This window comes from Yersinia thracica (assembly GCF_902170565.1).
In the GTDB taxonomy this organism is placed as follows: domain Bacteria; phylum Pseudomonadota; class Gammaproteobacteria; order Enterobacterales; family Enterobacteriaceae; genus Yersinia; species Yersinia thracica.
Map to the genome: position 1 here is coordinate 1 of NZ_CABHXX010000121.1, position 115343 is coordinate 115343.

Consider the following 115343-nt stretch of genomic DNA (forward strand, 5'->3'; position numbering starts at 1 on the left):
CATTATATGAAATCAGTAATCTAATTTTTATAGTTTCTTTTCTCTCAGTGGTGTTTGATTATCTACTTTTTATAATAGTCTATAAGTTATTCTCTTATTATGGATTACATTTTTATTCGGTATCTGCTAATATTCGGAATCATTTCTAGCGAACATACGGTGCTGACCATGAAGTTTGTCTCTTTTAATATCAATGGCCTACGTGCTCGACCACATCAACTGGCTGCAATAATCGAACAACATCAACCCGATGTTATTGGGCTTCAAGAAACAAAAGTGCATGATGATATGTTTCCGCTTGAAGAAGTCAGTCAGCATGGTTATCACGTATTTTATCATGGACAAAAAGGCCATTACGGCGTTGCATTGTTAACCAAGAATGAACCCTTGGCCGTGCGACGTGGCTTTCCTACCGATGAAGAAGATGCACAACGCCGTATTATTATGGCTGACATTGCGACACCGCAAGGTCCTTTAACCGTGATTAATGGCTATTTCCCTCAAGGGGAAAGCCGTGACCATCCCATAAAGTTTCCTGCTAAAGAGCGTTTTTATGCTGACTTGCAGCAGTATTTGGAACAACAACTGTCATCTGATGCCCAAGTACTGATTATGGGAGATGTCAATATCAGCCCAACAGATCTGGATATTGGTATTGGCGAAGAGAGCCGCAAGCGCTGGTTGCGTACAGGCAAGTGTTCATTCCTGCCTGAAGAACGTGCATGGCTGGAGCGTTTACAAAATTGGGGGCTGGTAGATACATTCCGTGCAGCAAACCCTGATTGTAACGACCAATTTTCATGGTTTGATTACCGTTCGCGTGGTTTTGACGAGAATAGAGGCTTACGCATAGATTTATTGCTGGCAAGCCACCCTCTGGCAGCTCGCTGCATTGCCACAGGGATTGATTACGATATTAGAAGCATGGAAAAACCTTCGGATCACGCCCCAGTATGGTCTGAATTCGCACTCTAATAATGGCAGATTTTGCTATGCCCTATTTGTTTATAGGGCGACTTCTAAACGAAATAAATAAACCACTGTAGCCAGGCAAATAAAAATGATTGATGTCGTCGCGGCAATTATTGAACGAAACGGTAAGATTTTATTGGCACAACGAGATTCACATCGCGATCAGGCGGGTTTATGGGAATTCCCTGGCGGGAAAGTCGAGGCTGGAGAAAGCCAACTGCAAGCATTGATACGCGAACTTGCCGAAGAGTTAAATATTGACGTGACGATAGCCGGATATATTGCGACCAATCAGTGGGATTCACCAAAAGGCACCATCCGACTGCATGCCTGGCACATTGAAAGCTTCTGTGGTGACCCTGTTTTACATTGCCACTCAGCCCTCGCCTGGCTAATGCCAGAGGAGGTTCATAACTACCCTCTGGCACCCGCCGACATTCCATTATTAGAGGCTTTTATCCGCCAAAAACAGTCATCACTTATCGGGTTAATCTTTTCCAGATCAATGGATTAGTTCCAATTACATTAGGATCCCGCACACATTGTAAAACTTCGCCTTCAACCCGCAATACCGCACCTTCCGAATAGTTTTGATTTTGATAAATACAGCAACGGGTACACGGATTACTGTTGCGATTTGCTGAGTTATTCCACACTTCGGGAGGTAAAGGAACGACGACATCAACATTATTCCGGTTTGCCAAAACCTGACCAGAAATAAGTGTGGCAACCCCCATGCACCCTAGCATTACCCATATTCTCATGACTTAGTCTCCTTGGTTTTGGTCGGCGTTTTCTTACGTTTCTTTATCGCCCCTGTAGGAGCGGCTGGCAACCCACGAAAAACCTGAGGCGACCTATTTTGTTTTGCCTGACTAATTAAATCCTGCAATGTGGCCACCAGCGGCTGCATAAAATCCTGATAGCGACAGTTTTTTTCACTGATTTGTGTCAGTGTTGATTCCCAATGAGCCGTCATATCGGGCCGAGCGGCGATATCGGGTAATGCATGAATTAATGCTCGTCCTGCCGGGCTGGCATGGATATAACGGCCTTTTTTAAACAAAAAAGTTCGTTTGAACAGTAGTTCAATAATCCCTGCTCGTGTGGCTTCCGTTCCCAAACCATCGGTAGCGCGTAATACTTTTTTCAGTTCTTTATCCTGCACAAAACGGGCAATGCCGGTCATGGCAGATAACAAACTGGCATCAGTAAATGGCCGCGGCGGCTGAGTCTGCCGTTCAACAACTTCTCCACGTTCACACAGTAATTCAGCGCCTTTCTCAACCACCGGCAATGGCGCGCCCTCATTCTCTTCATCCCGCTCTTTACTGCCGAGCAAGGTACGCCAACCCGCCTCCGCCAGAAAACGAGCTTTGGCGATAAACTTACCGCCCGCAATATCCAGTTCAATAACACATTTACGAAATTGCGCATCAGGGCAAAATTGCATTAAATATTGCTGCGCGACTAATCGGTAAACTTTGCTCTCATCAGTCGTCAAATTCACTTTGCTGACGCGGGCTGTTGGAATGATCGCGTGGTGAGCATCGACTTTTTTGTCATCCCAACAGCGATTACGCCGGTCACTGTCCATGACTTCCAGCGGCAAAAGATCAGCTTGATGGATACTGATAGCATTGAGCACTGAATGACGTCCAGCAAAATGTTCTTCTGGTAGATATCGGCAATCCGAGCGCGGATATGTAATCAATTTGTGCGTTTCATATAATCGCTGGCAAATATCCAGCACTTGTTGCGCGCTCAAGCCGAACCGTTTTGCCGCCTCAATTTGCAAAGTAGAAAGGGAGAATGGCAACGGAGCAGTTTCTGATTCCCGTTTATCATTATAGGAGGTCACAACAGCTGGCTGACCCGTTATGCGGTTAACAACGTGTTCTGCCAGTGGGCGATGTAACAAGCGCCCTTCTTCATCTTGATAGGATTCACAAGAATCACTCGGTTGCCATAACGCCACAAAACGCTCATCAGCTGGCGTGACGATATGGGCTTTGACCTCAAAAAAATCTTTAGCGACAAAATCTTCAATTTCTTCATCGCGGCGCACTACTAACCCTAATACCGGCGTCTGCACACGACCAACCGACAGCACGCCATCATAGCCCGCATTGCGCCCAAGAATAGTATAGGCGCGAGTCATATTGATGCCATATAGCCAGTCGGCTCTGGCTCGTGCCAATGCTGAAACACAAAGCGGGATAAACTCACGGTTGTAACGCAAACGTTCTACAGCACGCACCACAGCCTGCGGGTTTAAGTCATTAATTAAACAACGGCGGACGTTTTGCCGCTTTTCTGCCGCTAAATCAAGGTAATCCAAGACTTCATCAACTAAAAGTTGACCTTCGCGGTCAGGGTCACCCGCATGAACGACTTCATCAGCTTGTTGCAACAATTGTTTGATAACATTCAATTGTTTACTCACCGAGGGGCGCGGCTGTAATCGCCATTTTTCAGGAATAATCGGTAAATCCGCTAATGACCAACGCGCATAGCGGCTATCGTAAGCATCGGGTTGAGCTTGTTCCAGCAAATGGCCAACACACCAGGTCACCATTTGATCATTACCACAGGCAATGAATCCATCACCCCGACGATGCGGTTTTGGCAAAATATCCGCTATCGCCCGTGCCAGACTGGGCTTTTCGGCAATAAAAAGTCGCATCATTTACCGCGCGAATACATCAAAAAAAAGGGCAACAAAGAAAAAATCATTCTGTTATCTCAATCAGCGCTCGGCTGCTATCCACCGGAGCTAACTCGCCAATAGCACTGAGCACCAGGCCATGTCGAGCTGCGATTTCATGTACTTGCGCTTCAGCTTCTGGTAAGACCGCTAACAGCAAGCCACCGGATGTCTGCGGGTCACAGAGTAAACTCTTCTGTAAATCGGACATTTTGCCAATCAGATGACCATAACTGTCAAAGTTGCGACCGGTTCCCCCCGGAACACAACCCGCCGCAATATACTCTTCAACCGCCGGTAAACGCGGGATAGCCGAAAAATGTAATGTCGCCTGAACACCCGACCCCTGACAAATCTCACTTAAATGGCCCAGCAGGCCGAACCCAGTCACATCTGTCATGGCTGTGACCCCGGGAACATGCGCAAAATCAGCGCCAGACTTATTCAGCTGGCACATGGTTTCGGTTGCAACTCCTTGATGTTCTGGCCGTAATTGGCTTTTTTTCTCAGCAGTGGTTAGGATGCCAATCCCCAAGGGTTTGGTGAGAAACAGTTTACAGCTTGCTTTGGCGGCACTGTTTTTCTTTACGTGATCAGTGCCGACAATACCTGTGACAGCCAAGCCGAAAATAGGCTCAGGTGCATCAATGGAGTGCCCACCTGCGAGCGAAATCCCCGCCTGTTGGCAGACATATCGCCCGCCTTCAATGACTTGTTGGGCAACTTCGGGGGCCAGTTTATCAATCGGCCACCCCAAAATCGCAATAGCCATAATAGGTTTGCCGCCCATGGCATAAATATCACTGATGGCATTAGTCGCGGCAATGCGCCCGAAATCAAAGGGCTCGTCGACGATCGGCATAAAAAAGTCGGTGGTGCTGATAATACCGACCCCATTACCAATATCATAAACGGCAGCATCATCACGGGTCTCATTGCCCACCAGCAGGCGAGGATCGAGGAATTTTTCCTGCTCCGAATGTAAAATTTTATCCAAAACTTTGGGTGAAATTTTGCAGCCGCAACCCGCTCCGTGGCTGTATTGAGTAAGACGTATCGCTGGCGATGTCATGGCACTCTCCCATCTGATGATTCAGTAATAACCAGTTTAAAGATATATATACCCTAAATAATTCGAGTTACAGGAAGGCGGCAAGCGAGAGAACCCGATGAGCTTACATGAGTAAGTGATTCGAGTAATTGAACGTAGCCAACACACATGGAACTTGAAGTATGACGGGTATATGCATCCATGGTGTCTATGGTAGCGCCTATAGCTTAGCTTAGTAAGTAGAGAGCCGCCGTCGGGCAGATAGGTTGGTCACAAAGCGGGCGAAAACGCAGCTTATTGCCGATAAAAGCGACAGGCTGCGCAATCTCGCGGGAGAAATAGTGTCGCTATTTCAGAAATAGTGAACAAAAGTTGAGTAGTCTGGCGGTGTCACTTTGGTCGCTGATTTCAGCTGCGGTGTCCCCAAATACAGAAAACCGACGATTTCATCTTGTTCACGGCAAGCAAATCCCTGACGAACAACAGGATGGTGCGTCCAGGAGCCGGTGCGCCAAATACCATTAAACCCTTGAGCCAGAGCCGCCATCTGCATCGCTTGCACTGCACAACCGGCAGAAACGACTTGTTCCCAATTAGGGACTTTAGGGTTTTCTGTCACATGGGCAATAACAGTAATAATCAAAGGCGCGCGAAAAGGTGCCAGTCTTGCTTTCTCCAACACCGTATCATCAGAGCCATCTTGCATGACCGCATTCTGTAGCAATTGGCTAAAACGCTCCAGCCCTTTATCTTGGATTAAAACAAAGCGCCATGGCTGGAGTGTGCCATGATCGGGCGCCCGCATTCCTGCATGAATAATGTGGTCTAATACCTCGCCGGCTGGGGCTGGAGCGGCTAAGCGCGAAGCCGAGCGGCGATTAAGTAACAGTTCCAATGCATCCATCATTTCCTCCTGATAACGATTTTCATTTTCAGCAAGGTAGCATAAGTTGTCGTTTTGTTACCAGTGCTGACCTATTAGCTAAGCTTCTCGATGATTTAAAGCTGACTTTTGTTCTTCAGGTCATTAGGATAACTGTACTTGCTCGGTTTTGTTGGAGATAACATGCGCACTTTGTGGCGAATTATTGCTGGTTTTTTCAAGTGGACCTGGCGTCTGCTGAATTTTGCCAGAGAGTTTATTCTAAATCTTTTCCTGATACTGCTGATTTTGGTCGGTGTCGGTGTTTACCTTCAGTTCCAAAGTAAGCCGACAGAGCCAGTTAAAGGCGCACTGTTAGTGAACTTAAGTGGTGTCGTGGTCGATCAGCCTGCGGTTAATAATAAACTGCGTCAATTAGGGCGTGAGTTCTTAGGCGCATCGAGCAATCGTCTACAGGAAAATTCCCTGTTTGATTTGGTCGAAACCATTCGTCTGGCGAAGGCTGATAACAATATTACTGGCTTGGTGTTATCACTGAGTGACTTTACCGGTGCTGATCAGCCCTCGCTACAATATATTGGGAAAGCACTGCGGGAATTCCGTGATTCGGGCAAACCCATTTACGCTATTGGCGATAGCTATAATCAAACTCAATATTATTTAGCCAGCTTTGCCAATAAGATCTATCTGTCTCCGCAAGGGGCGGTCGATCTGCATGGTTTTGCCAGCAATAATCTGTATTACAAATCGTTACTGGAAAAACTCAAAGTTACCACCAATATCTTCCGTGTCGGCACCTATAAATCGGCAGTCGAGCCGATGATTCGTGATGATATGTCGCCGGCCGCACGGGAAGCGGACAGCCGCTGGATTGGCGGTTTATGGCAAAATTATCTGACGGCGGTTTCCGCTAACCGGCAATTAACCCCAGAACAATTGTTCCCGGGGGCCGCGGGTGTTATCAGTGGCTTGCAGGCCGCTGGCGGTTCTCCGGCGCAATATGCACTGGCGAGCAAACTGGTTGATCAATTAGCCACACGTCCGGATGTGGAAAACGAACTGGTTAAAGCCTTTGGCTGGGATAAGAAAAGTAACGATTTCAACTATGTCAGCATTTATGACTACCAACCGACGCCACCCCCACAACAAGGTGAGCAGATAGCGGTTCTCTTTGCTAACGGCGCGATTATGGATGGCCCACAGACCCCTGGGAATGTCGGCGGTGATGCTCTGGCGGCGCAAATTCGTCAGGCGCGCTTAGATCCAAAAATCAAAGCTGTTATCTTGCGGGTAAACAGCCCAGGCGGTAGCGTGAGCGCCTCTGAACTGATTCGCTCTGAATTAGCGGCGTTACGTGCAGCCAATAAACCATTGGTGGTATCAATGGGTGGTATGGCGGCCTCCGGTGGGTATTGGATCTCAACCCCTGCAAACTATATCATCGCTAACCCAAGCACTTTGACCGGCTCGATTGGTATTTTCGGGGTGATTAATACTTTCCAAAACACACTGGAAAGCATTGGCGTGCATACCGACGGTGTCGCGACTTCACCACTGGCGAATATTTCTGTGACCAAAGACTTGCCGCCTGAGTTCTCTCAGATGATGCAAATCAATATCGAAAATGGCTATAAAACCTTTATTGATTTGGTCGCAGCCGCCCGCCACAAAACGCCAGAGCAAGTTGACCAAATCGCGCAGGGCCATGTGTGGATTGGATTGGATGCTAAAAATAATGGTCTGGTAGATCAACTGGGTGACTTTGATGACGCGGTTAAGAAAGTGGCTGAACTAGCACAACTGAAAACCTGGCAACTGAACTGGTTTGTTGATGAACCTAGCCTCAGTGATTTGATTTTCGGTCAAATGAGCGCATCAGTACAGGCGATGTTACCTGCTGCAATTCAAGCCTGGTTGCCCGCGCCTATTTCCGCGATGGCGCAAGCAGTGAAAGATCAGCCTGGCTTATTGAACACACTCAATGACCCGCAGAATCGCTATGTTTTATGTCTGACATGCGGTGATGTGCGCTAGTGAATTACTCAAAGGTATCCAAAGTAATTGGTGTTGCGGGTAGGCAGCAAACGAGTAAGTCCCGATGAGCTGACTCAGGTCAGTGATTCGGGCGAGTAAGTGCAGCTAACACCGCTGCAACTTCAATTTACGATGGATATAGTAGATAAATACTCCGCCCGGCACCTGCCGGGCTTTTTTTCCTCGCCAGTCTCCCTATAATTCATCTATCTCATTTTGTACTATTTTTTAGGCATATAACTCATGCAGAAGAAATCTATTTATGTCGCCTATACTGGCGGGACTATTGGTATGCAGCGCTCGGATAATGGATACATTCCTGTTTCCGGCCATCTACAGCGCCAACTTGCGCTTATGCCGGAGTTCCATCGGCCCGAGATGCCAGATTTTACTATCCATGAATATGCCCCATTAATTGATTCTTCGGATATGACACCGGAGGACTGGCAGCATATTGCCAATGATATTCAGCAAAATTACGATTTATATGATGGCTTTGTTATTTTGCACGGCACCGACACCATGGCATTTACGGCCTCCGCCCTCTCTTTTATGTTGGAAAATTTAGCTAAACCGGTGATTGTTACCGGTTCGCAAATTCCTTTGGCCGAGTTGCGTTCTGACGGGCAGACCAACTTACTCAACGCGCTCTATCTTGCTGCCAATCACCCGGTGAATGAAGTTAGTTTGTTCTTTAATAACAAACTTTTTCGCGGTAACCGCACCACCAAAGCGCATGCTGATGGATTTGATGCTTTTGCTTCGCCTAATCTGTCCGTGTTGCTTGAGGCTGGGATTCATATTCGCCGGATGGCCGCAGTTGAATCTCCGGTTGTTAACGGCCCATTGATTGTTCACAAGATCACACCTCAACCCATTGGGGTCGTCACTATTTATCCTGGAATATCCGGGGCGGTAGTGCGCAACTTCCTGTTGCAACCGGTAAAAGCGCTTATTTTGCGATCCTATGGTGTGGGTAATGCGCCACAAAAAGCCGAGTTATTGGATGAGTTAAAAAATGCCAGCGACCGCGGTATTGTGGTGATGAATCTGACACAATGTATTTCTGGCAGAGTCAATATGGACGGATATGCAACCGGGAATGCGTTGGCGCACGCCGGTGTTATCAGTGGCTTTGATATGACGGTGGAAGCGGCACTGACCAAATTGCATTATTTATTAAGCCAATCTCTGTCCCCCGAAGAGATTCGCCGGTTGATGCAACAAAACCTGCGCGGCGAACTGACTGAAACTAACTGATTTGGTGGAATGTAAATGAATAGCGCACTGCTCTTAATTGATTTGCAAAATGATTTTTGTCCCGGTGGTGCGCTGGCGGTTGCCGAGGGTGATGCAGTGATTGCCATTGCTAATGAGGCCATTGCCACCTGTCTGAGACACAAAATACCGGTCATCGCCAGTCAGGATTGGCACCCTGCCGGGCACCGGAGTTTTGCCGTTAATTCACAGGCTGAACCCTGGACTGTCGGCGATTTGGCGGGATTAACCCAAGTGTGGTGGCCAGTACATTGTGTCCAAAATACCTCTGGCGCGGCTTTGCATCCGCAGTTAAATCAACAGGCGATTACCGATATTTTTCGTAAGGGCCAGGATCCAGATATCGACAGCTACAGCGCCTTTTTCGACAATGGTCGGCGAGCAAAAACGCCACTGGACGATTGGCTACGTCAGCAGGAAATTGACCATTTGTTCATTATGGGGTTAGCAACAGATTACTGTGTGAAATACACCGTGTTGGATGCATTGACATTAAGTTATAAAATATCAGTCATCCGTGAGGGTTGCCGTGGGGTCAATCTGCAACCACAAGACAGCCAACAAGCTCTTGATGCGATGAATGCAGCAGGAGCAAACATACAGTCGTTGGAGCAGTTTATGGCTGAAATAAAAGCACTGGCTGGTTGACGGGTATCAACATCAACGGAGCCGAATGTGGCTCCGTTTGAACCGGCAACTTAAATTGTGCATCCAACCTGGCTTGCCTTAGTCATCACTCGGGCTTTAATTTGACCAGTGTCGGCTGGCTGAATTGCTGCTTCAGCTCTTGCTTGGTTTTCATCACTATCTGGCCATCGGTGCCGATGCTCATATGCTGCGCATCCTTATTATGACGCGCTTGCCACAGCATGACCATTTGCAGGCTGTTCTCTTTCTGTTCCGGTGTCAGTACCACACCATCCGGCCATTTACCTAATTCAACGGCTTGCATTAAACGCTGGTAAATTTCAGGCGTCATCACTGAAATCAGATCTTCAAGCTCCATCAGAGCATCCTCAGTAAACGAATAATAAGCTGAATCGATTTTTCACAGCTAAAATGGGAACAAAAAATACGTATTTACCCTGCGGTTTGTTCACCATTTTGATCATCAACAAAATTCAGTGATGCCGAGTTCACGCAATAGCGCTCGCCGGTAGGTTGTGGGCCATCAGGGAAAACATGCCCCAAGTGCGCATCACAATGACCACAACGGATCTCAACACGGTGCATATTATGAGAATAATCATCAATATAGCGGATAGATTCTGCATCAAGCGGCTGATAAAAACTCGGCCAACCACAGCCGGAATCAAACTTGGACTCGGAGATAAAAAGCGGCTGGTGACAGCACAAGCATTGGTAGATACCCTCACGCTTATTATGCAGCAATTTTCCACTAAAAGGCGCTTCTGTCCCCCGCTGTTGGGTGACATGCCGCTGAATATCGGTCAGTTTCTCAATATTTTCTGTAGGGTTCAGTTCTTTAGCCATTTGTGCGGTTCTCTGGCAGGGAATAAAGTCAACGAAAACAACGTCTAATAATAACAAAAAATTAACAACAAAGCAGTTAAAATTGTCCTAAACTGTATGCCATCGAAGTGGCATCAGTGTAAATGTGATAAAAATCGCAAATATTACTGATTTTCACTTTAAACTGAATAATTCGCCCCAACATAAAAATGAGGCTAATCGTATCTGGAAACGCGTGATTAATGTTCGATCTAACGCACTTGGTTTGATTTGTAGCAATAATTGACACGATTCCGCTTGACGCTCGGTAAGGTTTTTGTAATTTTACAACCAACCTTTTATTCACTAACAAATAGCTGGTGGAATATATGACTATCAAAGTAGGTATCAACGGTTTTGGCCGTATCGGTCGCATTGTTTTCCGTGCTGCTCAGGAACGTTCTGACATCGAGATCGTTGCAATCAACGACCTGTTGGACGCTGAATACATGGCGTACATGCTGAAATACGACTCTACCCACGGTCGTTTCGACGGTACTGTAGAAGTAAAAGACGGCCATCTGGTTGTTAACGGTAAAACCATCCGTGTTACCGCAGAGAGAGATCCGGCTAACCTGAAGTGGAACGAAGTCAACGTTGACGTTGTTGCTGAAGCAACTGGCCTGTTCCTGACCGACGAAACTGCACGTAAGCACATCGCTGCTGGCGCGAAGAAAGTTGTTCTGACTGGCCCGTCTAAAGATGACACCCCAATGTTCGTTATGGGCGTTAACCACAAAGAATACGCAGGTCAGGAAATCGTTTCTAACGCTTCTTGTACCACTAACTGCCTGGCTCCACTGGCTAAAGTTATCAACGACAAGTTCGGCATCGTTGAAGCGCTGATGACCACTGTGCATGCAACTACTGCAACTCAAAAAACTGTTGATGGCCCGTCTCACAAAGATTGGCGCGGCGGCCGCGGCGCATCCCAGAACATCATCCCTTCTTCTACCGGTGCTGCTAAAGCAGTGGGTAAAGTTATCCCAGCACTGAACGGCAAACTGACCGGTATGGCGTTCCGCGTTCCTACTCCTAACGTTTCAGTTGTTGACTTGACTGCACGTCTGGAAAAACCCGCTTCTTACAAAGAAATCTGTGCTGCAATCAAAGCAGCTTCAGAAGGCGAGCTGAAAGGCGTTCTGGGTTACACCGAAGACGACGTTGTTTCTACCGATTTCAACGGCGAAAAACTGACTTCAGTATTCGATGCTAAAGCCGGTATCGCGTTGAATGACAACTTTGTGAAACTGGTTTCTTGGTACGATAACGAAACTGGCTACTCAAACAAAGTTCTGGATTTGATCTCTCACATCTCCAAATAATGGATTGATATCTAGAATATAGATTTCGACCAAAGGCCACCCTCGGGTGGCTTTTTTATTGTCCGTCATTGATAAACCAATACACATGCAGCTTGCATGTACGGCGGATATATAAAAAGTTGCGCAATATCAATGATACGCTACTACTTTATCGTTGATTTGCTGCAAGATTTAAAGCCTGTGATATTATCGAAAGTCTGAAGTTCAATGGATCTCCAGCCCCTTTTCTCATAAGGCCAAACGAATGAACGAGAAAGTCTTCACCCTACCTGTTGTTGAACAAATTTCACCTTACATCAGTCAGCGTCAGTTGGATGATCTGCCAATTGTGGTCGTTTCTCATCCCAAAGTACGTGCCGCTGTTAGCTTGCAAGGTGCTCATTTATTGGCTTACCAGCCGAGCGGTGAACAACCTGTTATCTGGCTGAGCAATAACACGCCATTTAAAGACGGTGTTGCTATTCGTGGTGGTGTACCAATTTGTTGGCCTTGGTTTGGCCCATCAGCGCAGCCTTCTCATGGTTTTGCTCGTTTACTGCCATGGACACTTAGCGCCCATGATGAGAATGAAAATGGGGTCATCCTGACTTTCACACTGGAAGACAGTGATGCATCCCGTCAATTCTGGCCACATCCATTCACTTTGATTGCCCGCTTCAAGCTGGGCGAAGAATGTGAAATGGAATTAGAATCGCACGGCGATTACGAAGCAGTTGCTGCGTTACATACCTATTTCCAGATTGGCGATATCAGCCAGATTAAGATCAGTGGCTTAGGCGAAAAATATCTTGATAAAGTGCTGAAAGTAGCTGATGCCACTCAACAAGGCGATTTAGTGTTTAATGGCCAGACTGACCGTATTTATACCCAGCCAGAAGCTTACAGCTTGATAAAAGATGCCGCGCTGAAACGAACTATTGAAGTACATCATCATCATCAAAGTGATGTGGTTGCCTGGAATCCAGGCCCTGAGCTGTCCACCAGCATGGTTGATATGCCAAATGATGGCTATAAAACCATGGTTTGTGTCGAAACTGCGCGTGTCAATAAACCTTTGGTTGCGACACCCGATTCTCCTGCTCGCCTCGCCATGACCCTCCGTAGCCGTAAAAATTCTTAAGAACGGTCTATATTGCAGATACAAAAATGGGGCTTTATGCCCCATTTCAGACTGTTGACAAAGTCAAATGAAAGGGAATCGTGCCGTTGGGGTCGTAGCGACGAAAGTCGCCGAAGTGCCCATCGGTGCGGTAAACCTTTCATTCACTGAGCTATCAGCAGCTTTGTCACTGACCTCATTTTTTATTGTTCAAATAGCGTGCGTGATAAATCAGCGGAAGGTGTAAGTCACCCCTGTCCACAACACCCCTGTCCAGGATGCATCTACCATAGGGCTATTTTTCACTTCATTTGCCAGATGGATATAACGGCCAGTAAAGAAAGCATTCCAGTTTGGATTAATATTGTAATTTGCCGTCAATTCCAGATACGGTGACCAGCTATCGTTAGGCTTGTACTGTGCCAAACCACTGCGGGCAGACTCCCCACGGCTCACACCATAGTAATACTTGTTCTGGTCTTCACTGTTCCAAGCCACACCTGCGCCCGGCGTCAGAGTCCAGCTATCAACACTGAAGCGATATAGATAGGCCAGATCGCCGACAAAGCCGCCACTGTTATCCAGCACGTCACCGGAGAACATTGCACGGATAGTCCCCCAATCCTCAATATGAGAATATGACATCCCAGCCATCATGGTGCTGCGGCGTTTATCCAGCGCTTTCATCTGCTGATCGTCACTATCACCTGGCGTAAAGTGCAGCGGCAGGTAATAAGCATCAATCGACAAACGGTTATTATCATCTTTCCATAAGTAATAACCCGCCGCCAATGTACGGAAATAGAAATTATCACTTTCATAAGAAACGATAGGTACTGGGTAGACACGGTCATTCTTACCACGATAAGGGTCAGGACTGACTAATGCTGATGCCCCCACAGACCAGGTTCCCGCCATCGCGGTTGGCATACAAACTGCGGTAGCTACAGCCAATGCCGCCAGTGTTTTGACTTGCTTCATTTTTATGTAATGTTTTTTCACGGAAAAAATCCCTTTGGTAACAAAATCATGAGTTAACTTAGTGTAAATCAATTGCTTGTCCGTGGCGAAATCTTTACACATTCCCGCACGATATCAACATTCGCTGTGCAATTTATCGCCGATATACAGCAAATTAACAACATAATAATTTATGTAGATTTGATTACAATAAAATAACAAGATATTCAAATAGATATTCTTAATTAATCATATATAAAACACTGGGAATGAAATAAAAAATAGATTTAATTACCGAATAATGGTTATTTATTGTACTGACGGTGGCGAGTCTGCGCCTAATGTCTACTTGACCTTTATGAGAGACGCGACCATAACAATAAGGTAGTAGTTTCAAAATTTTAACCCAATAAAGCACTACTATTATTTTATGTTCCCAACCATTCAAACAGGACGGGCATCGCTATGAACATATTTGATCACTATCTCCAGCGCTATGAGGCTGCCAAGGACGAAGAGTTCACACTGCAGGAGTTCCTCACTATTTGTCAGCAAGATCGCAGTGCATATGCTAATGCGGCTGAACGTCTGCTGATGGCTATTGGTGAGCCTGTCATGGTCGATACCGCACTTGAGTCCCGGATGTCGCGGCTATTCTCTAACCGAGTTATCGCCCGTTACCCCGCATTTGAAGAGTTCTATGGTATGGAAGAAGCCATAGAGCAAATCGTTTCTTACCTCAAACATGCCGCTCAAGGGTTAGAAGAGAAGAAACAGATCCTTTATTTGCTCGGCCCGGTAGGTGGTGGTAAATCATCACTGGCTGAACGTTTGAAAGCGCTGATGCAACGCGTACCTATCTATATCTTAAGTGCTAATGGTGAGCGTAGCCCGGTCAATGACCACCCATTGTGCTTATTCAACCCGCAGGAAGATGCGGCGATTTTGGCCAAAGAATACAGTATTCCCAGCCGTTATCTCGGCACTATTATGTCGCCGTGGGCGGCCAAACGCCTGCACGAATTCGGCGGCGATATTACCAAATTTAAAGTCATCAAAGTCTGGCCGTCTATTCTTGAGCAAGTTGCGATTGCGAAAACGGAGCCAGGTGATGAAAACAACCAGGATATCTCTGCTCTGGTCGGTAAGGTTGATATCCGTAAATTGGAAAATCATGCCCAGAACGACCCCGATGCTTATGGCTATTCCGGGGCATTGTGCCGGGCGAACCAAGGGATTATGGAGTTCGTCGAAATGTTCAAAGCACCCATTAAGGTGCTGCACCCCTTGCTGACCGCAACTCAGGAAGGGAACTATAACGGAACCGAGGGGATATCCGCCCTACCATTCAGCGGTATTATCCTTGCGCACTCTAACGAATCAGAATGGGTGACATTCCGTAATAACAAAAACAATGAAGCATTTCTTGACCGTGTGTATATCGTCAAAGTGCCTTATTGCCTGCGGGTTTCAGAAGAGATCAAAATTTACGACAAGTTATTGACTCACAGTGAACTGACCCATGCACCTTGCGCCCCGGGCACCTTGGAAACACTGGCGCGCTTCTCCATTCTCTCAAGGATGAAAGAGCCGGAAAACTCCAGTATTTACTCCAAAATGCGGGTGTATGACGGTGAAAGTCTGAAAGATACTGATCCTAAAGCCAAGTCTTATCAAGAGTATCGCGACTATGCTGGGGTTGATGAGGGTATGAACGGCCTGTCGACCCGTTTTGCCTTTAAAATCCTCTCAAGGGTGTTTAACTTTGACCATGCCGAAGTGGCTGCTAACCCAGTGCACCTGTTCTATGTACTGGAACAGCAAATTGAACGCGAGCAATTCCAGCAGGATATCGCGGAGAAATACCTCGAACACCTGAAAGGTTATTTGATCCCGAAATACGCCGAGTTTATCGGCAAAGAGATCCAAACGGCCTATCTGGAATCCTACTCTGAGTACGGTCAAAATATTTTCGACCGCTATGTTATTTACGCCGATTTCTGGATTCAGGATCAGGAATACCGTGACCCAGATACCGGGCAACTGTTTGACCGTGAATCACTGAATTCTGAGCTGGAGAAAATTGAAAAACCCGCGGGTATCAGCAATCCGAAAGATTTCCGTAATGAAATCGTCAATTTTGTGTTGCGCGCCAGAGCCAATAACAATGGCCGTAATCCAAACTGGACCAGCTATGAGAAGTTGCGCACAGTGATTGAGAAAAAGATGTTCTCCAACACTGAGGAGTTATTGCCAGTTATCTCCTTTAACGCCAAAACCTCAACGGATGAGCAGAAAAAGCATGATGACTTTGTCGATCGAATGATGGAGAAAGGTTATACCCGCAAGCAGGTTCGTTTACTGTGTGAATGGTATCTGCGGGTAAGAAAATCATCATAACCTGTACCTGTTATTAGTCCGCCATGACATCGCGGGTACTGAACCCACATTGTTGCTGTGTTGGTCATCAGCACAGCAACAGTGCGGAAGATGCAGGGAATAGAGGCTGGGGGAGTTATGGGCTACTTTATTGACAGGCGACTTAACGGCAAAAATAAAAGCATGGTCAATCGCCAGCGCTTTTTGCGCCGCTATAAGTCGCAAATTAAACAATCAATTTCCGATGCCATCAATAAAAGGTCAGTAACTGATATTGAGAGTGGCGAATCAGTCTCGATACCTATTGATGACATCAATGAGCCGATGTTCCATCAGGGCCGTGGCGGATTACGCCATCGGGTTCACCCCGGCAATGACCATTTTGTCACCAATGACCGCATTGAACGCCCGCAAGGTGGCGGTAGCGGCAGTGGTCAGGGGAATGCCGGTCAGGACGGTGAAGGCGAGGATGAGTTTGTCTTTCAGATCTCCAAAGACGAATATCTCGATTTGTTGTTCGAAGATCTGGCGCTGCCTAACCTGAAGAAAAATCAGTATAAACAGCTGACCGAATTTAAAACTCACCGCGCAGGTTATACCTCCAATGGGGTGCCTGCCAATATCAGTGTGGTGCGCTCACTGCAAAACTCACTGGCCCGCCGTACTGCCATGACCGCCAGTAAACGTCGAGAACTGCGCGAATTGGAAGAGACACTGAAAGCGCTGGAAAACTCGGAACCGGCGCAATTGCTGGAAGAAGAACGCATACGCAAAGCCATTGCCGAATTAAAACAAAAAATCGCCCGGGTACCTTTTATTGATACCTTCGATTTGCGTTATAAAAACTATGAACGCCGCCCAGAACCTTCAAGTCAGGCGGTGATGTTTTGCTTAATGGACGTGTCAGGCTCCATGGATCAAGCCACCAAGGACATGGCAAAGCGGTTTTATATTCTGTTGTATCTGTTCCTGAGCCGCACCTATAAAAACGTCGATGTCGTGTATATTCGCCATCACACACAAGCGAAAGAAGTTGATGAACAAGAGTTTTTCTATTCGCAAGAAACCGGTGGGACTATTGTCTCCAGTGCGCTGAAACTGATGGACGAAGTGGTGCAAGAGCGCTATGACCCCGCACAATGGAATATCTACGCAGCTCAAGCTTCAGATGGGGATAACTGGGCCGATGATTCGCCACTGTGTCATGAATTACTGACGAAAAAAATCCTACCCGTGGTGCGTTACTATAGCTACATTGAAATCACCCGCCGTGCCCATCAAACACTGTGGCGGGAATATGAAGACTTACAGGAAAAATACGCGAATTTTGCCATGCAGCATATTCGAGATCCGGAAGATATTTATCCGGTATTCCGTGAATTGTTTCATCGGCAGACCGTCGATAATTAACATTTATACATAATTAACAACCAAACTAGCCGGTAATCTTTTTCTACCACAGAAATAGCTTTCCGGCTTTTTAATGCGCTAAAATTCCTACTCCTCCTTTTATTCTCAGAGCTGCCTCCATGAAATGGCATGATGGACTGCGACAACCGGGTGTGTTAGCGGCATTAGCGGCGGCGGCATTGTTTGGTGCTGGAACCCCGTTGGCGAAACAATTGCTGAATACGGTTAGCCCGTGGCTACTGGCCGGTTTGCTGTATTTGGGTTCTGGTGTGGGTTTGGCACTGTATCGCTTGATAACCCGCTCAGCCGCCGTCAGCCTGCCGCGTAATGAGCTATGGTGGTTTATCGGCGCGATTACTGCGGGGGGGATTATTGCGCCGGTGCTGCTGATGATTGGCCTGACCGGCATGCCCGCATCGGGGGCCTCACTGTTACTCAATGCTGAAGGGGTATTTACTGCCCTGCTCGCCTGGTTTGCTTTCAAGGAGAATTTTGACCGCCGCATTGCTCTGGGCATGATGGTCATTGTTGCTGGTGCAGCTATTCTGAGCTGGCCGGGAGAAGCACATTTTACCGGACTGTGGCCGACACTGGCTATTCTGGGTGCCTGTTTCGCCTGGGGAATTGATAATAATCTGACCCGCAAAGTCTCTTTAACCGACGCCACGTGGATTGCTTCGGTTAAAGGATGGGTGGCGGGTATAGTGAATCTCGGATTGGCATTTTCGCTCGGTGCAAGCTTGCCACCACTGACTCATCTGGCCGGTGCCCTGCTGGTCGGATTTTTTGCCTATGGTGTGAGTCTGGCTCTGTTTGTTATTGGGTTACGCCACCTTGGCACCGCCCGCACCGGCGCTTACTTCTCCATTGCCCCATTCTTGGGCGCGGCGCTGGCTGTTGCGATGGGTGATGCAGTGACATTACCTTTAGTGGTTGCCGGGCTGTTGATGGCAATAGGGATTGGGTTGCATCTGACTGAACAACATGAGCATCAGCACCACCATGAAGATTTACTGCACGAGCACCAACATCTCCATGACGAACACCACCAGCATTCACACGATTTTCCAGCCAACGCCAATGTGCCGCATAAACATCCTCACCGGCATCAGCCAATGGCGCACTCTCATCCTCATTTCCCAGACTCGCACCATCGCCATAAGCATGAATCGCAAACCAAAGATAAATAACAAGCATGGGCCGCCAACACTAACAGTATGCAAACATTAGCAGTATGCAAACATTAGCAGTATATAAATCACCGCGTTAGCGCATATTTTATTTCATAAATACCAGCTTGATATCCACAAACAGCATAATTTGCCAATTTACATCATTGGCTTGTTCTACCTGCAAAACCCCTTAATATAGGAATATTCTTATATTGGCGGTATTGCAGATATGACTGTGCGCTCCTTACTTATACTGCTTTTATCTTTATCATTTATCCCACTTTGCCAGGCGGTTTATAATCCCAAAGAATATAATATTTGGCATATTCAGGGCGGCGTTTTATACGGGACCACCCAAACGGAGGATGAAGAACCGGTGCTTATCAGTATTGCCGGCCCCACCACCCATTGGGCAAATATGGTGATTTCACTGATGGCCACTGAGCCTTGTGATATTACCCAGACCACGACAGAATTTGCTTTTAATAATGATCTATTCACTGTCGAATATGGCTGCCTGACAACGGCGGGCCAGACCCTAATAAGCTATACCCTGCATGATGCTGCCAAGGTCAATAAACTCTACAGCCAACTAAAATCGGGCTTTACCGTCACTCTGGATAAACGCATTAAAGTGTGGGCGGCCAATATTGGCACCCCCATAAACAATGATTGATACCAAAATAGCCTTATTGATCATCTAGTTGACTAAAGCGCAGTGTCAAATAATCAAGCACACTGCGCACTGAGGGTAATAAACCGCGCCGTGAGGGGAAAACGGCATGGATAATTTCATGGCGCAGTGACCACTCCGGTAATAGACGGATGAGTTCACCTGCGGCCAATTGCTCCGTCACCATCATCACCGGAAGCTGCACCGCCCCGATACAACTTAGGGCAGCGCTGCGTAATGTAGTCATGTCTGCGGTCACCAACCGGGGTTGATGATAAATGGCCGCGTGCGCCCCTTCTGGCCCCGCTAAATTCCAGATAAATTCCTGCTGGGGCTGCCCTAGCCCAAGACTTGGCCAGCCGGTCAAATCAGCGGGCACTCTCACTTCCCCAAGGCGTGCAATCAATTCAGGGCTGGCAACCAGGCACTGGCAGCGGTTACCCAACACCTTCAGCACCAAATCACTGTCTTGCAGTGGCGGTGGCCGTACTCGAATAGCAATATCAATGGCTTCAGCCACCGGATCAACCTGCCGGTTGGTCGCTTCAAGATGAATGCTCACCAGCGGGCAACTGGCCATAAAATCCGCCAGCATGGTGCTGACCGTGGCCTGTAACAGTGCCACTGGGCAAGTTATACGCACCACCCCACGGGGTTCTGCTCGCGTTAAATCAATCGATTCTTGCGCAGCTTTGGCTTCTTCCAGCATCGCTTTGCAATGTTCATAATAGGTGCGCCCGACCTCCGTCACTGCAAAGCGCCGGGTTGATCGCTGAATTAATCGCACCCCCAGCCGCTCCTCCAATAAAGCCAACCGCCGGCTTAGTTTTGACTTTGGCACTCCCAATACTCGAGCTGCGGCACTGAATCCGCCGTGCTCGACCACCTCGGCATAATAATAAAGGTCATTGAGATCCTGCATACCTTGCCTTTCTGTTACCTACAGTTAGTATTGTTCCAATAATAGAACGGTGATGATCACTTTTGCTAACTACTGCTTAGATTATCCTGAATATATACTTTACCCAATCTGTAGCCAAGCAGATTGAACTGTAAGGCTGCTCTCTATTATTAAAGGTGTTGTAAGGAGATTACGATGAAAAAAGTCCAAGGTATTTATCGTGCGCCGCGCCAACATTGGGTGGGTGATGGTTTCCCGGTTCGTTCACTGTTTTCATACCAAAGCCATGGCAAACAACTCAGCCCATTCCTGCTGCTGGATTATGCCGGGCCGATGGATTTTACCCCGACCCAGCACCGTCGGGGTGTCGGGCAACATCCACATCGTGGCTTTGAAACCGTGACCATTGTGTACCACGGTGAAGTTGAGCACCGTGACTCCACCGGCAAAGGTGGCGTGATTGGCCCTGGTGATGTGCAGTGGATGACGGCAGGTGGCGGTATTCTGCACGAAGAGTTTCATTCAGATAGCTTTGCACAACGCGGCGGTGCTTTTGAAATGGTGCAGTTGTGGGTCAATTTACCGGCCAAAGACAAAATGACCGCACCGGGTTATCAGGCCATTCGCAGTGAAACTATTCCTCAGGTTACATTGCCTGAGGGCGCGGGTAGTCTACGCGTCATTGCGGGGGACTATGCTGGGGAAAATGGCCCTGCCCAGACTTTCTCCCCCTTGAATGTGTGGGATATCCGGCTAAATCAGGGCAAAAGCACTGAGTTTTCACTGCCCGATGGCTGGAACACCGCGCTTATTGTGTTACGCGGTACTGTGCAGGTTAATGGCGATGCCGTTGCCCGTGATGCAGAAATGGTGTTGTTGGGTTCTGCCGGTAGCAAGGTTATTGTCGAAGCCAATAATGACGCCGTGCTGTTATTGCTCAGTGGTGAGCCAATCGAAGAGCCTATTATCGGTTACGGGCCTTTCGTGATGAATACCCAGGAGCAAATTGCCGAGGCTATCGCTGATTTTAACAGTGGCCGCTTTGGTTCGATGGATAATCTCGCCTAGCCACTGATCTAGTCGCTCGCCATTACCTGATATGACCCTTGTCAGGTAATGGCACTTAACTTGTTATCAGACAATACCTGTTATCAGACAATACCTGTTATCAAGCAATAATAGTTATTGGTGTTCATTAAAAATAACCTCCGTTCGGCCCGATACTCACGACAAATCCCCTCTTTCCCTGCCCGGTTATCGACTAAACTTAATGCTATATCCCGATACAGCAATAAAACTGACATAAATAAGACTGCCGTATTATTTTGCATGCCGTACATTAATGAGTATTTAAATATTAATTTATCATTAATCTTATTTTCTTTATTAAAAAATAGTGCTATTTCAATAACCCCAGAGGTCACTTCACTTAAGCAACATAACTGCCAAGCGATTCTTTTTCATAGGAATTCATAATGAAAACAAAAAAGACAGTAAAATGGCAGAAAACTGAGCCGTCTGATTATGACGAAAACAATGCCTTATTAAGCGCATTAGATAACTCATTAGCTATTATTGAGTTTGATCTTTACAGCCGTATTATTGAAGTTAATCAGAATTATCTTAATTATTTTGGTTATCAACGCGAAGAAGTCATTGGTCAACCTCATTTAATGTTTTGTCATCCCGATTATGCCAACAGCGAAGAATACCAAAAAATCAAAAAATGCTTACTCGCCGGGCAATCACTGGAAGGTCATTTTGAGCGATTACATAAAGACGGTTCAACTGTCTGGCTGGCGGCTATCTATCAGCCGGTTCGCGGCCCTGACGGTACAGTCACCCGAATGGTCAAAATCGCCAAAGACATTACCTTTTTCATTGAGCAACAAAAATTAAGCCGAGCATGGGTGAAACTTTATCCGGTGTTAGCGGCATTAGTTCAAGAACGCCCACTCGACGAAGTGATGTCTATGCTGTGCCACGAAATTGAGCGAATTGCCCCCGAGGTGACCGCCAGCATTTTACAGATCAATGGGGAAAGTTATCTTACTCCCCTTGCCGGCCCCTCTCTACCTCCAGTTTATACTGCCGCACTCTCCTGTGTGCCTATCGGCCCCTATGCTGGCTCCTGCGGTACAGCTGCATTTCGCAAACAACCCGTTGAAGTACAAGATATCGCCACTGATCCGCTATGGGAAAATTATCGTCATTTGATTCTACCTCACGGGCTGCTAGCATGCTGGTCAACACCTATTCTCTCCAGCCAAGAGCAAATCCTCGGGACTTTTGCTTTTTATTACAAACAAATACGAGGCCCCAGTGAATTTCATCGCCAATTGGTCAAGTTAACGGCTGATTTGTGCTCTCTTGCCATGGAGCGGGAACTATCACGCAAACAAATTCAACATTTAGCTTTTTATGATTCATTAACCGGGCTGCCCAACCGCAGCCAGTTTTGGGTTTATGCTAAACAAGCCATTGCCTTAGCGGCTGAAATGAACTATCCACTGGCCGTACTGGTGATTAATCTGGATCGTTTTAAACAAGTCAATGACTCGCTCGGCCATGCGGCGGGTGATGCATTGCTCGCCGCTATCGCCGAGCGCCTGCGTGACAGCCTGCCCAAAAATGACATCATTGGTCGCCTGTCTGGTGATGAATTTATTATTATTCTGGCCTCCAGCCCCCTGCAACAAACCACGGCAAGAGTAGAAAAAATGCTCAGCTTGTTGTCGCAGCCTTGTCAAATAGCCAATATGAATATTATTCCTTCGGCCAGTGTGGGGATCAGTTTGTATCCGGAAAATGGCACGGAGATAGACACCTTGATGAACCATGCCGATATCGCGATGCATAAAGCGAAGAATATGGGCCGTGGGCATTTCAATTTCTTCAGTGTGGAAATGAATAATCTCAATCAACAGCGCCAGGATATGGAAGATGCGCTGCGTCATGCATTTCATATTGGCTCCCTTGAGCTATTCTATCAGCCGCAAGTGATGTTAAAGGATGGCCATCTGTATGGTGTCGAGGCGCTAAGTCGCTGGAGTCATCCGGTATTGGGCAATATCCCGCCGCAACATTTTATTCCTATTGCCGAGGAGAGCGGCCTTATCAACGAGCTTGCCCTGTGGGCGATTGATACCGCGTGCCGGCAACTGGCGGACTGGCGCTTACGGGGCATTGATGTTCCGTCGGTGTCAGTGAATTTATCCCCGACTAATTTCCATAACCCCGGATTACCGGACATGATTTTACATATTTTGCATCATTATCACTTGCCGCCACAGGATCTAACACTGGAAATTACTGAAGATATATTAATTGAAAGTAACCCGACAATTTTCACCACTATCGAAAAAATTCATCGTCTGGGTGTTCGGTTATCAATGGATGATTTTGGCACCGGTTATTCCAGCCTCAGTTATCTGCGCCGCCTGGATCTTGATGAAATCAAGCTGGATAAAAGTTTCGTCCATGACCTTGAACATGATGAAACCAGCCGAACCTTGAGTGAAGCCGTGATTCGCATCGGTGAAAGTCTGCAATTATCAGTGATAGTCGAGGGGGTCGAAAACGAAGCCCAGCGCACTTTGCTGAGTCGACAAGGTTACTTAATTGGTCAGGGATTCCTGTTTTCAGAGGCACTACCCGCCACCAAACTGGAGGAGTGGCTGGAACAGCGCACCGCCATTGGCGGATAAATGGCATTTAGCTTATGAACAACAAGAGATATATAATTGGTTGTAGTAATCTATTGGCAGGTTTAAATGCCCATAAGTGACGTTGTCACTGTAACCGGGTCACTCGCGTGAAGTTGGGCGTCCCCCACCTTTTCATCTGTCGGCAAATTCTTTATCCTTGCTGCCTTTGTCATCTGGATGTTGCCTTATTGTTATGCAAAAAAATGCTGTTATGCGAAAAAATGCTGTTATGCGAAAATTTCTCTTCCTACTGTTAAGCCTCATTCTGCTCGGCCCTCTGGGCATCGACCTTTACCTACCGACCATTCCCGCGATAGCCAAGGGCCTGAATAGTAGCGAGTCACTCATTCAATCCACCATCGCCCTGTTTATTCTGGTGCTGGGTATCGGCCAACTGATCGCCGGGCCATTGGTTGACAAATATGGCCGAAAACCGATTGCCATTATCGGTATCATCCTTTACATGCTAGGTGCCGCGATGGCCGCACTGGCTGTCAGCCCCTTGATGTTTGTCAGCTCGCGCCTGTTGCAAGGCGTGGCGGTCTGTTGCACCGCGGTAGTGGCATTCAGTGGTGTCCGTGACCGCCTCAACGGCAATGAAGCTGCCCGTGCTTTTGGTTTCCTCAATGGCACCTTAAATATCGTCCCGGCGCTGGCCCCCTTATTAGGCGGGCTATTGGCCGAAGCCTTTGGCTGGCGAGCACCTTTCTGGTTCCTGGCTCTGTATGGGTTGTTAGTATTAATCCTGGTGATTGTCTTCCTACCGGAAACCCGGCCGGCCAATACGCAACCGGTAAAAAGTTTGCCGATAAAAAACTATCTACGCATTTTGCGTGATGACCGCTTTCTGATTTTTGCGCTGGTGAATGCCGGTGCGATGGGGATGGCATTGACTTATGTTTCATTGGCACCCAATGTCCTGATGGTCGGGGCGGGGCTGACCCCACTGCAATTCTCCTTAGTATTTGGAGCGAATGGTTTCTGGATCATGGGCGTCAGCTTTGTGGCGAACCGAATTATCCAGAAAGTGGGCCGCCCCACCTGCTTGATGACCGGTAGTGTATTGATGGCACTCGGCTGCTTCGGTCTGCTCTATGGCCTGGGATTATCATCTGAGGTACAGCAACATTGGCTGGTTTACATGTTGCCCGTTGCCAGTGCCTGCGCCGGTTTAGCCTTTATGATGGGCCCGGCCACCAGCTATGCACTGGAACCTTACGCCAATGAGGCCGGTGTTGCCTCAGCCTTGGTGGGTTTTGTGCAAATGGCGGGCGGTGCGGGACTAGGTTTGCTCGCCATGGCCTTGCCAATTGAACCTAAATTATCATTGGCTATTGTGATGTTAGCGGGTTGCTTACTGGCGTGGCAGGCTCGCCGTGCCAGTAAACATGTGCGCGGTAACTTGCAGAAAATAAACTAGCACGCAGCTTCAATGGTTAATAAGAAACCTATTACCCAATTGAATTGATGTTGTAGCAAGGCAGCAAACGAACTCATCCCGATGAGCTGACATAAGTCAGTGATTCGGGTGACAAATCTTCCGGGAGCAGATTTGAACGCTGCTTGCAGCGGCCTCGCAGAGGCGAGGCCCATGGACGGGCCGAGTAACGAGAACCGCTAACACCGCTACAGCGTCAAGTCAAACAGGTAACGCGACTTGCCAGCGCACACATCAACTCATACCCCACAGTTCCCGCGGCCTGTGCCACATTATCAATCAACACATTTTCGCCCCACACCTCAACTTTGCTGCCAATCTGCGCTTGTGAGCAGGGCGTTAAATCCACCGTGAGCATATCCATCGAGATAGCCCCCACCGTGTGAGTCATTATACCGTCCACCATTATCGGGGTTCCATTGGGTGCAAGTCGTGGATAGCCATCGGCATAGCCACAAGCAACCACCCCAATGCGCTGCATCCCATTGGCGCGATAGCGGCTGCCATACCCCACACTTTGCCCTGCAGATAATGATTGCACCGCAATAATTTCACTGCGCAAACTCATCACCGGGCGCAAACCCATACCCGCAATATCCGCAATATCGCCACTGGGTGACGCGCCATAGAGAATAATCCCCGGCCGCACCCAGTCATAATGAGTCTGTGGATGACGCAATATCGCTGCCGAGTTAGCAAAGCATCGCACCGCCGGAATAGGCCCAGTGGCCTGTTGAATCTGAGCGAATTGTTCATCGATGCCGATAGGATTATCTGCATTGGCAAAGTGGCTCATTAATGTCACTTCGCCAACATTACTGAGGCTTTTCGCCCATTGCCACACCGCCTGCGCTTGCCCAACAGGAAAACCCAACCGATTCATACCGCTATTGAATTTCAAATAAATATTGAGCGGAGCTGTCAGGCGGGCTGCTTTAATGGCTTCCAGTTGCCAATCACTGTGGACAGACGTGGTCAGACGATAATGATCCAGCAGCACTAAATCTTGCGGCTGGAAAAAACCTTCCAGCAGTAAAATTGGCCCTTGCCAGCCCTGTTCCCGCAGTAAAATAGCTTCATTTAAATCCAGTAAAGCAAAGCCATCGGTGGCCGCCAGCCCCGGCCAAATACGTGCTAAACCATGACCATAAGCATTCGCTTTGACCACTGACCAGATTTTAGCTGTTTTGGCACATTGGCGAACAATACTTAAATTATGGTGCAATGCAGATAAATTCAGCGTGGCAGATATCGGGCGAGGCATGCTTATTCCTTCCAAAACAATATTCAGTGGTTATTATCAGTAAGCCATTATTATCAATAGGATTGTATTAGCGCACGGGATGAATATCTTGCAATGGCGTCATATTCAGTGGCCGAAAGCCCGCGCTATAGCGGGAGACCGCAAGATCATCCGCCAAAATAGCAGGACGCCGACCATACATAATATCGGCCAATAATTGACCTGAACCGCAGGCCATAGTCCAACCTAGGGTGCCATGGCCGGTATTGAGGTAAAGATTTTTCAGTGAGGTTCGCCCCACAATCGGCGTACCGTCCGGCGTCATCGGCCGCAAACCGGTCCAAAACGTGGCCTGACTGATATTGCCGCCATCGGGATACAGATCGCCGACCACCATTTCTAGTGTTTCTCGCCGTGCCTGTTCCAGTTGGGTATTGAAGCCCACGATTTCCGCCATGCCACCCACCCGAATACGGTCATCAAAACGGGTAATGGCAATCTTGTAGGTTTCATCCAGCACAGTAGAAAATGGCGCAAAAGCCGGGTTGGTGATGGGGATAGTTAGCGAGTAACCTTTTAGCGGATAAACCGGGATCGACACCAACCCCGCCAGCAGTGCGGTAGAATAAGCGCCAAAAGCCACGACATAAGCATCGGCTGTCATAATATCGTCGCCACACAATACTCCCGCGATTTGAGAGCCATCCACCAGCAATTTATCCACTGAGCGATTGAAGATAAATTTCACCCCCGCCTGCTCGGCCATTTTTGCCAGCCGCTCAGTAAACAATTTGCAGTCGCCGGTTTCATCATTGGGGAGACGTAAACCGCCGGCGAGTTTATGTGAGACTTTTGCCAATGCTGGCTCCACGCTGGCCAGTTGATCCGCAGTTAATAATGAATACGGCACCCCCGCATCATCCAATACCGCAATATCTTTGGCCGCATTATTAAATTGCTGTTCAGTTCGGAATAATTGCAGAGTTCCGCCCTGACGCCCTTCATATTGAATACCCGTGTCTTCGCGCAGATCTTTTAAACAATCACGGCTGTATTCAGCCAGGCGCACCATACGACTTTTGTTAATCATATAGTGGGAAGTGTCGCAGTTTCTTAGCATTTGCCACATCCAGCGCAACTGGGCGGCGCTGCCATCAAGATGGACAGCCAATGGCGCATGGCGCTGGAACATCCATTTAATGGCTTTCAGTGGGACTCCGGGGGCGGCCCAAGGGGCGGCGTAACCCGGTGATATTTGGCCCGCATTACCGGCGCTGGTTTCCTGAGCTGGCCCGTCCTGCCGGTCAATGACCGTGACATCATGCCCATCTTTCGCTAAGTACCAGGCACTGGCGACACCCACCACACCACTTCCTAAAATGACAATGCGCATATCATCCCCTACACCAAAAATGCATCAAAAGCATAATATTCCGTTGACAGAAAATTAACCCAGCAGAAAAAACTATCCAACATATTAATGATAGATTGTGATTGCATTCACAATTAATTTACGCCGCAATAACTTTTCAATTCAATAGCCGGAGGAAAATAGCGATAAGATGCTGCTTTTAGCGAGTTATACGAAATAATGACTGAAAATTGCCCTAATTACCCCTGTTAACAGCATGAATAATTAGCATGTTGCGGAAGTCAGTTTTATTGGTTTTATATTCTAGCTAACCAGTAATTATTTAGAATAATAATCCAATAAAATCTTTTTTAAGATTGTTGATTCTGCCGGTAAAAAACAATCTAAATTAAAATAGATGAGAATCGTCAAAATACTTGTCGTGGGAAAGATAACGGATATTCATTGACATAAGGTCAAGCCATGCCTCAATTTGTTCATATTGAGCTAGGATTATTGAAGTGACCAGTATTTTGCAGGGTTATAAACCGTGAGGATGCGCTAATGACAACTTCAACATCGAAAAACACCGCGCAGGATAAGCGCCTGACTGACGGCCCGGACTGGACATTCGAACTGTTACAGGTCTATCTGGATCAGATAGACCGGGTGGCAAAACATTACCGGCTTGATACCTACCCCCATCAGATAGAGGTCATCACCTCAGAACAAATGATGGATGCCTATTCAAGTATTGGCATGCCGATTAACTATACCCATTGGTCTTTCGGTAAAAAGTTTATCGAAACCGAGCAAAAATATAAGCACGGCCAGCAAGGCTTGGCCTATGAGATTGTGATTAACTCCAATCCTTGTATTGCTTATTTAATGGAAGAAAACACCATTACCATGCAAGCCTTGGTGATGGCTCACGCCTGTTATGGTCATAATTCTTTCTTTAAGAATAACTATTTATTCCGCGCATGGACGGATGCCAGCTCCATTGTTGATTATTTGCTGTTTGCCCGCCATTACATCAGTGAATGCGAAGAACGCTATGGTGTGGAAGACGTTGAGCGGCTGCTCGATTCTTGTCATGCGCTAATGAATTATGGCGTTGACCGCTATAAACGTCCGCAAAAAATATCATTAGTTGAGGAAACTGCGCGCCAAAAAAGCCGGGAGGAATATCTGCAAAGCCAGGTCAATTCATTGTGGAAGACATTGCCACGAAAAGACCGGGAAGAAGTGCAAGCCCAAGCTCAGCGCTACCCCAGTGAGCCGCAAGAGAACCTACTTTACTTTATGGAGAAAAACGCCCCACTGCTCGAGTCATGGCAGCGGGAAATACTGCGGATTGTACGTAAAGTCAGCCAGTATTTTTATCCACAAAAACAGACCCAAGTCATGAATGAGGGCTGGGCGACTTTCTGGCATTACACCATTCTTAACCATTTATATGATGAAGGCCGGGTCAGTGATCGTTTTATGATGGAGTTCTTACACAGCCACACCAATGTTGTGTATCAACCGCCGTATAATAGCCCTTATTACAGCGGTATTAACCCTTATGCCCTTGGGTTTGCTATGTTCCAGGATATTAAACGCATCTGCCAGTCTCCTACCGAGGAGGATTATTACTGGTTTCCGGATATTGCCGGTAAAGATTGGCTGGATACGCTGCATTTCGCTATGCGCGACTTTAAAGATGAAAGTTTCATTAGCCAGTTCTTATCACCGAAAGTGATGCGTGATTTCCGTCTATTCACGGTGTTAGATGATGACAAGCATAACTATCTGGAAATTTCAGCTATTCATAATGAAGATGGCTATCGTGCCATTCGCAATGAATTGTCTGCTCAATATAATTTGAGTAATCATGAGCCTAATATTCAGGTATGGAATGTTGATTTGCGCGGGGATCGCTCTCTGACACTGCGCTATATCCCTCATGACCGCGCACCATTGGATAAAAGCCGCCAGCAAGTGATGAAACATATCCACCGCTTATGGGGGTTTGATATCCATATGGAGCAGCTCAATGATGATGGCAGTATTGAATTGATCGACAGCGTCCCACCCAAAGCCAATAAGCTCTAATGTTGGCCGTCTATCGAGTAAAAGGGCTAACCGCCCCTTTCAGACTAATGACGAACCACGATGACTCGATCTCGGGTGGTGAGGACGGACAGAAGAGTAAAGCGTCCGCGCCAGGGATGGCGCGGCTCGAGCCTACAAGGATGTATTGACGGCGTCTTTACGATCTGCCTGTTTTCACCGCTGCGGGCACTTTGTCAATAACCTCAAGGGGCTAACCGCCCCTTTTTGCTTTTCTGCTTCGCCGCGTTTTCGTCTAGCGGCGGACTTCCGTCAAATCACTTGGCATGGTGCTTTGCATGCCGTGCCAAATAGCCCCGCTCTCTTTACCGTAGGTTCGCAGGCAGTCCAACACGTGGTCGTAGGCTTTCTCATCACAAAGTGTCGACAACTTGCTATAAAATGTCAGTGCCAACTTACGCGCTTCTGGATTCGAGAAATAATAACGGCCAACACGGGTATAAAGCCCTTTCAAACCATTCAGGATTAAACCATAGATAGGGTTACCCGAAGCAAAAGCTAAACCACGGAAAATACCGTAATCCAGTGCAGTGAAAGACTCGGCGTTATCATCAACTGTTTGCGCTTGCGCCAGAATTTCCTGCGCCTTTTCCGGATGATTGCGAATAGCAGTCCGGACAAAGATGGTAGCGATATTGGTTCGGACAGCCAGTAAGTTGTCTATCAATTGTGGCACGCTGTCGTGGTCAAGCCGCGCCAGTGTCTCCAGAATATTAAGGCCGGACGTCTCCCAAAAGTTGTTTACTTTCGTCGGTTTACCGTGCTGAATAGTGAGCCAGCCATCGCGGGCTAGCCGTTGTAGCACTTCGCGCAATGTTGTGCGGGTGACTCCAATCAGCTCTGAAAGTTCTCGTTCCGCGGGCAAAATGGTGCCTGGAGGGAAGCGATTATTCCAAATACTTTCAATAATATACTCTTCCGCGAAACCGGCAGGACTTTGCGCCTTTATAACCATATTTTTTGACGTTCCGTAGCGATACATATCAGCAAGTTAGTATGCTCATCATACCAGACGACGGAATCCTGATATAGCTCCAGAGCCGTACAAATGGTGAAAGCAGTCATAAAGTTGCAAAAATGGTGCAAATGTAATGATGAACAGATTATACCTATTGCTTTTAAGCAAATCACGTAAAGTAAAATGTAACCTTGGGCAGTAATAACACCATATATCCTAAATAATTCGAGTTGTAGGAAGGCGGCAAGCAAGAGACAAATCGGTCGGGAATCGATTTGAACAGCATTTATGCTAGCCCGCAGGGTGAGCCTCAAGGATGAGGCTCATTAGTCCCGCTGAACTTACAGCAGTAAGTGATTCGGGTGATTGCGCGCAGCCAACGCACATACAGCTTGAAGTATGACGGATGCAATAACTTATTAAGGAGACCGTAGCTCACAATGGAAATGACCATTAGACAAGCCGTACTGAAAAATTTTCTGGGGAGTTCACCCGATTGGTACAAACTGGCAATTATAGCGTTTCTCATTATTAATCCGCTGGTATTCTTCTTTGTCAGTCCTTTTGTCGCCGGTTGGATGCTGGTTGTTGAGTTTATCTTTACACTGGCAATGGCCCTAAAATGTTATCCATTACAACCCGGTGGCTTATTAGCCATTCAAGCCGTTGCTATCGGGATGACCAGCCCGAATCAGGTAGCCGAAGAAATTGCCAATAACCTCGAAGTCCTGCTGTTACTGGTGTTTATGGTGGCGGGCATCTATTTTATGAAGCAGTTATTATTGTTTATTTTTACCAAACTGCTGCTGAATATCCGTTCAAAAATCGTTCTCTCATTAGCATTCTGTGTCGCTGCTGCTTTCCTTTCAGCGTTCCTGGATGCGCTGACCGTTATCGCCGTTGTCATTAGTGTCTCCGTTGGTTTTTATACTATTTATCATCACGTTGCCTCAAATCATTCGGATAAAGACATCAATGATGATAGTTGGATAGACAGTCAGGAAAATCGCAAAACACTGGAACAATTCCGCGCATTCTTGCGCAGCCTCATGATGCATGCTGGCGTGGGGACGGCGCTGGGGGGCGTGATGACCATGGTGGGCGAACCGCAAAACCTGATTATCGCCAAAAGTGCCGGTTGGAATTTTGGTGATTTCTTTATGCGGATGTTGCCCGTCACTCTGCCAGTGCTGTTTTGCGGATTGTTGGTCTGCGTGTTGGTCGAGCGTTTTAAGCTGTTTGGCTATGGTGCGGAGCTACCGGAGCGAGTACGCCATGTTCTGACGGATTATGACCAACAAGCTAGCGCGAAACGAAATCGGCAGGAGAAAGTGAAACTGCTGGTGCAAGCATTCATTGGTGTCTGGTTGGTGCTCGCGTTGGCGTTGCATTTAGCTGAAGTGGGCTTAGTGGGGCTGTCGGTGATCATTCTCGCCACCTCTTTCTGCGGCATCACCAGTGAACATGCGCTGGGTAAAGCATTTCAGGAAGCATTGCCTTTCACTGCGCTGCTGACGGTATTTTTCGCCGTGGTTGCGGTAATTATTGAGCAAAATTTATTCACCCCAATTATTCAGTTTGTTTTACAATCCTCACCGTCAGCTCAATTATCCCTATTTTATCTGTTTAACGGCTTACTGTCCTCGGTCTCTGACAATGTCTTTGTCGGCACGGTGTACATCAATGAAGCACGGAAAGCATTTGAATTGGGAATTATCTCACTCCAACAGTTCGAGTTATTGGCCGTCGCTATCAATACCGGTACCAACCTACCCTCTGTCGCCACACCTAATGGGCAGGCCGCGTTTTTGTTCCTGTTGACCTCGGCACTCGCCCCATTAATTCGCCTATCTTATGGTCGAATGGTATATATGGCCCTGCCTTATACCATTGTGATGACAATTGTCGGCCTGCTCGGTGTTGAGTACTTATTAGTGCCTGTAACGGAGTGGATGATGCAAAGTGGCTGGATAAGTTTGCCTCATCTCGCTGCGGGGGTTAGCATTACACACTGATGAGTTAAATTATCGTCTGTACCAGCCCATCCCCGTCCCGTATAAAGGGGCTACAATGGGCTGATAAAACAAACCAATATCTCACCCAAAGCAAAATTGATGATCGTGATGGCCGATATACGCGAGAAATAGCTGATTTTTGCCTAATTTTACCTTTGGGTAGCTGGCAGCAAAGATGAATTGGTTTACACTGCCAGTACAATTGCTTACTGCATGGAAAATAAAGATATGTTGCAATTCCTTAACCGCTGCTCTAAAGGGCGCGGTGCTTGGCTGTTAATGGCCCTGACTGCACTTGTATTAGAATTAGTTGCGCTCTATTTTCAACACGTAATGCTGCTTCAGCCTTGCGTAATGTGTATTTACGAACGGGCCGCATTATTCGGTATTCTTGGCGCATCACTGCTGGGTGCCATCGCGCCTAAATCTCCTTTGCGCTATTTGGCTATTTTCATCTGGATTTACAGTGCATGGAGAGGCGTTCAGTTAGCTTGGGTACATACGATGCTGCAATTGCACCCATCGCCTTTCACAACCTGTGATTTCTTTGTCAGCTTCCCGTCATGGTTACCGCTAGACAAATGGTTCCCTGCTATCTTTGTTGCCAGTGGCGATTGTGCAGTAAAACAGTGGGAATTCCTGTCACTGGAAATGCCGCAGTGGTTAGTCGGCATTTTCGCCGCTTATCTGCTTATGGCGGTATTAGTGCTAATCAGTCAATTTGTTAAGCCGAAAAGACGCGATCTGTTTAGCCGCTAGCTTTTATTTTGGCTGACAGTTTTTATTTTGGCTGATAACTTTGACTGACAATTTTTACACATATCTTTATCTATTTAAGGCGCCCAAAATGTGGCGCCTTTTTTATATTCTGACAGCTGACAGCCCAAATCCCTAGGCTCACAGTTTTTTGATTAACGAATAATGCCGCGTGCAGAGCGACTGAAAAATGGCTGATAAGGCAGTAATATTTGCCACTCTCTCGCCAATATTTCAATTTCTTTATTTACCTCGGCCAGTTGCTTCCCTCGATGATAAATAAGTTCGTAAGCACTTTTAACCGCCTGCTGATCATTGCTGTCTAGCCAATCATCCCGGACTCCTGTACCTCTTATTCCTACAGGCACTGCGCGATTCCCTTGTGCAATAACATAAGGCGGTACATCCTGCACCACGCAAGCCGCTATATTGACTAAAGCATGAGTGCCAATAACACAAAACTGATGTACCGCACTGCCGGCACTAATAATGGCAAAGTCATCAACTTCGACATGCCCAGCCAATCCCACATTTGATGCCAAGAAACAATGGTCGCCCACAATGCAATCATGTCCAATATGAACATGGCTCATCAGATTATTATCATTACCAATATGTGTAATTCCACCGCCCTGTAAAGTACCGCGATGAATAGTGACATTTTGCTGAATCAAATTGCGGCTGCCAATGACAACTCGTGTGCTCTCGCCCTTGTATTTAAGATCCTGACTAACCTCTCCGATGGAGGAAAATTGTCCAATATAATTGTCACATCCAAGCTCGGTAATACCATTAATCACAATATGCGATTTAAGCACCGTGCCGGAACCAATAGTGACTTGAGAACCAATGTAACAAAAGTGACCAATATGTACATTCGCACCAATCACCGCCCCCTCCTCAATGATTGCAGAAGCAGAAATTATCGCGGTGTTATCAATCAAGCTATTTAATTCTCCTGGTGGAGGACTCACTTACTGCTCTGTGGGTAACTTCAAGACTGAATAAGGACTAATCCATCCATTGGTTTAATCGGATTTACTGACAGAAAACAGGTAGGAATAGAAAATATGGCCGTCATGCTGACTCAATCGACCATACAAAAACCCCGGTAATAACCAGGGTTTTGAAAGGATGCCGGTACTTTCCCGGCCGTCATGTTATGGTGTAAGCGTCCGTCGTACACTCCAACATTACACAGCCTAAGCACGACCATTGCATAACAGAGAAACACACTGTAAATATCCTTAATGCGCTTTTCTGTTAAACATCTTATCTCGCGACTCACTCACAGTAATCGACACAAACACTGCCATACTTTAACTTCAGACGATTAATAATCATACAGTGTTATAATATTTCATCAAGGCAAATTGAACATGATTTTCTATTTCAGATGAATCTGGATTTTTTATTTCTTGCCGACGAGGAGCAAATAATTAATCTCCCCGTGACACAACTAAAAAGGCCGCCCTTCACTATGGCAGCCTTTTTCAGATTATTATCCCAGTATTACGCTTTGCTATGGGTACAAATATATTGACTCGCTTGCTCACCATCAACAATCGCCAAACGAATGGGCATAGTGGAGATGTTAAGAGCCGCAATAACATGTTCCTGGTTATTGGACTTCTGGAAGATTAGCGATTCGCCCTGACCTTCCGGATTAACTTTAACAAACTGGAATACTGACTTATCGATGGTCAGCTGTTGATTAGGCCCATCCAATACCGCAGAAAGGTTGCCGCCCTCTTTCAATTCGCAGTCAAGATTAATTAATGAAGCCCCAGCGGCCTGAACCTGATGTGAAACACCACCTAATGTGGTGGATATACCGATGATAACAGCGGCTAAAGTAGAATATTTCATTTTTTTAAGTTTCTTGGTTAAATTTCGGCGCTAGTATGCCATATCTGGCTGCTTATAGTGACGAGTTATCTGGCCCACTGTGGTTTATTCAATATGTGGTCTTGCCAGTCGATCACTTCGCTTTCACGCACCGCAATATGACGTACTGAAATTCGCTCGCCGTGCATGGCGGATTTTGAACCCGATAATAATGGGTGCCAATGAGGTAAATCATGACCTTCGCCAATTAAGCGATAGGCGCAGGTAGGCGGCAACCATTCAAAAGTCACCAAGTTTTCGCGAGTTAACTTGATGCAATCCTCTTCTAATTCAAAGCGGCGCTCATAGTTACGGCATTGACAGGTTTTGAGATTGAGCTGATCACAGGCCACATTGGTGAAATAGATTTCATCCGTGTCCTCATCAATCAGTTTATTCAAACAACATTGGCCGCATCCGTCGCACAGTGATTCCCATTCACTGTCTGACATCTCAGCAAGTGTTTTTTGTTGCCAAAAAGGAGGTTGTGACATAACGGTATCCGCTGTAATTGAAAAAGAGAGAGTTGAATGAGCGGGTGTTTATAGACGCTTTGGCTACCAGATGCAAGTTTTGCCGCCCAAGCAATGGCCCAAGCGGCAGACATTCACTTAGATTATGCGGGTGTTCAATGTTTTACCATTCAGCATGATTTTTAGCATATCACCCGACTTCATCGGGCCGACACCTTGTGGTGTCCCCGTCAACACAACATCACCAGGGCGCAATGTAAAGAAACGGCTGATATAGCTTATCAATGGAATAATCGGGGTTATCATATCGCGGGTATTGCCCTGCTGACGGATTTCATCATTGATGGTCAGGGATAAATCAACCTGCTGGGCATCGCCAAACTCGGCCACGGGGATAAAACCCGAAATCGGGCACGAACCATCGAATGCTTTAGCTTTCTCCCACGGCTGACCCGCTTTCTTCAAGCCGGCCTGCAACTCACGCAAGGTTAAATCCAATGCCACACCATAACCCGCAATAGCACGAGCCACTCTATCTTCAGTAGCTTGTTTTAACGGGGTGCCGATCAACACAGCCAATTCCACTTCATGGTGTACGGCACCTAAATCTTTCGGGATCGAGACCGGTTGGCGAATATCGCACAATGCTGTTTCCGGTTTCATAAACAGCACCGGCTCGGCTGAAGCTGCACTTCCCATTTCTTTAATATGTTCGGCATAGTTACTGCCGACGCAAACCACTTTACTCACTGGAAAATCCAGCAAAGCCCCTTGCCAGTCTCTATGTTGATACATACGGCCTCTCTTGAATTTACATCCTGATAGACACTACACCGCGGGCATTATTGACTAATGCTATCCGCCATCATACCAATGCTGATGGCGAAATAGTAAGAACGGTTCCAGTGCATTATGGTTCGGAAATTATCATAAACCAGAAACGCGCGCCCTTGAACATCATCGGGCACAATCACCCAAGCACGCAAATCAGGGTTAGCCACACTGCCTTTAGGGATAACGCCAAGCTGCCGCCATTGTGTGACTGTTTTGGCTTGTCTCTCTTTCAAACCGGCAAGTGCAACATTGAAGCCCTCAGGCAACTGAGCTTCCTGACCCCAATCCATGCCCGGTTTCCATCCCTCAGTAGACAGATAGTTAGCGGTTGAAGCAAATACATCATCAATATTATTCCAAATATCGACTTTTCCGTCGCCATCGCCATCAGCCCCATAGGTCAGGAAAGAACTGGGCATAAACTGGCTTTGCCCCATGGCTCCGGCCCAAGACCCTTTCAATTGCGGATCTTCCACGCGACCTTGTTGAATTATCTCCAGTGCGGCCATCAGCTCTTTGGTGAAAAATGCCTCGCGCCGCCCTTCAAATGCCAATGTCGACAAAGCCGAAATCACATCTTCTTTACCTTGAATTTTACCAAAGCCACTTTCCATTCCCCACAGTGCCACAATGTAGCGTTCCGGCACGCCATAGCGCGCAGCCACGGGCGATAACTGCGGCTGATAGCGCTGATAAATTTCTTTGCCCTGCGCTATTTTACTCGGGGTCAGAACTTTGGCGAGGTAGTCATCCAATGTGACTTTTTTTTCTAACTGGTTACGATCCGATTGAATAACCCGGTCAACAAAATGAATATTGGCGAAAGCGATATCCAACGTGGCGTCACTGATCCCCTTCGCGCGGGCCTGGGATTTCAATTGTTCAACATAAGCAGGAAATTGCGCCGGATCCCGCCCCTGTTCGGATAACATTTGTTTGCTATTGGCGGCAGGGGCTGGGCTCGGTACAGATGGCAATGCAGCAGCTTGTGGTTGCATTGGAGCAGCGGTGTTCTTTTTGGCACACCCCATAGATATTACAGCCGCAATGGCGACTGTGATCATAGACAATTTCATCGACGCGTTCCTTTATAGAGCCATCGCCAGCGAGAAAACTAGCCTTTCGTTTCACCCAAATGCATTTTCAGCAAACTTTCTGGTGGCGGCGGGACTTGCAGATAAAAGCCCTGATCAACGAGCGCGTTCTTCACTTTTTCAATATCCGCCGTTGCCAAGCTTTTTCGCTCATTGAGTGAAAGCAGCATCGCAAATTGCGGTTGACCAAAACTGGCGAGTAACTCAGCGGGCACTCTCGAAAAATCATCTTTCTTTTCAATATAAAGGTAAGTTTGATCCCGTTTCGGGCTTCTGTAGATAGCACAAAGCATGTTCTGGACTCTAGTCGATAAATTCAAGGGTAATATACCCTAAATAATTCGAGTTGCAGGAAGGCGGCAATTGAGTGCCCCCCAGAAGTTTACTCAAGTAAGTGACTGGGGTGAACGAAAGCAACCAACGCACATGCAGCTTGAAGTATGACGGGTATGGCTGATGATTATAACACGCCAGGCTATATCACATATCTGAGATATCAATAGACGGGGATATCGATGCCTATCCTGGCAGCACAGGGATCTGGGGCTAAATAGGAATTCCTGGCATTATCCACTCGCGGACGGGGTTGATGTTCTTGCTGTTGGCATTTCATCTGTTTTTCTTTTTCATTCCTGGCGACATCAGCATCCATTCGCGCTTTTTCCTCATCTAATTGCCGTTGCCATGATTCAGCATCATGAGCCGCCCCTCGCAGCGCTTTGCGTTTTTCTAAGTAATCGGTAGAAACCTGACTATCTTTTGGCAATTCAGCGTGATAGCTAAAATCAGCCCCGGCGCGAAAAGGGGTTGATAGGGCAATAACACAGATAAATGATAATGGGACGAAATTCCTTTTCATCATTGACTTCCTTTAGATTAGCTGATGCAGAAAGCCAAAATATCACAAAATGATTATCATTCTCAATATACAATCATTAAATATAACATTGATTCATGTCGCTTATAGTAAAAGAAAAAAATCCTGAGTTTTATGACGCATCCATTTTCTCGACATACTGTGCAAATTGACAATGTATTGGGACTGACAATGTATTGAGTGAGATTGCTCCGAAATAATATTGCGAGGTATTTCACTGAACCAATAATAGCCACATTCCATTTCCCATTTCATCGCCATCTTAAAAGCCATAATAATGGTCTACCATGACCGCATTTTATAAAAAACAACTTCACTTGATAAAAAATGACCACATTTGATAGAAATTAATGGTTTTTATGGGCGACGCCGTACTGACATAAAGCCAACTTTATTGCTGAAAAAATACACAACTCAATCACGTCAGTGATATACACCAAATATAAGCTGGTCGGGGCTAGCGAATAAGCAGAAGTTATGCTGTAATTTCTGGCAAGTTTGGCGTCATTATGGCGTTATAGTTTCAATATATTGATACGGATAGATTTCTTTTTATATTACCTATAACATGCTTGGGAACATCAGAATATTGTACCTCGAATGATATTTCGGGGATTAACGCAGCTGAAACTGAGTCAGGATAGATGTCACAATCGCCAATTGAGTTAAAAGGCAGTAGTTTTACCCTATCGGTCATTCATTTACATGATTCACGACCGGAGGTAATCCGTCAGGCATTACAGGAAAAGGTAGAACAAGCGCCTGCTTTCCTGAAAAACGCCCCTGTTGTGATTAACGTTGCAACGTTACCTAACGGTGCTAACTGGAAAGATCTCCAACAGGCTGTCACTTCAGCGGGTCTGCGTATTGTTGGCATCAGTGGTTGTCAGGATGAACGTCAAAAACGTGCAATAGCACGGGCAGGTTTGCCGTTACTGAGCGAAGGTAAAGGCCAGAAAGTGGCACCAGAGCCAGTTATCAGCCCGCCGGAAAATGTTCCTACCAAGACACGAATTATCAACACGCCTGTCCGTTCCGGCCAACAGATTTATGCCCGCAATTGCGATTTGATTGTTATCAGCAGTGTCAGCGCCGGAGCTGAATTAATTGCCGACGGCAATATTCACATCTATGGAATGATGCGAGGTCGTGCGCTAGCAGGTGCATCCGGTGATGCGCAGTGCCAGATTTTTTGCACGCATCTGGGGGCTGAACTAGTCTCTATCGCAGGACAGTACTGGTTGAGTGACCAGATCCCCAGTAGTTATGTTGGTCAAGCTGCGCGTTTGCATCTGCTGGATAACGCATTAACTATACAACCTTTAAATTAAGCCCTTTTGACAAGGAATCCATTTCATGGCACGCATTATTGTTGTTACATCGGGTAAAGGGGGCGTTGGCAAGACCACATCAAGCGCGGCTATCGCAACCGGCTTGGCCCAAAAAGGTAAAAAAACCGTTGTTATCGATTTCGATATCGGTCTACGGAACCTGGACTTGATTATGGGATGTGAACGCCGGGTAGTTTACGATTTTGTTAATGTGATTCAAGGTGATGCAACCTTGAACCAGGCATTAATAAAAGATAAGCGCACAGATAATTTGTATATTCTGCCCGCCTCTCAGACCCGAGACAAAGACGCCCTGACCAAAGAGGGTGTTGAAAAGATTTTAAACGATCTTGGCGAAATGAATTTCGAGTTCGTGGTATGTGATTCGCCGGCGGGTATTGAAAGCGGCGCGTTGATGGCGCTGTATTTTGCTGACGAAGCCGTCATCACCACTAACCCTGAAGTTTCCTCAGTCCGTGACTCAGACCGTATCCTTGGCATATTGTCATCCAAGTCGCGCCGAGCAGAGAGAGGCCAGGAACCAATTAAAGAACATCTGCTGTTGACCCGCTACAATCCAGGGCGTGTTAATCGCGGCGATATGCTTAGCATGGAAGATGTCCTCGATATTCTGAGGATCCCACTGGTTGGCGTTATTCCAGAAGATCAGTCAGTACTGCGCGCCTCGAACCAAGGTGAGCCTGTGATTCTGGACAAAGAGTCAGATGCCGGTAAAGCTTATGACGATACCGTTGACCGTTTGCTAGGAGAAGAACGCCCCTTCCGCTTCATTGAAGAAGAGAAGAAGGGCTTCCTGAAACGCCTTTTTGGGGGATAAACCATGGCTTTGTTAGACTTTTTTCTGTCCCGCAAAAAACCGACAGCCAATATAGCCAAGGAACGGCTGCAAATTATCGTCGCTGAGCGTCGTCGTGGGGACAGTGAGCCCCATTATTTGCCTGACTTGAAACGCGATATTTTGGCGGTTATTTGTAAATATATTCAGATCGATCCTGAAATGCTGCATGTGCAATTTGAGCAGAAAGGAGATGATATTTCGGTGCTTGAACTTAACGTGACATTACCGGAAACGGAAGAAACGCCTAAATGATTTCTTCGCAATAACTATCCCCTGTATTTATTTACAGGGGTAGTTTTTTAGTTGACTGTATATATATCCAGTCATATTCTCGTTATATTCATCCACTATAAATATACCCACCAGGATAAGATCATTCTTCTTCTCTATTTGGGCTATTTATAAACGAGTGATAAATTAAAACTCAAACACCCAGAGTGAAGTCTCCCCCACCCTGAATATCCATTAATATTGCTGTAAAATCTCAGTCAATGCTGGCGACAATAATTCACCGCGCCAACCACTTAATAATTCAGGCTGAGTTTCTGTTAATTTCAATTTCCAATGCCAACTGAGTAATTGGTTTATTTGGCGGCGTGATGCCAGTAACTCACTGCTTAGCCCGCTGCGCTCACTAACAGAGGCAATAAGTGCTTTAATATCTTTAAAGACTTTCTTGTAACCCGGCTGATCAATCAGATTAATAACCGGTGGCGGCAGTTGATCCTCAGGGACGGCATTACCTTCAGCCACCAGCGCCAGCAAGGTGCGGCCATGATAGCGAATCTCCTGCCCACTTAAACCTAGTGAGTCCAGCTCACCCAGCGAGGTTGGCTGATAACGGGCAACTTGCCATAGGTTCTCTTCGCGAACAACAAAGTTCACCGCCAGGTCGCGCTCACGAGCTTGACGCAAGCGCCATGACGCCAGCTTTTGCAGACAAGCCAACTGACGGCCACGCAACTGCCAGGCATTGGTGATTTCGCGATAAGCTAATTCAGGGTCGAGTGTTTCACTGCGACGGCGACACAACAGCTCACACTCGTCAATAGCGGCGTCCATACGCCCGGCAGCTTCGGTCGCCTCAACCAATTTAGCGGCCAACGGCAACAAATAAAATACGTCCGCAGCGGCATAATCACACTGTTTTTCACTCAGAGGCCGAGCAATCCAATCGGTCCGAGATTCACTTTTATCTAATTCGATACCTTCAAACTCATTCACCAACATGGCAAAACCACAAGATAATGAACGGCCAGAAAATGCGGCCAATACCTGGGTATCAATCATCGGCGTGGGCATTATTTCAAAGGCATTTAAAAAGACTTCGAGATCTTCACTACCCGCATGCAGATATTTAACCACATTCAAATCTTGCAGCAACTCACGGAAAGGTTGCCACTGCGTAATGGGCAAAGGATCAATGAGTGAAAGTTGTTCACCGTCATACAGTTGAATCAGGCCCAACTGAGGATAGTAGGTGCGGGTTCTGACAAACTCTGTATCCAGCGCAACATGGGCATGTGTTCGGGCTTGTTCGCAGACCTGCTGCAAGGCACTGTCGGTCGTGATCAACTGATAATTCAAAACGTGATTCTCTATAAGTCGTTAGTGCTATGGCAAACACAACAACGCCGGTGATAACCGGCGTTGTTGATGATGATTGAGTGACTCTCATATTAAGTTAAGCCGCGTTTTGCTCGCTGGCTTTAGCCTTAACCTGTTCGTCACGCAGTTCCCGACGCAAAATTTTACCGACATTCGATTTCGGCAACTCGTCACGGAACTCTACTATTTTCGGTACTTTATACCCTGTGAGGTAGCGGCGGCAATGGGTTAGCAACTCTTCCTGCGTCAATGTGGCATCTTTTTTCACGACAAACAATTTTACTGTCTCACCGGAAACCTCATTAGGCACCCCTACCACCGCAGACTCCAGCACTTTCGCATGTAACGCCACCACATCTTCAATCTCATTGGGGTAGACGTTAAAACCGGAAACCAGAATCATATCCTTTTTGCGGTCAACAATTCGCAAGAAACCTTGTTCATCTATCGTCGCGATATCACCTGTTGCCAGCCATCCCTGTTTTAGGACTTCATCGGTCGCTTCGGGCCGCTGCCAATAGCCTAACATAACTTGAGGCCCACGCACCCACAGTTCGCCCGGCTCACCCAAAGCAACCTCGTTACCCTCATCATCAACCAGCCGAACATCGGTAGAGGGTACAGGCAGGCCAATACTGCCGCTGTAATGTTTCAAATCATAAGGGTTGCCAGTGACTAACGGCGAACACTCGGTTAAACCATAGCCTTCCAGTAAATGTTTCCCGGTCAACTTTTCCCACTTTTCGGCCACAGCTTTCTGTACCGGCATCCCGCCGCCGACAGAAAGGCGCAAAGTGGAGAAGTCTAATTTGGTGAATTCCTCATTATTTAACAGCGCATTAAATAATGTGTTTACCCCGGTCATCGCCGTGAATGGGTAGCGACTGAGCTCTTTCACCATGCCCGGTATATCACGCGGGTTAGTTATCAATAAACTGCGGCCGCCCAGTTCGATAAATAGCAGGCAGTTCATGGTCAACGCAAAAATGTGATAGAGCGGTAGCGCCGTCACCACCAGCTCATGGCCTGGTAGTAACAATGGTGCATAGGCCGCTTTAGCCTGTTCCAGGTTCGATTGCATGTTACGATGGGTCAACATTGCCCCTTTCGCCACGCCAGTAGTGCCGCCGGTATATTGCAAGAATGCCATATCTGTATTGATGACATCCGGCTTCACATATTGCATGCGGCGGCCTTTCTGTAAGGCCGTGCGGAATGAAATGGCATCGGGCAAATAGTATTTTGGCACCAGCCGCTTGATGTATTTCACCACGAAATTGACCAGTGTCCCTTTCGCCGTCGACAACTGATCGCCCATACGCGTTAAAATAACGTGCTTAACTTGGGTCTTAAACACGATTTTTTCCAATGTATGGGCAAAGTTGGAAACAATAACGATAGCCGCTGCGCCACTATCATTGAGCTGATGCTCCAGCTCTCGTGGGGTATACAGTGGGTTAACATTCACCACAACCATGCCAGCACGCAGAATACCAAACAAAGCAATAGGATATTGCAGCAGGTTAGGCATCATCAATGCAACGCGATCGCCTTTTTGCAATCCCAGACCTTGCTGTAGATAGGCGGCGAAAGCACGGCTACGCTCTTCCAGCTTACGGAAGGTCATCACCTCCCCCATATTGATAAACGCAGGTTGGTCCGCATAACGCAACGCGGCATTCTCAAACATTTCCACCAAAGAAGAATAGCGATCCGGGTCAATTTCTGCGGGGACATCTGCCGGGTATCGCTTTAGCCATACTTTTTCCAAGGTAGCGCTCCTGAAATTATTATGAGTCACCAGATAGGCTGGCAAACTTATTTACACCAGAACTTTAACAATATTTTAACTCAGCTTACCAGTTTGCTTTTAAACAATTTTGAGGTTGGGATATACATCACTATTTTTTGGCGCTGAGATCATAAAAATAATCAAGCCAGTTAATGCTGATGGAAAAAATAACAACAAAATCAATGTATTAATCTGACCGAATAACATTTACAACCTAACTAACTGATCATAAATAACTTTTACATCCACGCAACCTAAAGCAAATGTAAAAGGGCGCTGAATTCAGCGCCCTTCTCGATTAACCCTATAGTCTATATCGCCCAACAGCCATGGAACTCTCTCACTACTCCGTCACAATGGTTTGTATCGGTGCTGGCCCTGGATTGTACCAACCACCCCATCCTGGCCCCCACATTCCGGGGTGACGATAACCCCAAGGGTCCATCATGGGTGGCATTAACACTTGCTGCTCAATATGCCAGCGCTTATAGCCCGTGGCATTCATTACCACGAAATCATAAGGTGTCTGGCCAATTTTACCCGCTTCAACACCGGTAATTGGCCCAACAACAGTGACAAGATGCCCACGGAAATCGACGGGTTCAAGGAAACCATTCACATAAGCAATGACTCGGCCCTGTGAAGGTTCGCCCAAAATAGGTCTGGCCCCCGAATCTAACGGCACACTGGCAATTTCAAGCCGGGTGCGATGCGCTTCGTTGGTCACACTAATCACTGTTCCACCAAAACGTGCTTCCTGACCAATAAAAACCTTGGGATCAGTGCGAACCAAGTTAAGATTTTGCTGCGGTGTCGCGGTCGTGCCCTGAATCGCCGGTGGGATCGTGACACAGCCGGAAAGTAGCAAAGCGCTCAATCCTAGCCAGCCATAGCGCCATTTACGACTTCTGTTCTGGGTAGATTGAGCTGTTGATGTGTTTATCGCCATAGCATGCTGCTCCTTATCCTATCGCTATCTTAATATTTTAGACTCTCATCAGGATGATAAGTTGTTAAATATTTCAAGCTACCGCGATATTGGCCAGTTCTAGCGGCCCGGCAGTTTTTTCCAAGTCACTTCATTGCGCAGGTAGACTGGCTCAGCATTTTCTACACGGACAACCTGCCCATTCGCCCATGATGATAACGCCAACGGCAACATATCTTCAGCATGCGGCAAGGTTATTTCACCGTCAGTCAGCACCATACCGCTGCCGCTAATCAGGTCAGGATACGTCTGCCAGCCGGTGCCCACAGTGGCCCAAGTGCCACTCAATGCTTGAGCATGCTCCAGCGCTTGTGGCGGTGTCATCACCGCTTCACTCGCGTCGCCGCGCCACTGCCCTTGGTCATTGCGCTCAAACTCGCCCCAATAAACCTCGCCCATGCGCGCATCTATCGCCGCTAATACGCGGGTGCTCCCCGTCAAACGAAACGCCCCCTGAGCCATGGTTTGCAAGGTAGAAACGCCAATCATCGGTAAATCAGCGCCCAATGCCAGCCCCTGACCAATCCCAATACCAATTCTTACACCGGTAAAACTGCCAGGACCGCGACCAAAAGCCAGTGCATCGAGTTGTTGCAGTGATAAGCCCGACTCCGCCAGCACTTGCTGCACCATCGGTAAAATTCGTTGGGTATGTTCTCGTGGACAAAGCTCAAATATGGCCTGAACTTCGCCATTGTTCCAGAGTGCGACAGAACAAGCTTCTGTTGCGGTATCGATCGCTAAAATTCGCGTGGACATGCCAACCTCGGCAGGAAAGGAAAATGAATTCAACACAGGGCGCGCATGATAGCACACCTCTCCTCGCTTTTCCCTCAATCACGCTGTTTGAGAAAAGCGATAGCTTTCGCCAAATCACGGGTTCGGGGTGCGGGTGGTAAGCTATTGAGGAACATCGCGCCATAAGGGCGCATTACCAGCCGGTTATCGCAAATGACCAGCACACCGCGATCATCAATATCACGAATCAAACGCCCGACACCTTGCTTCAGAGTTATCACTGCATCGGGTAATTGCACGTCATTGAACGGATCGCCGCCGCGCAGACGGCAATCTTCAATACGCGCTTTCAACAAAGGGTCATCCGGCGAGGTAAACGGCAGTTTGTCGATAATAACGCAAGACAGGGCATCACCGCGCACATCGACCCCTTCCCAAAAGCTGCTAGTCGCCACCAACAGCGCATTACCCGCCGCCACAAACTGCGCCAGCAGTTGCCCTTTGCTGGTTTCCCCTTGCACCAATACCGGCAATGTCATGCTGGCACGGAACTCTTCGGCCAACCCGCGCATCATCTGGTGCGAGGTACACAGGAAGAAACATCGCCCTTTGTTAGCATCAATCAAGGGCTTTAGCATCACCGCCAGTTTGCGTGCCGCCCCCGGCTCATTGGCGGAGGGCAAGTTACGCGGCACACACAATAATGCTTGATTGGCATAATCAAACGGGCTGGGCAGTAACAGCGTTTTGGCGTTGGTCAGCCCCAGCCGTGAGGTGAAATGTGATAATTGGTCATTCACCGACAGAGTGGCCGAGGTGAAAATCCAGGTTCCGGGTTTTTCTTCGATTAACTCGCGAAAGCGGTCAGAAACGGACAGTGGCGTGAGCGCCAGCACAAAATGCCGTGAATTACATTCATACCAATAACTGTAACCGGGGGTGAAGACATCTTTTAATCTTTTCAGGCGGTTGCGATACACCGTCGCCCGCTCAAAGGCCGCATCCAACATGGCGCTGCGCCCCAGTGAAAGCTTCATCACGTCGTAGCACAGTTCCAGCGCATCATCGAGCAACAACAGCGCCCGCTGAATAGCAGGTTGCTCCATCACATCGCGCAGATTACCGCGATAACCGGGATCTCCCAGCACCAAACGAAAATCTTGGGTACTTTGTGTCAACCGGTCAGCACTTTTTTGCAATTGCGCCGAGTCACGCACTTCAGTGCGATAAGCAATAATGATATCTTTCGCCAGATCCATCAGTTGCCTGCTGGTCAATTGCTGGCCGAAATATTGGCTGGCAATATCAGGTATTTGATGGGCCTCATCGAAAATCATCACATCGGCGGTGGGGATAAGCTCTGCAAAGCCACTCTCTTTCACCACCATATCCGCCAGGAATAAATGGTGGTTAACCACCACCACGTCAGCATCCATCGCCCGGCGGCGGGCTTTCACCACGAAGCACTCTTTATACAGCGGGCAATCACTGCCCAGACAATTATCATTGGTGCTGGTCACTAGCGGCCAGACAAAACTGTCTTCTGCAACTTCACCACAAGTGCTGATATCCCCGTCAACGGTTTCTGCCGACCAACCACGTAAGCGCACTAAATCCACTAATGTTTCACTGGCTAATTCGCCGCCCGCCAGTGATTGCTGCTCAAGCCGCTCCAGACACAGGTAGTTTGATCGGCCTTTGAGTAACGCCAACTTTCCTTTATATTTTAAGGCGGTAGCGACAGTGGGCAGATCGCGGGAATACAGTTGATCCTGCAATGCTTTGGAGCCGGTGGAGATAATGACTTTGCAATCAGCCCGTAACGCGGGTGCCAAATAAGCAAATGTTTTACCGGTACCCGTACCGGCCTCAACCACTAGTTGTTGTTTGGCATCAATAGATTCACTGATGGCCGCAGCCATTTGGCGCTGAGACTCTCGGGGATTAAAACCTGTAATGGCCTGCGCTAATGCGCCGTCTGTTGCAAAATCGTCTGTCACACTTTCTCTTCCGGGCGAAATCAGCGGTGATTATGCCAAGCCTAAGAGCCGGCGACCACACATTCTCGCGGCAAGCTATGCTACCCTGATAGAAATTGACATTCACACAAGGGAGTGAAAATGAGTATTGAGCGCATTAATCCAGAAAAACGTTGGTCGGACGCAGTTGTATTCAGCAACACAATCTATTACACCAGCGTTCCGGAAAATCTGGATGCAGACACCACAGCGCAGACAGCAAACACACTGGCGGCCATTGATATGATGCTGAATCAGCTCGGTTCAGATAAAGGCCGTATTTTGGATGCGACTATCTTTTTGGCTGATCAGGCCGACTTCGCGGCAATGAATGCCGCGTGGGATGCTTGGGTAGTTGATGGCAATGCACCGGTACGCTGCACAGTCGAAGCTAAGCTAATGAATCCGAAGTATAAAGTTGAAATCAAAATCATTGCGGCTATTTGATTAGCCGCTAAATTTCCTTGGTTTGTCTCAAACTAATCACAAAATGAATAGGTGGGGAAATGTACCGAATGGGTCGTAGCGACGAAAGTCGCCGGAGCGCCCATCGGTGCAGTCGCCCCGCCAGACTCCAGATTAGGATAGCTTTATCATTACCATTCCTGCCAGTAACAAAATCAGGCCAATCCAGCCTTTATAATTCAGCCGCTGATTGAACAAAATCCAACCCGCGGCCACAGTGGCGGCGATACCGAAACCGCCCCACAAGGCATAAGCCACTGATAATTCAATGCCTTTTACCGCTTGCGCCAAAGCACTGAATGCCCCTAGCACTGACAACAATGATAAAATTCCCAACCATACCCGGCGAAAACCATCTGACATTTTCAGCAAAATATTGGCGATTATCTCCAGAATCACCGCCAATATCAGAAAGGCAATATGATAAAACTCAAGCTGTTGCATGATGCTCACCCGAATTTCGGCTCGGACTGTTTGGTTTCTTTGGCTTACGAGTTCCTGATTTTACTAACATTATGCCGCCGATCAACGTCACTAAACCGGCAATTTTCAGTGGCGATAAACTTTCATCAAACCACAACACACTGAAAACAGTAATAATCAGGATGCCAATCCCTTCCCACAAAGCATAAGCCACCCCTAACGCGACTTTCTTCACCGCCAGCGCCAGCAATATATATGAGCCGGTAATCATAAAATACATCACGATATGCCCGGTCATCTCACCACTGACACTGGCGTATTTCATTGATAATGTGCCGATAATCTCAGCAACAATCGCCAGACCTAAAAATATCCAATAAATCATCATTCTTCTCCTAACACGCATAAATGCTCGCTAAGGTCTATTTGTTACGGTTATCCTAATTCGACGCCCCATTCACAGGGAATAGGCGTGCGCAGGCCGTAAGAAATAGAAACTCACTTGGCGTATAAATTTTTGTTAAAGTTATTAACTACGGAAGAAGAAAGACGCTACAGCTCGCTGCACCAGTGATGCTCACTGGCCAGAATGGCTGACAGGAAGAGTTGGGATGTAGAAGGCTTGAAAGTAATTCCATTAGTTTTCATCATAATATATCTCTTTTTTTTAGCTACACACGTTTTGGTTACATTCTTGTATGCCAAATCCAGTGTGATACGCCTAAAACCCTCATAAAATTGGAATAATTAACTGCTGTATTTTTACCACAGTCAATTTTATAAAGCAAACCATCAATTATATAAATAGTTTATAAAAAGAGATTAAAAAATAATAAGTTAGTCTTTCTAAAAAAACAAAACCCCTGCATTGCAGAGGTTTTTTATTCAGCATAACTGCCGGGTTCTCCCAGCAGTTCATGGAGTTAGAGCGACTTATGCGGTAGCGCCCGCTACAGCTTGTTTGGCTAATTCAGTAATGCGGGCGTAATCACCGTTTTCCAGCGCATCTGCAGGAACCAACCATGAACCGCCGATACACAATACGCTTTTCAGCGCCAGGTAATCGCGATAGTTATTCGGTGTGATACCGCCTGTTGGGCAGAAACGAACTTGAGAGAATGGGCCGCCGATAGCTTGCAAGGCTTTAACACCGCCATTAGCTTCTGCCGGGAAGAATTTAAACTCACGCAGGCCATAACTCATGCCGAGCATCAGTTCAGAAACTGTGCTTATTCCTGGGATCAACGGAATATCACCTTCAGTTGCCGCTTTGAGAAGTTCATCAGTCAGCCCAGGGCTAATAGCAAATTGAGCACCTGCTTCAACCACATCAGCCAGTTGCTGCGGATTAAGCACCGTACCCGCCCCCACAATGGCCTCAGGGACTTCTTTAGCAATAGCGCGGATAGCCTCAACAGCACAAGGGGTGCGCAACGTCACTTCCAGCACCCGAACACCACCAGCCACCAGGGCTTTTGCTAGCGGTACCGCCTGCTCGATCTTATTTATCACGATCACCGGGACGACAGGGCCTGCGGTCATTACCTGCTCTGCGCTCATTTTCCAGCTTTTCATTCGTTGTTATCTCCACTTATGCCGGTTGGCATGGACTCACCCGAAGGTGTCAGTTGAAAGATGGCTGGCAGAACATTGACGATAAGGTTCCGCCCGCCATAAAGAATCACAATGCGAGCCAGCTAACGGCTCTTTATTATTGCGCTTAGGTAGGCGCTGTTATTGGGCAATAAATAGTTTATATCCTAAATAATTCAAATTGCGTGAAGGCGGCAACTAAGCAAATCCCCATGACGGAATCCCCATGACGGATAGTTACTCGAACTCATTCCATGAACGGCCATCGCGTGTAATCATGGCAACAGAGGCGACCGGCCCCCATGTCCCAGATTGATAAGGCTTTGGAGCCTCATTATCAGCAGCCCACGCATCCATGATGGAATCAACCCACTTCCAAGCTTCCTCCACCTCATCACGGCGCACAAACAGGGCTTGAATACCGCGCATCGTCTCCAACAGCAGACGTTCGTAAGCATCCGCAATATGCTGCTCGTTAAAGGTTTTGGAGAAACTGAGATCAAGCTTGGTGGTTTGCAGACGGTGTTTATGCTCAAGACCGGGCACTTTATTCAGCACTTCAATTTCGATGCCTTCATCTGGCTGCAAACGGATGGTCAGTTTGTTCTGTGGTAATTGCTGATAAGATTCACGGAACAGATTCAGCGCCGGGTTTTTAAAGTACACCACCACTTCAGAACATTTGCTTGGCAAGCGTTTACCGGTTCTCAGATAAAACGGCACACCGGCCCAACGCCAGTCATCAATATCGACCCGGATAGAAACGAATGTTTCAGTATTGCTGCTCTTATTCGCCCCCTCTTCTTCCAGATAGCCCGGGACTTTATTGCCCTGCACAAAGCCGGCCGTATACTGACCCCGAACTGTGGTTTCGCGCACATTGGTGTGATCAATACGGCGCAGCGAGCGCAGCACTTTCACTTTTTCATCACGAATACGGTCGGTACTCAAATCTGCCGGTGGTGACATGGCAATCATGGTTAGGATTTGCAGCAAGTGGTTCTGGATCATGTCGCGCATCTGGCCGGCCTGATCAAAATAGCCCCAGCGCCCTTCAATCCCCACTTCCTCTGCAACCGTAATCTGCACATGATCAATGGTGCGGTTATCCCAATTCGACGCAAACAGTGAGTTGGCAAAACGCAGAGCCAGTAGATTCAATACTGTCTCTTTACCTAAATAATGGTCGATACGGTAAACCTGGCATTCGTTGAAATATTCAGCGACCTGATCATTAATTACCCGTGAGGAAGCTAAATCTTTCCCCAAAGGTTTTTCCATTACCACGCGTGCAGGCTCTTTATTCAGCCCCGCTTCACCCAATCCTTTACAAATTGCGCCAAAGGTATTCGGCGGCATCGCGAAGTAGTTGATGGTTGTCCGATTTTTTTGATCCAGCATTTTGCCCAATTTGGCAAAGTGTTTGCTGTCATTGACGTCTAAATTACAGAAGTCGAGGCGAGAACTGAGTTTTTGCCACAATTCATCATCCAGCGTCTCTTTCATAAAGGTATCGAGGGCTTCCCTTACCACGGCTGTGTACGCGTCTTTGTCCCAGTCGGCACGGCCTACGCCGATAATCCGAGTATCAGGGTGGATGTGACCCGCTTTCTCTAATTGGTAAAGGGAAGGCAACAGTTTCCGACGAGCTAAATCGCCCTTAGCGCCGAAAATCACCAGATCACACGCCTGGGCTGCCTGGGCTGTATTAGTTACCGCCATGTTATTCTCCTCGTTGCAGGATATTTGTAATTTTCTTACATTACTAATGTACTCTCTTTGACTATAGCCAGTAAACCCAGATAAAAACGGGTCAAAAAAGGTTAAAAAACACTCTATGGAGTGGCAGGCCGCGTCAAATCAGGCCGCGCAACTTTAAAATGTAATTTTATGACGTTTTTGACAACTATTTACCATTATGAAAATTAGACACAGGTCATATTCTGGTGAAAAAGAGTGACTTCCAACCAGATGCCTCTGCCAACGGGTTCCAGCTCGTAGTATATTTCCATTAAACCGACATAGATTTCTCCTTTAAATGAAATCGGTAAAACCCATGGGTGATTCTCGTTATATGAATACGCTGGAAAATATCCAAAATAATCTGGACCTCCTGAGCAAATCGGAAAGGAAAGTCGCCGAGGTGATCCTCGCCTCCCCACAAACTGCTATCCACTCAAGTATTGCCACATTAGCCAAATTGGCGAACGTCAGCGAACCCACGGTAAACCGCTTTTGCCGCCGACTAGACACCAAGGGTTTCCCTGATTTTAAACTTCATTTGGCACAAAGTCTGGCAAATGGCACACCTTATGTGAACCGGAACGTCGAAGAGGATGATAGTGTAGCCGCTTACACTGGGAAAATATTTGAATCGACCATGGCCAGCTTGGATATGGCGAAAAATAATTTAGATATTGCCGCGATCAACCGAGCAGTGGATTTATTGACACAAGCGAAGAAAATTTCGTTCTTCGGCCTTGGCGCATCGGCCGCGGTAGCCCATGATGCAATGAATAAATTCTTCCGGTTTAATATCCCGATAATTTATTTCGATGATATCGTTATGCAACGCATGAGCTGCATGAATTCCAATGAAGGTGATGTGGTGGTATTGATATCACACACTGGACGGACAAAAAGCCTCGTTGAGCTGGCACAGCTTGCGCGTGAAAACGATGCCACAGTGATTGCCATTACCTCGCGTGATACTCCGCTGGCTAATGAAGCGACATTACCTCTGCTACTGGACGTGCCGGAAGATACTGATATGTATATGCCGATGGTGTCGCGTATTGCTCAATTGACCTTAATTGATGTGTTGGCGACCGGTTTTACTCTGCGCAGAGGGGCTAAATTCAGGGATAATCTGAAGCGGGTTAAAGATGCATTGAAAGAGTCGCGCTTCGACAAAGGCTCTCAACGAATCAATAGTGGTGAGTAAGGTTAGAAAGTTAAATGTGTCAAAAAGTCAATGACATGCAGACCGAAGTCGCTTTTTTTGTGTTAGCGCATCTTCTGCCGTGAAAGTTTGACGTACCATTGAAAGATGGATATGTGTTTGACTCGAGCAATATCCGAGTCAATAAGAAGTAAACAGCTCGCTTTTGTAATGTGGTCATTGATGTGAAAATGGAATCCGCATGAGCCATTTTACGCATCAATTGTTTTACAGTCGCAAGCGGATAACATAAATGACACTATGTTGTTGTAACACGTTGTTGTAAAACGTTGTTAGCGCAAACATAACTGTCACAAATATATCGTCGTAAAATTTGTAACTTACATTAGATTTTACTATCGGATTTATTATCCGCTGTTTTAACAACACCATGCTTCATCAGTCAACGGAGTAAGAGATGTCCAGACGGCTCAGAAGGACCAAGATTGTTACTACACTGGGGCCGGCTACTGACCGCGACAATAATCTGGAGAAGATTATTGCTGCGGGTGCTAACGTAGTCCGCCTGAATTTTTCCCATGGTAGCGCTGAAGACCATATGTTACGGGCAGAAAAAACCCGTGAGATTGCCGCCCGATTGGGGCGCCATGTAGCGATTCTTGGCGATTTACAGGGTCCTAAGATCCGGGTATCTACTTTTAAGGAAGGAAAAGTCTTCCTTAACGTACAGGATAAATTCTTGCTCGATGCCAATATGGCAAAAGGCGAAGGCGATAAAGACAAAGTTGGTATCGATTATAAAGGATTACCGGCAGATGTTGTTCCCGGTGACATCCTGTTACTGGACGATGGTCGCGTACAATTAAAAGTCATTGAAGTTCAGGGCATGAAAGTGTTCACCGAAGTGACTGTCGGCGGCCCGCTCTCCAACAACAAAGGTATCAACAAGTTAGGTGGCGGTCTGTCTGCTGAAGCGCTGACAGAAAAAGATAAAGCCGACATTATCACTGCCGCCAAAATTGGTGTGGATTTCCTGGCAGTCTCCTTCCCACGTACTGGCGAAGATTTGAATTATGCTCGCCGCCTGGCGCGTGATGCTGGCTGCAATGCGCAAATTGTAGCCAAAGTTGAGCGTGCTGAAGCCGTGGCGACAGATGAAGCCATGGACGATATCATTCTGGCCTCAGATGTCGTAATGGTTGCCCGTGGTGACTTGGGTGTCGAAATCGGCGACCCTGAGTTAGTCGGTATTCAGAAAAAACTGATTCGCCGGGCTCGCCAGCTAAACCGTGCTGTTATCACTGCGACCCAGATGATGGAGTCAATGATAACCAACCCAATGCCAACACGTGCGGAAGTGATGGACGTGGCTAACGCCGTATTGGATGGCACGGATGCGGTCATGTTGTCCGCCGAAACAGCAGCGGGCCAGTACCCGGCTGAAACGGTTGCCGCCATGGCTCGTGTTTGTCTGGGTGCAGAAAAAATCCCAAGTATCAATGTGTCCAAACACCGCCTTGATGTGCAATTCGACAATGTCGAAGAAGCCATTGCGATGTCGACCATGTATGCAGCAAACCATCTGAAAGGCATCACAGCGATTCTTGCGATGACTGAATCAGGCCGCACGGCGTTGATGATGTCCCGTATCAGTTCTGGCTTGCCAATCTTTGCGATGTCACGTCACGACCATACTTTGAACCTGACGGCTATTTATCGCGGTGTGACACCGGTTTATTGTGATACCCATAGTGATGGCATTCTTGCTGCGACAGAAGCAGTTAATCGACTGAAAGATAAAGGTTTCCTGGTATCTGGCGATTTAGTTATCGTCACACAGGGCGATGTAATGGGGACGATTGGTACCACCAATACCAGCCGCATCATCCGCGTTGAGTAATCTTTAATTAGAAACAAAAAGCCCGCTGATCAATAGCGGGCGTTTTAAGACTGAAAAGTGTCAACCTATATTAGGACAAGTCACTCTATATTCAACTGTCGACCTTTATTCAGCACTCGACCTTTATTCAGCACTCGACCTTTATTCAACTACCGGCCTTAGAGATCCTTACGAACATACGGCTCTATCTCGCCTTCTCGCCGTGTTTTCAGCAGTTTTAGAATCCAGGTATATTGTTCCGGATTTGGTTTAACCAACAACTCAACTTCTTCATTCATGCGGCGCGCAATATAAGCATCGTCGGCATCGGCCAAATCATCCATTGGCGGACGAATATAGATATCAAGGCGGTGTTCACGATAATTGTAAACCGGAAACATCGGGACAATGGCCGCACGACACACTTTCATCAACCGCCCGACTGCCGGTAATGTCGCCTTATAGGTCGCAAAGAAATCAACAAACTCACTTTGCTCAGGGCCATAGTCCTCATCGGGCAAATAATAGCCCCAAAAACCCTGACGCACTGAGCTAATAAACGGCTTAATGCCACTCTCACGAGCATGAATGCGCCCGCCAAACCGCAAGCGCGCGCTATTCCATAAGTAATCGACTAATGGATTTCGTTGGTGATGGAACATACCAGCAACTGGCTTACCTTGTTCAGCTAACAGCATGGCGGGAATATCAATCGACCAGGCATGGGGCACTAACAAAATAACATTGCGCTCCTGCTGCTGTAGGCCGTCAAGAATATCCAATCCGTGCCAGTGAACACGCGATAATACTTTCTTTGGGTCACGAAAACACAGTTCGGCCATCATCATTAAAGGCTGCGCTGCGGTCGCAAACATTTGATCAATAATATGTTCGCGCTCTGCCTCTGGCAGCTCTGGCAGACAATAAAGGAGGTTAATACGGGCACGACGACGGGCACTTTTGGCAAATTTACCCGCAAGACGCCCCACCCCGGCCAATAATGGATCACGGAATTTCGGTGGGACATAAGCCATCGCCGCCATTGCCCCAGCACCTAACCATACCCCCCAAAACCGAGGATGTAGGAAAGATTTCTTAAATACCGGAATAAAACCAGCTGCGTCGTTTTTCTCTTTATGCATGGGAAACTCTTGGAATGGGCGGTGAGATAATAATATACCGCTGGGTATAAACACGCCGATAGCACAAATTCATGGTTACCGGCGAGCTATTAATCCAGTTGCAACTGCGGGATGACCTGCTTCGCAATAGCCAGATAGTCGCTGCGGTCTTTACCGCTCAGCCCTTCTGAACGCGGTAACTTGGCGGTCAATGGGTTAACGGCTTGCTGGTTCATCCAGAATTCATAATGCAGATGCGGGCCTGTGGAACGGCCGGTGTTACCCGACAAGGCGATACGATCACCACGTTTCACTTTTTGGCCTGGTTTCACCAGTAATTTTTTCAAATGCATATAACGGGTGGTGTATTGGCGGCCATGACGAATAGCGACATAGTTACCCGCAGCCCCGCTACGTTTAGCAATAACCACTTCGCCATCACCTACAGCAAGCACTGGGGTACCTACTGGCATCGCAAAATCCACCCCTTTATGCGGTGCAATACGCCCGGTTACCGGGTTAATACGGCGAGGATTAAAGTTAGATGAGACCCGGAATTGTTTCATGGTAGGAAAGCGCATAAAACCACGCGCCAGACCAGAACCAAGCCGGTCATAGAACTTACCGTCGTCGGCGCGGATAGCATAATAATCTTTGCCGCCAGAGCGCATACGCACCCCAACCAGCTGACTTTGCTCACTGCGGCCATCCAGGATTTCACGGGACATCAACACCGAAAACTGATCACCTTTACGCAGTTTGGCAAAATCCAACTGCCATTGTAATGCTTTTGTCACAGCGCGAATCTCTGCGCCCGTCAAACCGGCTTTTTTGGCACTGGTGACAAAACTACCATCAAGCCGACCGGTGAGAACCGCATTGCTCCACTCGCCTTTCTGTAACTCTTTTGTTTCTTTGAAATTATTACCAACGCGGTCATAGGTGCGGGTTTCACGACGAGAAACCTCCCATGTCAGGCGCTGTAAATCACCGGTGTCGTTGACTGTCCAAGAGATTTGTTGCCCAATTTTCAGATTCCGCAAATCACGATTTTGCGTTGCCAACAGCGAAACATCGGAGATATCGATGCCATATTGAGTAAGAATGGTGCTAAGGGTATCGCCGGTCGAGACCACGTACTCATGAACGCCACTTTCACTGACATCTTTAGCATCTAATTCGTCTTGTGGGATTTCATCATCAGGGGTCGGCTGATCAATAGGCTCACTGGCTTCGGGGAGTAAAACACGGCTTTGGCTGGTATCTAATACCACACTTTTAGCGATAGGTTCGTGCTCCGAATGATAAACAAAAGGCCGCCAAACAGCTACGGCCAGTGTCATTACAGTCAACGACCCCAGCATAATGCGGTGGGGTCGAGGGAGATTGTTATACGCCAAAGTGATAGTTCGGACTATCTGCTGCACTTATGAGTATCCTTTTAATCTTACTTCAGGCAGCTCACGTATTGGTTCGACAACTGAGACATAAAGTCCACATAGCTGTCCTTGCCTAATACTATGCCACTCCCCAAAGGATCTAAGGTGCCTGAACGCACGTCCGTTCCTTTGGCGACAGCATTAATGACGGCCGGCCTGAATTGTGGCTCAGCAAAAACGCATACCGCTTTATGCTCAACCAACTGTGTTCGAATTTGATGTAAACGCTGCGCTCCAGGTTGAATTTCGGGATTGACTGTAAAATGCCCTAATGGGCTCAAGCCAAAATGTTTTTCAAAGTAGCCATAAGCATCATGAAAAACGAAGTATCCCTTACCTTGGGCAGGCTTTAGCATAATAGCAATATTTTTTTCATTTTGCGCTAGTTGATCCTCGAATCGGCGCAGGTTTGCATCTAGTTTGTCCTTATTTTGTGGCATAAGTTCCAATAGTCTGTCGTGAATAGCAATTGCCGATTGTTTGGCAATGGTTGGGGACAACCAAATATGCATGTTATATTCACCATGGTGGTGCTCGTCACTATGATTATCTTTCGCATGATCATGATCATGCCTTTCATCTGCTCCTTCGTGATCCCCCTCTTCATCACCTTTCATTAACAAAGGTGTAACTGAAGGTAGCTGTGCCAAGGCTATCTTTTTGTTATCAGCAACTTGCGTTAACGGTTTTGCTAAAAATGCTTCCATTTCCGGCCCAACCCAAATAACCAGGTCAGCGCTGCGTAACCGCTGGACATCTGATGGACGCAGAGCATAATCATGTGGCGATGCGCCATCGGGCAGCAAAACTTCGGTGGGTAATACGCCATCAGCAATGGCTGAGGCGATAAAACCTAACGGACGCACTGATGTAACGACCGCAGCAGAGGCAATATTAAATGGGCTGGCAGCTAAAATTGCACTGCCCAAAATTGCCCGCTTCAACCACTTGTTTTTATGTAACATAATATGAACTCTCGACGTTTTGATCGCTAAGGCGTAATATTATAACATTCACTCGGTTCTGCAAACGTAATCATAATGCCCACATTGGTCACACTAAATAAAATATCCGTCACTTTTGGTAGTCGGCGGGTATTAAATGATATTTCCCTTTCGCTGCGTCCGGGGAGAATTCTCACCCTGCTTGGGCCAAATGGTGCGGGCAAATCAACACTGGTTCGCGTGGTGTTGGGGTTAATTGCCCCCACCAGTGGCACTCTTGTTCGTGAGCCAGGTTTGCGCATTGGCTATGTTCCACAAAAGCTTCATCTGGATGCCACCTTGCCGCTAACCGTGAGCCGCTTTATGCGCTTGAAACCGGGTGTTAAAAAAGCGGATATTTTACCAGCGCTGAAACGAGTGCACGCTGCGCATCTATTAGACCAGCCGATGCAAAAACTGTCCGGTGGTGAAAACCAACGCGTTCTTTTGGCCCGTGCATTATTAAATCGGCCGCAGTTATTAGTGTTAGATGAGCCAACGCAAGGCGTTGATGTTAATGGTCAATTAGCCCTGTATGACTTAATTGAACAGTTACGCCGAGAACTCGGCTGTGCCGTTTTGATGGTTTCCCATGACCTGCATTTAGTGATGGCCAAAACTGACGAAGTATTATGTCTTAACCAACATATTTGTTGTTCCGGTGCACCAGAAGTGGTTTCAACTCATCCTGAGTTTATCGCCATGTTTGGTCATCGCGGAGCAGAGCAATTAGCGGTTTACCGCCATCACCATAATCATCGCCACGATTTGCACGGAAAGATTATTTTGAAAAACAGTGGGAGCCGGACGCATGATTGAATTATTGTTGCCTGGCTGGTTAGCCGGTGTGTTGCTGGCTACTGCGGCCGGCCCTCTGGGGTCTTTTGTCGTCTGGCGGCGGATGTCTTATTTTGGCGATACTTTAGCGCATGCATCATTGCTGGGTGTTGCATTCGGTTTATTGCTCAATGTGAACCCATTCTATGCCGTGATCGTGATGACTATGGTGCTGGCACTCATTCTGGTGTGGTTAGAACGCCGCCCACAATTAGCTGTCGATACTCTGCTCGGGATTATGGCTCATAGCGCATTATCTTTGGGCCTGGTGGTAGTCAGCCTGATGCATAACGTGCGGGTCGATTTAATGGCCTATCTGTTTGGCGACCTGCTTTCTGTGACTCTGAGTGATATCTGGCTCATTGCCGCTGGAGTGGTCGTGGTGCTGGGGATACTGTGCTGGCAGTGGCGATCATTGCTATCAATGACCATCAGCCCGGAGCTGGCCCATGTAGACGGTGTAAATTTAGAGCGCGTTCGGATGCTGCTGATGCTAGTGACCGCACTGACCATAGGGTTGTCGATGAAATTCGTCGGCGCACTGATTATCACTTCCTTGCTGATAATCCCAGCGGCTGCTGCCCGCCGCTTTGCCCGGACACCAGAACAAATGGCCGGTATTGCTATTGGTATTGGCATTGTCGCGGTGACCGGCGGTTTAACTTTCTCTGCTTTCTATGATACCCCGGCAGGCCCTTCCGTCGTTCTTTGTGCCGCTGTAATGTTCATCCTGAGTCTGTCACAAAAAGCACGCGCATAACCCAATGATGAATACAGCGCTCACTGAGAAAGCTGTTGCTTGAAAATAACCTTTATCAGGGCTGTCCATTGCACAGCCCTGCATTAAAGAGGCTTATTCTTCGCGGGTGATACCAAAATGTTTATAAGCATGATTGGTGGCAATGCGCCCGCGGGGGGTTCGCTGGATAAAACCTTGCTGGATTAAATACGGCTCCAGCACGTCTTCAATGGTTTCCCGCTCCTCACCAATTGCCGCCGCCAGGTTATCCAACCCCACTGGGCCACCCATAAATTTATCAATAACAGCCAGCAAGAGTTTACGGTCCATAAAATCAAAACCTTCGGCGTCGACATTCAGCATATCCAGCGCTTTCATCGCCACATCGCCATTGATAGCACCATCGGCCCTGACCTCAGCGAAATCACGCACGCGCCGTAACAAGCGGTTGGTGATCCGCGGTGTTCCCCGGGAGCGACGGGCTAATTGGTGTGCCCCGTCAGGAGTGAGTTCCAGCCCCAAATATTTGGCACTGCGGGTGACGATATGCTCTAAATCAGCAACTTGATAAAATTCAAGGCGCTGCACAATACCAAATCGGTCACGTAACGGCGCAGTTAATGACCCCGCGCGAGTCGTCGCGCCAATCAAGGTAAATGGCGGTAAATCAAGTTTGATTGAACGCGCCGCCGGTCCTTCGCCAATCATGATATCCAGTTGATAATCTTCCATTGCCGGATAGAGGATTTCTTCAACCACAGGTGATAAACGATGGATTTCATCAATGAATAATACGTCGTGCGGCTCAAGATTGGTCAGCATGGCAGCCAAATCGCCCGCTTTTTCCAACACCGGGCCAGAGGTGGTACGCAGATTCACCCCCATTTCATTAGCAACAATATTTGCCAATGTGGTTTTGCCCAGCCCCGGTGGGCCAAATATCAGCACATGATCCAGCGCATCACCGCGCTGTTTCGCCGCCTGAATGAAGATTTCCATTTGCTCGCGGACATGGGGCTGCCCGACATATTCTGCCAACAGCTTCGGGCGGATAGCCCGATCAATACTCTCTTCATCAGTGATAACACCCGCAGAGATCAGGCGGTCTGCTTCAATCATTATCTACCTCTACCTATAACGCGGCACGCAAAGCATCACGGATCAGGGTTTCACAATCAGCACCTGGCTTAGCAATTTTGCTCACTAAACGGCTAGCTTCTTGGGGTTTATAACCTAAAGCCACCAGCGCAGAGGCGGCCTCTGCTTCGATATCGGCATCAGAGATTTGTGACGAACTACTGGCGGGTAACTGAATATCACCGGTATTATTGAACAAGTCGCCATTGAGGCCTTTAAAGCGGTCTTTCATTTCAACCACCAAGCGCTCAGCGGTCTTCTTGCCGACACCCGGTAATTTCACCAAAGTGGTGATATCTTCCCGTTCAACCGCCGCCACAAATTGTTGTGCTGACATGCCGGAGAGAATGGCCAGTGCCAGTTTTGGCCCCACACCATTCACTTTTATCAACTCACGAAACAGCGCCCGTTCTTGCTTATCATTGAAGCCATACAGCAGTTGGGCATCTTCGCGCACCACAAACTGGGTAAAGATAATGGCTTCCTGCCCCAATTCTGGCAGCTCATAAAAACAGGTCATTGGCAGTTGGACTTCATAGCCAACGCCGTTTGTTTCCAGCAGCACCAAAGGTGGCTGTTTTTCCAGAATGATACCTCTGAGGCGCCCTATCACGTTGACTTTCTCCTCGTTTACCCATATCCGGGTATAAACATAATGGCTGTTTATAGCATAAAAAAGGCTGGATGGATATCCAGCCTACAATAACAGTTAACCTGCTCGCATTAAAATACACGTCAACGGAGCCTGCCACGAGCCAACACCATTTGGTCATTACCCAATCGCAGGGTATTTTGGCTTAGGTGACAATGGGTTATAGCAATTGCCAATGCATCAGCGGCATCAGCCTGAGGGTTCGCAGGGAGTTTCAACAGTGAGCGCACCATGTGCTGAACCTGGCTTTTTTCTGCCGCTCCTGTACCTACCACTGTTTGTTTAACCTGCCGAGCCGCATATTCGGAAACCGGCAAATTCAGATTTACCGCAGCGACAATCGCCGCCCCACGCGCCTGGCCCAGCTTTAAAGCTGAATCTGGGTTTTTCGCCATAAACACTTGTTCGATAGCAAAAAAGTCGGGTTGAAACTGGGTGATAATTTCAGTGACACCTGCATAAATCAACTTCAGGCGAGTCGGCATATCGTCAACGACAGTGCGAATACAGCCGCTACCCAGATAAGTCAGCTGGCGACCTTGTTGGCGAATGACGCCATAACCGGTGACACGAGAACCGGGGTCGATGCCTAATACGATCGCCATACCAGTTTATTCACCTTGTTTAGTTCTTCTCATGACACTGGCCACAAAACGCGACCAGTGTTATACCCGTCATATTTCAAGCTGCAATAGACCTGAAATCACACTGAATTACAGGGTTGCTGCCACTTCATCAGAGATTTCACCGTTATGGTAAACCTCTTGCACATCATCCGAGTCTTCCAGCATATCAATCAAACGCAGTAGTTTTGGTGCAGTTTCTGCATCTAAATCAGCTTTAGTTGATGGGATAAGAGAGACTTCAGCGCCTTCTGCGACCAAACCCGTGGCATCCAGTGCATCTTTCACCGCCCCGAGAGATTCCCAGGCGGTAAAGACATCAATAGCACCATCATCATAGACCACGATATCATCAGCACCGGCTTCCAGTGCCGCATCCATCACCGCATCTTCTTCTAAACCCGGTGCGTATGAAATAACACCTTTTTTGGTGAATAGATAAGAAACAGAACCATCAGTCCCCAAATTACCACCTGTTTTGGTGAATGCATGGCGAACTTCAGATACGGTACGGTTACGATTATCACTTAAGCATTCAACCATCACGGCAGTGCCGCCTGGGCCATAGCCTTCGTAAATGATGGTTTCCATGTTGTTATCTTCATCACCGCCCACACCGCGGGCAATGGCGCGGTTCAGGGTGTCGCGCGTCATGTTATTCGACAATGCTTTATCAATAGCCGCACGCAAACGCGGGTTAGCACCGGGGTCACCACCGCCCAGACGGGCTGCTGTTACCAACTCACGGATAATTTTAGTGAAAATTTTACCGCGCTTGGCATCCTGTGCCGCTTTGCGATGTTTTGTGTTGGCCCATTTACTATGACCTGCCATAAATAAGTATCTCCAAAATAGCCTCACTAGACTGAATAAAGAACGAACTCTTCAATCGCTTGCTGATTGCTCCAGGACTTAGTCAATGCCGCGGCATCCGCGGCATCTAACCACTGGTAAGCAAGATGTTCGGTAATCACCACATCTCGCTCTTCGGGTAACGCTACACAGAACCAATGTTCTTTATTATGCGTAACACCCGGCGCATAGCGACGGCGCAAATGCACAAAGAGTTCAAATTCCACACAGCGCTGGCAGTCGAACAGCTCCAGATTTTCACCCAGTATATCAATGCCGACTTCTTCCTTTACTTCGCGCTGTGCGGTTTCCAACGGCGTTTCATCACCTTCCAGGCTGCCGGTGACCGACTGCCAAAAATCAGGATCATCACGCCGTTGCAACATCAACACCCGACCACTGTTTCTGGCGTAGATGACCGCCAGAATCGACTCAGGGCGCTTATACCCGTCACCTTGCAAACTGCAAGTGTGTTGGCTTCGCTCAATCATCCGAATCACTTACCGGTGTAAGCTCATCGGGATTCTCTTGCTTGCCGCCTTCTTGCATCTTGAAATCTATTGGGTATATATAATTCATTACTGATTCTCTTCTTCCGCGCTATCCGTTGCTCCTTTCTTCGCCACAACGCTGATAGACAGCTCTTGCAGTGACGCAGGATTAGCAAAGCTTGGCGCGTCAGTCATCAGACAAGCTGCCGCCGTGGTTTTCGGGAAGGCAATAACATCGCGAATATTATCAGTGCCGGTCAACAGCATAACCAGGCGATCCAGACCAAAAGCCAGACCCGCATGTGGCGGTGTACCGTATTTCAATGCATCCAGCAGGAAGCCAAACTTCTCGCGCTGTTCGTGCTCATTGATACCCAGAATACCAAACACTTGCTGCTGCATTTCAGTGCGGTGGATGCGCACAGAACCACCGCCAACTTCGTAACCATTGATGACCATATCGTAAGCATTAGCGATGGCGGTAGTCGGTGCCGCGGCTAGCTGTTCAGGGCTCATGTCTTTCGGCGCAGTGAACGGATGGTGCATTGCGGTCAGGCCACCTTCGCTGTCATCTTCAAACATGGGGAAGTCCACCACCCACAGCGGTGCCCATGTACCCAACCTGGTCAACGCCAAATCGCGACCCACTTTCAGGCGCAATGCCCCCATGGCATCAGTTACAATTTTATAGCTATCAGCCCCGAAGAATAAAATATCGCCGCTTTCAGCTTGAGTGCGGGTCAAAATAGCTTCCAACACGTCTGCACTGAGGAATTTTGCGATGGGGCTTTGTACGCCCTCAACGCCCGCCGCGCGGTCATTGACTTTTAACCATGCCAAACCTTTCGCGCCATAGATGCTGACAAACTGACCGTATTCATCAATTTGCTTACGCGTTATCTGTGCGCCACCCGGCACACGCAATGCAGCAACACGCCCTTTGGCATCATTGGCTGGGCCAGAGAAGACTTTAAATTCAACCTCTTTCACCAGATCTGCGACATCCACTAATTCCATTGGATTACGCAAGTCTGGTTTATCAGAACCGTAGCGGCGCATAGCTTCAGCAAAGGTCATCACCGGGAAATCACCCAGATCCACACCTTTGGTTTCCTGCCACAATTCGCGCACCAGTTTCTCCATCACTTCACGCACTTGATCGGCGGTCATGAAAGAGGTTTCAACATCTATCTGGGTAAATTCTGGCTGACGGTCAGCACGTAAATCTTCATCGCGGAAACATTTTACAATCTGATAATAGCGGTCAAAACCAGACATCATCAGCAGTTGTTTGAACAGCTGTGGTGACTGTGGCAATGCATAAAATTTGCCTTTATGTACGCGGCTTGGCACTAAATAATCACGAGCGCCTTCCGGCGTTGCTTTGGTCAGCATCGGGGTTTCAATATCCAGGAAACCATGGCTGTCCATAAAACGGCGAACAAAACTGGTGATTTTTGCGCGGGTTTTCAGGCGGTCGGCCATCTCAGGGCGACGCAAATCCAGATAGCGATATTTCAGGCGCTGCTCTTCACTGTTGGTCTGATTAGAATCCAGCGGCAACGGCTCAGAACGGTTAATAATATTCAGTGTATTAGCGAAAATTTCTACTTCGCCGGTAGACATATCTTTATTGATTTGGCTGTCAGGACGCGCGCGCACGGTACCGGTAATCTGGATACAGAACTCATTACGCAGTTCAGAAGCTTGTTCGTAAGCGGCTTTATGATCGGGATCGAAGAATACCTGAACAATGCCTTCACGGTCGCGCATATCAATAAAAATCAGGCCACCGAGATCACGACGACGGTTAACCCAACCACAAAGTGTCACTTCTTGGCCTACATGAGACAGATTCAACTGCCCGCAATACTCAGTACGCATACGATATCCTTTTACTCAGCCGATGCCGCACGCGTTATGTACTGTCCGTGCGGCTGTTTTCTTAGGTATTCTGGATTAAAAAGTGTTGAAAAAAGTGAGTCATTATAAAGGAAATTCATGGCGTAGATAAGAGCGAACCTACCGCTCTGGCACGACAAAAACGCTTTCAATGCTGTTTTCACACATCATTTAACAAAATTATCCCCTCACAAGGGCTACCCGATAACATATGTTGGCATAAACTGGTCAGCAGATTAAGTCTGTCATCCGAAACTTCCCCAAATGATATCGAGGTATAACACCATGAAACTTGATGCAAAAACCACCGCGCTGGTATTGATTGATTTACAGCAGGGGATCTTACCCTACGCCAAAGGCCCTTACAGTGCCGAACAGGTTATCGAGACCAATGCTCACCTGGCAGCACGATTTCGCCAGCTCGGTGCACCGGTAGTCTTCGTGCGCGTTGGTTGGTCAGATTCATTTGCTGAAGCACTGAAACAACCGGTCGACCAGCCAAGCCCAAGCCCGGTCGGTGGTTTACCTGAGTCGTGGTGGACTTTTCCTGAGGAACTCGCGGTCACAGATAGCGATATTAAAGTGATAAAACATCAATGGGGCGCGTTTTACGGCACCGATTTAGATTTACAACTGCGCCGCCGTGGGATAAAAACCATCGTGCTGGCGGGAATTGCCACCAATATTGGCGTCGAATCCACCGCCCGTGCCGCTTGGGAACACGGTTATGAGTTAGTCATTGCAGAAGATGGTTGCAGTACCGCCAGCACCGAAATGCAGCAGTTCGCGGTTGAAAAAATCTTCCCGCGCATCTCCCGCGTACGCAGCAGCACGGAAATTCTTGCCGCGCTGGGTGCATAAGGCTAAATTTGGGCTAACCGCACTTGTAGTATCAAGTAAGAAGGATTGACTAAAATTTAAGAAGGTTTACCCAAATTAATTGGTGTTACAGCTAGGCAGCAAATGAATAAATCCCGATGAACTGACACAAGTCAGTGATTCGGGTGCGTGAATGCAGCTAACAACGCTGTAGCGCCAAGTAAGAAGGGTAAAAGATGTATATTGGACTGCCGCAATGGCAACACCCGACCTGGAACCGGCTGGGTATCAAGGATTTGGCAGATTACAGCCGCTACTTTAACTGTGTTGAAGGGAACACTACTTTTTATGCATTGCCACGGCTGGAGATAGTGCAGCGCTGGCGCGATATGACACACGAAAACTTCCATTTTTGTTTTAAATTCCCTGCAACAATCAGCCATCAGGCGGCTCTGCGCGATTGCGATAAAGAGCTACAGGCTTTTTACCAATGCCTTTCTCCCCTGCATGACCGTATTGGCCAATTATGGTTGCAGTTACCCGCGGCATTCGGGCCAAACGAGCTCAATCGTTTATGGCAATTTCTCGATAAATTACCCGCAGGTTTCCATTATGGCGTGGAAGTTCGCCACCCAGAATTTTTTGCCAAAGGGGATGCAGAGCGCGCACTCAATCAAGGTTTACACCAGCGAGCAGTCAACCGAGTGATGCTCGATAGCCGCCCGATTCATGCAGCCAAACCCCACACAGAAGCCGTTCGGGATGCACAAAGCAAGAAACCACGCTTGCCGGTACATGCTATCGTCACCGGCCATCAACCCTTGGTACGCTTTATCGGTGGCGATCAGTTAGATGATAATTTAGCACTATTTGCGCCTTGGCTACAAAAACTGCCGCTGTGGGAACAGCAATATCAACCCTATGTTTTCATTCATACACCAGATAACAGTGACTCCCCCCAGCAGGCGCAAAAGATTTGGCAACAATTAGCCACCGTCATTACCACCTTACCCCCTGCTCCTGACTGGCCAGAGCAAGACACTCTGTTTTAGGCCTGCTTGTACATTTTTCAGCCGAATGCATCACCATCAGCAAGCAATGTCTCTCTTTGTTTCGCAAGCTCATCTTTCCCAACACTAAACCGAGTATCAAGAAATGTGATTCCCGCCATTTTTCTAGCGACAGTAGCCCACCAGGCGGTTATCATCATTGAGCCAGTCTATGTTGGGCAATGGAGTTGAAAATGGTTAGCTCGCTTTATGTCGTGTTGGGCGCACTGTTATTGATCAAGCTTTCATTTGATGTGGTTAAATTGAGACATCAGTACCGAGTCGCTTACGGCGATGGTGGGTTTTATGAATTACAAACCGCCATCCGCGTACATGGCAACGCCGTAGAATACATTCCTATTGCTGTCATTTTACTCATTATGATGGAAATGAACGGCGCTGAAACATGGATGCTTCATATCTGTGGATTAATGCTGATAGTTGGCCGCCTGCTACATTATTATGGTTTACGCCATCGCGAAATTCGCTGGCGTCGCTCTGGGATGAGTGCCACCTATGTTTCTTTGATTTTGATGATTATTGCGAATATTTATTATTTGCCTTGGGACCAGATTTTCAGCCTGACCTAATAAACACGTTGGTGTTGCCTTATCGGTTCCGACAGCCAGATGGCCGGAACCTTGTTTATTCGGGCGGCTAACTGCCGCCTTCATGCCCGCCCTCAGCTATCTGCTATTCACACGCGCTTTATCGCGCTCATCTGTTCTGTTTTCTGTGATAATATGCGCCTTAAATTTCTTGTTCCTTTCATTCCTTACTTAATTGCTAATGACAGTCATGCCAAAACGCGACACTCAATCTTTAAACGATGTGCAGCAGCATCAGTCTGGGCCAGCAGCGCCACAGCGTGATAGCCTGTTTGCTGCCCCTATCGCCCAGTTAGGTGACTGGACTTTCGACGAAAAGGTCGCTGAAGTCTTCCCTGATATGATAAGCCGATCGGTGCCTGGCTATTCCAACATCATCTCAATGATAGGTATGTTGGCGGAGCGTTTTGTGCAGCCCAATAGCCAAATTTACGACCTCGGCTGCTCGCTGGGAGCGGCTACACTGTCAATGCGCCGTAATATTAAAGCTGAAGGCTGCAAAATTATTGCGGTGGATAACTCACCGGCGATGGTCGAGCGTTGCCGCCGTCATATCGATGCTTTCCGCGCCGAAACACCGGTGGAAGTGGTGGAATCCGATATTTTGGATATTCAGCTCGAAAATGCCTCAATGGTGGTCCTTAACTTTACTCTGCAATTCCTTGAGCCTGCAGATCGCCAGCGGCTGCTTAATCAGGTGTATCAAGGGTTACGTCCAGGCGGCGCCTTGGTGCTGTCTGAGAAATTCAACTTTGAAGATAACGATATTGGCGACTTATTGTTCAACATGCATCACGATTTTAAACGCGCGAATGGTTACAGTGAACTGGAAATTAGCCAAAAACGCAGCATGCTGGAGCATGTCATGCTGACGGATTCAGTTGAAACCCATAAAAACCGCCTGCATCAGGCCGGTTTCGAACACGCTGAAGTCTGGTTCCAATGTTTTAATTTTGGTTCATTAATTGCCCTGAAAGCGGGAGAGGCTCAATGATTGAATTTGGCGATTTTTACCGGCTGATTGCCAAAGGCCCGCTAAGCCCATGGTTAGACACCCTGCCCGCCCAGCTCAGTGCCTGGCAGCGCGAATCATTACACGGTAAGTTTAAAACCTGGTTTAACGCCGTTGAGCACTTGCCGCAGCTCACCCCGACCTCACTGGATTTGCGCGAGGGTGTGCGAGCAGAAATGTCGCCACCCATTTCTGCGGGCCAGCGCGAGGGAATGGAAAATATGTTGCGCGCGCTGATGCCTTGGCGCAAAGGCCCATTCTCATTGTATGGATTAGATATTGACACCGAATGGCGCTCCGACTGGAAATGGCAGCGGGTATTGCCGCACATTAGCCCACTGGCGGGCCGCACTATTCTGGATGTCGGGTGCGGTAGTGGATATCACTTATGGCGCATGATTGGCGAAGGTGCTCATTTGGCCGTGGGTATCGACCCAATGCAGCTGTTTTTATGCCAGTTTGAAGCCATTCGCAAATTGCTGGGCGGCGATCAACGTGCCCATGTGCTGCCGCTGGGTATTGAACAACTGCCGGAATTGGCGGCCTTTGATACCGTATTTTCCATGGGTGTGCTGTATCATCGCCGCTCGCCGCTAGACCATCTTTATCAGCTCAAAAATCAGTTGGTCAGTGAGGGGGAGCTGCTGCTTGAGACTTTAGTGGTCGAAGGTGATAGCCAACAAGTATTGGTGCCCGGTGATCGTTATGCTCAGATGCGGAATGTGTACTTTATCCCGTCGGCCTCGGCCCTAAAAGCCTGGTTGGAAAAATGCGGTTTTGTCGATGTCAGAATCGCCGATATGGCCGTGACCACCACCGATGAACAGCGCCGCACAGATTGGATGACCAGCGAGTCATTAGCTGAATTCCTCGACCCCAATGATCCCACTAAAACCGTCGAAGGTTACCCGGCCCCACTCAGAGCGGTCTTAATCGCCCGTAAGCCATAAAAAACCCCGGTCTGATTGGCCGGGGCACTGACAACTTCATTACTTTAGGTACATAAAAAACTAAGCCGGTTGAGACAACGGCGCGCTCATCATCTCCAACAAATTTTTCATGTCTTTGACCACTTCACCATCTACACAATAATGAGCAAATTCATCAACATCACTGTCTGCGCACATGGTGACGCCCGCTTTGCGGTATTTCATGGTTGAGGGCACCGTTCGACCAGCAGAACTGTGCAGTTCGCGGATGCCAATATCAATAAATTTTTGTATGTTGGCGGTGCGAACACCGGCTCCGGCCATGATAATCGGCCCTTGATTCTGCGTAGCCAGGACCAAATTTGACAATAATGCCAACCCCAGCTCAGCATTCTGCTGCTGGCCTGAGGTTAAAATCCGCGCCACATTCAGATCCGCCAATTGCTGCAAGGCAATCATTGGGTTCTGACACATATCAAATGCACGATGGAAAGTGACGGCCAATGAGCCACTGATGGACATAATTTCCCGCATCCGCGGCAAATCAATGTGGCCGTCAACATCCAGAATGCCCACCACCACACCGGCAAAACCCATATCACGAATGCGGGCAATATCATTCTTAATGATGGCAAAATCATTGTCGTTGTAGCAAAAATCGCCACCGCGTGGGCGGACAATCGGATGCACCGGAATGGTAATCTTCTCTCTGGCCTGCATTAATGCACCGATACTCGGCGTTAACCCGCCCTCGGACTGACCGCAGCATAATTCAATCCGGTCGGCTCCTGCCTTTTCTGCTATCTGTGCGCAATCGACGCTATAGCAACATATTTCCAATGTAGTCATTCTCTTCCCCCGTTTGACGGATGCCACTGCGGCAGTCATACCCTAATTATTTCCGGGCATATAAGTGATAATTTAATAATTCCACTGTTGAATAAATAAAATGCCGAATAATGATCTCAAGCTAAAACAAAATTTAATCAAGCAGGCTGAAGCATTCACTATGGCACTCATTTTGACTCTACGAGTAGATGTCAGTCACAGTGATAACCATAAGTGATAGTCGGTATTGAAATAAATAACCCATATACGTTAGCCATTGCGCTCACTATCTATAATTTGCCGCAAAGTATAGGGGTGAAACTTAATGGTTACTTCGCCATCACTCACCGCCAATGTCGGATTGGCTAACCGCTCATGCTCCCCTTGTGGAGAGCTAAACTTGATAGTCACTCCCTCTGGCAAGGTGGCCGGTAATAAGGCACGGGCGCGCTGCATCAAGGTTTGTGAGTCTCCAGACAGAACCAGTTCAACATGCTCCCATCCTTCATGTGGATAATGCGTTTTCCCCGGATAGGGTAATTCGACACAATCTATTTTCCATGGCCCAACAGTCAAAGGTTGGGTTAAATCGAACAAGCAAATTGGCCGGCCATTAATTGGTGTCTCGGACATCAAATGGCCACATTGTTGTAAACCACGACGCCAGCGCTGTGCCGTTTCTGTTTGATGACAACGCAATGAAATATGGTCAGCGCTAAATTGTGTCAAATCCAGATTTAATTTAGCCGCGAAAATAACCAGCTTTTGTTCAAAGCGCGGCAAGTCGGTTAATAAGTCCGATAATTCAACGATACTTTCCAGGCTGCTCATTTATTCTCCGGTCAAACTGTTATTCCGCGTATTTAAGCGGACATAATCTACAGTTATTACTGCTAATCAGCCATAATTAATCTAGCGGGTTTGTGGCACCGCCACGGTCGTTGCTAATAAAATCGCCAGTTGGTTTATTTGCCTGCGAGATTGGTCGCAACCACCTGACGTCGATAGCCAAATATGGTATAAATCTTGCCATATTGTGACTTCACTCTGTCAGTTTTCCCGTCACCAGCCATTTTATCGTCAAAGATCCTGGCTGTGTTTGAATGAACTGATACAGAGATTCTTTTGTGCGTAATTAAGGTAACCCGGTGAATATTCAGGCTCTTCTCTCAGATAAAGTCAGCCAGGCGCTGATTGCAGCAGGTGCTCCAGCAGGGAGCGAACCTCAGGTTCGCCAATCTGCTAAAGTGCAATTTGGCGATTATCAAGCTAATGGCGTCATGGCCGTTGCCAAAAAACTTGGCATGCAACCCCGACAACTGGCAGAAAAAGTCATTGAGCAGCTCAGCCTTGACGGCATTGCCAGCAAAGTTGAAATTGCTGGCCCCGGTTTTATCAATATTTTCCTTGACAGGCAATGGGTCGCCAGCAAAGTTGAAGAGGCACTGAAAGCACCGAAATTGGGCGTGCAGCCGGTTGAACCCCAAACTATCGTGATTGACTACTCCGCGCCTAATGTGGCCAAGCAGATGCACGTCGGCCACCTGCGTTCGACCATCATCGGTGATGCAGCGGCGCGGACTTTAGAGTTCTTAGGCCACCGTGTTATTCGCGCCAACCACGTCGGCGACTGGGGCACCCAGTTTGGTATGCTGATTGCTTATCTGGAAAAAATGCAAAACGAGAATGCCAGTGACATGGGGTTATCGGATTTGGAGCTTTTCTATCAGCAAGCCAAAAAAACCTATGATGAAGACGAAAATTTTGCAAAACGCGCCCGCGCTTATGTGGTGAAACTGCAAAGCGGTGACGAATATTGCCGTCAGATGTGGCGTAAATTGGTGGATATCACCATGGCGCAAAACCAAATTGCTTATGACCGCCTGAATGTCACATTGACCAAAAACGATGTGATGGGTGAAAGCCTGTATAACGCGATGTTGCCGGGTATCGTGGCTGATCTGAAAGCCAAAGGGCTGGCAGTGGAAAGTGATGGCGCAACTGTTGTGTATCTGGATGAATACAAAAACAAAGATGGCGAGCCTATGGGCGTCATTATCCAGAAAAAGGATGGCGGCTACCTCTACACCACCACCGACATCGCCTGTGCCAAATACCGTTATGAAACATTGGGCGCAGACCGCGTATTGTATTACATCGATAGCCGTCAGCACCAACATCTGATGCAGGCCTGGGCTATCGTGCGCAAAGCCGGTTATGTGCCAGAGTCTGTACCACTAGAGCACCATATGTTTGGCATGATGCTGGGCAAAGATGGTAAACCATTTAAAACCCGCTCCGGCGGCACGGTGAAACTCTCTGATTTACTGGATGAAGCTATCGAGCGCGCGGGTAAACTGATTGCCGAGAAAAACCCGGATATGCCCGCGGACGAACTCAAACAGGTGGTTGATGCCGTCGGCATTGGTGCCGTGAAATATGCAGATTTGTCCAAAAGCCGCACCACAGACTATATTTTCGACTGGGATAACATGCTGGCATTGGATGGTAATACCGCGCCTTACATGCAATATGCTTATACCCGAGTGGTTTCAGTGTTTAAACGTGCCGGTATTGATGAAAGCAGTCTGACCTTGCCGTTAGTGATTACAGAAGACCGCGAAGCCGTGCTGGCGACCCGTTTGTTGCAGTTTGAAGAGGTTATCACCACTGTCGCTCGTGAAGGGACGCCGCATGTGATGTGCTCTTATCTGTATGACCTGGCCGGTTTGTTCTCCAGCTTCTATGAGCATTGCCAGATCCTGAATGCTGAAAGTGAAGAGAGCCGCCAGAGCCGGCTAAAATTGGCTATGTTAACCGCAAAAACCCTGAAGCAAGGTCTGGATACCTTAGGTATTCAAACTGTTGAACGGATGTAATTTGTTATTGCTTCAATAATGTCTGAGGCACCCAAAAGGTGCCTGAGGTTATTGACAAAGTGCCCGCAGCGGTGAAAACAGGCAGATCGTAAAGACGCCGTAAATACATCCTTGTAGGCTCGAGCCGCGCCATCCCTGGCGCGGACGCTTTACTCTTCTGCCCGTCCTCACCACCTGAGATCGAGTCTTCGAGGTTTGTCAGCAGTCTGAGGCACCCAAAAGGTGCCTTTTGTGTTACTAAAGAATCAGTTTGTTCTGCGGGCGAAATCGCGCAATTTAAAGCCCAGTAACGCGAGTGCTGCAAAGTAGGCAATCACCCCCGCAATCACAACAGCAGAAAGCCGTAGCAGGCGGTAAGCCATGCCGCCAACATCCCAGGCAGGCATCACCCATAATAATCCCAGCAACACCACGGACATCACCACCACACCAATCACTAACTTAGTCAGAAACACCGCCCAACCCGGTTGCGGGTGGAAAATTTGCTGCTTACGCAATTGCCAATATAACAAGCTGGCATTCAGACAAGCCCCCAAACCAATCGACAGTGATAAACCGGCATGTTTAAGTGGCCCGATGAAAATCAGGTTCATAACTTGGGTTAATATCAGTGTAATAATAGCAATTTTAACCGGGGTTTTAATGTTCTGACGTGAGTAAAAACCGGGAGCCAGCACTTTCACCACAATGAGTCCCATTAAGCCGACGGAATAAGCCACCAGCGCACGTTGTGTCATCAGTGCATCGAAAGCGCTGAATTTCCCGTATTGGAATAATGAAACAACCAGAGGTTTAGCTAGAATGCCCAAGGCCACAGCACTGGGCAAGGCCAGCAAGAAACAGAGTCGCAGGCCCCAATCCATCAATTTAGAGTATTCATCATGGTTACCACTGGAGAAACATTTGGCCAGTGAAGGCAATAAGATAGTGCCCAAAGCCACACCCAGCACACCCGATGGGAATTCCATTAAGCGGTCAGCATAATACATCCATGACACCGAACCTGAGACCAGGAATGACGCAAAAATAGTGTTGATAATCAAAGATATCTGGCTCACTGACACCCCGAGGATCGCGGGCCCCATTTGGCGCATCACCCGCCAAACACCGGCATCACGCAATGACAACCGCGGTAACACCAGCATCCCTATTTTTTTCAGGTGAGGCAATTGATAACCCAATTGCAATACCCCACCGACCACCACCGCCCAAGCCAGCGCCATGACCGGTGGATTAAAATAAGGTGCGGCGAAGAGTGCAAAACCTATCATGCTGATGTTCAGGAAGGTCGGAGCAAAGGCCGGGATAGAGAAACGGTTCCAGGTATTAAGGATTGCCCCCACCAGAGACGCCAACGAAATCAGCAAGATATAAGGGAAAGTCACCCGCAATAGTGCCGAAGTTAACGCAAATTTGTCTGGTGTATCGGTGAACCCGGGCGCAGTAATAAAAATGACCCAAGGTGCGGCCAGCATCCCCAATACCGTGACCACCGCCAAAATCAGCGTTAATAAGCCGGAGACATACGCCACGAATGTCCGCGTTGCTTCCTCACCTTGCTGGCTTTTATATTCTGCCAAAATCGGTACAAAAGCCTGTGAAAATGCCCCTTCAGCGAAGATGCGTCGTAATAAATTTGGCAATTTAAAGGCCACAAAAAAGGCGTCAGTTGCCATACCTGCGCCAAAAACCCGCGCGACAATCGCATCACGAGCAAAACCCAATACACGGGAAAACATGGTCATAGAACTGACGGCTGCCAGTGATTTCAATAGATTCATAGGTTTTTCTGATCTGTTTTCCGATCTGTTTTTTAAAATAAGCCATAAATATCAACGCCTGCTATCAGCAGGCGCGGCTTCTACCCAATGTAGAGTTCATCCAGATTGAGATGAACTTGGGAGTGTACCAGCACTGGCAGATTATTCCGCTACCTGCTGTTGTAACAGAATTTCTATCATTCGTTGCGCGAGGATGGCCTCTTCGCCTGAGACTTGTGGCGCTGTTTGGTTACTGACCGCGGTAATAAAGTGATGAACAGCACCGCTAAACCCTCTTTGCTCCAACGTCGTTTGCCAACCAGGCGCGGGTAAGTTAATCACTTGCCCCTCGGACTCCTGCTGCCACTGGCGCATGTCAGTAATCTGATAGCAGGCGCCTGGGCTGACGACTTGCACACTTTCGCGCTGAGTTCCTGCATGGCGGTGCATACTGGTGGTTATCAGGCACTGCCCGGCCTGAAAATGGTGCTCAGCATATAGCATCTGCCCCAGTGCATTGGTTTGCACCCTGCCAGTGATAAGTTTTGCTGCATCGCCACCAAGCCACAGCGCGCTATCCACGACATGCAGATAATCATCAAGCAAAGTAAAACGGGCATCCTTTGGCCCGATACTGTTCTGCCGGTGCTTCTCCATACGCAGGGACGCCGGGTGAGTCATTTGCTGCTTAAGTTGCTGATACAATGGTGCGAAACGGCGATTAAAGCCCACCATTAGCGCCAGTTTTTGCTTTGCCGCCAGCGCTATCAATTGTTCAGATTGCTCCACTGTTTCGGCCAAGGGCTTGTCGACATAAACATGAATACCGGCCTGTAATAGCTCACTCACCACCTGAAAATGGCTGGCGGTACTGCTGTGAACAAAGATGGCATCACATTCAGCGGCTAATGTATCCAGCCGAGAGAAATACCTCATGCGATAGCTGTCACACACCGGTTGTGCTTTTATTTGATTAGGAGAAAACGCCCCTACTAATTGCCAGTCTTGCGCTTGAGTCAATATGGGTAAATAGGCTTTCTGCGCTATACCGCCAAGACCCACCATGCCAACACGCAGTTTTTTATCAACACTGAGCTGTTTCATAGCATCCTTATTCAATTAATCGTCCAGCTGTATCAACACTTCGTCTAAGCGGCGAGTCAGCGCAATGACCTGCTGCTCAAGCTGAGTGACTCGGGCTTCTAGGGCACTATCTCCCTCTGGCGCACTTTCTTCTGCCGAGATGGTTGGCGCAATGTCACCACTGAATAGATGCATAAAACGGCTTTCTCGTTTCCCCGGCTCACGAGCCAATCGCACCACAAATGGCCCATCCTCGCGTAAGGACAACTGAGTGAGAACCTGTTCTGTTTCAGCGACATCCGCGAACTCATACAGGCGGCTGGTGCGAGTACGCAATTCCCCAGGGGTCTGTGCGCCGCGCAATAATAGTGTGGTAATGACAGCAAACTCGGCAGGAGAGAATTTGAGATTGCCAAATTCAGAGTTGCAAAAACGGTGCTCATACTTCATCACCCGATTGCCACTTTGAGTGCGGATAAGGTGTTTTTTTAACAAGAAATCGAGCGTTTGTTGCACTTCTGATTCAGATAACTCCATCACCGGTTCGCGATTGGTTTTCTGATTACAGGCAATTGTCACGCCATTAAGTGACATCGGATATTGCTCCGGCGTTGTCACTTGTTTCTCCAGCAAACAGCCAATGACTCTGGCTTCCTGTGTATTTAAACTGTGTTTCATCCTGACCTCAGCGAGTTGGCGTCCATTCTTGGTTAGTCAAAGCCGTCAGCACATGATCGCGCCATTGACCGTCAATCAGTAAATAATCTTTGGCGTAGCCTTCGCGTTCAAATCCAAGGCGTTCAAGCAAATTACCACTGCGATAATTATGCGGCATATAGTTAGCCATAATACGGTGCATTCGCTCTTGCCGCTGCATATAACGAATCAAGGGTTGCAGAGCTTCAAACATCAGCCCCTGGCCCTGCCAGCGCTCACCTAATGAATAACCGAGAAAACAGGCATGAAAAGAACCCCGCAGCACATTGCTAAAATTCGCCACCCCACGGACTTCTTTTTCTTCTGGATCTAACAAAATAAAATAGTAAGCGCTGCCCTGTTTTTGCAGCTCCATAATCATTCCTAGCCTCGCCTGCCACCCTGAAGGCATGCAGTGACTTTGATCGCGCACCGGCTCCCATGGTTTGAGAAACGCCTGATTTTCGGCGTAATATTCCGCCATGCGATAAGCATCACGCTCATTAACCAGCCGTAATGACATACGGTCTGTTGTAAGGCATATTTTAGGTGTTGCTGAATGATAGCCGAACATCTGCTCCCCTTGGGCTATGCGCCGTACTTAACTTAGCCGCGATTTTTTTATTCAATATACCTGTTGTCTGGCTGCCAGGTAAAATTGCGGCTGCGCTCTTTACTCCCATAAATACAACAAAATTACGCAACTAAAGAGCCAAAAAAGCATTTTATTATGAAATTGTCTATGAGGTAACGTATTGACGATAAAAAAATATTATCAATCTAGCCCCTATCGTTTCTGACAATTTGGGTACAAACTATATACCCGTCATACTTCAAGCTGCATGTGCGTTGGCCGCTTTCCTGCAACTCGAATTATTTAGGGTATAAACGTATTTTCTATTTCCTCTTTTTTGATTTCTAACGGTGAAGCATGGCCTTGGTATCGCAAGCTCGGAGCTTGGGTAAGTACTTTTTATTGCTTGATAACTTATTAGTTGTATTGGGCTTCTTCGTCGTTTTCCCCCTTATTTCTATCCGATTTGTCGATCAATTGGGTTGGGCTGCGGTGCTGGTTGGCCTGGCTTTGGGATTAAGGCAGTTGGTTCAGCAAGGGCTAGGGATCTTCGGTGGTGCTATCGCTGACCGTTTTGGTGCTAAGCCCATGATAGTCACCGGCATGTTGATGCGCGCTGCGGGCTTCGCATTTATGGCGATGGCAGATGAACCCTGGATATTGTTGTTGGCCTGCGCACTCTCTGGTTTGGGGGGAACCCTATTTGATCCTCCGCGTACCGCTTTAGTTATCAAGTTAACCCGCCCTCATGAGCGTGGTCGTTTCTACTCCCTGTTGATGATGCAAGACAGCGCTGGCGCGGTTATCGGCGCGCTGATAGGGAGCTGGCTACTGCAATATGATTTCCATTTTGTCTGCTGGACAGGTGCGTTTATCTTTATATTGGCCGCCGGCTGGAACCTCTGGCTGCTACCGGCTTATCGAATATCGACAGTGCGCGCGCCAATGAAAGAAGGCTTAATGCGGGTGCTGCGTGACCGCCGTTTTGTCACCTATGTACTCACATTGACCGGTTATTACATGCTGTCGGTGCAAGTCATGCTAATGCTGCCGATCGTGGTCAATGAAATTGCCGGTTCACCTGCCGCCGTCAAATGGATGTATGCCATTGAAGCGGCGATCTCACTGACATTGCTGTACCCAATTGCACGTTGGAGTGAAAAACGTTTTCGCCTTGAACAGCGTTTAATGTTCGGCTTACTGATAATGACGTTGAGTTTATTCCCTGTTGGCCTGATTACCCATCTGCAAACCTTGTTTATGTTTATTTGCTTCTTCTATATAGGCTCCATTATTGCCGAGCCTGCACGGGAAACGCTGGGGGCTTCATTGGCCGACTCACGAGCACGTGGCAGCTATATGGGCTTTAGCCGCCTTGGGCTGGCGCTGGGTGGAGCATTAGGCTATACCGGCGGAGGTTGGATGTATGATACCGGCCGAACATTGGAAATGCCGGAATTACCCTGGTTCTTGCTCGGCGTTATTGGTTTAATGACACTTATTGGGCTGTACTGGCAATTCAATCAGCGCCGTATTGAATCTGCCATGTTGAGTGGTAGCTAGCCCGTCACTCGCCGGAGCGGCCTTATCCGGCGAGTCTTCCTCTTGCCCACCCAATATTGGATTCAGGGTTATCTGATTGGCAATAAGTAAACTCTGCCACACTATTCCCTAACCCCAACCGCTGTTGAACAAATGCGGTAAATAATACAAAACAGCAAATTAACCGGTTACTATTAGGCAAATTCATTTTGTTTAATGTTGTTGCACATATTGTTACGAGGCTTTAATGAATAAATTAATGTGGGGCGCGGCGGCGCTGGTAGTGACTGCAACACTGGTCGGCTGCAACCAACTGACCCAGTACACACTGAGCGAACAAGAAGTTAATGATTATCTGCAAAAACATAATAACTATGAAAAACAGATTGGTATTCCAGGGCTGGTTGATGCACATATCACCTTGACACAATTGCAAAGTCAGATTGGCCGTGCTGAACCCGGCAAAGTCACATTAACAGGCAATGCCAAAGTAGATATTTCGTCAATTCTTGGCCCGCAAACTGCGGATATGACATTAACCTTAAAAGCACAGCCAACATTTGATCGCGAAAAAGGCGCTATCTTCCTGAAAGATATGGAGTTAACTGACTATACGGTTAAACCAGAGAAAATGGACTCAGTGATGAAAGCGCTGACGCCCTATTTGAATCAGTCGCTGAAATCTTATTTTGATCAGCAACCCGCGTATGTGCTGGATGGCGAAAAGAGTCAAGCGGAAGCCATGGCGAAAAAACTGGCAAAAGGTTTAGAAGTGAAGCCGGGGCAATTAGTCATCCCACTAACTGACTAATCGACACGCCCACGAATAGCTGTAGCATCAAAAGCTAAGGGCGATACCCAAAGTCATTGGTGTTACAGCAAGGCCGCAAGCGAGCAAGTCCCGATGAGCTTACTTTGGTCAGTGATTCGGGTGCGCGAGTGCCGCTAACACAGCTGTAGCATCAAGGACGAAGGGTATCTTCTGATAACTCATCCCACATAGCTTGCAATGCCTCGCGGCTCAATTGTGCCAAAGTGCGATAAAAACCACTGGTGGCATGAGCTTCTACTTTGCCAAGAAAACGTCCGCACCAAGGCAATAAATAGTCATTAAACAGTTCAATTTGCGCCGCCATTTCATCTTCAGCGGCTTGATCCTCAAGCCAGGAAGCCGCAAGTAATAAACTGCCAAAGTGATCAATTGGCCCTTCACCTAGCGGCATACCACGTTGCTGAAGAAAGGCTCTAACCTCTGTTTCTGGACGAGCATCTTCATAATCGGAACCATAAGGTGAAACGCTGCGTTCGTCGCCAACAAACAGGGCGTTATAGTCAGCAGCCAGCGCTTCGGGCTGATAATCCTGCTGCAAACGCGCCAGTAACTCACTTTGTTCTAGCGGCCAATGCTGCTCTAATTTCCCCTGGCTTATCAGGGTGAAAAGAGGCTCCAACAGTGGGTCTTGAGGCGGCCGATAAAAAAGCGAGCCCAAAACACGGCACATCAGAGAAAAATCATTCATTTATAACATCCTGTTTACTATGTACTTTTAACTTATTTGTTTAAAAACCAAAGTTGTGACAGTGTCACACGAAAATTATAATTCGGCTAACTCAGGTATCGGCGGGCGACCACGCTGCTCAAGGTAATTCAGTAAGCGCCGCGGGCTGACATTCAAAATACGCTCTTGCGGGAAATTCACTTCAGCAATAATGCGCTCACAATGCTCAAAGATCCCCAATGAATAAGCAATATGGGAATCCGAACCCAAGGCTAGCCATCCGCCAGCATCCCGCACGGCTTCAGCTATTGCCCGGCAATTCGCTTCACTCCCTTTACGTGAATGTGAAAATGATGAGTTGTTCAATTCCAGCGCGACATTGTAGTGTGCCGCAGCTTCGGCAATGGCTTTAATATCAACTGGATACTTAGGATTCCCCGGATGGCTAATGATATGCACATTTCCCTGCGCCATGGTGGCTATCATCGCTTGGGTATTGGCCGCTTTATCTTGCGGCGGGAACACCGGTTCATGGAAACCGGCGATCAGCAAATCGATGGCATCAAGCATCGGGCCGGTACAGTCGATGTCACCTTCCAAATTTTTAATATTTGCTTCGATACCGCGCAAAATCCCTACGCCATCAACCAGCCTCGGCCATACCCGCATGTTCATAAAGTGCCAATAATGGGGGGCATCAGCCATATCTGGGCCATGGTCTGTAATGGCGAACAATTTGATATTTTTTAGCTTAGCTTCGGCGATATAATCGTGCAGGGTACTGTAAGCATGGGTGCTGGCAATGGTATGCATATGTAAATCAACAGGATACATGACTACTCCACAAAGTCTTTTAAGGCGGGATAGCTTTTTTGCAGGCAAAGCATAGTACGCTAATGATAGCAGGAATTCTTCTCATCAGCAGCGCTAAAACCTCGCCGGCAATTGTTAACCCCATCAAGCTGTGGAAATGCTTAAATCAATAACCCCGAGCTACATCAACTAATCCAACCGGTTCCCTTCCCGCTTCGATGGTCTGGATATTGGCAACCACCTGATCCATTGCCACTTCTGGTAAAGTGATAGCAGCAATATGTGGGGTAATAGTAATCCGAGGATGGCTCCAGAAAGGATGCATCGAAGACAAAGGCTCTTCAGCAAACACATCTAACGTGGCCGCGGCTATTTGACCTGCACTCATTGCCGCTAATAAATCCCGCTCTAACAAATGCGCGCCCCGAGCAATATTGATGATATAAGCATTGGCATTCAATTGTGAGAAAAGTGACTGATTAAGGATACCGGCAGTCTCTGGGGTATTAGGCAACAAGTTAATCAGCAATTGTGTCTCTTGAATGAATGCAGGCAATTTTTCCTGGCCTGCAAAGCTAGTGACACCCTCTATATGTTTAGGTGTGCGACTCCAACAACGAACGGTAAAACCAAACTCTGCCAGTTTGTGGGCAACACTTCTTCCTAACACGCCAGCGCCAAGAATACCTACTGTAAATTTATCGTGTTGATGTGGCGCCAGAGGTTGCCACAGCTTCTGTTGTTGTTGCAGCTGATATTCGTCCATGCGGCGAAAATAGCGTAATGCCGTAGCAACAACATATTCCTGCATCTGCAACGACATTCCGGCATCTTCCAGCCGAACCAGTGGTACTCCTGCCGGTAATGTCCCAGGATGACGTCGCTCTTGATCCAAAATAGCGTCCACCCCTGCCCCCAACGCAAACACCCCTTTCAGTTCAACACGGCTGGCAAGCATTTCCTGAGGCGGCTGCCAAACCAGCGCATAATCTGCAGGTTGCGTGTCACCACGCCGCCATTGCCGAATATTCGCGGTAGGTAAGCGCGACTGTAGCCCTGACAACCACTGTTTTGCATCAAAGAATGGATGATAAAAAATAATATTCATTACTTGCCAGCTCCTTACGAAAGTACTGAATAGACTTCCGCGATTAACGCGCAGATGCAAGTGCTACTCGCACGAAATGCCGATGAAATCAGCAAACTACGGTAACTTTCGCTAAACAGTAACAAAGCATGCATAAGAAGGTTGACGCTGGGCACACTTTTGCCTACATTACGCCGGTCGACCATGTGAACGCGGTTGATGATAGTAGAGAAGTAACACGGTGAGGTGTCTGAGTGGCTGAAGGAGCACGCCTGGAAAGTGTGTATACGTGTAAGCGTATCGAGGGTTCGAACCCCTCCCTCACCGCCATATTAAAGTGAAAAGCCCATGAGATTCGTGGGCTTTTTTCATTTCTGCTATTTATAAATTACGGCTTTCGATCATTGTTACCTTACGCCAGTACTAACCTCATCACTGCATTCAATCCATATTAAGATAATAAATAAGTCACCCAGTAATGACGAATAGCGTTTAACATTAATTGATTATGCTGCCCTTTATCATCACATGTTACAACGTGAAGAGTATTTCAACTTTGGAATATAAACCACAGGGGCATAACAATATGAAAATCTCTTTTATTTTATTATCACTCCTATTTTATCTGCAAAATGCATTGGCTTCCCCCTTGATAGTTGCTCATCGAGCTGGCACAGCCGACTTCCCGGAAAATACCCAACACGCTATCAGTAGGTCACTATCAAATGAGGCTAATATCATCTGGATTACGATCCAACTCAGCAAAGACGGCATTCCAGTACTCTATCGTCCCAAGGATTTAAACGAGTTAACTGACGGTAATGGTCTTGTTTCCGAGCACACGTTAGAAGAATTGCAATTATTAGATGCCGCCTATTATTTTAATCAGGATGGTCAATATGTTTATCGTGGACGTGGAGTCAAGATTCCTTCATTACATCAGGTACTTTTAAGCTATCCTGATGTAAAGTTTATTATTGATATTAAATCCCCCGATGCTGACCCCCAAATAATAGCAAATGCAATAATAGAACTACGCAAAAATATCATGTCACCTGAAAGACTCACTTTCTATTCTACTGAAAAAAAATATCTCGCTGCGCTCCCTAAATATTTTCATAAATTCGAATCACGTCATAAAACCCGTAAGATCCTGGCTAATGCTGTTATGGCAAATAAATGTGTGATAGCCCAAGAAAAGGGGAGTTCATCCATTAGCAACCCTAGTAAACATTATGCCTTTGAATTAAGACGCGATGTAAAAATAGTCGAGAGGCTTACCCTAGGTAAAGGGACGACCCACACCCAATTAGTTTGGAACCAGCAAGCAATGGACTGTTTCAAGGAAAGCGAAGAGGCAAAAGTCTTGCTGATTGGCATTAATTCCGCTGAGGATTATCAATTTGCTAAAAGTCTGGGGGCAGATTATATAATGGTCGACTCCCCTGCAGCGGCAAAATACTGGCGTTAAATGACCATGAATTGCTTGTGATTTACCCTATATGCGTGCGGAATAATCAGATGGGAAACAACAGATAAATACTACTTGACCATCTGTCTGCCGGTCACTATAGTACCGCCCCGTTGCAGTGCATAGCGCGGTAACGAAACGGTGAGGTGTCTGAGTGGCTGAAGGAGCACGCCTGGAAAGTGTGTATACGCGTAAGTGTATCGAGGGTTCGAACCCCTCTCTCACCGCCATATTCGAGCAAAAGGCTCTGACGAAAGTCAGGGCCTTTTTCTTTGGCGCGCATCCTGGGCTTTGTTGATTAAAGAGAGCGCCGACGTCGGTCTTTTACGATACGATCACCCAATGGTGAAAATGGCATTAACCGGCTGTAAGCCACCCGATTACGCCCTTGATTCTTCGCCTGATAAAGAGCTTCGTCAGTCATTTTCAATGCTTTTAGCATCGACATTCCGGGTAAATACAGCGAAGCGCCAATGGATATAGTGGCTTTTATCTTGCGTCCATCAGGTAACATTACCTCTAAATTCTCTACGCGCTGACGAATTCGTTCAGCCACTGTTTTAATCGCTTGGGGTTCATGGCGATGGGTAATAACAATAAATTCCTCACCACCATAACGGCCAACAAAATCCTCATCGCGCACCGTATTAGCGAGTAACTTTCCTACTTCCGTTAACAAGACATCACCTGCATTATGGCCGTAAGTATCATTAACCGCTTTAAAGTGATCGAGATCCAAAATCATTAGACCACATGCCTGGCGGCTGTTATTAATCGCCATGAGCCGGTAATCAATACTTGCCCGATTATTGAGCTGAGTTAATTTATCAATATTTGCTCGGTTTTTCATCGCAAAATAAGCGTGGATATGACGTTCTTTAAAATTCAATGCATGGTAACAGATGGCTAAACACAGAGCAGAGATGAGTTGATATACCAAAATCTGTGCCCAAGAGAATGCATGGGGAACCAGTAAGACAGCGGCAATTATTCGATAAGCCACAATTAAGATAATTGTGATATAAAAAATACGATTGCTCTTTTTCTCCCATACTTTGGATAGCAGAAGCGGGGTAAAAACTATTAATATTAATATGTTCCCTGTTGTCATCCAGCCGGTAAAAACGAAATTGATCGCCAATGCCGTCAAGCCGCTTAACCAACCACCATAAAATATGACCAAAATAATCGGGATCAATTCGAAGCTATAAGAGAACGCTCCGAAGAGAATCCACTGGTCTTGATTAAGATAAAGTGAAACCAGTCCTGCAACCAGACCAAACAAAATACGTTTCCAAACCTCTCCTTTATAGGAGAAAGCACTGTTCCTACTTAAGGCAAAATAACTGATTGAGAGAGTTGCATAGGTTACACAAGCATCTCGGTATAACGTCGAGAGAGATTCTAATTCAGTCATGGTATAGCATCAGTCCTGTGAGTTTTCGACGTTAATGTTGACTCATACTGATACAACCGAACTTTCACTAAGGTTAAATCACGTTCAAATCTCAAGTTATTCATTGGAACCTTGGGTATTAAAGCAGAGATTGATAGTTTCTAACCTAAATCTTAGCTGCAAGATAGGTATTTACACAATTTTCAGGGCAGATCTGAATAATTTTATTATGAGGCTAAGCCTAATTTTTGGTTAACAAGATAACTCCTAATGACTTAATTCTGCCTCAGGTGTCCAGTGTCTCTGAACTGAAAGCTTATTACTCGGTTTCTCACATCTGATGCTAAAAAAAGACGCTACCGCTGATAATGGTGACTTTTTATTAAGTCGCACGCAAAATTACCTTGTCTGGCATGAATAACTTGATGTAAACCACTTTATAAAACGGCTAGTTATCTACATTTCTGTCAGAGATTGATATACATCTAGATCTCATACTGCTATTTGGCGTATCGTTGTTGTCTGCTACTCGAGACGGACCCTTATTGGCCCGCCATTTATTTTGTCTTTTCTTTATTTGGTTTGCACCTTAGATGAAAACGCACGGAATTAACGGCATTAGGCCGTTCAGCGCGATAATTGACGCTTGCTGGCGAGAAACATATACACTTCAACGCCTTATAAAAGATACAATTGCCGGTATTACTGTCGGTATCATTGCCATTCCACTGGCTATGGCGCTGGCAATTGCCAGTGGTGTTCCCCCACAGTATGGCTTATATACTTCAGCTATCGCCGGGATTGTTATTGCGGTCAGCGGTGGTTCCCGCTATAGCGTATCCGGCCCTACTGCGGCCTTTGTGGTTATTCTTTATCCCGTATCACAACAATTTGGTCTAGCCGGTTTATTACTGGCGACATTACTCTCCGGTGTATTTTTACTGTGCATGGGGCTGGGGAGGCTAGGCCGTTTAATTGAATATATTCCGCTGTCAGTCACCCTCGGTTTTACCTCAGGAATTGGTATCACCATTGCCACGATGCAAGTGAAAGATTTCTTTGGCTTACATCTAGCGGAAGTGCCAGAGACGTATGCGGGTAAAGTGGCCGCATTGGTGCAAGCAATGCCAACCATCAACTTCAGTGATACCTTAATTGCTACCCTTACTCTGATGGTATTGATCCTCTGGCCACGTTTAAAATTAAAGTTACCGGGTCACTTACCGGCACTCATCGCGGGTACGGCCGTTATGGGGGTCTTATCACTCTTTGACCATCAGGTCGCCACTATTGGCTCACGTTTTGGTTATTTATTGGCTGACGGGACTCAAGGCCAGGGTATCCCCCCTATTCTGCCGCAATTTGTCTTACCCTGGCATTTGCCTGCTGCGGATGGGGAAAAGTTTGTTTTGAACTGGGCGATATTTTCGGCGCTACTACCGGCCGCCTTTTCGATGGCCATGCTAGGGGCGATTGAGTCACTATTATGCGCGGTAGTTCTTGACGGTATGACTGGGAAAAAACATCACTCAAACAGTGAGTTAATTGGTCAGGGGCTGGGTAACATGGTAGCGCCATTCTTTGGTGGCATCACCGCAACAGCCGCCATTGCGCGGTCGGCGGCTAACGTCCGCGCTGGGGCCACCTCGCCGGTATCGGCTATTATCCATGCTCTATTAGTGTTATTGGCTTTATTGGTTCTGGCACCGATGTTGTCTTATCTGCCACTGGCAGCAATGGCTTCCTTGCTATTAATTGTGGCCTGGAACATGAGCGAGGCCCATAAAGTGGTCAACTTACTCCGCCGTGGGCCTAAAGACGATATTATCGTGATGCTGCTGTGTATGAGCCTGACGGTGTTATTCGATATGGTGATAGCAATCACGGTGGGTATCGTGTTGGCCTCATTGCTGTTTATGCGCCGCATTGCCCGCATGACGCGCCTGAGTGAGATAGCTACAGCTGTTGATGAGAAAACGCTAGTATTGCGGGTAAACGGGCCGCTGTTTTTCGCCGCCGCTGAGCGGATATTTAGCGAGTTACTGGAGCGCTGCGAGCATTACGAAACGATAATTTTGCAATGGGATGCAGTGCCGGTTCTGGATGCGGGGGGGTTAAATGCGTTTCTGCGCTTCACAGAGGCTTTAGGCGAGCATCAGCAGCTCATCATCACGGATATCCCTTTCCAACCGCTAAAGACGCTGGCGAGAGCCAGAGTGCAGCCAATTGAAGGTAAACTGAGTTTTTATGGTTCATTGCCGGAAGCACTGGCGGCATTACAGCTGAAATAACTTTCTTCATGATCAAAATCTTTTTCGCGATCAAAAAAGGTAGCATAAATAGCTGCCTTTGAGGTTATTGACAAAGTGCCTGCAGCGGTGAAAACAGGCAGATCGTAAAGACGCCGTCAATACATCCATGTAGGCTCGAGCCGCGCCATCCCTGGCGCGGACGCTTTACTCTTCTGCCCGTCCTCACCACCAGAGATCGAATTATTGGGGTTTGTCAGCAGTCTGAAAGGCAGCATAAATAGCTGCCTTTTTATTTATTCACCGCTGCAACGTCAAGGACGAAGGATATTACTTGCTGGTATCCAGTTCTGGGAAGCTTTTCACCAAATCGTCGATAGCTTTCATCTGCACCAAGAATGGCTCCAACTTATTTAATGGTAATGCTGACGGGCCATCGCATTTAGCACTGTTTGGCTCTGGGTGTGCTTCAATAAATAACCCGGCCAAACCTACTGCCATACCCGCACGGGCCAGTTCAGCCACTTGCGCACGACGACCGCCGGATGCTGAGCCAAATGGGTCGCGGCATTGCAATGCATGGGTTACGTCGAAAATAACCGGATGACCGCCAGTGGCATTGACCATCACATTGATGCCCAACATATCAACAACCAAATTGTCATAACCGAAGTTGCTACCGCGATCGCAAAGAATAACCTGGTCATTACCAGCTTCTTTGAATTTCTCGACGATATTACCCATCTGGCCAGGGCTAACGAACTGAGGTTTCTTGACGTTGATAACCGCGCCGGTACGCGCCATAGCTTCGACTAAATCAGTTTGGCGGGCCAAAAATGCAGGTAATTGGATAACATCAACGACTTCAGCAACGGGCTGGCACTGACTTATTTCGTGAACATCGGTAATCACTTTCACGCCAAATGTCTGTTTTAGTTCCTGAAAAATTTTCATCCCTTCATCCAAGCCAGGGCCACGGTAAGAATGAATTGAAGAACGGTTGGCTTTGTCGAACGAGGCTTTAAAGACGTAAGGAATGCCGAGTTTTTGGGTGACGGTCACGTAATGCTCGCAGATACGCATCGCCAAATCGCGAGACTCAAGTACGTTCATGCCGCCAAATAGCACGAAAGGCAGGTCGTTCGCTACCTTGATATCGCCAATGCTAACCACTTTCTGTTCCATACAAATACCTTTATAAAGGATAAATCGAGATTAATTACAGTGAGTTATTACTCAACAAGGTGATTACCATAAATATACCGAAAATAATTCGAGTTGCAGGAAGGCGGCAACTGAGCGACAAATTGGTTGTAAACCATTTTGAACAGCGCCTGCGCTGGCCCGCAGGGTGAGCCTCATTAGAGGCTCATAATCCCCAGGAGTTTATTCATTTAAGGTCAACGACCCGTAAATGACTGGGGTGACAAATCTGCCAGGAGCAGATTTGAACGCTGCTTGCAGCGGCCTCGCAGAGGCGAGGCCCATGGACGGGCCGAGTAACGAAAACGGCCAACACACATGCAGCTTGAAGTATGACGGGTATCAGTGCAACGTCACTCGCTGTTGCTCAATGGAGTGGATCTGCATTTTTATCATTTCAGCAATGGGGTCTTCCGGGCACTGTTCGACAAAATAGCTTAAATCAGAGATAGCAATATGATTGCAATCCAATTGGGCATAAATCAGGCCGCGATCGCGAATTTCATACGGGTCATCGGGATCAAAAGCCAATACCGCTTCACTGGCACGCAAGGCCAGCTCCATTTGCTTCTCTTCCATTAATGCTGCTTTCAGCGTATCGAGCATTTTGCGTACAATCAGGGTATTTTCCGCTTCTTCCAAATCTTCATCTTCCAACTCGGCACTCAACCCCAGATTGCCTTTGATCCACACCTCCAGCATATGCTCGTTCAGTGTTTCGCCGTTCAACGGGTTAATCAGCCACATTTCTTCATCTAGCCAATCCGCACGCAGAATTAATTGAGTTGGGAAAATAACTGGCATCAATGGCAGCTCCAATTGATGCGCAATGTGCAGGAAAATAACGCCCAGCGACACCGGGGTCCCCTGGCGTTTGTCCAGCACATTATCGAGCCAGATGGCATCTGACAGGCGGTAAACACCACCCGCGCCACCAAATTTCCATTGACGATAAAACAGATCGATAAGCACTTCTAATTGCTGATCCTGATTGAGACCGGCGGGCATTGCGGCCTTGGCATCATCAACGAGCTGTTGTAGTTGCTTGCGCACATCAGCCAGTGGAAAATTCTGTCGAATCTCCTGGGTAACCAGTAACACCCCATCACACAGGGACGCGTTGTTAAATTCGAAATCAGCAATGCTACTCATAGATATCCCATCAGCAGTGGTAACTTAGTTGTTGCCAGTTTTATAATCAAATACAGGCAACCCAATGCGAGTATAAAGGCAAGCCAGCGGCGATTCTGGCTGCGGGTTCGCTTACCTAATGCGACATAGCCAAGCAGGATATAGATAATAACGCCAAATAGCTTTTCAGTCAGCCATGTTCCTTGCGGACTGAAAGGGTAAAATCCAGTGATAAATATCAATACAATACCGCTGACAAACAGTAGCGTATCATTGATATGCGGTGTTATTTTTACCCAGCGTTTTTCCATCATAGCTGAACCGCGACATTTCCAGAAGAAACGTAACACAAACAGCATAATACTGATAACCACTGTCAGTAAATGCAAATACTTCATGGCGATGTAATCAACCCACATGTCTCTCAGTCCTTAATTTATGCTGAACGGGAATTTTCTTGATTAAGTGCCCCACTGGCCCAGCGTCACACGATCATTATTACCATAATCTTTATGTGTCATTACAGCACTAAATCCCACTTCTTTAAGGTGCTTCTGTACTGTATTGGCCTGCTGCCAGCCGTGTTCCAGCATTAACCAGCCCCCCGCTTCTAAATAAGCCGGTGACTGGCGGATAATCTCCACCAAATCAGCCATACCTTTTGCTGAGGCCACCAGCGCACTCTGTGGTTCATAGCGCACATCACCCTCATTAAGATGAGGGTCATTGGCATCAATATAAGGAGGGTTACTAACAATAAGAGTAAACCGCCCGCTCACTGACTCAAACCAGCAACTTTGCAAGAAATGCACATTATTTATCGCGAGTTTCTCGGCATTATGGCGCGCCAGAGCAACGGCATCCGCTTTAATATCAACGCCCACTACCGAGCAATCCGGGCGCTCACTGGCTAATGCCAAAGCAATAGCGCCGGTGCCCGTCCCTAAATCCAGAATGTGGCAAGGCGTGGCCGGTAAATGCGCCAAAGCCTGCTCGACCAAGCATTCGGTGTCGGGGCGAGGAATTAATGTCGCGGAGGAAACACTCAATGGCAGGGACCAAAACTCGCGCTCCCCGACCAAATAGGCAATCGGCTCCCCTTGTTCACGGCGCGCCGCCAAGGGTTCCAACACCGCCAACTGCTCAGCGGTAATGGGAGTTTCACCGAAAGCCAGTAAATAAGTCCGCGCCCGCCCAGTGACAAAACTCAGCAGAATTTCGGCATCGCGCTTCGGGCTGTCACTTTGGCTAAAACGGGCTGCCGTTAATGACAGCCAGTGCTGATAATCCATTAGTCTTGCTCGGACAACGCGGAGAGCTGATCAGCTTGATATTCCTGCACAATCGGCTGGATCAGCATATCCAGTTTACCTTCCATGACTTCATCCAGACGATAGAGTGTCAAGTTGATACGATGGTCAGTTACGCGCCCTTGCGGGAAATTATAAGTGCGATTACGGTCAGAACGATCGCCAGACCCTAACAAGTTACGGCGCTCAGAGGCCTCAGCCAGTTGGCGTTTTTGCATTTCTGCGGCACGGATACGTGCACCCAACACCGACATTGCCTTAGCTTTGTTCTTATGCTGTGAGCGCTCGTCCTGGCATTCCACCACAATTCCGGTTGGGATATGGGTGATCCTAATGGCCGAGTCGGTGGTGTTAACGTGCTGACCACCCGCGCCTGAAGAGCGAAATGTATCAATACGCAAATCACCGGCGTTAATTTCTGGCATTTCGGCTTCTGGAATCGCTGGCATCACCGCCACAGTACAAGCGGAGGTATGGATACGGCCCTGTGATTCGGTTTCTGGCACGCGCTGAACACGGTGGCCACCCGACTCAAATTTTAATTGACCAAAGACGCCGTCACCAGACACCTTGGCAATCACTTCTTTATAACCGCCATGTTCACCTTCACTGGCGCTCATAATTTCCACTTTCCAGCGGCGAGCCTCAGCATAGCGGCTATACATGCGGAACATGTCACCGGCAAAAATAGCCGCTTCATCGCCCCCGGTTCCGGCACGGATTTCCAGGAAGCAATCGCGTTCATCATCAGGGTCTTTGGGCAATAACAGAACTTGCAATTGCTGTTCCAGCTCTTCACTGCGAGCTTTAGCTTCTTTCAGTTCGTCCTGTGCCATTTCTCGCATTTCGGGATCTTCGAGCATCATTTCTGCCGCTTCGATATCATCTTGCACACTGCGCCATTCTTTAAAACAGCGAGTGACATCCGTCAATTGCGCATATTCACGTGATAACGCGCGGAAACGGTCTTGGTCGGCAATAACATTGGCATCGCCAAGGTGCGCTAACACTTCTTCGTGGCGCTCTTGTAACGCTTCCAATTTAGCAACAATAGAAGACTTCATCCGTGGTTTTAAACCCTGTAATTAGAGGAAACTAGTGCTGATCCAGCCCAAGGCTGTCGCGTAATAATTGCAACCGCTCCATATCGCCATCGCTGGCAGCTTGCTGGAGGGATTTGGTGGGGGCATGAATCAGGCGGTTAGTTAGCTTGTGGGCCAGTTCATTGACCACCTGTTCAACATTAGCACCCTGTTCAATGGCGGCTAATGCTTTTGCCGTCATCTCACTGCGGACCTGTTCAGCTTGTGAGCGGTAATCACGAATGGTTTCAACCGCCCCCTGAGCGCGTAGCCAGGTCATAAAATTCATGCTTTCTTGTTGTACTATTGACTCGGCCTGAACGGCGGCGGCCTGACGTTGCGCCATATTGTGCTGAATAATCGCCTGTAAATCATCAACACTGTATAAATAGGAATTCGACAGTTTACCCACTTCCGGCTCAATATCACGCGGCACCGCGATATCAACAAACAGCATCGGCTGATTGCGGCGGCTTTTCAGTGCGCGCTCCACCATCCCTTTACCAATAATTGGCAATGGGCTGGCGGTGGAACTGATAATAATGTCAGCATCGGCCAGACGGGCATCAATTTCTGGCAAAGTGATCACCTCAGCCCCAACCTCTGTCGCCAGCGCTTGAGCACGCTCACGGGTACGGTTGGCGATAATCATATGCTTGACTTGGTGCTCTCGCAGATGACGGGCAACCAGCTCAATAGTTTCACCGGCACCAACCAGCAACACATTCAGTTCAGAGAGTGACTCAAAGATTTGCCGCGCCAATGTACAGGCCGCAAACGCCACCGAAACGGCACTGGCACCAATTTCAGTTTCTGTGCGCACCCTTTTCGCCACAGAGAAAGACTTTTGGAATAACCGCTCCAATTCACCGGAAAGTGATTGCTCGCGCTGAGATTCCGCAAAGGCTTTTTTTACCTGCCCCAGAATTTGTGGCTCGCCCAATACTAAGGAGTCCAGCCCACTGGCAACGCGCATCAGATGGCTCACTGCATCATTGCCATGATGCCAATACAGGCTCTTTTTCACTTCATCTGGGCTGAGTTTATGATAGTTACACAACCAGGTGATCAGTTGTTCATGCAGGTTTTCTTGCTGTTCTACGCTGAGATATAACTCAGTTCGGTTACACGTAGACAACACGACACCGCCCTGCACCAACGGCTGTTGGAGCAAGCTAGCGAGTGCCTGATCGATCGATTCCGGTGAAAATGTCACTCGTTCACGTAACGATACAGGTGCGGTTTTGTGGTTAATGCCTAATGCAAGCAGAGTCATGAGAACGGCTTCGAGTAATACTGATGTTAGTATGGATTCTCGTCTGAACCGCATTCTACTTGATGCGCGAGATCAATAAAAGTCACAGTGCAATATCCTAACTATTATCATAAATTATGCTTAAAAATTGGTTATCCGTTGTACAACAATATTGCTTATACCCAATATAAAAGAGAACAAAATATTGACGCTCCGCCTTCGGGTCGCTAGCGTGAACCCAAATGATGCCCTTTATTCAGACGTATCACCCGAATTTGCTTTATGATTAAGTTGCTTTATCAAACGTGCCGCCAGTGAAAAACCCTGCGACCGATAGGATTTATACCCATATGCTTCAGCGCAAAATCAGTTTTTATCGCCTGCTTCCATTAGCTACTCTGCTGTTGGCAGCCTGTAGTACCACGCCGCCATCTGGCCCAGCGACCAGCCCTACATCGCCACAATGGCGTCAGCATGAACAACAATTACAGCAATTAAGCCAATTTCAAACCCGGGGTGCTTTTGCTTATATTTCAGAAAAACAAAAAGTTTATGCCCGTTTCTTCTGGCAACAAACCGCCCCGGAGCGCTATCGCCTATTGCTGACAAATCCACTGGGTAGCACCGAGCTAGAACTGGTCGTACAGCCGGGCGTGACCCAATTGACTGACAATCAGGGCAAGCGCTATGTCAGTAATGACCCGCAAGAAATGATTCAAAAATTAACCGGAATGTCTATTCCTTTAGCAAGTTTACGCCAATGGATTCTGGGGCTACCTGGCGATACTACCGATTTCACCCTCGACGACAAATACCGTCTGAAACAGCTCACTTATCAACGAAATGGCGTAACTTGGGTGGTTAATTATCAAGAATACAATACTCAAATCACACCAGCATTACCTAGCCGTATGGAATTGAGTCAGGGCGAGCAGCGCATCAAACTGAAGATGGATAACTGGACGGCCCAATAGGATGACTCACACCCAACAACATATTTGGCCCTCGCCCGCAAAATTGAATTTATTTCTTTATATCACCGAGCGACGTGCTGATGGTTATCACCAATTACAGACTTTGTTCCAATTTCTCGATTATGGCGACGAACTGACGATTGTGCCGCGGGACGATGAACAAATTCGGTTATTGACCCCGCTTCCCGGTGTGGAAAACGAGCAAAATCTGATAATCCGCGCGGCGCGGTTACTGCAACAACACCCCAGTGCGACATCAGTACCTCGGGGGGCGGATATTAGCATCGATAAACGTTTACCCATGGGTGGTGGATTGGGTGGCGGTTCTTCCAATGCCGCGACGGTGTTAGTGGCACTCAATACTTTGTGGGAATGTGGCTTATCTGATGAAGAATTAGCCACTCTTAGCCTCCAGTTAGGGGCTGATGTGCCCGTTTTTGTGCGCGGACATGCGGCCTTTGCCGAGGGAGTTGGTGAAAAGTTGCACCCCGCCGAGCCGGTAGAGAAGTGGTATTTGGTGGTTCACCCCGGTGTAAGCATCCCAACGCCTATTATTTTTTCCGATCCTGAATTAAAAAGAAATACGCCAGTTCGCCCACTGGCGGCGCTTTTAAGCGCTCCATACGCAAATGATTGCGAACCGATCGCAAGAAAACGTTTTCGCGAGGTTGAACAGGCTCTTTCATGGCTGTTAGAATACGCACCGTCACGCCTTACCGGAACCGGCGCTTGTGTCTTTGCAGAATTTGACACTGAGTCATCGGCTCGGCAGGTGTTAAGTATTGCCCCAGAGTGGTTGCACGGTTTTGTCGCCCGTGGCGTGAACGTTTCGCCATTGCATCGCGCACGCTCTGGGAAATTTGAAAACGGTGAGTACAGATAAGAATGCACAGCAAGGGTCTAGATCATGGCTCCACTGACCTGAGTTTGTGAAAATACCTGTCCCACTTGTTTGAAAGTCGGTCCATAATGTTGTTTTTGACTTTAAATACCCGTATGTATATTGCAATCAGTATGAATAACCACCCGTGATTACTGATCTGACAATATCTTCTCTGGACGCATGCCTGAGGTTCTTCTCGTGCCTGATATGAAGCTTTTTGCTGGTAACGCCACCCCGGAACTAGCACAACGTATTGCCAACCGTTTGTACACCAGTCTTGGTGACGCCGCTGTAGGTCGTTTTAGCGACGGCGAAGTGAGCGTGCAAATCAACGAAAATGTACGCGGTGGTGATATTTTCATCATCCAGTCCACCTGCGCACCCACGAACGATAACCTGATGGAACTGGTTGTCATGGTTGATGCCCTGCGTCGCGCCTCCGCAGGCCGTATTACTGCTGTTATTCCTTACTTCGGTTACGCCCGTCAGGATCGCCGTGTGCGCTCCGCTCGTGTACCTATCACTGCCAAAGTTGTTGCCGATTTTCTCTCAAGTGTTGGGGTTGACCGCGTATTGACAGTGGATCTTCATGCTGAACAGATCCAAGGCTTCTTTGATGTTCCGGTTGATAACGTATTTGGTAGCCCAATCCTGCTGGAAGACATGTTGCAGCAGAATCTGGAAAACCCCATTGTTGTCTCTCCCGACATTGGTGGCGTTGTTCGCGCCAGAGCCATCGCAAAATTGCTGAACGATACTGATATGGCGATTATCGACAAACGCCGTCCACGCGCTAACGTTTCTCAGGTGATGCATATCATCGGTGATGTTGCTGGCCGTGACTGCGTATTAGTTGACGATATGATCGATACCGGTGGCACTTTGTGTAAAGCGGCAGAAGCATTGAAAGAACGTGGTGCCAAGCGTGTATTTGCTTACGCAACTCACCCGATCTTCTCTGGTAATGCGGTTGAAAACATCAAACATTCCGTGATTGACGAAGTGATTGTTTGTGACACTATTCCGTTATCAGCTGAAATCAAAGCATTGAAAAATGTACGAACTCTGACACTGTCCGGCATGTTGGCTGAAGCCATCCGCCGTATCAGTAATGAAGAGTCGATCTCTGCGATGTTTGAGCATTAATCAATAATCGGGAGTGGATATCCCTGCGGTGCTATTTGGCCGCAGTTAGCCGTGATGAGCCTCTTTGGGCATTATGTTGGGGCATTCATGACTGATAGGTAATGAAGAACTATACCCTAAATAGTTAGAGTTGCGGGAAGCCGACCAACGCACATGCAGCTTGGACTATGACAGGTATTAAGCAGATAAAGAAAAACCCGTTGATGCAGATGCAACAACGGGTTTTCTACTTTTTGGCTTATAGGTTCTTGGTCTATAGATTCTTGACTAACAGATTCCTGGGTCGTCATTCACTCCTCCTGAACATCAGCTCAATTTAAAGCTGTGGTAACAGGCTATGATTTGTCATACACCACGGTCAACACTCAGATTTTATGAGTGGCGTTGCTTATTACGAGTGCAACGTTTATCAAAGTGCTTAACCCACCAATAGCGGTCTGCGACTTCTTCACGTCCGCCAATACGAGCACCAACCAACCATAGCAATGCACCAACAAAAATGCTCATTACTGCACCATGGGCAAAGAATTGTGGTAGGCCAAACTGAGTCACTTCAGCCAAAATTGAGTAACCTACCCCAACGACCATGGTCACCAATCCCAGCCCCATCAGCACATTACCAAGCCTTGCTGCGGTTTTACGTTTCATAAGCCACCTCCACTTGAGTTGCCAATAAATAATCACTCAGCTGCACATCTAAAAATGCTTGCTTAATGCGATTATTCATGTCCACTTAATAACTTAGTATAGTCAGGCTGCTGATGAAGGTGTTGCGCTGGCGATCACATCTAAGGAATATATTTCGACAAATCTTTACACTTCCCAGACATTTGGCATTGAAATTGAATTATTACATATATTGACTATTCACATATTGAACTATTAATTCCAAATGAATTCATACTGCCAGTTTTGTCATTACGCGCCATGACGGGTAAACTGTCACACTTTAATTCCTTTAGTAATAGCGAATGACGACGTGAGCAGCATTAAATTAATCGTTGGGCTGGCAAATCCGGGGGCTGAATACGCCCAAACTCGCCATAATGCGGGAGCTTGGTATGTGGACTTATTGGCGCAGCGCCACAACCAGCAACTGAAAGAAGAAAGTAAATTCTTCGGTTATACCGCACGGTTAAACCTGGCGGGCCAAGATGTGCGCTTGCTGGTGCCCTCTACATTTATGAATTTAAGTGGCAAGGCCGTTGCGGCGATGGCCGGGTTTTACCGCATCCTACCGGAAGAAATTTTAGTCGCACATGATGAGCTGGATATTCCACCCGGTGTGGCGAAATTGAAATTGGGAGGCGGCAATGGTGGCCATAATGGCCTGAAAGACATTCAGAGCAGGCTCGGCAATAATCCGAATTTTTATCGTTTACGCATTGGTATTGGCCATCCTGGCGATAAAAGTAAAGTCACCGGTTTTGTTCTCGGTAAACCGCCGGCTAGCGAACAAAGCTTAATTGACGACGCGATTGACGAGTCTATTCGTTGTACTGAAATACTGCTGAAAGAAGATATTACCAAGGCAATGAATCGCCTGCATTCGTTTAAAGCCACGGCATAGCAACTGGCTTAGTTCCCCGGAAAGCGACTGTGCGCCGGGGAAGTTATCTGCCACTTTATTCGTTTTTATTGCACAACGCATTGATTCCCTGCTGACCTTCACCGGTCAAGACAACACCGGCAATAATCACTCTAACACGCCCGAGAAAATGATTACTTTTACCGTCATATTCATCCGCAATATCTTGTAGTGCATCGCTGCAAAAAAGCATCTCCCAATCAGTGGCTTTTTTCTTATTATCAGATAAATCGTGGCTACGCTCGAACCTGTCATTTATGGCCGTGAACGTCAATTGAATACTGTCAAAATCCTCATATAGCGTCTTTTTTTTGTAACCCACATATCTCACGCTTTTGTCTGATTGCTTTTCTATCTGCACGCCATATTGGTCTACTAACTGGGCAAAAGTGGGTCCCGATGGTTCAGTATCTGCCGTCAGAAACCACATGCCCAAAATACCCACCGCGCCCCCAAATAAAATCACTATTAACCATTTATAGATATTCATTTCCATGGGGATAATCCAAATTCAGTATGCAGACCCTAATGACTTGTTATCGGACATTAATCAGAAAACTTCAGATAACAGAAACGTGATCTCGGACACAGAGTTAGATAAATCAATTACCTATCTGCCATTACGATAAAAGCAATATCCACAACGAAAGAGCATGATCGAGATAAATCGTCATTACGTGTATAATGGCGGCATAAATTTTGATTACATCGGCCTGTTAAATCTAACTAGTTGATTTTTAAGTTATTTAAGGTGATATAAAACATGGGATTCAAATGCGGTATTGTGGGCCTGCCTAACGTTGGTAAATCCACCCTGTTCAACGCGTTGACACAAGCGGGCATCGAAGCAGCTAACTTCCCGTTCTGCACCATTGAACCCAATACGGGCGTGGTGCCAATGCCGGACCCGCGTCTGGATCAACTGGCTGAGATCGTTAAACCTCAGCGCATCTTGCCAACGACCATGGAGTTCGTTGATATTGCGGGCCTGGTCAAAGGGGCGTCCAAAGGTGAAGGCCTGGGTAACCAATTCCTGACGAATATTCGTGAAACCGAAGCTATTGGTCATGTGGTACGTTGCTTTGAAAATGACAATATCATTCATGTTGCTGGTAAAGTTGATCCAGTGGATGACATTGACACCATCAATACTGAATTGGCTCTTTCCGATCTGGAAACTTGCGAGCGCGCTATTCATCGTGTGCAGAAGAAAGCCAAAGGCGGCGATAAAGACGCTAAAGCTGAACTCGAAGCACTGGAAAAATGTCTGCCACATTTAGAGAACGCAGGCATGTTGCGTGCGCTGAATCTGACGGCAGAAGATAAAGCAGCCATCCGTTATCTAAGTTTCCTGACACTAAAACCGACTATGTACATTGCTAACGTCAATGAAGATGGTTTCGAAAACAACCCTTATCTGGATCAAGTCCGGGCTATCGCTGCGGGTGAAGGTTCTGTCGTGGTTGCCGTTTGTGCCGCAGTTGAATCTGATATCGCTGAACTGGAAGATGAAGACCGTGCTGAATTTATGGCCGAATTGGGTATTGAAGAGCCTGGTCTGAACCGTGTGATCCGGGCCGGTTATGAACTGCTGAATTTGCAAACCTACTTCACCGCCGGTGTTAAAGAAGTTCGCGCCTGGACTATCCCTATCGGTGCGACAGCTCCACAAGCCGCAGGTAAAATTCACACCGACTTTGAAAAAGGCTTTATCCGCGCACAAACTATCGCTTTTGACGACTTTATTACCTACAAAGGTGAGCAAGGTGCAAAAGAAGCAGGGAAAATGCGCTCAGAAGGCAAAGAGTACATCGTAAAAGATGGCGACGTGATGAACTTCCTGTTCAACGTCTAAATAAAATCTGTTGTCTCATGAGGTTTCACTGAATCTCTTGAGGACTGATAAATACCATAAAATCCACGCAATTGCGTGGATTTTTCTTTTCATTACATTAATGTACTTTTATAAACGCGCGACCAGAAATGAATACAAGGGCAGTATAGCTGCTGCCCAATGCTATAAGGCCAAACCTAAAGAAAATCTTGCTTCGCACCGCTGATGGTAGTTCCCCCACTTTTGCAGTAGGCTTTCAGATTATTAAGTTTCTGACGAGTAATCAGCCATTAACATTCAATTACAACAGCGAGGTTACTACGCCTCTCGAGGTTACTATGTTTCTGTTGTTCAAAAATAAAAAAGCGGTTCCACAGCGCTTGATCAGTTACGGTTTTACAGTATTCGGGGATGATTATCACTACCGCACTCGTCTGTTAAACGGCCAATTTGAGATGGTCATCACTGTTTCTAAGCTTGAACAAGTTACAACAACCTTGACGGATACTGGCTCTAATGAGGAATATGTACTCCATCTGGTACCGGGAAGTTGTGGGGCTTTTGTCGGCAGCGTGCGGGCAGAATATGAAAAGGTATTGTCTGATATCGCCAAAAAGTGCTTTGAGTCGGACATATTTAAAAGTGATCAGGCGCAAGCCGTGATTCAATATATCCGCTCAAAATATGGCGATGAGTTAGAGTTTTTATGGGAGAAATCCCCCACTAGCGCCATCTGGCGGCGGGCGGATAACGCAAAATGGTACGGCGCATTGTTGCTTATTCCCAAAAGCAAATTAGGCGTGGATGACTCTGCGCCCTGTGACGTGCTCAACCTCCGGGCTAGCCCTGAAACTGTCGCCGGGATTATTGATAACAGGCGATATTTTCCTGCTTATCATATGAATAAAAAGCACTGGCTTTCACTCTGTTTAGAAAACTCGCTTTCTCTCGAAGAACTTTATTTACGGATTGACCACAGCTATGCAATTGCCGCTAAAAAATAAGTTTAATGGCGGTTCTATGCCTATCCTTAACCATCAGACATGGCTTTTTTATACAAATTACAACCAACTGTTTTGAGTAAATATTAATGTATTCCTGCCGATAATAATTTAATTAAAACCGGAGGAATTATGGAATTACCTGAACTAAAAAAAGGAACTCGCATCTATGACCTGCTTAAAGAAGCAGGCATGGAGCTTAACAATTGGGTTCATGCAAATGACCCAAGCAAAAGTACATTTTGGGCATGGATCGAAGGCGACATTGCTGTCATGAGTATTTGGGAGGACAACATCAGCGCACCTGCATTACCCTCTGAGAGTTATTACACACGTTATATTGCTCGTGGACAGGGCCATAAAGGGGATGCAGTAGATAACATCTACAAAGCCATAATCAAACATAACTTGCCTGTACATGTCATTATAAAGACTAGAGACAAGAAGCGACGAATTCTCGACCCCATAACATGGAGTGCAACATATAATGACTCAACTGGGGAAATCACTCTTATAAGAGGCTGCACGGTTACTTATATTGACCAGAAAGGTCCAATAACTTCAGCTTCAATTACAAGTGAATCTCCGGCAGCAGCAAGAAGCCGTAAATTGCGCCAGTTGGCTATGGCAAGAAGCCGTGGTAAATGTGAGTTCTGCGATGAACCGGGTTTCCGGACTGTAGCAGGAGCTATTTTTGCGGAGGTACATCACATAGTGCCAATTTCTGAAGATGGCCCAGATGATCTGAGTAATCTCATTGTATTGTGCCCAAATGATCATCGTCGAGCTCACCATGGTGAGAATGCAGTCGCAATGAAACTGGCCTTTATTGAAACCCGAAAGACTAATATCTAGTCATGTGAACAACAGCCAATTATGCAGGTTCACCTTTGAATTCTGCACTAAAATTCTAACTTTTTATTGTTTCGCCTGAGCTGTCAGGAAATATGCATACCCCCTATTTTCAAATGAAAAAATTCCGTGCGCCGCTACCCCTTGTTCTAGCTTTTGACGCTTATGGTTCAAATGTTACTATAGCTGGCTGAAGGAATTTGAAATCACGATGACAAAGGAAACGTTTTGAACACGAAAAGCAGAATACGGTTGTGGCCACGGTTGGCGTCATATGCAATGGTTATCTTGCTATTAGCTGGGTGCTCAAACAAATCAAATCGTGACTATGCCAAGCTACCAAAAGGCAGTTACAACGACAAATCCTATACTGTTAAAAAGGGCGATACCCTCTATTTTATTGCCTGGATCAGTGACAGTGAAGTCAGTGACCTTGCCCGCATAAACAAACTAAAACCCCCTTACCGGCTGGAAGTTGGGCAAAAATTACAACTTAATAGCTCGACTCCATCTGGCCGTCTGACGTCAAATAAGCCGAAATCATCAAGTACTACGCTGGCTAAATCAACGCCACCGCCCGGAGCAAGCCGTTGCTGGCGTTGGCCGACCAACGGCCAAGTTATCTCCAAGTATTCCACTGCCGATGGCGGCAACAAGGGGATCGATATTGCGGGTAAACGCGGGCAGCCGGTCTATGCATCAGCCAAAGGGCGAGTGGTGTATGTCGGGAATCAACTGCGTGGTTATGGCAATCTCATCATGATTAAGCACGGTGAAGATTTCATCACCGCTTACGCCCATAATGACACCATGCTGGTCAATAATGCTCAGGATGTGAAAGCCGGGCAGAAAATAGCCACCATGGGAAGCTCTGGAACGGACACCCTGATGCTGCATTTTCAAATTCGCTACCGGGCAACCGCACTTGACCCACTGCGTTACCTACCGCCACAAGGAACCCCACCTAAGTGTTAGTTAATTAACGTTTTTTATGGCTTTGTACTCTTGCAGATAAACAAAAGGCCCCTTTATAGGAGCCTTGTTTTTTGGTATTAACTTCAAACATGACATCCAGCAATCATTACGCCAGAATTTGCTTCACAAATGCTTTGATTTCTTCAACCTGACAGTTGTCGAAGAAACACTGCTGGAAGCGTTCGCCGCTAACGGCTGTTTTCACCAATTCAGGGTCGATAGCGCGTAGTGTATCCAGGTAGTTTTCTTTAATTACCGCCACTTTCACTTGGTTCAAGATACCCGCGTTGCGCACTTGTGGCTCTTTACGCTCCAGTGGATAGCCTTCACCTTTCACACCAGTGAAAGCCTTCTCAAAGATGTAACGCACATTCAGTTCAGCACCCCAGCCAAAACCTTTGGCGAATGGCAGTGCCAGCGCATTACCATTGTTAATCTGAGCAAACAGGAAAGCATCCGCTGGGTCGATGCAGTAACCACATACAACACCAGGATGAATATTCAATGACATCATTGCACCCTGGCCAGTGCCACAGCCCGTTACCACGAAATCGACTGCTTTAGAGTTAAGCAGAATGCTGGCCATAATCCCAAGATGGATATAAGTCAGATGATGGTCATTTTCATCACTCATACCTACGTTGTATACCGGGTACGCTTTTTCCGAGGCTACAGTGTTCAGCTCTTTCAGAATTATCGCGTTTTTAGTTGCCTGACTGTTTTCCATCATCAGTGCAATTTTCATTATGTTCTCTCCGATTAGGTCAATGAAATAGAATTCATTGGATAGTTGTTTGGCTTAATTATAGCGAACATAGCACTAGTAAAACAACATTTCAATTTTAATGAAAATTAGTTCTACTCATATCACATATCGGAATGACTTTGATTGCGAAGCTGGATTCTGTCCCCCTGAGCTTAACCCTGTATCCGCTTAAATTCACAAAAAAAGATTAGTGGTGACCCTGAACACCTAATGCAATTACAGCATAATTTACACCATCAAGAACTGGCCTCCAGCAATAAACGCCCCACAGATTTCTGAAATAATCCGTTGAGTTTCACTCATCCAGCGCAAGACGGCAGAATTACCACATGGTAAATCATATTTTTATCTAAACCAAAGCCGCGCAACTCACCTGCGCGGCTTTTTTTATATCCTTAGTGATGTAACATTTCGTGGACAATATCATCTTTATCTAAAGTTATCGGGTAAAAAGTCGGCCAGTTATCCATTTCTTTAAGCAGTTTTTCTTGTGACTCGTTACCCATGTAAATATGGAAATGATGGGATTTTTGCGGTTCAATAATATGGTCACTAAATTGGACATATCTAGGCGCTTTAGAGTAAGCATCTTGGCATTCATATAGATAACGCACCCCCTTCTTGCCAGATTCATAATGCATGATTTTAAAGCCGGAGTAGCTGTATTGGCAGGAATTGACCGTTTCAGGAGTATGGAAATCAATAGTGTTATTCTCAATACCAATCATGGTGATATCTGTAGCGTAGCCCTTTTTATAATATTCTCTGTACTCTTCAACTGTTTTGTTTTTATTCTTTTTCGCTTTATCGACCAAAACTGGATCTAAATCCCCTTTCAATAGATATGGATTAATCGATTGCCAGACTCCATCCCAATCACTAAGCAGCCGGTCTTTAACCTCTTTATCGGTAAAAACACCTTCACTTGCTTTACGTGCGGCTTCCGATTGTTGATGCTCATGTCCGTGGCTATGCTTACCGTGCGCAAAAGCATTAAAGCTGGTCAATGATACGCAAACACTGAGCGTAATGATGAATAGATGGGGCAATTTTCTGGGCATGAATGACTCCTAACTGATTGCTGAAAATGTAATGTTATATTATTACACGCGCAGCAATCAATAGGTATTCACGACAAATAACTAACGCTTTTTGCGATTGCGATGCATATCGATAGCCACCGCACTAACAATAATAATCCCTTTAATAATGTCTTGAATGTATGAATCGACACCAATAAAAGTAAAACCACTTTTGATCAGGCCCAAAATCACCGCACCAATGAGGGTGCCGGTAATGCGCCCCACTCCCCCCATCAGACTACTACCGCCAATCACGGCGGCGGCAATGGCATCCAGTTCATACGACTGACCCATGCTCGATTGCCCGCTACTGACTCGTGCCGCCAAAACAACCCCAGCAAGGCCTGCCAATCCCCCGGCGATGGTATAAACCAGCACCAGATATTTATTAACATTAATACCAGAGACTTTCGCAGAAATCATATTCCCACCAATGGCATACACATATTTGCCGTAGCGGGTATGTTTCAGAGCAATATGAAAGATAATGGCAACAACCAAGAAAATAATGACCGGCATCGCGCCTTGCCCGATAGCCGTAAAATCATCAGAGAGAAAACTCACTGGGTTGCCTTTGGTATAATATTGAGCAAGTCCTCGGGCAGAAACCATCATCCCTAATGTTGCGATAAATGGTGGGATCCCTGTACGGGTAATCAAAAAACCATTAATAAAACCACATAATATCCCAACCCCGACCCCTGCTGTAATAGGAATTGCCGCAGGTAAATCTAATAAGTGTGGATACATGGGGGAAATACTGTCTGATGTTTGCGCCAAACTGGCGGCGACTACAGCAGTTAAGGCAATTAAAGAGCCAGAAGAGAGATCAATACCGGTAGTAATAATGACTTGAGTTACCCCAACAGCAATAATGCCAATAATTGCCACCTGTAGAATAATTAGTAACAACCGATTGGGATTCAATAAAAATGATTGATCACGAATAAACCAACCAAGAAGCTCAAAGATCAATGCGATACCAATCATGACAATAAAAATACCGGTATCTTTAGGTAGTTTTCCTTTTAGCCCGGCCAGGAATGAATGTTCTGTTATCGAGCCAGTTGTCAGTGATTTATCAATTTTTACATTATTCATTATCATTACCTTTCTACAATTATTCAGATGCCAATGCCATTATTTTCTCTTGGCTAGCGTCTTGTTTATCTAATATTCCCGTAATATTTCCACCATGCATGACCATAACTCTGTCACTCATACCGAGAATTTCAGGTAATTCTGAAGAGACTAATATAATAGCAACACCACGGTTTGCCAGTTCACTAATTAACCGGTAAATTTCCGATTTGGCTCCGACATCAATACCACGAGTTGGCTCATCAAGAATAAGTATTTTAGGCTGGGCTAATAACCAACGTGCAATTAAAACTTTCTGCTGATTCCCTCCACTTAAGTTATTAATAATTTGATCCATCGTGGGGGTTTTGATATTTAATTTTTTAATCTGCTCCATGCAGTCTTGTGCCATTTTTCCATGACTAACAAAACCTCTTTTATTGATATAATCTGAGATATTAACAATACTCATATTCTCGACCACTGACAGCACGAGGAATAATCCTGATTTTTTGCGGTCTTCAGTCAAAAAAGCTAATCCCTGTTCAATAGCTATTGATGGAGAGTCGATATTGACAGGTAAGCCCTCAATAAAAATTTCGCCACTATCCGCAGGATGCATGCCAAACAGGCTTTCCATTACTTCACTGCGACCAGCTCCAACCAAACCCGCGACACCCAGTATTTCACCACGTTTCACAGAAAATGAAATATCATGGAACAAGCCTTTACGCCGCAAACTATTGACTCTTAATACTTCTTCACCAATATTATTATTAAATTTTGGGAACATATGAGTTAACTCACGCCCCACCATCATGGTAATTAATGATTGTTTTGTCAGGTTTTCAGTCTTATCCGTAGCAACAAACATACCATCACGAAAGATACTGACTTCATCCGTGATTTCAAAAATTTCATCCATTTTATGGCTAATATAAATAATACCTTTCCCTTGTTCTTTTAATTCCTTAATAATCGCAAAAAGGTGAAATACTTCACCTTCTGTTAAGGCTGATGTTGGTTCGTCCATGATTAACACATCAGCATCATAGGAAACGGCTTTAGCTATTTCTACCATCTGCTGGCTGGCAATACTTAACTCGCCGACTATCATATTAGGTTTTAATTTTATATTAAGGTGTTGCAATAAAGTTCGTGTTTTACTGTTCAGTAAATCATGATTAACTAATCCATAGTGAACCGGTTCTCTTCCTAGCCAGATATTTTCTGCGACTGTCATATGTGGAACTAAATTCAGTTCTTGATGAATCATTGCAATTCCGGCATGGAGTGCATCTAAAGTATCCTCAAAAGTAATTGTCTCACCTCTTACTTTTATCGAACCTTCATCCGGGTGATATATCCCAATCAAACACTTCATCAATGTAGATTTACCCGCGCCATTCTCTCCCATTAATGCATGGACACTACCTGGCTTTATTTTAATGCCCACTTTATTCAGAGCCTTGACACCAGGAAATTGTTTACTAATGCCCTCAGCCTCGAGAATGTAAGGATACATATCACCATCTCCATACCATTATTTGGAATGAGTGCCGTATTTGTTAATCTGACATAATAAATACGGCGTCACCTTTCTATAAAAAAGAATAAATACACATATTATCTTTGCGTATAAGCCTAATTTTGAAAAGATATCACCCCACTCCATGAGTATTATTTATTGACTACCGGCCTAAGATAATTATATTTATTTTTTGTTTTTATTCGCGAAATCTTGATAGTTATCTTTGGTAATAAGTTGGTAAGGGATCATTACGCTACTTTCAACTTTCTGGCCAGACGCTAATTTAATCGCAGTCTCTACCGCCCCCTCTCCCTGTCCTTTGGCATCCTGGAAAATACTGATATTGAGGTCACCTTTTTTAATAAACTCAAGTGCGTCCGGCGTACCATCAATCCCACCGATCACAACACCTTTTTTCTTCGCTTGTTTTAAAGCAAGAATAGCGCCGATTGCCATTTCATCGTTATTTGAAGCAATCGCATCTATTTGCTGCCCGGAGAGGATCCAGTCAGTTGTGACATCAACGGCCTCTTTACGGAAGAATTTCGCGGTTTGTTTATCAATAATATGAATATCTGGGTACTGAGCGGCGACTTTCTCAACCCCGCGTGTTCTGTCACGGGTTGCCTCACTCGAGAGTTCCCCCATAAGGATCATAACATTACCCTTGCCACCCATCAGCTTTGCAAGTTCCTCCATCTGTAGGCGTCCTGCGAGTTCAGAATCAGAACCCACATAGGCCATACCTGCCGGCAAAGTTATCTCCGGGCGACGATTGACAAAAACTAATGGAATTTTGGCTTTTTCAGCTAATTTAATCATGGGCTTCACGCCTTGAGTATCAACTGGGTTTAGAATAATGGCATCAACACCTTGGCTAACAAAATTTTCTACTTGCTGAATTTGTTGAGCAATATCTCCTTTTGCATCTTCAAACTGTCCAGAAACATTACCCTCTTCTTTCATTTTATTTTGCATGGACTGACGCAGTATTGTCAGGAAGTTGTCATCGAAGTAAGCCATAGAAACACCAATCTTAAGGTCTTTAGCATAGGTGCCCAGTGGCAGCATACAGATAGCGAGTGAGGTAATAATGATTTTTTTCAGCTTCATGATCTATATCCTTCAATAATGGAATGCATTAACATCTCGATGCCTATTTATTGAAAATAATTTTTTACAAGTACTTAGTTCAGTACAGTGTAAAATCGCTATTTTAGACATTTCAATGCGCTTTCCGAGAATGTACCTGCCCCATTCTCGGTTTCTTTTATTAAAAAAATAATATAAAACAATAGAATAACATTCTTGCAACTCTTGTAATGATCCTCTCTTTTATTTTTAAACGGTTATTTCAAAATTAAGATTATTGAAATTTTTAACACCAAACAACCGAAATATGTGTTTTGAACCCAGAGAATAACAAAACTATGACAGGGATCTAACAAATGATGATAATTTGAGCGCTACTGAAGGTAGCCATGAGACTCAGCAAGTGGAAAGCTGCCAGCATGTCATTCGTGAAAAGAAAGGAAAGAAATCAGAAATAGGTAAGCAAGGTGAAAAAAATGAAAGAAAATAATAGAGTAATGGCTACGACGAAAGTTGTGTCATCACTCCAGTGTTTAATTTAAATATCATTATAAAACAATATATTATCTCTATTGTTTACAATAAAAAATCAACATATTATCGTTCGGGCAATAGATTTACCCACAATAGACAACTGTTAGTAGCCAGTGGTTGTAATTGACCACTTTTGATTGCAGGTAACCACCAACATCCTTGCGCAGCTGTCAGTTCGTGTGTTTCGGTGTGGCTAATAAGCCATTTTCCCCTCACCACATAGACCAACCCACCATGTGATGCAGGAAGTTCTTGCGGCGAACTAATTGACGCCACACTAGCCTGCCAACAACCTCGTCGGGTCATGATATTAAAATCCTGGCTAGTTCCACCGAGTAAATGGGCATGGATAGGAATATCACCAGGAAAAGCAAAAGGTTGCAATAGCGTTGAAAGTGTATGCGCCTCCCAGTCTGGGCTGGAGAGAACCACCCCCTCACCAGAGAGTAATGTAATCGACCGGTCAATATCAGGAAATATTGAAAATGGGCCATCTTGTTCAATCGTCGCGATGCTGGCACGCCAGGCAAAATCCTCCCCCCCGACAGGCCAACAGGCAATTTCGCGGGTTTCACCACCACCATTTCGCCATCGGCTAACCGGCAAACTAGCAAAATCAAAAACGGTAAAGCTCATCATACCTCCTGTTGACAGGCTTTTAGTACCGCCAGAAAAGCCTGTGCAGTTTGCTGTTGCATTGGATGATATCTATCCACTATTACCGCGTTGCCCGCCACATAAACATCCCGAATTTGCGATTTATCCCCCGCAAATAACCACCGATTCAATAAAGAAGCAGATTCTGTGCCACCAATATAAGGATCATCACCATCCAAAACTAACCAGTCAGCACGATACCCCTCAGCTAGCTGGCCAATATTACTACCGCAAGCTTGCCTCCCTCCGGCTAAAGCTTGGGTATAAAGTAAATCCGCTACCGCTGGATATTGTTCATTCGTCAGACGATTACGGCGCTGATCACGCAAGCGCTGTCCATATTCCAACCATCGTAATTCTTCCACTATATTCAAAGAAACATGGCTATCAGAGCCTATTCCCCAACATCCTTGGTGCTGTAAATAATCTACTGCGGGGAAAATACCGTCACCTAAATTGGCTTCCGTTGTTGGGCATAATCCAGCGACTGCCTGACTATTAGCCAATCGAACAAGTTCTGACTCATCCAAATGTGTGGCATGAACCAGGCACCAACGGCTATCGACCTCTAAATTGTCATACAACCACGCCACTGGCCGTTGCCCGCTCCAGGCCAGACAGTCGTTAACCTCTTTTTGCTGCTCGGCAATATGAATATGCACAGGTAGCTGTTTATCAGAAACCTGTAAAACCTCCTGCATCTGGCTTAACTCTACTGCGCGCAGTGAATGAAAACATAACCCCAAGTTTTGCAAAGGCTGATTCACCAGTTGTTTACTGATAACTTGCTGCTGCTTGAGATAGTTTTCTGTCGTTTGAATGAAGCGGCGCTGCCCCTGTTGGGCCGGTTGGCCACCAAACCCGGCATAACTGTACAGAACGGGTAATAGAGTCATCCCAATTCCCACGTCCTGCGCAGCCTGGCTGAGTTGCGATGTCATTTCCCCTGGGTCACTGTATGGGTTACCGTCGATACTGTGATGTAAATAATGAAATTCTGCGACCTGGGTATAGCCGCCTTTTAGCATGTCTATATATAACTGACGGGCAATCACACCGATATGCTCCGGTGTCAATCGCTGCACCAGTCGATACATCAAATCACGCCACGTCCAAAAACTATCCTGTGGATTACCGGCAATCTCAGCTAACCCCGACATCATGCGTTGGAAAGCATGAGAATGGAGATTGGGCATGCCTGGCACTATTGGCCCGGGAAGTATCTGGCAACCTACATCACTGCTGCCCTTCATAATGCGCTGAATGTTCCCCTGTTCATTGACAGTTATCTGTACGTCATTCGCCCATCCATCAGGTAAAAAAGCACGTTTGGTAAAATAAACTGGCATAGCGATATCCCAATATTTTGTTCAGAGTCAAACGCGCTGAGCAGCAGCTGCGTCAATTAATTAAATCACTCACTTGTATAGACATATACACACGCTAAATTCAACCGTAGACTTAGCATATAATTTTCTTATTTGACGAGGTTAACGTCGTGGCGGAACAACAAGCGACCTTACAATTGAGTCCCGCAATGGACGATACTCCGGCTCCAATTTATCAACGGGTTAAACTGGCTATCATGCGCCAAATCAGAACCGGAGTCTGGCAGCCCCACCAGCGCGTCCCTTCGGAGAGTGAGCTGGTTGCAGAGTTAGGGGTCAGTCGTATGACCATCAACCGAGCGCTACGCGAACTCACCAGTGAAGGTTTTCTAATCCGCATGCAAGGCGTAGGGACCTTTGTTGCTGAAGCAAAAGCGCACAGTGCCTTACTTGAAGTTCATAATATTGCTGACGAAATCACCGCGCGCGGACATCTTCACAGCAGTAAAATTTTGCAGTTAGAGGCGCGGCCAGCAAACCCTGAAGAGGCGATTGCTTTAGGTATTCAGCCCGGCCAGCAACTGTTCTACTCGCAAATTGTTCATTATGAGAATGACATCCCTATTCAAGTCGAAAATCGTTGTGTCAATCCAAACACCGCGCCCGATTATATGAAACAGGATTTCAATCAGATAACCCCTTACAGCTACCTCACCCAAGCGGCCCCGTTGACTGAAGGTGAACATATTGTTGAAGCGGTGATCCCAAATCTACTTGAGCGCCAGCTACTGCAATTAGATGAACATGAACCTTGTTTACTGATTCGCCGCCGAACCTGGTATGGAAAAGTAATTGTGACCGCAGCTCAACTGCTTTACCCCGGTTCTCGCTATCAGCTCTATGGCCGTTTTACCCCACAAGGTACCGTTACGTCCTGATCAATTTTATTTCTCTTCGAGAACTGCGAAGTGTTACGCAATTGTTTAAATCCCTATCTTGCCGATAGTGAATTTATGCGCTAGGTTGTCCATGATTGTATATACAACTTAACACTGAAGATCTTGGGGAGCCTGATGGTGTCAACAATTCACTGCGACAGTTTGTGGTACGGTGCCGATATCGTGACTATGCGTGGCGGGAAATATCACCTGATCTCGCAAGGGGCAATGGCGGTTACTGACGGTAAAATAGTCTGGATCGGGCCCTATAATGAATTACCCATGCTCAATGCCTCACGCGAGGTTGTCTACCAAGGCGGCCTGATTACTCCTGGATTAATTGATTGCCATACCCACTTGGTGTTTGGCGGTGATCGTAGTGCCGAATTCGAACAACGGCTTAATGGCGTGAGTTATGCTGACATTGCCGCCAATGGTGGCGGTATTGTATCGACTGTAAAAGCGACGCGAAATACCAGCGAACAGCAATTATTGGAGCAAGCTTTATTTCGTCTAAAACCCCTCCTTGCTGAAGGAGTGACCTGCATTGAAATAAAATCCGGTTACGGCCTTAGCCTTGAAAGTGAAATGAAAATGCTCCGCGTGGCCCGCCGGTTGGGTCAATTACTGCCTGTGATGGTCAAAACAACTTGTTTGGCAGCGCATGCTCTGCCACCTGAGTTTGCGGGTCGAGCTGATGATTATATTGATTTTGTTTGTGGCACTATCATTCCCGAAGTCGCCAACGAAAAGTTAGCCGACGCTGTTGATGCTTTTTGTGAACATCTGGCATTCTCGCCCGCACAAGTTGAGCGCGTATTTGTCGCCGCGCAACAAGCAGGTTTACCGGTCAAACTACATGCTGAACAACTTTCTTCCTTAAATGGGAGCACTCTGGCCGCCAAATTTAACGCCATGTCAGCAGATCATCTTGAATACGCAACGGAGTCAGATGTCCAGGCAATGGCTAATGCTGGCACCGTCGCGGTATTACTGCCGGGTGCTTATTATTTGTTACGAGAAACACAATGTCCTCCAATTGAGCTGTTTCGCCAATATAATGTACCAATGGCATTAGCCAGTGATGCCAATCCGGGAACATCCCCCGCACTCTCCCTACGTTTGATGCTCAATATGGCATGCACATTATTCCGTATGACACCGGAAGAAGCGTTAGCGGGTGTCACTTGCCATGCGGCTCAAGCTCTCGGGTTACAAGATACCCAAGGAACACTAGAGACCGGTAAATTAGCCAATTGGGTCCATTGGCCATTATCACGCCCTGCAGAATTGGCTTACTGGCTCGGAGGTCAATTACCTGTAACTGTTGTTTTTCAAGGAGATGCCCGACCATGAATTTAACTGATCCGTTAAGTTTTCGAGCAGGGAAACTGCCTTTATTAATCAGTATTCCACATGCTGGAACACGATTGACTCCCATCGTTGAGGCGGGATTGACCGATGCAGCTCACCCCCTATCAGATACCGACTGGCATATTCATCGTCTCTATGACTTCGCCCATAATATGGGTGCCAGTGTAGTGATAGGTCATTATTCCCGTTTAGTGGTCGACCTGAACCGCGCAGAAGATGATCAGCCGCTATACACCACCGCAACCACTGGTTTATTCCCCGAAACACTGTTCGATGGTCGCCCTTGCTTTATGCCGGGTAAAACACCGCCCCCGCAGGAGCGTCAATCCTACCTGTTACATATCTGGCGCCCTTACCACCAGCAACTTCAACTTGAGCTGGCGCGGCTTAAAGATAAATTTGGCTATGCATTACTACTTGATGCTCATTCGATTGCCTCAGTTATCCCGAGGTTATTTGATGGACAGCTACCTGATTTGAATTTCGGAACCAACAGCGGGGCCAGTTGCGCACCCTCATTAAGTCAGCAATTGATAGAATGTTGCGAACGCCAAACTGCATTTAGCCATATATTAAATGGTCGCTTTAAAGGCGGTTATATAACTAGAGCATATGGTTTACCACAGACCCACCAACACGCAGTACAACTCGAATTATCACAGTTAAACTATATGTCTGAAACTGAGCCTTACCCCTATTTGCCAGAACGTGCGGGTCACTTACAACCGTTACTCCAGCAATTAGTCAATACCATGCTGACATGGGGCGAACAACATTATCAACACTGATTTGCGCTAATACTTTCGCAGCCAATAATATCTGTCATAGGCTAAGCTGCATGTGAGTTGCCTTGGTTCATTACTCAGTTCATCCATGGGCCTCGCCTCTGCAAGGCCGCTGCAAGTAGCGTTAAAATCTGCTCCCGGTAGATTTGTCTCTCTATTGCCGTCTTTA

Annotated in this window: 108 protein-coding genes and 2 tRNA genes; 49 read left to right on the top strand and 61 right to left on the bottom strand. The window is 47.0% G+C overall.

Annotated elements, in window-relative coordinates; genetic code table 11:
- Positions 1-168: 168 nt before the first annotated feature.
- Together xthA and FTA91_RS16670 are read left to right on the top strand one after the other, a co-directional pair.
- Positions 169-975: an exodeoxyribonuclease III gene (gene xthA, locus FTA91_RS16665; protein WP_049556146.1), complete on the top strand. Its 807-nt coding sequence runs from the start codon at positions 169-171 to the stop codon at positions 973-975.
- 85 nt (positions 976-1060) lie between these two features.
- Entirely contained in the window at positions 1061-1486 is a 426-nt protein-coding gene (locus tag FTA91_RS16670; protein WP_145535672.1) for a pyrimidine (deoxy)nucleoside triphosphate diphosphatase, read from the top strand.
- Here FTA91_RS16670 and FTA91_RS16675 read toward each other — a convergent pair.
- The 4 genes from FTA91_RS16675 to FTA91_RS16690 form a co-directional block, all read right to left on the bottom strand.
- The gene (locus FTA91_RS16675) at positions 1452-1736 is read right to left on the bottom strand and encodes a DUF1496 domain-containing protein (protein WP_050113544.1); all 285 of its coding nucleotides are present in this window, start codon (positions 1734-1736) and stop codon (positions 1452-1454) included. The two genes, FTA91_RS16670 and FTA91_RS16675, sit on opposite strands and share 35 nt — an antisense overlap.
- Positions 1733-3658: a DNA topoisomerase III gene (locus tag FTA91_RS16680; protein ID WP_050113543.1), complete on the bottom strand. Its 1926-nt coding sequence runs from the start codon at positions 3656-3658 to the stop codon at positions 1733-1735. Before FTA91_RS16680 ends, FTA91_RS16675 begins: the two co-directional genes overlap by 4 nt.
- Before the next feature lie 46 nt (positions 3659-3704).
- Positions 3705-4751 (bottom strand): selenide, water dikinase SelD, encoded by a 1047-nt coding sequence (gene selD, locus FTA91_RS16685; RefSeq protein ID WP_050113542.1) that lies wholly within the window; start codon positions 4749-4751, stop codon positions 3705-3707.
- Between the two features lie 331 nt (positions 4752-5082).
- Positions 5083-5634, bottom strand: coding sequence for an NAD(P)H nitroreductase (locus FTA91_RS16690; protein ID WP_050113541.1), 552 nt, complete (start codon positions 5632-5634; stop codon positions 5083-5085).
- A gap of 162 nt (positions 5635-5796) precedes the next feature.
- Between FTA91_RS16690 and sppA the strand changes: the two genes are divergently transcribed.
- The 3 genes from sppA (at position 5797) to pncA (ending at position 9573) form a co-directional block, all read left to right on the top strand.
- Positions 5797-7647, top strand: a complete 1851-nt coding sequence (sppA, locus tag FTA91_RS16695; RefSeq protein WP_050113540.1) for a signal peptide peptidase SppA — start codon at positions 5797-5799, stop codon at positions 7645-7647.
- Between the two features lie 243 nt (positions 7648-7890).
- Positions 7891-8907 (top strand): asparaginase, encoded by a 1017-nt coding sequence (ansA, locus tag FTA91_RS16700; RefSeq protein ID WP_050113539.1) that lies wholly within the window; start codon positions 7891-7893, stop codon positions 8905-8907.
- A gap of 15 nt (positions 8908-8922) precedes the next feature.
- Positions 8923-9573 carry a bifunctional nicotinamidase/pyrazinamidase gene (pncA, locus tag FTA91_RS16705; protein WP_145583647.1) on the top strand — a complete coding sequence of 217 codons (651 nt, stop codon included), beginning with the start codon at positions 8923-8925 and terminating at the stop codon, positions 9571-9573.
- 85 nt (positions 9574-9658) lie between these two features.
- Here the strand turns inward: pncA and FTA91_RS16710 are convergent, their stop codons facing one another.
- Together FTA91_RS16710 and msrB are read right to left on the bottom strand one after the other, a co-directional pair.
- The gene (locus tag FTA91_RS16710) at positions 9659-9931 is read right to left on the bottom strand and encodes a YeaC family protein (protein WP_050113537.1); all 273 of its coding nucleotides are present in this window, start codon (positions 9929-9931) and stop codon (positions 9659-9661) included.
- Between the two features lie 74 nt (positions 9932-10005).
- Positions 10006-10419 carry a peptide-methionine (R)-S-oxide reductase MsrB gene (gene msrB, locus FTA91_RS16715; RefSeq protein WP_038633268.1) on the bottom strand — a complete coding sequence of 138 codons (414 nt, stop codon included), beginning with the start codon at positions 10417-10419 and terminating at the stop codon, positions 10006-10008.
- A 347-nt stretch (positions 10420-10766) separates the two neighbouring features.
- Here msrB and gapA point away from each other — a divergent pair, with 347 nt between their 5' ends.
- Complete coding sequence (gapA, locus tag FTA91_RS16720; RefSeq protein WP_032819960.1) at positions 10767-11762, top strand: glyceraldehyde-3-phosphate dehydrogenase; 996 nt, start codon at positions 10767-10769, stop codon at positions 11760-11762.
- 244 nt (positions 11763-12006) lie between these two features.
- A complete protein-coding gene (locus FTA91_RS16725) occupies positions 12007-12882 on the top strand; it encodes a D-hexose-6-phosphate mutarotase (protein ID WP_050113536.1) in 876 nt (291 codons plus the stop codon).
- Positions 12883-13092: 210 nt separating this feature from the next.
- On the opposite strand, the gene FTA91_RS16730 is transcribed toward FTA91_RS16725, so the two are convergent.
- On the bottom strand, positions 13093-13842 hold the full coding sequence (locus FTA91_RS16730) for a MipA/OmpV family protein (RefSeq protein WP_408065630.1): 750 nt from the start codon (positions 13840-13842) through the stop codon (positions 13093-13095).
- Between the two features lie 444 nt (positions 13843-14286).
- Here FTA91_RS16730 and yeaG point away from each other — a divergent pair, with 444 nt between their 5' ends.
- The 4 genes from yeaG (at position 14287) to FTA91_RS16755 (ending at position 19458) form a co-directional block, all read left to right on the top strand.
- The gene (gene yeaG, locus FTA91_RS16740; protein ID WP_050113535.1) at positions 14287-16221 is read left to right on the top strand and encodes a protein kinase YeaG; all 1935 of its coding nucleotides are present in this window, start codon (positions 14287-14289) and stop codon (positions 16219-16221) included.
- A gap of 117 nt (positions 16222-16338) precedes the next feature.
- Positions 16339-17610, top strand: coding sequence for a YeaH/YhbH family protein (locus FTA91_RS16745; protein WP_145583649.1), 1272 nt, complete (start codon positions 16339-16341; stop codon positions 17608-17610).
- A 119-nt stretch (positions 17611-17729) separates the two neighbouring features.
- On the top strand, positions 17730-18800 hold the full coding sequence (locus FTA91_RS16750) for an EamA family transporter (RefSeq protein ID WP_145583651.1): 1071 nt from the start codon (positions 17730-17732) through the stop codon (positions 18798-18800).
- A gap of 211 nt (positions 18801-19011) precedes the next feature.
- A complete protein-coding gene (locus tag FTA91_RS16755; protein ID WP_145583653.1) occupies positions 19012-19458 on the top strand; it encodes a hypothetical protein in 447 nt (148 codons plus the stop codon).
- Positions 19459-19471: 13 nt separating this feature from the next.
- Here FTA91_RS16755 and FTA91_RS16760 read toward each other — a convergent pair whose 3' ends face one another.
- Positions 19472-20377 (bottom strand): LysR family transcriptional regulator, encoded by a 906-nt coding sequence (locus FTA91_RS16760; protein WP_145583655.1) that lies wholly within the window; start codon positions 20375-20377, stop codon positions 19472-19474.
- Between the two features lie 174 nt (positions 20378-20551).
- Here FTA91_RS16760 and FTA91_RS16765 point away from each other — a divergent pair, with 174 nt between their 5' ends.
- From FTA91_RS16765 to FTA91_RS16775, 3 genes are all read left to right on the top strand, one after another.
- Positions 20552-21424 carry a pirin family protein gene (locus FTA91_RS16765; RefSeq protein ID WP_050113530.1) on the top strand — a complete coding sequence of 291 codons (873 nt, stop codon included), beginning with the start codon at positions 20552-20554 and terminating at the stop codon, positions 21422-21424.
- Positions 21425-21831: 407 nt separating this feature from the next.
- A complete protein-coding gene (locus FTA91_RS16770; RefSeq protein ID WP_145583657.1) occupies positions 21832-24063 on the top strand; it encodes a bifunctional diguanylate cyclase/phosphodiesterase in 2232 nt (743 codons plus the stop codon).
- Between the two features lie 229 nt (positions 24064-24292).
- Positions 24293-25483 (top strand): multidrug effflux MFS transporter, encoded by a 1191-nt coding sequence (locus FTA91_RS16775; RefSeq protein ID WP_145535664.1) that lies wholly within the window; start codon positions 24293-24295, stop codon positions 25481-25483.
- Positions 25484-25697: 214 nt separating this feature from the next.
- On the opposite strand, the gene dadX is transcribed toward FTA91_RS16775, so the two are convergent.
- Positions 25698-26765, bottom strand: a complete 1068-nt coding sequence (dadX, locus tag FTA91_RS16780) for a catabolic alanine racemase DadX (protein WP_050113527.1) — start codon at positions 26763-26765, stop codon at positions 25698-25700.
- Positions 26766-26832: 67 nt separating this feature from the next.
- Positions 26833-28137 (bottom strand): D-amino acid dehydrogenase, encoded by a 1305-nt coding sequence (locus tag FTA91_RS16785; RefSeq protein WP_050113526.1) that lies wholly within the window; start codon positions 28135-28137, stop codon positions 26833-26835.
- Between the two features lie 522 nt (positions 28138-28659).
- Between FTA91_RS16785 and FTA91_RS16790 the strand changes: the two genes are divergently transcribed.
- On the top strand, positions 28660-30195 hold the full coding sequence (locus tag FTA91_RS16790) for a SpoVR family protein (protein WP_050113525.1): 1536 nt from the start codon (positions 28660-28662) through the stop codon (positions 30193-30195).
- A gap of 253 nt (positions 30196-30448) precedes the next feature.
- Here the strand turns inward: FTA91_RS16790 and fadR are convergent, their stop codons facing one another.
- A complete protein-coding gene (gene fadR, locus FTA91_RS16795) occupies positions 30449-31168 on the bottom strand; it encodes a fatty acid metabolism transcriptional regulator FadR (RefSeq protein WP_050113524.1) in 720 nt (239 codons plus the stop codon).
- A gap of 443 nt (positions 31169-31611) precedes the next feature.
- On the opposite strand from fadR, the gene nhaB reads away from it, so the two are divergent.
- Both nhaB and dsbB read left to right on the top strand, forming a co-directional pair.
- The gene (gene nhaB / locus FTA91_RS16800; RefSeq protein ID WP_050113523.1) at positions 31612-33186 is read left to right on the top strand and encodes a sodium/proton antiporter NhaB; all 1575 of its coding nucleotides are present in this window, start codon (positions 31612-31614) and stop codon (positions 33184-33186) included.
- Between the two features lie 228 nt (positions 33187-33414).
- A complete protein-coding gene (gene dsbB / locus FTA91_RS16805; RefSeq protein WP_032821267.1) occupies positions 33415-33945 on the top strand; it encodes a disulfide bond formation protein DsbB in 531 nt (176 codons plus the stop codon).
- Between the two features lie 152 nt (positions 33946-34097).
- Here the strand turns inward: dsbB and lpxA are convergent, their stop codons facing one another.
- From lpxA to FTA91_RS16840, 7 genes are all read right to left on the bottom strand, one after another.
- Positions 34098-34886: an acyl-ACP--UDP-N-acetylglucosamine O-acyltransferase gene (lpxA, locus tag FTA91_RS16810; RefSeq protein ID WP_050113522.1), complete on the bottom strand. Its 789-nt coding sequence runs from the start codon at positions 34884-34886 to the stop codon at positions 34098-34100.
- A gap of 568 nt (positions 34887-35454) precedes the next feature.
- Complete coding sequence (locus tag FTA91_RS16815) at positions 35455-35811, bottom strand: hypothetical protein (RefSeq protein WP_050113521.1); 357 nt, start codon at positions 35809-35811, stop codon at positions 35455-35457.
- A gap of 65 nt (positions 35812-35876) precedes the next feature.
- Complete coding sequence (locus tag FTA91_RS16820) at positions 35877-36323, bottom strand: YcgN family cysteine cluster protein (protein ID WP_038633306.1); 447 nt, start codon at positions 36321-36323, stop codon at positions 35877-35879.
- A gap of 117 nt (positions 36324-36440) precedes the next feature.
- Positions 36441-37097, bottom strand: a complete 657-nt coding sequence (locus FTA91_RS16825; protein ID WP_050113520.1) for a fumarylacetoacetate hydrolase family protein — start codon at positions 37095-37097, stop codon at positions 36441-36443.
- A gap of 47 nt (positions 37098-37144) precedes the next feature.
- The gene (locus tag FTA91_RS16830; protein ID WP_186377379.1) at positions 37145-38212 is read right to left on the bottom strand and encodes a lytic murein transglycosylase; all 1068 of its coding nucleotides are present in this window, start codon (positions 38210-38212) and stop codon (positions 37145-37147) included.
- Between the two features lie 38 nt (positions 38213-38250).
- A complete protein-coding gene (locus tag FTA91_RS16835; RefSeq protein ID WP_050113518.1) occupies positions 38251-38523 on the bottom strand; it encodes a YcgL domain-containing protein in 273 nt (90 codons plus the stop codon).
- A gap of 203 nt (positions 38524-38726) precedes the next feature.
- Entirely contained in the window at positions 38727-39089 is a 363-nt protein-coding gene (locus FTA91_RS16840) for a hypothetical protein (RefSeq protein ID WP_050113517.1), read from the bottom strand.
- Positions 39090-39751: 662 nt separating this feature from the next.
- Here FTA91_RS16840 and minC point away from each other — a divergent pair.
- From minC to minE, 3 genes are read left to right on the top strand one after another with little or no spacing between them, the layout of a single operon-like run.
- Positions 39752-40438, top strand: a complete 687-nt coding sequence (gene minC, locus FTA91_RS16845) for a septum site-determining protein MinC (RefSeq protein ID WP_050113516.1) — start codon at positions 39752-39754, stop codon at positions 40436-40438.
- Positions 40439-40463: 25 nt separating this feature from the next.
- Complete coding sequence (minD, locus tag FTA91_RS16850; protein WP_004390679.1) at positions 40464-41276, top strand: septum site-determining protein MinD; 813 nt, start codon at positions 40464-40466, stop codon at positions 41274-41276.
- 3 nt (positions 41277-41279) lie between these two features.
- Complete coding sequence (gene minE, locus FTA91_RS16855) at positions 41280-41549, top strand: cell division topological specificity factor MinE (protein WP_002211180.1); 270 nt, start codon at positions 41280-41282, stop codon at positions 41547-41549.
- Between the two features lie 213 nt (positions 41550-41762).
- Here the strand turns inward: minE and rnd are convergent, their stop codons facing one another.
- From rnd to FTA91_RS16880, 5 genes are all read right to left on the bottom strand, one after another.
- Positions 41763-42884 carry a ribonuclease D gene (gene rnd / locus FTA91_RS16860; protein WP_050113515.1) on the bottom strand — a complete coding sequence of 374 codons (1122 nt, stop codon included), beginning with the start codon at positions 42882-42884 and terminating at the stop codon, positions 41763-41765.
- Between the two features lie 97 nt (positions 42885-42981).
- Positions 42982-44676 (bottom strand): long-chain-fatty-acid--CoA ligase FadD, encoded by a 1695-nt coding sequence (gene fadD / locus FTA91_RS16865; RefSeq protein ID WP_145583659.1) that lies wholly within the window; start codon positions 44674-44676, stop codon positions 42982-42984.
- A 364-nt stretch (positions 44677-45040) separates the two neighbouring features.
- On the bottom strand, positions 45041-45646 hold the full coding sequence (locus FTA91_RS16870; protein WP_050113513.1) for a Slp family lipoprotein: 606 nt from the start codon (positions 45644-45646) through the stop codon (positions 45041-45043).
- A 99-nt stretch (positions 45647-45745) separates the two neighbouring features.
- A complete protein-coding gene (tsaB, locus tag FTA91_RS16875) occupies positions 45746-46444 on the bottom strand; it encodes a tRNA (adenosine(37)-N6)-threonylcarbamoyltransferase complex dimerization subunit type 1 TsaB (protein WP_050113583.1) in 699 nt (232 codons plus the stop codon).
- Positions 46445-46518: 74 nt separating this feature from the next.
- Positions 46519-48423 carry an ATP-dependent DNA helicase gene (locus FTA91_RS16880; protein WP_050113512.1) on the bottom strand — a complete coding sequence of 635 codons (1905 nt, stop codon included), beginning with the start codon at positions 48421-48423 and terminating at the stop codon, positions 46519-46521.
- Positions 48424-48543: 120 nt separating this feature from the next.
- Between FTA91_RS16880 and FTA91_RS16885 the strand changes: the two genes are divergently transcribed.
- Positions 48544-48888 (top strand): RidA family protein, encoded by a 345-nt coding sequence (locus tag FTA91_RS16885; protein WP_145535660.1) that lies wholly within the window; start codon positions 48544-48546, stop codon positions 48886-48888.
- A 132-nt stretch (positions 48889-49020) separates the two neighbouring features.
- On the opposite strand, the gene mdtI is transcribed toward FTA91_RS16885, so the two are convergent.
- From mdtI to zwf, 4 genes are all read right to left on the bottom strand, one after another.
- A complete protein-coding gene (mdtI, locus tag FTA91_RS16890) occupies positions 49021-49350 on the bottom strand; it encodes a multidrug/spermidine efflux SMR transporter subunit MdtI (protein ID WP_005163022.1) in 330 nt (109 codons plus the stop codon).
- Entirely contained in the window at positions 49337-49714 is a 378-nt protein-coding gene (gene mdtJ, locus FTA91_RS16895) for a multidrug/spermidine efflux SMR transporter subunit MdtJ (protein ID WP_050113509.1), read from the bottom strand. The genes mdtI and mdtJ overlap by 14 nt, the downstream gene beginning before the upstream one ends.
- Before the next feature lie 548 nt (positions 49715-50262).
- Positions 50263-50904 carry a bifunctional 4-hydroxy-2-oxoglutarate aldolase/2-dehydro-3-deoxy-phosphogluconate aldolase gene (locus tag FTA91_RS16900; protein WP_050113508.1) on the bottom strand — a complete coding sequence of 214 codons (642 nt, stop codon included), beginning with the start codon at positions 50902-50904 and terminating at the stop codon, positions 50263-50265.
- A 255-nt stretch (positions 50905-51159) separates the two neighbouring features.
- Positions 51160-52644, bottom strand: a complete 1485-nt coding sequence (zwf, locus tag FTA91_RS16905) for a glucose-6-phosphate dehydrogenase (RefSeq protein WP_004390690.1) — start codon at positions 52642-52644, stop codon at positions 51160-51162.
- A 352-nt stretch (positions 52645-52996) separates the two neighbouring features.
- Here zwf and FTA91_RS16915 point away from each other — a divergent pair, with 352 nt between their 5' ends.
- Together FTA91_RS16915 and pyk are read left to right on the top strand one after the other, a co-directional pair.
- On the top strand, positions 52997-53866 hold the full coding sequence (locus FTA91_RS16915; RefSeq protein ID WP_050113582.1) for a MurR/RpiR family transcriptional regulator: 870 nt from the start codon (positions 52997-52999) through the stop codon (positions 53864-53866).
- Between the two features lie 415 nt (positions 53867-54281).
- Positions 54282-55724 carry a pyruvate kinase gene (gene pyk, locus FTA91_RS16920; protein ID WP_050113507.1) on the top strand — a complete coding sequence of 481 codons (1443 nt, stop codon included), beginning with the start codon at positions 54282-54284 and terminating at the stop codon, positions 55722-55724.
- A 158-nt stretch (positions 55725-55882) separates the two neighbouring features.
- Here the strand turns inward: pyk and lpxM are convergent, their stop codons facing one another.
- From lpxM to znuA, 3 genes are all read right to left on the bottom strand, one after another.
- A complete protein-coding gene (gene lpxM / locus FTA91_RS16925; RefSeq protein ID WP_050113506.1) occupies positions 55883-56845 on the bottom strand; it encodes a lauroyl-Kdo(2)-lipid IV(A) myristoyltransferase in 963 nt (320 codons plus the stop codon).
- An 89-nt stretch (positions 56846-56934) separates the two neighbouring features.
- A complete protein-coding gene (mepM, locus tag FTA91_RS16930; RefSeq protein WP_145535656.1) occupies positions 56935-58251 on the bottom strand; it encodes a murein DD-endopeptidase MepM in 1317 nt (438 codons plus the stop codon).
- A gap of 20 nt (positions 58252-58271) precedes the next feature.
- The gene (znuA, locus tag FTA91_RS16935; protein WP_145535655.1) at positions 58272-59228 is read right to left on the bottom strand and encodes a zinc ABC transporter substrate-binding protein ZnuA; all 957 of its coding nucleotides are present in this window, start codon (positions 59226-59228) and stop codon (positions 58272-58274) included.
- Positions 59229-59303: 75 nt separating this feature from the next.
- On the opposite strand from znuA, the gene znuC reads away from it, so the two are divergent.
- Together znuC and znuB are read left to right on the top strand one after the other, a co-directional pair.
- Complete coding sequence (gene znuC, locus FTA91_RS16940; RefSeq protein ID WP_050113503.1) at positions 59304-60065, top strand: zinc ABC transporter ATP-binding protein ZnuC; 762 nt, start codon at positions 59304-59306, stop codon at positions 60063-60065.
- Positions 60058-60843 (top strand): zinc ABC transporter permease subunit ZnuB, encoded by a 786-nt coding sequence (gene znuB, locus FTA91_RS16945; protein ID WP_050113502.1) that lies wholly within the window; start codon positions 60058-60060, stop codon positions 60841-60843. Before znuC ends, znuB begins: the two co-directional genes overlap by 8 nt.
- A gap of 93 nt (positions 60844-60936) precedes the next feature.
- Here the strand turns inward: znuB and ruvB are convergent, their stop codons facing one another.
- The 6 genes from ruvB to aspS all read right to left on the bottom strand — a co-directional run bounded on the left by ruvB (position 60937) and on the right by aspS (position 66461).
- Positions 60937-61941 (bottom strand): Holliday junction branch migration DNA helicase RuvB, encoded by a 1005-nt coding sequence (gene ruvB, locus FTA91_RS16950; RefSeq protein WP_050113501.1) that lies wholly within the window; start codon positions 61939-61941, stop codon positions 60937-60939.
- Positions 61942-61954: 13 nt separating this feature from the next.
- Positions 61955-62572, bottom strand: coding sequence for a Holliday junction branch migration protein RuvA (ruvA, locus tag FTA91_RS16955; protein WP_038633373.1), 618 nt, complete (start codon positions 62570-62572; stop codon positions 61955-61957).
- A gap of 122 nt (positions 62573-62694) precedes the next feature.
- A complete protein-coding gene (gene ruvC, locus FTA91_RS16960) occupies positions 62695-63216 on the bottom strand; it encodes a crossover junction endodeoxyribonuclease RuvC (RefSeq protein ID WP_004390700.1) in 522 nt (173 codons plus the stop codon).
- Positions 63217-63324: 108 nt separating this feature from the next.
- Positions 63325-64068 carry a YebC/PmpR family DNA-binding transcriptional regulator gene (locus FTA91_RS16965; RefSeq protein ID WP_004390701.1) on the bottom strand — a complete coding sequence of 248 codons (744 nt, stop codon included), beginning with the start codon at positions 64066-64068 and terminating at the stop codon, positions 63325-63327.
- Between the two features lie 26 nt (positions 64069-64094).
- Positions 64095-64577 (bottom strand): dihydroneopterin triphosphate diphosphatase, encoded by a 483-nt coding sequence (gene nudB / locus FTA91_RS16970; RefSeq protein WP_050113500.1) that lies wholly within the window; start codon positions 64575-64577, stop codon positions 64095-64097.
- An 87-nt stretch (positions 64578-64664) separates the two neighbouring features.
- Entirely contained in the window at positions 64665-66461 is a 1797-nt protein-coding gene (gene aspS / locus FTA91_RS16975) for an aspartate--tRNA ligase (RefSeq protein ID WP_050113499.1), read from the bottom strand.
- A gap of 303 nt (positions 66462-66764) precedes the next feature.
- On the opposite strand from aspS, the gene FTA91_RS16980 reads away from it, so the two are divergent.
- From FTA91_RS16980 to cmoB, 5 genes are all read left to right on the top strand, one after another.
- Entirely contained in the window at positions 66765-67340 is a 576-nt protein-coding gene (locus FTA91_RS16980; RefSeq protein WP_050113498.1) for a hydrolase, read from the top strand.
- 194 nt (positions 67341-67534) lie between these two features.
- Complete coding sequence (locus tag FTA91_RS16985) at positions 67535-68350, top strand: DUF72 domain-containing protein (RefSeq protein ID WP_050113497.1); 816 nt, start codon at positions 67535-67537, stop codon at positions 68348-68350.
- 191 nt (positions 68351-68541) lie between these two features.
- Entirely contained in the window at positions 68542-68937 is a 396-nt protein-coding gene (locus tag FTA91_RS16990) for an MAPEG family protein (protein WP_038633388.1), read from the top strand.
- A 208-nt stretch (positions 68938-69145) separates the two neighbouring features.
- Positions 69146-69949 carry a carboxy-S-adenosyl-L-methionine synthase CmoA gene (gene cmoA / locus FTA91_RS16995; protein ID WP_145535653.1) on the top strand — a complete coding sequence of 268 codons (804 nt, stop codon included), beginning with the start codon at positions 69146-69148 and terminating at the stop codon, positions 69947-69949.
- Positions 69946-70917 (top strand): tRNA 5-methoxyuridine(34)/uridine 5-oxyacetic acid(34) synthase CmoB, encoded by a 972-nt coding sequence (cmoB, locus tag FTA91_RS17000; protein WP_145535652.1) that lies wholly within the window; start codon positions 69946-69948, stop codon positions 70915-70917. Before cmoA ends, cmoB begins: the two co-directional genes overlap by 4 nt.
- Before the next feature lie 60 nt (positions 70918-70977).
- Here the strand turns inward: cmoB and cutC are convergent, their stop codons facing one another.
- Both cutC and FTA91_RS17010 read right to left on the bottom strand, forming a co-directional pair.
- Complete coding sequence (gene cutC, locus FTA91_RS17005) at positions 70978-71745, bottom strand: copper homeostasis protein CutC (RefSeq protein WP_050113494.1); 768 nt, start codon at positions 71743-71745, stop codon at positions 70978-70980.
- A 249-nt stretch (positions 71746-71994) separates the two neighbouring features.
- Positions 71995-72555 (bottom strand): VOC family protein, encoded by a 561-nt coding sequence (locus FTA91_RS17010; RefSeq protein ID WP_145535651.1) that lies wholly within the window; start codon positions 72553-72555, stop codon positions 71995-71997.
- 317 nt (positions 72556-72872) lie between these two features.
- Between FTA91_RS17010 and argS the strand changes: the two genes are divergently transcribed.
- Positions 72873-74603 (top strand): arginine--tRNA ligase, encoded by a 1731-nt coding sequence (gene argS / locus FTA91_RS17015; RefSeq protein WP_050113492.1) that lies wholly within the window; start codon positions 72873-72875, stop codon positions 74601-74603.
- A gap of 245 nt (positions 74604-74848) precedes the next feature.
- Here the strand turns inward: argS and murJ are convergent, their stop codons facing one another.
- From murJ to rimJ, 4 genes are all read right to left on the bottom strand, one after another.
- Entirely contained in the window at positions 74849-76384 is a 1536-nt protein-coding gene (gene murJ / locus FTA91_RS17020) for a murein biosynthesis integral membrane protein MurJ (protein WP_050113491.1), read from the bottom strand.
- Positions 76385-76525: 141 nt separating this feature from the next.
- Positions 76526-77467, bottom strand: coding sequence for a Gfo/Idh/MocA family protein (locus FTA91_RS20170; RefSeq protein ID WP_145535649.1), 942 nt, complete (start codon positions 77465-77467; stop codon positions 76526-76528).
- A 15-nt stretch (positions 77468-77482) separates the two neighbouring features.
- On the bottom strand, positions 77483-78124 hold the full coding sequence (locus tag FTA91_RS20175; protein ID WP_050113489.1) for a YceH family protein: 642 nt from the start codon (positions 78122-78124) through the stop codon (positions 77483-77485).
- 7 nt (positions 78125-78131) lie between these two features.
- A complete protein-coding gene (gene rimJ / locus FTA91_RS17030; RefSeq protein ID WP_145583661.1) occupies positions 78132-78716 on the bottom strand; it encodes a ribosomal protein S5-alanine N-acetyltransferase in 585 nt (194 codons plus the stop codon).
- A 357-nt stretch (positions 78717-79073) separates the two neighbouring features.
- Here rimJ and mdtH point away from each other — a divergent pair, with 357 nt between their 5' ends.
- Together mdtH and FTA91_RS17040 are read left to right on the top strand one after the other, a co-directional pair.
- Entirely contained in the window at positions 79074-80279 is a 1206-nt protein-coding gene (gene mdtH / locus FTA91_RS17035) for a multidrug efflux MFS transporter MdtH (protein WP_038633413.1), read from the top strand.
- Positions 80280-80505: 226 nt separating this feature from the next.
- The gene (locus tag FTA91_RS17040; RefSeq protein ID WP_050113487.1) at positions 80506-81069 is read left to right on the top strand and encodes a lipoprotein; all 564 of its coding nucleotides are present in this window, start codon (positions 80506-80508) and stop codon (positions 81067-81069) included.
- Positions 81070-81220: 151 nt separating this feature from the next.
- Here FTA91_RS17040 and FTA91_RS17045 read toward each other — a convergent pair whose 3' ends face one another.
- The 3 genes from FTA91_RS17045 to ghrA form a co-directional block, all read right to left on the bottom strand.
- On the bottom strand, positions 81221-81778 hold the full coding sequence (locus tag FTA91_RS17045; RefSeq protein ID WP_050113486.1) for a TorD/DmsD family molecular chaperone: 558 nt from the start codon (positions 81776-81778) through the stop codon (positions 81221-81223).
- 75 nt (positions 81779-81853) lie between these two features.
- On the bottom strand, positions 81854-82591 hold the full coding sequence (locus FTA91_RS17050) for a phosphatase (RefSeq protein WP_050113485.1): 738 nt from the start codon (positions 82589-82591) through the stop codon (positions 81854-81856).
- Positions 82592-82736: 145 nt separating this feature from the next.
- The gene (ghrA, locus tag FTA91_RS17055; RefSeq protein ID WP_145583663.1) at positions 82737-83678 is read right to left on the bottom strand and encodes a glyoxylate/hydroxypyruvate reductase GhrA; all 942 of its coding nucleotides are present in this window, start codon (positions 83676-83678) and stop codon (positions 82737-82739) included.
- Between the two features lie 219 nt (positions 83679-83897).
- Here ghrA and FTA91_RS17060 point away from each other — a divergent pair.
- The 3 genes from FTA91_RS17060 (at position 83898) to FTA91_RS17070 (ending at position 85358) form a co-directional block, all read left to right on the top strand.
- Positions 83898-83987 (top strand) — tRNA-Ser (locus tag FTA91_RS17060).
- A 256-nt stretch (positions 83988-84243) separates the two neighbouring features.
- Positions 84244-85128: a glycerophosphodiester phosphodiesterase family protein gene (locus tag FTA91_RS17065; RefSeq protein ID WP_145535647.1), complete on the top strand. Its 885-nt coding sequence runs from the start codon at positions 84244-84246 to the stop codon at positions 85126-85128.
- A gap of 140 nt (positions 85129-85268) precedes the next feature.
- A tRNA-Ser gene (locus FTA91_RS17070) sits at positions 85269-85358 on the top strand.
- Positions 85359-85426: 68 nt separating this feature from the next.
- Here FTA91_RS17070 and FTA91_RS17075 read toward each other — a convergent pair.
- On the bottom strand, positions 85427-86545 hold the full coding sequence (locus FTA91_RS17075) for a GGDEF domain-containing protein (protein ID WP_050113482.1): 1119 nt from the start codon (positions 86543-86545) through the stop codon (positions 85427-85429).
- Positions 86546-87117: 572 nt separating this feature from the next.
- On the opposite strand from FTA91_RS17075, the gene dauA reads away from it, so the two are divergent.
- Entirely contained in the window at positions 87118-88815 is a 1698-nt protein-coding gene (dauA, locus tag FTA91_RS17080; RefSeq protein WP_050113481.1) for a C4-dicarboxylic acid transporter DauA, read from the top strand.
- A gap of 288 nt (positions 88816-89103) precedes the next feature.
- Here the strand turns inward: dauA and kdsA are convergent, their stop codons facing one another.
- The 6 genes from kdsA to hemA form a co-directional block, all read right to left on the bottom strand.
- A complete protein-coding gene (gene kdsA, locus FTA91_RS17085; RefSeq protein ID WP_050113480.1) occupies positions 89104-89958 on the bottom strand; it encodes a 3-deoxy-8-phosphooctulonate synthase in 855 nt (284 codons plus the stop codon).
- Between the two features lie 360 nt (positions 89959-90318).
- The gene (sirB1, locus tag FTA91_RS17095; RefSeq protein WP_050113479.1) at positions 90319-91128 is read right to left on the bottom strand and encodes an invasion regulator SirB1; all 810 of its coding nucleotides are present in this window, start codon (positions 91126-91128) and stop codon (positions 90319-90321) included.
- Positions 91125-91526, bottom strand: coding sequence for a SirB2 family protein (locus tag FTA91_RS17100; RefSeq protein WP_038633442.1), 402 nt, complete (start codon positions 91524-91526; stop codon positions 91125-91127). Before FTA91_RS17100 ends, sirB1 begins: the two co-directional genes overlap by 4 nt.
- A gap of 42 nt (positions 91527-91568) precedes the next feature.
- Complete coding sequence (prmC, locus tag FTA91_RS17105; protein WP_050113478.1) at positions 91569-92399, bottom strand: peptide chain release factor N(5)-glutamine methyltransferase; 831 nt, start codon at positions 92397-92399, stop codon at positions 91569-91571.
- Entirely contained in the window at positions 92399-93481 is a 1083-nt protein-coding gene (gene prfA, locus FTA91_RS17110; RefSeq protein WP_004390734.1) for a peptide chain release factor 1, read from the bottom strand. Before prfA ends, prmC begins: the two co-directional genes overlap by 1 nt.
- Positions 93482-93512: 31 nt before the next feature.
- Positions 93513-94775, bottom strand: a complete 1263-nt coding sequence (gene hemA / locus FTA91_RS17115) for a glutamyl-tRNA reductase (protein WP_145583665.1) — start codon at positions 94773-94775, stop codon at positions 93513-93515.
- Positions 94776-95104: 329 nt separating this feature from the next.
- Between hemA and lolB the strand changes: the two genes are divergently transcribed.
- From lolB to prs, 3 genes are all read left to right on the top strand, one after another.
- The gene (gene lolB / locus FTA91_RS17120) at positions 95105-95728 is read left to right on the top strand and encodes a lipoprotein insertase outer membrane protein LolB (RefSeq protein WP_050113476.1); all 624 of its coding nucleotides are present in this window, start codon (positions 95105-95107) and stop codon (positions 95726-95728) included.
- A 1-nt stretch (position 95729) separates the two neighbouring features.
- Positions 95730-96611 (top strand): 4-(cytidine 5'-diphospho)-2-C-methyl-D-erythritol kinase, encoded by an 882-nt coding sequence (gene ispE / locus FTA91_RS17125; protein WP_050113475.1) that lies wholly within the window; start codon positions 95730-95732, stop codon positions 96609-96611.
- Positions 96612-96809: 198 nt separating this feature from the next.
- A complete protein-coding gene (gene prs / locus FTA91_RS17130; RefSeq protein ID WP_004390739.1) occupies positions 96810-97757 on the top strand; it encodes a ribose-phosphate diphosphokinase in 948 nt (315 codons plus the stop codon).
- Positions 97758-98129: 372 nt separating this feature from the next.
- Here prs and ychH read toward each other — a convergent pair whose 3' ends face one another.
- Entirely contained in the window at positions 98130-98405 is a 276-nt protein-coding gene (gene ychH / locus FTA91_RS17140; RefSeq protein WP_050113474.1) for a stress-induced protein YchH, read from the bottom strand.
- Positions 98406-98736: 331 nt separating this feature from the next.
- Here ychH and pth point away from each other — a divergent pair, with 331 nt between their 5' ends.
- Positions 98737-99327, top strand: a complete 591-nt coding sequence (pth, locus tag FTA91_RS17145; RefSeq protein ID WP_050113473.1) for an aminoacyl-tRNA hydrolase — start codon at positions 98737-98739, stop codon at positions 99325-99327.
- A gap of 55 nt (positions 99328-99382) precedes the next feature.
- Here pth and FTA91_RS17150 read toward each other — a convergent pair whose 3' ends face one another.
- Positions 99383-99841: a hypothetical protein gene (locus tag FTA91_RS17150; RefSeq protein ID WP_145535640.1), complete on the bottom strand. Its 459-nt coding sequence runs from the start codon at positions 99839-99841 to the stop codon at positions 99383-99385.
- A 267-nt stretch (positions 99842-100108) separates the two neighbouring features.
- On the opposite strand from FTA91_RS17150, the gene ychF reads away from it, so the two are divergent.
- From ychF to actS, 4 genes are all read left to right on the top strand, one after another.
- Positions 100109-101200, top strand: coding sequence for a redox-regulated ATPase YchF (gene ychF / locus FTA91_RS17155; protein ID WP_050113471.1), 1092 nt, complete (start codon positions 100109-100111; stop codon positions 101198-101200).
- A gap of 188 nt (positions 101201-101388) precedes the next feature.
- Positions 101389-102183 carry an MmcQ/YjbR family DNA-binding protein gene (locus FTA91_RS17160; RefSeq protein WP_227507651.1) on the top strand — a complete coding sequence of 265 codons (795 nt, stop codon included), beginning with the start codon at positions 101389-101391 and terminating at the stop codon, positions 102181-102183.
- Between the two features lie 129 nt (positions 102184-102312).
- The gene (locus FTA91_RS17165; protein WP_145535638.1) at positions 102313-103035 is read left to right on the top strand and encodes an HNH endonuclease; all 723 of its coding nucleotides are present in this window, start codon (positions 102313-102315) and stop codon (positions 103033-103035) included.
- Positions 103036-103278: 243 nt separating this feature from the next.
- The gene (gene actS / locus FTA91_RS17170) at positions 103279-104007 is read left to right on the top strand and encodes an amidase activator ActS (protein WP_050113580.1); all 729 of its coding nucleotides are present in this window, start codon (positions 103279-103281) and stop codon (positions 104005-104007) included.
- Positions 104008-104113: 106 nt separating this feature from the next.
- On the opposite strand, the gene FTA91_RS17175 is transcribed toward actS, so the two are convergent.
- The 5 genes from FTA91_RS17175 to FTA91_RS17195 all read right to left on the bottom strand — a co-directional run bounded on the left by FTA91_RS17175 (position 104114) and on the right by FTA91_RS17195 (position 109579).
- Entirely contained in the window at positions 104114-104752 is a 639-nt protein-coding gene (locus FTA91_RS17175; RefSeq protein ID WP_050113469.1) for an RpiB/LacA/LacB family sugar-phosphate isomerase, read from the bottom strand.
- A gap of 416 nt (positions 104753-105168) precedes the next feature.
- Complete coding sequence (gene zinT / locus FTA91_RS17180; RefSeq protein WP_050113468.1) at positions 105169-105834, bottom strand: metal-binding protein ZinT; 666 nt, start codon at positions 105832-105834, stop codon at positions 105169-105171.
- Positions 105835-105915: 81 nt separating this feature from the next.
- Positions 105916-106956 (bottom strand): ABC transporter permease, encoded by a 1041-nt coding sequence (locus tag FTA91_RS17185; protein ID WP_145535636.1) that lies wholly within the window; start codon positions 106954-106956, stop codon positions 105916-105918.
- 19 nt (positions 106957-106975) lie between these two features.
- Entirely contained in the window at positions 106976-108460 is a 1485-nt protein-coding gene (locus FTA91_RS17190; protein ID WP_050113466.1) for a sugar ABC transporter ATP-binding protein, read from the bottom strand.
- A gap of 189 nt (positions 108461-108649) precedes the next feature.
- Positions 108650-109579: a sugar ABC transporter substrate-binding protein gene (locus tag FTA91_RS17195; RefSeq protein ID WP_145535634.1), complete on the bottom strand. Its 930-nt coding sequence runs from the start codon at positions 109577-109579 to the stop codon at positions 108650-108652.
- A 346-nt stretch (positions 109580-109925) separates the two neighbouring features.
- Between FTA91_RS17195 and FTA91_RS20410 the strand changes: the two genes are divergently transcribed.
- Complete coding sequence (locus tag FTA91_RS20410; RefSeq protein ID WP_264751901.1) at positions 109926-110048, top strand: hypothetical protein; 123 nt, start codon at positions 109926-109928, stop codon at positions 110046-110048.
- A gap of 107 nt (positions 110049-110155) precedes the next feature.
- Here FTA91_RS20410 and FTA91_RS17200 read toward each other — a convergent pair whose 3' ends face one another.
- Both FTA91_RS17200 and FTA91_RS17205 read right to left on the bottom strand, forming a co-directional pair.
- Complete coding sequence (locus FTA91_RS17200) at positions 110156-110728, bottom strand: HutD/Ves family protein (RefSeq protein WP_050113464.1); 573 nt, start codon at positions 110726-110728, stop codon at positions 110156-110158.
- Positions 110728-112098: a formimidoylglutamate deiminase gene (locus FTA91_RS17205; protein WP_050113463.1), complete on the bottom strand. Its 1371-nt coding sequence runs from the start codon at positions 112096-112098 to the stop codon at positions 110728-110730. Before FTA91_RS17205 ends, FTA91_RS17200 begins: the two co-directional genes overlap by 1 nt.
- A gap of 149 nt (positions 112099-112247) precedes the next feature.
- On the opposite strand from FTA91_RS17205, the gene hutC reads away from it, so the two are divergent.
- The 3 genes from hutC (at position 112248) to hutG (ending at position 115177) form a co-directional block, all read left to right on the top strand.
- Entirely contained in the window at positions 112248-113015 is a 768-nt protein-coding gene (gene hutC / locus FTA91_RS17210) for a histidine utilization repressor (protein ID WP_050113462.1), read from the top strand.
- Between the two features lie 135 nt (positions 113016-113150).
- Positions 113151-114371, top strand: a complete 1221-nt coding sequence (gene hutI, locus FTA91_RS17215) for an imidazolonepropionase (RefSeq protein WP_050113461.1) — start codon at positions 113151-113153, stop codon at positions 114369-114371.
- The gene (gene hutG, locus FTA91_RS17220) at positions 114368-115177 is read left to right on the top strand and encodes an N-formylglutamate deformylase (RefSeq protein ID WP_050113460.1); all 810 of its coding nucleotides are present in this window, start codon (positions 114368-114370) and stop codon (positions 115175-115177) included. The genes hutI and hutG overlap by 4 nt, the downstream gene beginning before the upstream one ends.
- Positions 115178-115343: the final 166 nt, after the last annotated feature.

Bases quoted from the DNA above. Each gene is read 5' to 3' on its own strand.
- hemA (WP_145583665.1), bottom strand. From the start codon at position 94,775: ATGACTCTGCTTGCATTAGGCATTAACCACAAAACCGCACCTGTATCG.
- FTA91_RS16915 (WP_050113582.1), top strand. From the start codon at position 52,997: ATGAATACGCTGGAAAATATCCAAAATAATCTGGACCTCCTGAGCAAA.
- FTA91_RS16790 (WP_050113525.1), top strand. From the start codon at position 28,660: ATGACAACTTCAACATCGAAAAACACCGCGCAGGATAAGCGCCTGACT.
- dauA (WP_050113481.1), top strand. From the start codon at position 87,118: ATGAAAACGCACGGAATTAACGGCATTAGGCCGTTCAGCGCGATAATT.
- FTA91_RS16750 (WP_145583651.1), top strand. From the start codon at position 17,730: ATGAAATGGCATGATGGACTGCGACAACCGGGTGTGTTAGCGGCATTA.
- gapA (WP_032819960.1), top strand. From the start codon at position 10,767: ATGACTATCAAAGTAGGTATCAACGGTTTTGGCCGTATCGGTCGCATT.
- cutC (WP_050113494.1), bottom strand. From the start codon at position 71,745: ATGACTACATTGGAAATATGTTGCTATAGCGTCGATTGCGCACAGATA.
- murJ (WP_050113491.1), bottom strand. From the start codon at position 76,384: ATGAATCTATTGAAATCACTGGCAGCCGTCAGTTCTATGACCATGTTT.
- hutG (WP_050113460.1), top strand. From the start codon at position 114,368: ATGAATTTAACTGATCCGTTAAGTTTTCGAGCAGGGAAACTGCCTTTA.
- cmoA (WP_145535653.1), top strand. From the start codon at position 69,146: ATGCCAAAACGCGACACTCAATCTTTAAACGATGTGCAGCAGCATCAG.
- FTA91_RS17205 (WP_050113463.1), bottom strand. From the start codon at position 112,098: ATGCCAGTTTATTTTACCAAACGTGCTTTTTTACCTGATGGATGGGCG.
- FTA91_RS17175 (WP_050113469.1), bottom strand. From the start codon at position 104,752: ATGAAAATTGCACTGATGATGGAAAACAGTCAGGCAACTAAAAACGCG.
- aspS (WP_050113499.1), bottom strand. From the start codon at position 66,461: ATGCGTACTGAGTATTGCGGGCAGTTGAATCTGTCTCATGTAGGCCAA.
- FTA91_RS16840 (WP_050113517.1), bottom strand. From the start codon at position 39,089: ATGAAAAGGAATTTCGTCCCATTATCATTTATCTGTGTTATTGCCCTA.
- ruvB (WP_050113501.1), bottom strand. From the start codon at position 61,941: ATGATTGAAGCAGACCGCCTGATCTCTGCGGGTGTTATCACTGATGAA.
- FTA91_RS16730 (WP_408065630.1), bottom strand. From the start codon at position 13,842: ATGAAGCAAGTCAAAACACTGGCGGCATTGGCTGTAGCTACCGCAGTT.
- FTA91_RS16965 (WP_004390701.1), bottom strand. From the start codon at position 64,068: ATGGCAGGTCATAGTAAATGGGCCAACACAAAACATCGCAAAGCGGCA.
- pyk (WP_050113507.1), top strand. From the start codon at position 54,282: ATGTCCAGACGGCTCAGAAGGACCAAGATTGTTACTACACTGGGGCCG.
- FTA91_RS16985 (WP_050113497.1), top strand. From the start codon at position 67,535: ATGTATATTGGACTGCCGCAATGGCAACACCCGACCTGGAACCGGCTG.
- zwf (WP_004390690.1), bottom strand. From the start codon at position 52,644: ATGGCGGTAACTAATACAGCCCAGGCAGCCCAGGCGTGTGATCTGGTG.
- FTA91_RS20170 (WP_145535649.1), bottom strand. From the start codon at position 77,467: ATGAAACAGCTCAGTGTTGATAAAAAACTGCGTGTTGGCATGGTGGGT.
- sppA (WP_050113540.1), top strand. From the start codon at position 5,797: ATGCGCACTTTGTGGCGAATTATTGCTGGTTTTTTCAAGTGGACCTGG.
- prmC (WP_050113478.1), bottom strand. From the start codon at position 92,399: ATGGATTATCAGCACTGGCTGTCATTAACGGCAGCCCGTTTTAGCCAA.
- znuC (WP_050113503.1), top strand. From the start codon at position 59,304: ATGCCCACATTGGTCACACTAAATAAAATATCCGTCACTTTTGGTAGT.
- ansA (WP_050113539.1), top strand. From the start codon at position 7,891: ATGCAGAAGAAATCTATTTATGTCGCCTATACTGGCGGGACTATTGGT.
- FTA91_RS16785 (WP_050113526.1), bottom strand. From the start codon at position 28,137: ATGCGCATTGTCATTTTAGGAAGTGGTGTGGTGGGTGTCGCCAGTGCC.
- selD (WP_050113542.1), bottom strand. From the start codon at position 4,751: ATGACATCGCCAGCGATACGTCTTACTCAATACAGCCACGGAGCGGGT.
- FTA91_RS17100 (WP_038633442.1), bottom strand. From the start codon at position 91,526: ATGTGGGTTGATTACATCGCCATGAAGTATTTGCATTTACTGACAGTG.
- mdtH (WP_038633413.1), top strand. From the start codon at position 79,074: ATGGCCTTGGTATCGCAAGCTCGGAGCTTGGGTAAGTACTTTTTATTG.
- FTA91_RS16765 (WP_050113530.1), top strand. From the start codon at position 20,552: ATGAAAAAAGTCCAAGGTATTTATCGTGCGCCGCGCCAACATTGGGTG.
- ychH (WP_050113474.1), bottom strand. From the start codon at position 98,405: ATGAAACGTAAAACCGCAGCAAGGCTTGGTAATGTGCTGATGGGGCTG.
- nudB (WP_050113500.1), bottom strand. From the start codon at position 64,577: ATGATTGAGCGAAGCCAACACACTTGCAGTTTGCAAGGTGACGGGTAT.
- FTA91_RS16900 (WP_050113508.1), bottom strand. From the start codon at position 50,904: ATGAAAAGCTGGAAAATGAGCGCAGAGCAGGTAATGACCGCAGGCCCT.
- FTA91_RS16710 (WP_050113537.1), bottom strand. From the start codon at position 9,931: ATGGAGCTTGAAGATCTGATTTCAGTGATGACGCCTGAAATTTACCAG.
- FTA91_RS16835 (WP_050113518.1), bottom strand. From the start codon at position 38,523: ATGCTTTGTGCTATCTACAGAAGCCCGAAACGGGATCAAACTTACCTT.
- mdtJ (WP_050113509.1), bottom strand. From the start codon at position 49,714: ATGATTTATTGGATATTTTTAGGTCTGGCGATTGTTGCTGAGATTATC.
- FTA91_RS16775 (WP_145535664.1), top strand. From the start codon at position 24,293: ATGCGAAAATTTCTCTTCCTACTGTTAAGCCTCATTCTGCTCGGCCCT.
- FTA91_RS20175 (WP_050113489.1), bottom strand. From the start codon at position 78,124: ATGAAACACAGTTTAAATACACAGGAAGCCAGAGTCATTGGCTGTTTG.
- FTA91_RS16830 (WP_186377379.1), bottom strand. From the start codon at position 38,212: ATGAAATTGTCTATGATCACAGTCGCCATTGCGGCTGTAATATCTATG.
- msrB (WP_038633268.1), bottom strand. From the start codon at position 10,419: ATGGCTAAAGAACTGAACCCTACAGAAAATATTGAGAAACTGACCGAT.
- ghrA (WP_145583663.1), bottom strand. From the start codon at position 83,678: ATGAATATTATTTTTTATCATCCATTCTTTGATGCAAAACAGTGGTTG.
- FTA91_RS17190 (WP_050113466.1), bottom strand. From the start codon at position 108,460: ATGTATCCTTACATTCTCGAGGCTGAGGGCATTAGTAAACAATTTCCT.
- mdtI (WP_005163022.1), bottom strand. From the start codon at position 49,350: ATGCAACAGCTTGAGTTTTATCATATTGCCTTTCTGATATTGGCGGTG.
- FTA91_RS17075 (WP_050113482.1), bottom strand. From the start codon at position 86,545: ATGACTGAATTAGAATCTCTCTCGACGTTATACCGAGATGCTTGTGTA.
- FTA91_RS16760 (WP_145583655.1), bottom strand. From the start codon at position 20,377: ATGCAGGATCTCAATGACCTTTATTATTATGCCGAGGTGGTCGAGCAC.
- FTA91_RS16675 (WP_050113544.1), bottom strand. From the start codon at position 1,736: ATGAGAATATGGGTAATGCTAGGGTGCATGGGGGTTGCCACACTTATT.
- FTA91_RS17150 (WP_145535640.1), bottom strand. From the start codon at position 99,841: ATGGAAATGAATATCTATAAATGGTTAATAGTGATTTTATTTGGGGGC.
- FTA91_RS17185 (WP_145535636.1), bottom strand. From the start codon at position 106,956: ATGAATAATGTAAAAATTGATAAATCACTGACAACTGGCTCGATAACA.
- FTA91_RS17045 (WP_050113486.1), bottom strand. From the start codon at position 81,778: ATGAATGATTTTTCTCTGATGTGCCGTGTTTTGGGCTCGCTTTTTTAT.
- lpxM (WP_050113506.1), bottom strand. From the start codon at position 56,845: ATGCATAAAGAGAAAAACGACGCAGCTGGTTTTATTCCGGTATTTAAG.
- yeaG (WP_050113535.1), top strand. From the start codon at position 14,287: ATGAACATATTTGATCACTATCTCCAGCGCTATGAGGCTGCCAAGGAC.
- FTA91_RS17200 (WP_050113464.1), bottom strand. From the start codon at position 110,728: ATGAGCTTTACCGTTTTTGATTTTGCTAGTTTGCCGGTTAGCCGATGG.
- nhaB (WP_050113523.1), top strand. From the start codon at position 31,612: ATGGAAATGACCATTAGACAAGCCGTACTGAAAAATTTTCTGGGGAGT.
- minE (WP_002211180.1), top strand. From the start codon at position 41,280: ATGGCTTTGTTAGACTTTTTTCTGTCCCGCAAAAAACCGACAGCCAAT.
- ruvC (WP_004390700.1), bottom strand. From the start codon at position 63,216: ATGGCGATCGTATTAGGCATCGACCCCGGTTCTCGTGTCACCGGTTAT.
- FTA91_RS17065 (WP_145535647.1), top strand. From the start codon at position 84,244: ATGAAAATCTCTTTTATTTTATTATCACTCCTATTTTATCTGCAAAAT.
- FTA91_RS17040 (WP_050113487.1), top strand. From the start codon at position 80,506: ATGAATAAATTAATGTGGGGCGCGGCGGCGCTGGTAGTGACTGCAACA.
- FTA91_RS16885 (WP_145535660.1), top strand. From the start codon at position 48,544: ATGAGTATTGAGCGCATTAATCCAGAAAAACGTTGGTCGGACGCAGTT.
- FTA91_RS16870 (WP_050113513.1), bottom strand. From the start codon at position 45,646: ATGGCGATAAACACATCAACAGCTCAATCTACCCAGAACAGAAGTCGT.
- FTA91_RS16690 (WP_050113541.1), bottom strand. From the start codon at position 5,634: ATGGATGCATTGGAACTGTTACTTAATCGCCGCTCGGCTTCGCGCTTA.
- FTA91_RS17165 (WP_145535638.1), top strand. From the start codon at position 102,313: ATGGAATTACCTGAACTAAAAAAAGGAACTCGCATCTATGACCTGCTT.
- fadR (WP_050113524.1), bottom strand. From the start codon at position 31,168: ATGGTTATAAAGGCGCAAAGTCCTGCCGGTTTCGCGGAAGAGTATATT.
- minD (WP_004390679.1), top strand. From the start codon at position 40,464: ATGGCACGCATTATTGTTGTTACATCGGGTAAAGGGGGCGTTGGCAAG.
- hutI (WP_050113461.1), top strand. From the start codon at position 113,151: ATGGTGTCAACAATTCACTGCGACAGTTTGTGGTACGGTGCCGATATC.
- sirB1 (WP_050113479.1), bottom strand. From the start codon at position 91,128: ATGAGTAGCATTGCTGATTTCGAATTTAACAACGCGTCCCTGTGTGAT.
- znuA (WP_145535655.1), bottom strand. From the start codon at position 59,228: ATGTTACATAAAAACAAGTGGTTGAAGCGGGCAATTTTGGGCAGTGCA.
- FTA91_RS16990 (WP_038633388.1), top strand. From the start codon at position 68,542: ATGGTTAGCTCGCTTTATGTCGTGTTGGGCGCACTGTTATTGATCAAG.
- ispE (WP_050113475.1), top strand. From the start codon at position 95,730: ATGACTCACACCCAACAACATATTTGGCCCTCGCCCGCAAAATTGAAT.
- ychF (WP_050113471.1), top strand. From the start codon at position 100,109: ATGGGATTCAAATGCGGTATTGTGGGCCTGCCTAACGTTGGTAAATCC.
- cmoB (WP_145535652.1), top strand. From the start codon at position 69,946: ATGATTGAATTTGGCGATTTTTACCGGCTGATTGCCAAAGGCCCGCTA.
- znuB (WP_050113502.1), top strand. From the start codon at position 60,058: ATGATTGAATTATTGTTGCCTGGCTGGTTAGCCGGTGTGTTGCTGGCT.
- minC (WP_050113516.1), top strand. From the start codon at position 39,752: ATGTCACAATCGCCAATTGAGTTAAAAGGCAGTAGTTTTACCCTATCG.
- zinT (WP_050113468.1), bottom strand. From the start codon at position 105,834: ATGCCCAGAAAATTGCCCCATCTATTCATCATTACGCTCAGTGTTTGC.
- FTA91_RS17195 (WP_145535634.1), bottom strand. From the start codon at position 109,579: ATGAAGCTGAAAAAAATCATTATTACCTCACTCGCTATCTGTATGCTG.
- xthA (WP_049556146.1), top strand. From the start codon at position 169: ATGAAGTTTGTCTCTTTTAATATCAATGGCCTACGTGCTCGACCACAT.
- kdsA (WP_050113480.1), bottom strand. From the start codon at position 89,958: ATGGAACAGAAAGTGGTTAGCATTGGCGATATCAAGGTAGCGAACGAC.
- FTA91_RS16825 (WP_050113520.1), bottom strand. From the start codon at position 37,097: ATGTATCAACATAGAGACTGGCAAGGGGCTTTGCTGGATTTTCCAGTG.
- FTA91_RS16680 (WP_050113543.1), bottom strand. From the start codon at position 3,658: ATGCGACTTTTTATTGCCGAAAAGCCCAGTCTGGCACGGGCGATAGCG.
- FTA91_RS16980 (WP_050113498.1), top strand. From the start codon at position 66,765: ATGAAACTTGATGCAAAAACCACCGCGCTGGTATTGATTGATTTACAG.
- rimJ (WP_145583661.1), bottom strand. From the start codon at position 78,716: ATGTTCGGCTATCATTCAGCAACACCTAAAATATGCCTTACAACAGAC.
- prfA (WP_004390734.1), bottom strand. From the start codon at position 93,481: ATGAAGTCTTCTATTGTTGCTAAATTGGAAGCGTTACAAGAGCGCCAC.
- tsaB (WP_050113583.1), bottom strand. From the start codon at position 46,444: ATGTCCACGCGAATTTTAGCGATCGATACCGCAACAGAAGCTTGTTCT.
- FTA91_RS16770 (WP_145583657.1), top strand. From the start codon at position 21,832: ATGAAAACAAAAAAGACAGTAAAATGGCAGAAAACTGAGCCGTCTGAT.
- dsbB (WP_032821267.1), top strand. From the start codon at position 33,415: ATGTTGCAATTCCTTAACCGCTGCTCTAAAGGGCGCGGTGCTTGGCTG.
- lolB (WP_050113476.1), top strand. From the start codon at position 95,105: ATGCTTCAGCGCAAAATCAGTTTTTATCGCCTGCTTCCATTAGCTACT.
- FTA91_RS16725 (WP_050113536.1), top strand. From the start codon at position 12,007: ATGAACGAGAAAGTCTTCACCCTACCTGTTGTTGAACAAATTTCACCT.
- pncA (WP_145583647.1), top strand. From the start codon at position 8,923: ATGAATAGCGCACTGCTCTTAATTGATTTGCAAAATGATTTTTGTCCC.
- FTA91_RS16815 (WP_050113521.1), bottom strand. From the start codon at position 35,811: ATGAAATATTCTACTTTAGCCGCTGTTATCATCGGTATATCCACCACA.
- FTA91_RS16755 (WP_145583653.1), top strand. From the start codon at position 19,012: ATGACTGTGCGCTCCTTACTTATACTGCTTTTATCTTTATCATTTATC.
- FTA91_RS16820 (WP_038633306.1), bottom strand. From the start codon at position 36,323: ATGTCACAACCTCCTTTTTGGCAACAAAAAACACTTGCTGAGATGTCA.
- FTA91_RS16745 (WP_145583649.1), top strand. From the start codon at position 16,339: ATGGGCTACTTTATTGACAGGCGACTTAACGGCAAAAATAAAAGCATG.
- FTA91_RS17010 (WP_145535651.1), bottom strand. From the start codon at position 72,555: ATGAGCAGCCTGGAAAGTATCGTTGAATTATCGGACTTATTAACCGAC.
- dadX (WP_050113527.1), bottom strand. From the start codon at position 26,765: ATGCCTCGCCCGATATCTGCCACGCTGAATTTATCTGCATTGCACCAT.
- FTA91_RS16670 (WP_145535672.1), top strand. From the start codon at position 1,061: ATGATTGATGTCGTCGCGGCAATTATTGAACGAAACGGTAAGATTTTA.
- FTA91_RS17050 (WP_050113485.1), bottom strand. From the start codon at position 82,591: ATGTATCCTGTTGATTTACATATGCATACCATTGCCAGCACCCATGCT.